This window comes from Streptomyces sp. DT224 (genome assembly GCF_049844595.1).
In the GTDB taxonomy this organism is placed as follows: domain Bacteria; phylum Actinomycetota; class Actinomycetes; order Streptomycetales; family Streptomycetaceae; genus Streptomyces.
The window spans coordinates 69,490-183,004 of the sequence record NZ_JBNCLI010000013.1; the positions used below are offsets into that span (position 1 = coordinate 69,490).

General features: G+C 72.4%; 95 protein-coding genes, 1 tRNA gene and 2 pseudogenes (1 of these 98 cut by a window edge). 29 read left to right on the top strand and 69 right to left on the bottom strand.

What is annotated here, in order from left to right; genetic code table 11:
* Positions 1 to 89: 89 nt before the first annotated feature.
* From ACLQ2N_RS29780 to ACLQ2N_RS29800, 5 genes are read right to left on the bottom strand one after another with little or no spacing between them, the layout of a single operon-like run.
* Entirely contained in the window at positions 90 to 1,688 is a 1,599-nt protein-coding gene (locus tag ACLQ2N_RS29780; protein ID WP_425817810.1) for a (2,3-dihydroxybenzoyl)adenylate synthase, read from the bottom strand.
* Positions 1,689 to 1,743: 55 nt separating this feature from the next.
* The gene (locus ACLQ2N_RS29785; RefSeq protein WP_425817812.1) at positions 1,744 to 2,544 is read right to left on the bottom strand and encodes a thioesterase II family protein; all 801 of its coding nucleotides are present in this window, start codon (positions 2,542 to 2,544) and stop codon (positions 1,744 to 1,746) included.
* Positions 2,544 to 7,058 (bottom strand): amino acid adenylation domain-containing protein, encoded by a 4,515-nt coding sequence (locus tag ACLQ2N_RS29790; RefSeq protein ID WP_425817814.1) that lies wholly within the window; start codon positions 7,056 to 7,058, stop codon positions 2,544 to 2,546. Before ACLQ2N_RS29790 ends, ACLQ2N_RS29785 begins: the two co-directional genes overlap by 1 nt.
* A gap of 57 nt (positions 7,059 to 7,115) precedes the next feature.
* Entirely contained in the window at positions 7,116 to 8,825 is a 1,710-nt protein-coding gene (locus ACLQ2N_RS29795; RefSeq protein WP_425817816.1) for an ABC transporter ATP-binding protein, read from the bottom strand.
* Positions 8,822 to 10,663 carry an ABC transporter ATP-binding protein gene (locus tag ACLQ2N_RS29800; protein ID WP_425817818.1) on the bottom strand — a complete coding sequence of 614 codons (1,842 nt, stop codon included), beginning with the start codon at positions 10,661 to 10,663 and terminating at the stop codon, positions 8,822 to 8,824. Before ACLQ2N_RS29800 ends, ACLQ2N_RS29795 begins: the two co-directional genes overlap by 4 nt.
* 388 nt (positions 10,664 to 11,051) lie before the next feature.
* Between ACLQ2N_RS29800 and ACLQ2N_RS29805 the strand changes: the two genes are divergently transcribed.
* Positions 11,052 to 12,554: a B12-binding domain-containing radical SAM protein gene (locus tag ACLQ2N_RS29805; RefSeq protein ID WP_425817820.1), complete on the top strand. Its 1,503-nt coding sequence runs from the start codon at positions 11,052 to 11,054 to the stop codon at positions 12,552 to 12,554.
* A gap of 78 nt (positions 12,555 to 12,632) precedes the next feature.
* On the opposite strand, the gene ACLQ2N_RS29810 is transcribed toward ACLQ2N_RS29805, so the two are convergent.
* The 11 genes from ACLQ2N_RS29810 to infC all read right to left on the bottom strand — a co-directional run bounded on the left by ACLQ2N_RS29810 (position 12,633) and on the right by infC (position 29,186).
* Positions 12,633 to 13,772, bottom strand: coding sequence for a saccharopine dehydrogenase NADP-binding domain-containing protein (locus ACLQ2N_RS29810; RefSeq protein ID WP_425817822.1), 1,140 nt, complete (start codon positions 13,770 to 13,772; stop codon positions 12,633 to 12,635).
* A complete protein-coding gene (locus ACLQ2N_RS29815; protein ID WP_425817824.1) occupies positions 13,769 to 19,267 on the bottom strand; it encodes an amino acid adenylation domain-containing protein in 5,499 nt (1,832 codons plus the stop codon). The genes ACLQ2N_RS29810 and ACLQ2N_RS29815 overlap by 4 nt, the downstream gene beginning before the upstream one ends.
* Before the next feature lie 179 nt (positions 19,268 to 19,446).
* Complete coding sequence (locus tag ACLQ2N_RS29820; protein ID WP_425817826.1) at positions 19,447 to 19,977, bottom strand: NUDIX domain-containing protein; 531 nt, start codon at positions 19,975 to 19,977, stop codon at positions 19,447 to 19,449.
* A 50-nt stretch (positions 19,978 to 20,027) separates the two neighbouring features.
* Complete coding sequence (locus ACLQ2N_RS29825) at positions 20,028 to 21,380, bottom strand: transcriptional regulator (RefSeq protein WP_425817828.1); 1,353 nt, start codon at positions 21,378 to 21,380, stop codon at positions 20,028 to 20,030.
* A gap of 312 nt (positions 21,381 to 21,692) precedes the next feature.
* Positions 21,693 to 24,203, bottom strand: a complete 2,511-nt coding sequence (pheT, locus tag ACLQ2N_RS29830) for a phenylalanine--tRNA ligase subunit beta (RefSeq protein ID WP_425817830.1) — start codon at positions 24,201 to 24,203, stop codon at positions 21,693 to 21,695.
* Positions 24,203 to 25,330 (bottom strand): phenylalanine--tRNA ligase subunit alpha, encoded by a 1,128-nt coding sequence (pheS, locus tag ACLQ2N_RS29835; protein ID WP_425817832.1) that lies wholly within the window; start codon positions 25,328 to 25,330, stop codon positions 24,203 to 24,205. Before pheS ends, pheT begins: the two co-directional genes overlap by 1 nt.
* A gap of 147 nt (positions 25,331 to 25,477) precedes the next feature.
* Positions 25,478 to 26,617: an ATP-binding protein gene (locus ACLQ2N_RS29840; protein WP_425817834.1), complete on the bottom strand. Its 1,140-nt coding sequence runs from the start codon at positions 26,615 to 26,617 to the stop codon at positions 25,478 to 25,480.
* Between the two features lie 121 nt (positions 26,618 to 26,738).
* Positions 26,739 to 27,581, bottom strand: a complete 843-nt coding sequence (locus tag ACLQ2N_RS29845; RefSeq protein WP_425817836.1) for a TrmH family RNA methyltransferase — start codon at positions 27,579 to 27,581, stop codon at positions 26,739 to 26,741.
* 130 nt (positions 27,582 to 27,711) lie between these two features.
* Positions 27,712 to 28,095 (bottom strand): 50S ribosomal protein L20, encoded by a 384-nt coding sequence (gene rplT, locus ACLQ2N_RS29850; RefSeq protein WP_143625552.1) that lies wholly within the window; start codon positions 28,093 to 28,095, stop codon positions 27,712 to 27,714.
* A gap of 107 nt (positions 28,096 to 28,202) precedes the next feature.
* Entirely contained in the window at positions 28,203 to 28,397 is a 195-nt protein-coding gene (gene rpmI / locus ACLQ2N_RS29855) for a 50S ribosomal protein L35 (RefSeq protein WP_018103793.1), read from the bottom strand.
* Between the two features lie 120 nt (positions 28,398 to 28,517).
* The gene (gene infC, locus ACLQ2N_RS29860; RefSeq protein WP_425818169.1) at positions 28,518 to 29,186 is read right to left on the bottom strand and encodes a translation initiation factor IF-3; all 669 of its coding nucleotides are present in this window, start codon (positions 29,184 to 29,186) and stop codon (positions 28,518 to 28,520) included.
* A 386-nt stretch (positions 29,187 to 29,572) separates the two neighbouring features.
* On the opposite strand from infC, the gene ACLQ2N_RS29865 reads away from it, so the two are divergent.
* Positions 29,573 to 29,935, top strand: a complete 363-nt coding sequence (locus ACLQ2N_RS29865) for a DUF1844 domain-containing protein (protein WP_425817839.1) — start codon at positions 29,573 to 29,575, stop codon at positions 29,933 to 29,935.
* A gap of 75 nt (positions 29,936 to 30,010) precedes the next feature.
* Here the strand turns inward: ACLQ2N_RS29865 and ACLQ2N_RS29870 are convergent, their stop codons facing one another.
* From ACLQ2N_RS29870 to ACLQ2N_RS29880, 3 genes are read right to left on the bottom strand one after another with little or no spacing between them, the layout of a single operon-like run.
* Entirely contained in the window at positions 30,011 to 30,787 is a 777-nt protein-coding gene (locus tag ACLQ2N_RS29870; RefSeq protein ID WP_425817841.1) for an SseB family protein, read from the bottom strand.
* A gap of 34 nt (positions 30,788 to 30,821) precedes the next feature.
* A complete protein-coding gene (mycP, locus tag ACLQ2N_RS29875; RefSeq protein ID WP_425817843.1) occupies positions 30,822 to 32,012 on the bottom strand; it encodes a type VII secretion-associated serine protease mycosin in 1,191 nt (396 codons plus the stop codon).
* Positions 32,009 to 32,746 carry a hypothetical protein gene (locus tag ACLQ2N_RS29880; RefSeq protein ID WP_425818171.1) on the bottom strand — a complete coding sequence of 246 codons (738 nt, stop codon included), beginning with the start codon at positions 32,744 to 32,746 and terminating at the stop codon, positions 32,009 to 32,011. Before ACLQ2N_RS29880 ends, mycP begins: the two co-directional genes overlap by 4 nt.
* Before the next feature lie 302 nt (positions 32,747 to 33,048).
* On the opposite strand from ACLQ2N_RS29880, the gene ACLQ2N_RS29885 reads away from it, so the two are divergent.
* Positions 33,049 to 34,251 (top strand): amino acid deaminase/aldolase, encoded by a 1,203-nt coding sequence (locus ACLQ2N_RS29885; protein WP_425817845.1) that lies wholly within the window; start codon positions 33,049 to 33,051, stop codon positions 34,249 to 34,251.
* 8 nt (positions 34,252 to 34,259) lie between these two features.
* Here the strand turns inward: ACLQ2N_RS29885 and ACLQ2N_RS29890 are convergent, their stop codons facing one another.
* The 4 genes from ACLQ2N_RS29890 to ACLQ2N_RS29905 are packed head-to-tail and all read right to left on the bottom strand — an operon-like array spanning position 34,260 to position 38,790.
* On the bottom strand, positions 34,260 to 35,201 hold the full coding sequence (locus ACLQ2N_RS29890; protein ID WP_425817847.1) for a DUF2510 domain-containing protein: 942 nt from the start codon (positions 35,199 to 35,201) through the stop codon (positions 34,260 to 34,262).
* A 21-nt stretch (positions 35,202 to 35,222) separates the two neighbouring features.
* Entirely contained in the window at positions 35,223 to 36,011 is a 789-nt protein-coding gene (locus ACLQ2N_RS29895) for a 3-oxoacyl-ACP reductase (protein ID WP_425817849.1), read from the bottom strand.
* A gap of 7 nt (positions 36,012 to 36,018) precedes the next feature.
* Positions 36,019 to 37,383 carry an aldehyde dehydrogenase family protein gene (locus tag ACLQ2N_RS29900; protein ID WP_425817851.1) on the bottom strand — a complete coding sequence of 455 codons (1,365 nt, stop codon included), beginning with the start codon at positions 37,381 to 37,383 and terminating at the stop codon, positions 36,019 to 36,021.
* Between the two features lie 39 nt (positions 37,384 to 37,422).
* Entirely contained in the window at positions 37,423 to 38,790 is a 1,368-nt protein-coding gene (locus ACLQ2N_RS29905) for a glutamine synthetase family protein (protein WP_425817853.1), read from the bottom strand.
* Between the two features lie 110 nt (positions 38,791 to 38,900).
* Here ACLQ2N_RS29905 and ACLQ2N_RS29910 point away from each other — a divergent pair, with 110 nt between their 5' ends.
* Entirely contained in the window at positions 38,901 to 39,611 is a 711-nt protein-coding gene (locus ACLQ2N_RS29910; protein WP_425817855.1) for a gamma-glutamyl-gamma-aminobutyrate hydrolase family protein, read from the top strand.
* A gap of 46 nt (positions 39,612 to 39,657) precedes the next feature.
* Here ACLQ2N_RS29910 and ACLQ2N_RS29915 read toward each other — a convergent pair whose 3' ends face one another.
* From ACLQ2N_RS29915 to ACLQ2N_RS29930, 4 genes are all read right to left on the bottom strand, one after another.
* Positions 39,658 to 40,617 carry an aminoglycoside phosphotransferase family protein gene (locus tag ACLQ2N_RS29915; protein ID WP_425817857.1) on the bottom strand — a complete coding sequence of 320 codons (960 nt, stop codon included), beginning with the start codon at positions 40,615 to 40,617 and terminating at the stop codon, positions 39,658 to 39,660.
* Positions 40,614 to 41,096: a GNAT family N-acetyltransferase gene (locus tag ACLQ2N_RS29920; RefSeq protein ID WP_425817859.1), complete on the bottom strand. Its 483-nt coding sequence runs from the start codon at positions 41,094 to 41,096 to the stop codon at positions 40,614 to 40,616. The genes ACLQ2N_RS29915 and ACLQ2N_RS29920 overlap by 4 nt, the downstream gene beginning before the upstream one ends.
* Positions 41,097 to 41,186: 90 nt before the next feature.
* Entirely contained in the window at positions 41,187 to 41,561 is a 375-nt protein-coding gene (locus ACLQ2N_RS29925; protein WP_425817861.1) for a DUF4267 domain-containing protein, read from the bottom strand.
* Between the two features lie 54 nt (positions 41,562 to 41,615).
* Positions 41,616 to 42,533: a zinc-binding dehydrogenase gene (locus tag ACLQ2N_RS29930; protein WP_425817863.1), complete on the bottom strand. Its 918-nt coding sequence runs from the start codon at positions 42,531 to 42,533 to the stop codon at positions 41,616 to 41,618.
* Between the two features lie 141 nt (positions 42,534 to 42,674).
* On the opposite strand from ACLQ2N_RS29930, the gene ACLQ2N_RS29935 reads away from it, so the two are divergent.
* Positions 42,675 to 43,124, top strand: coding sequence for a winged helix-turn-helix transcriptional regulator (locus tag ACLQ2N_RS29935; RefSeq protein WP_425817865.1), 450 nt, complete (start codon positions 42,675 to 42,677; stop codon positions 43,122 to 43,124).
* Here the strand turns inward: ACLQ2N_RS29935 and ACLQ2N_RS29940 are convergent.
* Entirely contained in the window at positions 43,121 to 44,059 is a 939-nt protein-coding gene (locus ACLQ2N_RS29940; RefSeq protein ID WP_425817867.1) for a LysR family transcriptional regulator, read from the bottom strand. The two genes, ACLQ2N_RS29935 and ACLQ2N_RS29940, sit on opposite strands and share 4 nt — an antisense overlap.
* Before the next feature lie 70 nt (positions 44,060 to 44,129).
* On the opposite strand from ACLQ2N_RS29940, the gene ACLQ2N_RS29945 reads away from it, so the two are divergent.
* The gene (locus ACLQ2N_RS29945) at positions 44,130 to 45,278 is read left to right on the top strand and encodes a TDT family transporter (RefSeq protein WP_425817869.1); all 1,149 of its coding nucleotides are present in this window, start codon (positions 44,130 to 44,132) and stop codon (positions 45,276 to 45,278) included.
* Between the two features lie 28 nt (positions 45,279 to 45,306).
* On the opposite strand, the gene ACLQ2N_RS29950 is transcribed toward ACLQ2N_RS29945, so the two are convergent.
* The 3 genes from ACLQ2N_RS29950 to ACLQ2N_RS29960 all read right to left on the bottom strand — a co-directional run bounded on the left by ACLQ2N_RS29950 (position 45,307) and on the right by ACLQ2N_RS29960 (position 49,716).
* Positions 45,307 to 45,852 (bottom strand): helix-turn-helix domain-containing protein, encoded by a 546-nt coding sequence (locus ACLQ2N_RS29950; protein ID WP_425817871.1) that lies wholly within the window; start codon positions 45,850 to 45,852, stop codon positions 45,307 to 45,309.
* Positions 45,853 to 46,025: 173 nt separating this feature from the next.
* Positions 46,026 to 48,659, bottom strand: coding sequence for an ABC transporter permease/substrate binding protein (locus ACLQ2N_RS29955; protein ID WP_425817873.1), 2,634 nt, complete (start codon positions 48,657 to 48,659; stop codon positions 46,026 to 46,028).
* Positions 48,652 to 49,716, bottom strand: coding sequence for a quaternary amine ABC transporter ATP-binding protein (locus ACLQ2N_RS29960; protein WP_425817875.1), 1,065 nt, complete (start codon positions 49,714 to 49,716; stop codon positions 48,652 to 48,654). Before ACLQ2N_RS29960 ends, ACLQ2N_RS29955 begins: the two co-directional genes overlap by 8 nt.
* 320 nt (positions 49,717 to 50,036) lie before the next feature.
* Between ACLQ2N_RS29960 and ACLQ2N_RS29965 the strand changes: the two genes are divergently transcribed.
* The 7 genes from ACLQ2N_RS29965 (at position 50,037) to ACLQ2N_RS29995 (ending at position 56,822) form a co-directional block, all read left to right on the top strand.
* Positions 50,037 to 50,945: a 5'-3' exonuclease gene (locus tag ACLQ2N_RS29965; RefSeq protein ID WP_425818173.1), complete on the top strand. Its 909-nt coding sequence runs from the start codon at positions 50,037 to 50,039 to the stop codon at positions 50,943 to 50,945.
* Between the two features lie 79 nt (positions 50,946 to 51,024).
* The gene (locus ACLQ2N_RS29970) at positions 51,025 to 51,867 is read left to right on the top strand and encodes a siderophore-interacting protein (RefSeq protein WP_425817877.1); all 843 of its coding nucleotides are present in this window, start codon (positions 51,025 to 51,027) and stop codon (positions 51,865 to 51,867) included.
* Between the two features lie 177 nt (positions 51,868 to 52,044).
* Entirely contained in the window at positions 52,045 to 52,629 is a 585-nt protein-coding gene (locus ACLQ2N_RS29975) for a sigma-70 family RNA polymerase sigma factor (RefSeq protein ID WP_425817879.1), read from the top strand.
* Complete coding sequence (locus ACLQ2N_RS29980) at positions 52,626 to 53,387, top strand: anti-sigma factor (RefSeq protein WP_425817881.1); 762 nt, start codon at positions 52,626 to 52,628, stop codon at positions 53,385 to 53,387. The genes ACLQ2N_RS29975 and ACLQ2N_RS29980 overlap by 4 nt, the downstream gene beginning before the upstream one ends.
* A gap of 499 nt (positions 53,388 to 53,886) precedes the next feature.
* On the top strand, positions 53,887 to 55,431 hold the full coding sequence (locus ACLQ2N_RS29985; RefSeq protein ID WP_425818175.1) for a molybdopterin-dependent oxidoreductase: 1,545 nt from the start codon (positions 53,887 to 53,889) through the stop codon (positions 55,429 to 55,431).
* A 110-nt stretch (positions 55,432 to 55,541) separates the two neighbouring features.
* Positions 55,542 to 56,189: a fasciclin domain-containing protein gene (locus ACLQ2N_RS29990; protein ID WP_425817883.1), complete on the top strand. Its 648-nt coding sequence runs from the start codon at positions 55,542 to 55,544 to the stop codon at positions 56,187 to 56,189.
* A gap of 186 nt (positions 56,190 to 56,375) precedes the next feature.
* Positions 56,376 to 56,822, top strand: coding sequence for an SPW repeat protein (locus tag ACLQ2N_RS29995; RefSeq protein WP_198957071.1), 447 nt, complete (start codon positions 56,376 to 56,378; stop codon positions 56,820 to 56,822).
* Positions 56,823 to 56,897: 75 nt separating this feature from the next.
* Here ACLQ2N_RS29995 and ACLQ2N_RS30000 read toward each other — a convergent pair whose 3' ends face one another.
* From ACLQ2N_RS30000 to ACLQ2N_RS30055, 12 genes are all read right to left on the bottom strand, one after another.
* On the bottom strand, positions 56,898 to 59,732 hold the full coding sequence (locus tag ACLQ2N_RS30000) for a DEAD/DEAH box helicase (protein ID WP_425817885.1): 2,835 nt from the start codon (positions 59,730 to 59,732) through the stop codon (positions 56,898 to 56,900).
* Between the two features lie 44 nt (positions 59,733 to 59,776).
* Complete coding sequence (locus ACLQ2N_RS30005) at positions 59,777 to 60,694, bottom strand: diacylglycerol kinase (protein ID WP_425817887.1); 918 nt, start codon at positions 60,692 to 60,694, stop codon at positions 59,777 to 59,779.
* A gap of 17 nt (positions 60,695 to 60,711) precedes the next feature.
* Positions 60,712 to 61,662 (bottom strand): twin-arginine translocase subunit TatC, encoded by a 951-nt coding sequence (gene tatC, locus ACLQ2N_RS30010; protein WP_425817889.1) that lies wholly within the window; start codon positions 61,660 to 61,662, stop codon positions 60,712 to 60,714.
* Between the two features lie 52 nt (positions 61,663 to 61,714).
* On the bottom strand, positions 61,715 to 62,005 hold the full coding sequence (gene tatA / locus ACLQ2N_RS30015) for a Sec-independent protein translocase subunit TatA (protein ID WP_425817891.1): 291 nt from the start codon (positions 62,003 to 62,005) through the stop codon (positions 61,715 to 61,717).
* 229 nt (positions 62,006 to 62,234) lie between these two features.
* Positions 62,235 to 62,432 (bottom strand): hypothetical protein, encoded by a 198-nt coding sequence (locus ACLQ2N_RS30020; protein WP_425817893.1) that lies wholly within the window; start codon positions 62,430 to 62,432, stop codon positions 62,235 to 62,237.
* A 14-nt stretch (positions 62,433 to 62,446) separates the two neighbouring features.
* Positions 62,447 to 62,725 carry a hypothetical protein gene (locus ACLQ2N_RS30025; RefSeq protein WP_425817895.1) on the bottom strand — a complete coding sequence of 93 codons (279 nt, stop codon included), beginning with the start codon at positions 62,723 to 62,725 and terminating at the stop codon, positions 62,447 to 62,449.
* Between the two features lie 16 nt (positions 62,726 to 62,741).
* Positions 62,742 to 63,698 carry a helix-turn-helix transcriptional regulator gene (locus ACLQ2N_RS30030; protein ID WP_425817897.1) on the bottom strand — a complete coding sequence of 319 codons (957 nt, stop codon included), beginning with the start codon at positions 63,696 to 63,698 and terminating at the stop codon, positions 62,742 to 62,744.
* Positions 63,699 to 63,712: 14 nt separating this feature from the next.
* Positions 63,713 to 64,666, bottom strand: coding sequence for a helix-turn-helix transcriptional regulator (locus tag ACLQ2N_RS30035; protein WP_425817899.1), 954 nt, complete (start codon positions 64,664 to 64,666; stop codon positions 63,713 to 63,715).
* 113 nt (positions 64,667 to 64,779) lie between these two features.
* On the bottom strand, positions 64,780 to 65,151 hold the full coding sequence (locus ACLQ2N_RS30040; protein WP_425817901.1) for an FKBP-type peptidyl-prolyl cis-trans isomerase: 372 nt from the start codon (positions 65,149 to 65,151) through the stop codon (positions 64,780 to 64,782).
* A gap of 43 nt (positions 65,152 to 65,194) precedes the next feature.
* Complete coding sequence (locus ACLQ2N_RS30045; RefSeq protein ID WP_425817903.1) at positions 65,195 to 66,154, bottom strand: FKBP-type peptidyl-prolyl cis-trans isomerase; 960 nt, start codon at positions 66,152 to 66,154, stop codon at positions 65,195 to 65,197.
* 143 nt (positions 66,155 to 66,297) lie between these two features.
* Complete coding sequence (gene pafA, locus ACLQ2N_RS30050; protein WP_073967929.1) at positions 66,298 to 67,659, bottom strand: Pup--protein ligase; 1,362 nt, start codon at positions 67,657 to 67,659, stop codon at positions 66,298 to 66,300.
* 9 nt (positions 67,660 to 67,668) lie between these two features.
* Entirely contained in the window at positions 67,669 to 68,928 is a 1,260-nt protein-coding gene (locus ACLQ2N_RS30055) for an MFS transporter (RefSeq protein WP_425817905.1), read from the bottom strand.
* Between the two features lie 131 nt (positions 68,929 to 69,059).
* On the opposite strand from ACLQ2N_RS30055, the gene ACLQ2N_RS30060 reads away from it, so the two are divergent.
* The gene (locus ACLQ2N_RS30060; RefSeq protein WP_425817907.1) at positions 69,060 to 70,097 is read left to right on the top strand and encodes a LacI family DNA-binding transcriptional regulator; all 1,038 of its coding nucleotides are present in this window, start codon (positions 69,060 to 69,062) and stop codon (positions 70,095 to 70,097) included.
* Between the two features lie 57 nt (positions 70,098 to 70,154).
* On the opposite strand, the gene prcA is transcribed toward ACLQ2N_RS30060, so the two are convergent.
* The 3 genes and pseudogenes from prcA to ACLQ2N_RS30075 all read right to left on the bottom strand — a co-directional run.
* Positions 70,155 to 70,967, bottom strand: coding sequence for a proteasome subunit alpha (gene prcA, locus ACLQ2N_RS30065; protein ID WP_425817909.1), 813 nt, complete (start codon positions 70,965 to 70,967; stop codon positions 70,155 to 70,157).
* 62 nt (positions 70,968 to 71,029) lie between these two features.
* Positions 71,030 to 71,878: a proteasome subunit beta gene (gene prcB / locus ACLQ2N_RS30070; protein WP_425817911.1), complete on the bottom strand. Its 849-nt coding sequence runs from the start codon at positions 71,876 to 71,878 to the stop codon at positions 71,030 to 71,032.
* Positions 71,830 to 71,970: pseudogene (locus tag ACLQ2N_RS30075) on the bottom strand (endonuclease VII domain-containing protein); the annotation flags it as partial. The pseudogene ACLQ2N_RS30075 and the gene prcB, both read right to left, overlap by 49 nt.
* Positions 71,971 to 71,979: 9 nt before the next feature.
* On the opposite strand from ACLQ2N_RS30075, the gene ACLQ2N_RS30080 reads away from it, so the two are divergent.
* Positions 71,980 to 72,096, top strand: coding sequence for a hypothetical protein (locus ACLQ2N_RS30080; protein ID WP_425817913.1), 117 nt, complete (start codon positions 71,980 to 71,982; stop codon positions 72,094 to 72,096).
* On the opposite strand, the gene ACLQ2N_RS30085 is transcribed toward ACLQ2N_RS30080, so the two are convergent.
* The 3 genes from ACLQ2N_RS30085 to arc all read right to left on the bottom strand — a co-directional run bounded on the left by ACLQ2N_RS30085 (position 72,078) and on the right by arc (position 75,947).
* Positions 72,078 to 72,296: a ubiquitin-like protein Pup gene (locus ACLQ2N_RS30085; RefSeq protein WP_425817915.1), complete on the bottom strand. Its 219-nt coding sequence runs from the start codon at positions 72,294 to 72,296 to the stop codon at positions 72,078 to 72,080. The two genes, ACLQ2N_RS30080 and ACLQ2N_RS30085, sit on opposite strands and share 19 nt — an antisense overlap.
* 130 nt (positions 72,297 to 72,426) lie before the next feature.
* Positions 72,427 to 73,938: a depupylase/deamidase Dop gene (gene dop, locus ACLQ2N_RS30090; protein ID WP_425817917.1), complete on the bottom strand. Its 1,512-nt coding sequence runs from the start codon at positions 73,936 to 73,938 to the stop codon at positions 72,427 to 72,429.
* 242 nt (positions 73,939 to 74,180) lie between these two features.
* Positions 74,181 to 75,947: a proteasome ATPase gene (gene arc, locus ACLQ2N_RS30095; protein WP_073967936.1), complete on the bottom strand. Its 1,767-nt coding sequence runs from the start codon at positions 75,945 to 75,947 to the stop codon at positions 74,181 to 74,183.
* Positions 75,948 to 76,189: 242 nt separating this feature from the next.
* Here arc and ACLQ2N_RS30100 point away from each other — a divergent pair, with 242 nt between their 5' ends.
* On the top strand, positions 76,190 to 76,501 hold the full coding sequence (locus tag ACLQ2N_RS30100) for a ferredoxin (protein ID WP_383296867.1): 312 nt from the start codon (positions 76,190 to 76,192) through the stop codon (positions 76,499 to 76,501).
* 36 nt (positions 76,502 to 76,537) lie between these two features.
* Here the strand turns inward: ACLQ2N_RS30100 and ACLQ2N_RS30105 are convergent, their stop codons facing one another.
* The 3 genes from ACLQ2N_RS30105 to ACLQ2N_RS30115 form a co-directional block, all read right to left on the bottom strand.
* Positions 76,538 to 77,128, bottom strand: coding sequence for a hypothetical protein (locus ACLQ2N_RS30105; protein ID WP_425817919.1), 591 nt, complete (start codon positions 77,126 to 77,128; stop codon positions 76,538 to 76,540).
* 213 nt (positions 77,129 to 77,341) lie between these two features.
* Positions 77,342 to 78,247: a tRNA (adenine-N1)-methyltransferase gene (locus ACLQ2N_RS30110; RefSeq protein ID WP_425817921.1), complete on the bottom strand. Its 906-nt coding sequence runs from the start codon at positions 78,245 to 78,247 to the stop codon at positions 77,342 to 77,344.
* 71 nt (positions 78,248 to 78,318) lie between these two features.
* Positions 78,319 to 79,569, bottom strand: a complete 1,251-nt coding sequence (locus ACLQ2N_RS30115; protein ID WP_425817923.1) for a site-2 protease family protein — start codon at positions 79,567 to 79,569, stop codon at positions 78,319 to 78,321.
* Between the two features lie 195 nt (positions 79,570 to 79,764).
* On the opposite strand from ACLQ2N_RS30115, the gene ACLQ2N_RS30120 reads away from it, so the two are divergent.
* Positions 79,765 to 80,610: a RecB family exonuclease gene (locus tag ACLQ2N_RS30120; protein ID WP_425818177.1), complete on the top strand. Its 846-nt coding sequence runs from the start codon at positions 79,765 to 79,767 to the stop codon at positions 80,608 to 80,610.
* Between the two features lie 9 nt (positions 80,611 to 80,619).
* The gene (locus ACLQ2N_RS30125; RefSeq protein WP_164400121.1) at positions 80,620 to 81,291 is read left to right on the top strand and encodes a response regulator; all 672 of its coding nucleotides are present in this window, start codon (positions 80,620 to 80,622) and stop codon (positions 81,289 to 81,291) included.
* A gap of 19 nt (positions 81,292 to 81,310) precedes the next feature.
* Here the strand turns inward: ACLQ2N_RS30125 and ACLQ2N_RS30130 are convergent, their stop codons facing one another.
* The 3 genes from ACLQ2N_RS30130 to metH form a co-directional block, all read right to left on the bottom strand.
* Complete coding sequence (locus ACLQ2N_RS30130) at positions 81,311 to 82,915, bottom strand: ABC transporter substrate-binding protein (RefSeq protein ID WP_425817925.1); 1,605 nt, start codon at positions 82,913 to 82,915, stop codon at positions 81,311 to 81,313.
* Positions 82,916 to 83,070: 155 nt separating this feature from the next.
* Positions 83,071 to 83,763, bottom strand: a complete 693-nt coding sequence (locus tag ACLQ2N_RS30135) for an HAD family hydrolase (protein ID WP_425817927.1) — start codon at positions 83,761 to 83,763, stop codon at positions 83,071 to 83,073.
* Positions 83,764 to 83,882: 119 nt separating this feature from the next.
* Complete coding sequence (gene metH / locus ACLQ2N_RS30140) at positions 83,883 to 87,395, bottom strand: methionine synthase (RefSeq protein WP_425817929.1); 3,513 nt, start codon at positions 87,393 to 87,395, stop codon at positions 83,883 to 83,885.
* 237 nt (positions 87,396 to 87,632) lie between these two features.
* On the opposite strand from metH, the gene ACLQ2N_RS30145 reads away from it, so the two are divergent.
* The 5 genes from ACLQ2N_RS30145 to ACLQ2N_RS30165 all read left to right on the top strand — a co-directional run bounded on the left by ACLQ2N_RS30145 (position 87,633) and on the right by ACLQ2N_RS30165 (position 93,411).
* Entirely contained in the window at positions 87,633 to 88,397 is a 765-nt protein-coding gene (locus ACLQ2N_RS30145; RefSeq protein WP_425818179.1) for an IclR family transcriptional regulator, read from the top strand.
* Between the two features lie 240 nt (positions 88,398 to 88,637).
* Positions 88,638 to 89,429 (top strand): MIP/aquaporin family protein, encoded by a 792-nt coding sequence (locus ACLQ2N_RS30150; protein ID WP_425817931.1) that lies wholly within the window; start codon positions 88,638 to 88,640, stop codon positions 89,427 to 89,429.
* A gap of 42 nt (positions 89,430 to 89,471) precedes the next feature.
* On the top strand, positions 89,472 to 91,013 hold the full coding sequence (glpK, locus tag ACLQ2N_RS30155) for a glycerol kinase GlpK (RefSeq protein WP_425817933.1): 1,542 nt from the start codon (positions 89,472 to 89,474) through the stop codon (positions 91,011 to 91,013).
* A 5-nt stretch (positions 91,014 to 91,018) separates the two neighbouring features.
* The gene (locus tag ACLQ2N_RS30160) at positions 91,019 to 92,632 is read left to right on the top strand and encodes an FAD-dependent oxidoreductase (RefSeq protein WP_425817935.1); all 1,614 of its coding nucleotides are present in this window, start codon (positions 91,019 to 91,021) and stop codon (positions 92,630 to 92,632) included.
* 107 nt (positions 92,633 to 92,739) lie between these two features.
* The gene (locus ACLQ2N_RS30165; protein ID WP_425817937.1) at positions 92,740 to 93,411 is read left to right on the top strand and encodes a FadR/GntR family transcriptional regulator; all 672 of its coding nucleotides are present in this window, start codon (positions 92,740 to 92,742) and stop codon (positions 93,409 to 93,411) included.
* 82 nt (positions 93,412 to 93,493) lie between these two features.
* Here ACLQ2N_RS30165 and ACLQ2N_RS30170 read toward each other — a convergent pair whose 3' ends face one another.
* Entirely contained in the window at positions 93,494 to 94,273 is a 780-nt protein-coding gene (locus tag ACLQ2N_RS30170) for an SDR family NAD(P)-dependent oxidoreductase (protein ID WP_425817939.1), read from the bottom strand.
* Entirely contained in the window at positions 94,270 to 95,607 is a 1,338-nt protein-coding gene (locus ACLQ2N_RS30175) for an enolase C-terminal domain-like protein (RefSeq protein ID WP_425817941.1), read from the bottom strand. Before ACLQ2N_RS30175 ends, ACLQ2N_RS30170 begins: the two co-directional genes overlap by 4 nt.
* Before the next feature lie 256 nt (positions 95,608 to 95,863).
* On the opposite strand from ACLQ2N_RS30175, the gene ACLQ2N_RS30180 reads away from it, so the two are divergent.
* A complete protein-coding gene (locus ACLQ2N_RS30180) occupies positions 95,864 to 97,072 on the top strand; it encodes a PAC2 family protein (protein WP_425817943.1) in 1,209 nt (402 codons plus the stop codon).
* Positions 97,073 to 97,132: 60 nt separating this feature from the next.
* Here the strand turns inward: ACLQ2N_RS30180 and ACLQ2N_RS30185 are convergent.
* The 5 genes and pseudogenes from ACLQ2N_RS30185 to ACLQ2N_RS30205 all read right to left on the bottom strand — a co-directional run.
* A pseudogene (locus ACLQ2N_RS30185) lies at positions 97,133 to 97,273 on the bottom strand (NPCBM/NEW2 domain-containing protein); the annotation flags it as partial.
* A gap of 125 nt (positions 97,274 to 97,398) precedes the next feature.
* Positions 97,399 to 98,628: a cysteine--1-D-myo-inosityl 2-amino-2-deoxy-alpha-D-glucopyranoside ligase gene (gene mshC, locus ACLQ2N_RS30190; RefSeq protein ID WP_425817945.1), complete on the bottom strand. Its 1,230-nt coding sequence runs from the start codon at positions 98,626 to 98,628 to the stop codon at positions 97,399 to 97,401.
* Between the two features lie 110 nt (positions 98,629 to 98,738).
* Complete coding sequence (locus ACLQ2N_RS30195) at positions 98,739 to 99,578, bottom strand: SCO1664 family protein (protein ID WP_425817947.1); 840 nt, start codon at positions 99,576 to 99,578, stop codon at positions 98,739 to 98,741.
* Positions 99,542 to 100,132, bottom strand: a complete 591-nt coding sequence (locus ACLQ2N_RS30200) for a DUF3090 domain-containing protein (RefSeq protein ID WP_383296820.1) — start codon at positions 100,130 to 100,132, stop codon at positions 99,542 to 99,544. Before ACLQ2N_RS30200 ends, ACLQ2N_RS30195 begins: the two co-directional genes overlap by 37 nt.
* Positions 100,133 to 100,225: 93 nt before the next feature.
* Positions 100,226 to 100,924: a histidine phosphatase family protein gene (locus tag ACLQ2N_RS30205; protein WP_425817949.1), complete on the bottom strand. Its 699-nt coding sequence runs from the start codon at positions 100,922 to 100,924 to the stop codon at positions 100,226 to 100,228.
* 74 nt (positions 100,925 to 100,998) lie between these two features.
* On the opposite strand from ACLQ2N_RS30205, the gene ACLQ2N_RS30210 reads away from it, so the two are divergent.
* Positions 100,999 to 101,994 carry a magnesium and cobalt transport protein CorA gene (locus ACLQ2N_RS30210; RefSeq protein ID WP_425817951.1) on the top strand — a complete coding sequence of 332 codons (996 nt, stop codon included), beginning with the start codon at positions 100,999 to 101,001 and terminating at the stop codon, positions 101,992 to 101,994.
* Between the two features lie 12 nt (positions 101,995 to 102,006).
* Here ACLQ2N_RS30210 and ACLQ2N_RS30215 read toward each other — a convergent pair whose 3' ends face one another.
* Complete coding sequence (locus ACLQ2N_RS30215) at positions 102,007 to 102,795, bottom strand: ferritin-like domain-containing protein (RefSeq protein WP_425817953.1); 789 nt, start codon at positions 102,793 to 102,795, stop codon at positions 102,007 to 102,009.
* 220 nt (positions 102,796 to 103,015) lie between these two features.
* Positions 103,016 to 104,065 carry an LLM class F420-dependent oxidoreductase gene (locus ACLQ2N_RS30220; RefSeq protein WP_425817955.1) on the bottom strand — a complete coding sequence of 350 codons (1,050 nt, stop codon included), beginning with the start codon at positions 104,063 to 104,065 and terminating at the stop codon, positions 103,016 to 103,018.
* A gap of 141 nt (positions 104,066 to 104,206) precedes the next feature.
* Here ACLQ2N_RS30220 and ACLQ2N_RS30225 point away from each other — a divergent pair, with 141 nt between their 5' ends.
* Together ACLQ2N_RS30225 and ACLQ2N_RS30230 are read left to right on the top strand one after the other, a co-directional pair.
* Positions 104,207 to 105,190 (top strand): aldo/keto reductase, encoded by a 984-nt coding sequence (locus ACLQ2N_RS30225; RefSeq protein WP_425817957.1) that lies wholly within the window; start codon positions 104,207 to 104,209, stop codon positions 105,188 to 105,190.
* The gene (locus ACLQ2N_RS30230) at positions 105,187 to 107,613 is read left to right on the top strand and encodes a helix-hairpin-helix domain-containing protein (RefSeq protein ID WP_425817959.1); all 2,427 of its coding nucleotides are present in this window, start codon (positions 105,187 to 105,189) and stop codon (positions 107,611 to 107,613) included. Before ACLQ2N_RS30225 ends, ACLQ2N_RS30230 begins: the two co-directional genes overlap by 4 nt.
* A gap of 85 nt (positions 107,614 to 107,698) precedes the next feature.
* Here the strand turns inward: ACLQ2N_RS30230 and ACLQ2N_RS30235 are convergent, their stop codons facing one another.
* Positions 107,699 to 108,358: a hypothetical protein gene (locus ACLQ2N_RS30235; RefSeq protein ID WP_425817961.1), complete on the bottom strand. Its 660-nt coding sequence runs from the start codon at positions 108,356 to 108,358 to the stop codon at positions 107,699 to 107,701.
* A 47-nt stretch (positions 108,359 to 108,405) separates the two neighbouring features.
* Here ACLQ2N_RS30235 and ACLQ2N_RS30240 point away from each other — a divergent pair, with 47 nt between their 5' ends.
* Complete coding sequence (locus ACLQ2N_RS30240) at positions 108,406 to 108,594, top strand: DUF5703 family protein (RefSeq protein WP_018103708.1); 189 nt, start codon at positions 108,406 to 108,408, stop codon at positions 108,592 to 108,594.
* A gap of 100 nt (positions 108,595 to 108,694) precedes the next feature.
* On the opposite strand, the gene ACLQ2N_RS30245 is transcribed toward ACLQ2N_RS30240, so the two are convergent.
* The 3 genes from ACLQ2N_RS30245 to ACLQ2N_RS30255 form a co-directional block, all read right to left on the bottom strand.
* Positions 108,695 to 109,459, bottom strand: coding sequence for a chaplin (locus ACLQ2N_RS30245; protein ID WP_425817963.1), 765 nt, complete (start codon positions 109,457 to 109,459; stop codon positions 108,695 to 108,697).
* Between the two features lie 135 nt (positions 109,460 to 109,594).
* Positions 109,595 to 109,828, bottom strand: a complete 234-nt coding sequence (gene chpH / locus ACLQ2N_RS30250) for a chaplin ChpH (RefSeq protein WP_361030497.1) — start codon at positions 109,826 to 109,828, stop codon at positions 109,595 to 109,597.
* 143 nt (positions 109,829 to 109,971) lie between these two features.
* Positions 109,972 to 111,297 (bottom strand): M20/M25/M40 family metallo-hydrolase, encoded by a 1,326-nt coding sequence (locus ACLQ2N_RS30255; protein WP_425817965.1) that lies wholly within the window; start codon positions 111,295 to 111,297, stop codon positions 109,972 to 109,974.
* Between the two features lie 158 nt (positions 111,298 to 111,455).
* On the opposite strand from ACLQ2N_RS30255, the gene ACLQ2N_RS30260 reads away from it, so the two are divergent.
* Positions 111,456 to 111,543: transfer RNA gene (locus ACLQ2N_RS30260), tRNA-Leu, on the top strand.
* 19 nt (positions 111,544 to 111,562) lie between these two features.
* Here the strand turns inward: ACLQ2N_RS30260 and ACLQ2N_RS30265 are convergent.
* On the bottom strand, positions 111,563 to 113,515 hold the 3' portion of the coding sequence (locus tag ACLQ2N_RS30265; RefSeq protein ID WP_425817967.1) for a tetratricopeptide repeat protein. The gene runs 2,457 nt beyond the window's last position; only the last 1,953 of its 4,410 coding nucleotides appear in the window; its start codon lies off the right edge, out of view — the gene reads right to left on this strand; its stop codon occupies positions 111,563 to 111,565.

Consider the following 113,515-nt stretch of genomic DNA (forward strand, 5'->3'; position numbering starts at 1 on the left):
GGGGGGGGGGGGGGGGGGGGGGGGGGGGGGGGCCGGGGGGGGCGCCGGGGGCCCCCCCCCCCCCCCCCCCCCCCCACGGCCGCCCCCGCTCAGACCTCCAGGGCCGCCCGCAGGGCCCGCTTGTCGACCTTGCCGACGCCGGTCATGGGGAGCCGTTCCAGGACCACCAGCTGATCCGGCACCTTGTACGCGGCAATCCCCCGGCCCCGGAGAGCCGCCTGCACGTCCCGCAGGGTCGGCGGAGGCGCGCTTTCCCTGGGGACCACACAGGCGCAGGTCCGCTCCCCCATGGCGGGGTCGGGCAGCGCGAGCACGGCAACGCCCAGGAGCGGGAAGGCGGCGAGCAGATGCTCCTCCACCTCCAGCGTCGGCACCTTCTCCCCGCCGCGGTTGACGACGTCGTTGATCCGGCCCACGACCTCGAAGTTGCCCTCCGCGGTCCGGCGCACCAGGTCACCCGTCCGGTAGAAGCCCTCCTCCGTGAACCGGGTGCGGTTGCGCTCCCCCGCACGGTAGTAGCCGCGCAGGGTGTACGGCCCTCGCGTGAACAGCTCGCCCGTCTCGCCGGGACCGGCCTCCGTCCCGTCCTCCGTGACGACCCGTATGTCGTCGGCCGGTGAGAGCGGTCGCCCCTGCGTGTGGACGATCACGTCCTCCGGGTCGTCGAGCCGGGTGTAGTTGAGCAGGCCCTCGGCCATCCCGTACACCTGCTGGAGCGTGCAGCCGAGGACCTTCGGCACCTGGCGGGCCGTCTCCGGGTCGAGCCTCGCGCCGCCTACCTGGAGGACGCGCAGGGAGGAGAGGTCCTGGTCCGCCCACTCCGCGGCGTCGAGCCACAGGGGCACCAGAGGCGGCACCAGTGAGGTGATGGTCACGCCGGTCCGCTCGATGAGCGGGAAGCACACGTCCGCGGTGGGGGCCGATGCGAGCACCGCCGTTCCGCCGGCCCGGAGCGTGCCCAGGACGCCCGGGCAGGCGAGGGCGAAGTTGTGCTCCACGGGCAGCGCCGCGAGATAGACGCTGTCCGGCCCGACGCCACACAGCCGCGCCGACTCCCTCAGCTGGTAGGCGTAGTCGGCGTGCGTCCGCGGGATCAGCTTCGGCGGTCCCGAGGTTCCGCCGGACAGCAGGAACAGCGCGACGTCCCCGGGGTCCGGCGTGGGCAGGGGAACGGGGTCCGCGTCCACGGAGGCCAGAGCCGTGTACGGTCCCTGGTCGCCCGCGACGAACACGTGCCGAAGGCTGTCGGTCCGGTCGAGCACCTTGCCGGCGACCAGCCGGAAGTCGCAGTCGAGCACCCGGTCAGGGCAGACATAGGCCACGGCTTCGGCGGTCGCCACGAGGTGGGTGATCTCCGATGTGCGGTGGGCCGGCAGCGCGTAGACCGGCAGGATGCCGGTCCGGAACAGTGCCAAGCTCAGCACCACGAGGTCGATGCCGTTGGGGAGTTGCACGACGACGCGGTCGCCGGGCTTCAGGCCGGCGCGCAGCATGCCGGCAGCGGTCCGGTCGGCCCTGCGGTCGAGTTCCTCATGGGTGACGCTTCCGGTCGCGGTCACCAGGGCGGTCCCGGCCCGCTGCCCGGGTGCCGAAGCGAGCCAGGTCCCCAGGACATCCGCGTTCCAGTACCCCTCCTCCCGGTACCTACGGGCGACCGGTTCGGGCCAAGGCACACAGCCCTCGTGCATGGAAATCCTCCTTCTACCGCGGTCAACGGGGCGCACGGCATCGGTCGTCGGTGTGTCACGGGGTGGACGGCCAGGCGGTGGCCGTCGCGGGCAGCGCCGCGCGCACCGTCCGGAAGACACGCGGGAGTACGAGCGCGCGCCTGGCCTCCAGGTAGAAGTGGCCTCCGGTGAAGACCTCCACCTCGCAGGCCCCGGTGGTGACCCCGCTCCAGGCAGCGGCCTCGTCGGCGGTGATCTCCGGGTCGTCGTCGGCATACAGCACGGTCACCGGGATGTCCAACGGGGCGCTGGGCAGCGGGCGGTAGGTCTCGATCAGCCGGTAGTCGGCTCGGATGGCCGGCAACAGGGCGCCGAGCAGGGCGCTGTTGTCCATGACGTCCCGAGCGGTGCCTCCCAGTCGCTTCAGGTCCGCGAGGAGCTCCCCGTCGGTGGCCCGGTGGAGCGTGCCGCCGCCCCGTGTGCGCTCGGGGGCGGGCTGGCCCGAGACGACGAGCGCCGCAGGCCGGCCGCCGGAGACGGCGAGCCTGCGTGCGGCCTCGTACGCCACGGCGGCGCCCATGCTGTGCCCGAAGAGCACGGTCGTCGCCGACTCGGCCCCGGTGCACACCTGGGTCAGGGCCGGAACGAGGTCGTCCAGCAGGCTCTCGATGTCGGTGGCCGCCGGTTCGTCGAAGCGGTCGCCGCGCCCGGGGTACTGCACCGCGCACACTTCGATGTCCCACGGGGCGTCCAGGGACCAGCCGCGGTAGGCACCGGCGGCTCCGCCGGCGTGCGGGAAGCAGATCAGCCGGGCGCGCGCGTGCGTCCGCGGGGACAGGACACGCAGCGCGGAGGTCTGGCGACGGTCGGCGGACATCACAGCTCGCCCTCCTCGAAGGCGTCGGCCGGCCCGTCGACCGCACCGTCCGGGTCCGGGTCCAGGCCCCGCGCCGCCCTCGCCCTGCTCACCAGCGCGGCCATTCCGGCCACGGTCGGGGCCCGCAGGACGTCACGCATCGGCAACTCGACGTCCAGCCGGCCGCGGATGCCGGCGACCAGACGGGTGGCCGCCAGGCTGTCCCCTCCGAGCGCGAAGAAGCCGGCGCCGCGGGCGGTGACGGGCGCGCCGAGTACGCGTTCCCAGAGCGCGGCCACCGCCTCCTCCACGGCTCCCCTCGGGGGATCGCCGACGCCTGCCCCCGGGGCCGCGGCCTCGGCGAGCGCCCGTTCGACCCGCCGCCGGTCCACCTTGCCGTTGGCGCTCAGCGGCAGCTCGGCCAGACCGACGAGGGAGCCTGGGATCATGTGCGCGGGCAGTCGGTCGGCGAGCCACGAGCGGATCGCCGCCGGGTCGGCCGCCTGCTCGGCGTGCTCCGGTCCGGGGCGCCTCGCAGTGATCAGGACCACGCCGTCGGCTTCGCGCCGGGACACCTGGGCACCGGAGAAGCCCGCCCGTTCCACGGCCCGCAGCCATCGGGTGGCGTCGGCCGGGGTGTGCGGGGTGGACGCCGTCGGGATCGCCAGCGGGGACGCGTGCTCCCGGGCGACGACGAGCAGCCGGCCGCCCTCCCTGCCGAGCAGGGCCAGCGTGCGCGCGCAGGCGTCCGGGTCGGGCTCAAGGCCCAGGGCGTCGTGGGCCACGAGCACGTCGAAGGCGGCGAGCCTCGGCTCGGGCACGGAGAAGGCGTCCTGACGCGCGGTCCGCACCTGGTGTCCGGAACCGGCGAGCCGGGCCTCGGCCGCCGCGATCCGGGACGCGCAGGGGTCGAGCAGCGTGTAGTCGACCGTGCCGGGCTTGATCCGCTCCAGCAGGGCGGCAGCACCCCGGCCGGCCGCGCCCGCCCACTCGGCGAGGGCGAGCGGCCGGCCGCGATCGGTGTTGAGGGCCTCCACCTCCTGCGCGACGGCGTCCATACAGGCGGCGACACCGGTCAGCTGGAGGGCGAGCCCGTCCGGGGAGAGCAGGGGGTCGTCGGTCAAGGCATGGATGCCGGCCGTTCCTGCGAGCACCGCCGTCAGCAGGGGGGTGGCTGCGGCCCAGCCTTCCAAGACCGGCTGGAGGGAGGTTCCGGATATCCGGTTCCTCAGCGCGGCGGCCCGCTCTCCGTCGCGGACCGCCTGCCAGCGCGGGCCGCGGGTCACGGCTCCGGCCGAGACGCTCAGGACCCGGCGGTCGCGCAGGAAGTCCAGCCAGCAGTCGAGGCGTTCGCGTGCCGCCGCCGCCACGGGCAGGGCGTCCACTTCCGCGGGTCCGCCGCCCGCGCCGAGCAGGGGATCCAGCAGGGCGGCGAGCAGGGTCTCGGTCAGTTCCGCCTCCAACTCGCGGGCATCCCCGCCGTCGGCCGCGGGGCGTACGGCGGCCGGCTCGGGCGCGGCGGCCGCGGCAGGCAGGAAGGCCGCCGCGATCTCCCGGGTCCGGTCGCCGACCACCCCGGCGAGGACGTGCGAAACGGCGGGATGTGTCTGCAGCACGGACTCGATCTCGCCCAGCTCGATCCGGAAACCGTTGATCTTGACCTGGTGGTCGATCCGGCCCAGGAACTCAAGCGTGCCGTCGGGCCAGTAGCGTCCCCGGTCGCCGGTCCGGTACCAGCGGCCGTCGGGAGTGGTGGGGAAACGTTCCCTCGTCAGCTCGGGATCGCCCCGGTAGCCCTCGGCCACCCCGGCTCCGCCGATCCACAGTTCTCCGGGCACCCAGTCCGGGCAGTCCCGGCCGTGCGGATCGACCACGCGGAACCGCTGGTTCGCCAGCGGCCTGCCGTACGGGATGGACCGCCACTCCCTGGGCACGGCGGTGACCTCGTGGGCATTGGACCAGATGGCGGCCTCGGTGGCGCCGCCGAGCGCGACCAGCCGGCACCGGCCGGACGTCGCCCGCTCCAGCCGCCCCGGCAGGTCGAGGCCGATCCAGTCGCCGGAGAGCAGCGCGAGGCGCAGGGAGCCCGGAAGCGGGGCCGTGCCGGCCGCGGTGAGGAGCATGTCCATCAGGGCGGGCACGGAGTTCCACACGGTGACGGAGTGCCGCTCGCAGAGGGCGAGCCATCGGTGGGCATCGCGCCGGTCGGACTCGTCCACCAGGACGAGGGCGCCGCCCTCCGCGAGCGGACCGAAGACGTCCCATACCGAGAGGTCGAAGTCCAGTGCGGAGACGGCGAGAACACGGTCCGCGGGCCCCACGCCGTACCGCTCGTCGATGTCCTCCACCGTGTTGACGGCGGCACGGTGGCTGACTTCGACTCCTTTGGGGGTCCCAGTCGAACCGGAGGTGAAGATCACGTACGCGGTCGTGTCGGCGGACACCTCGACGGGGGCCTCCAGCGGAGCGGAGCGAAGGGCCTCGGCGAGGGGCAGAACGGGAGCCGCGGATCCGGGCGACGGCTCCGCACCGGTGCCGTCCAGGACGAGCGCACAGCCGCTGAGCGCGTGGACCCGGTCCCTGCGCTCGGCCGGCTGGTCGACGCCGACGGGGACGTAGGTGCCGCCGGCCGCGAGGACGCCGAGCACCGCCGCGATCTGGTCGGGCCCCTTGGGGACGGTGACGACGACCGTGCTGCCCGGTCGCACACCCCGGGCGACGAGCGCGGCCGCCACGCGCAGGGCCCGGTCCGCCAGTTCGCCGTGGCCGAGCCGGCCGTCGTCCCCCCAGAGCAGCGCGGTCTCGTCGGCCCGGCCGGCTGCCCTCTCGAAGAACGCCTGGTGGAGCAGGCGGCCGCTCTCCGAGCGAGCCACGGAGTTGGTCTCGGCCCGACATCGGGTCTGGGACGCGGGCAGGGGTATGTCGGGTGGAAGGTTCCAGTCGGCGGTCGCCAGGTGCCGGACCAGGTCGGTGTACGCCGCGAACATGGTGTCGACCACGCCCTCGGGGAAGAGTTCCTCACAGACGTCCCAGGCCAGTAACAGGCCGCCCTCGCGGGTGCCGTACACCTGGTGGTCGAGCCAGACCTGGGGAGTCTGCGAGATCATCCAGGCCAGCTCGCCGAACTGGGCGGCGAAGTCGTCGGGCACCAGCGGGGCGTCGAGGTTGCAGGCGAAGACGACGGGCGCCGTGCGCGGGCTGCCGGTGTCGGTGCGGACGAAGTCGCGCAGCACGTCGACACCGGTGTACGCGGCATGGCCGACGGCGTCGTGCAGGCGCAGCTGGACGGCACGGGCGCGATCGGCGAAGCCGGCGTCGGCGGTCAGGTCGACGTCGAGCAGCAGCAGGCTGGTGAAGTCGGCCACGATGCGTTCGGTGTCGGGGTGCAGGCCCTGGTCGCGGTCGAACAGCGGGATGTTGAGCAGGAAGCGCTGCTGGCCGCTCCATCGCGTCAGGATCTCGGAGAAGGCGGTCATCAGCAGTGCGGCGGGCGTGAGGCCGTGCTCGCCGGCCCTGCGCCGCAGGGCGGCCCACGTGTCGGGGGCCAGCGTGTGGCCGCGCCGTACGAAGCGGGGCGTGCCGATCTCGTCGGGGTCCACCGCCAACGGGAGAGCGGGGCCGCCGGGCAGCTCGGGCAGGCGTCGCTGCCAGTACTCCCGTGCGCGCTCCCGCGCGGCCGCCCGCCGGGTGGCGGTGTCCGCCGTGTACTGGGGGAAGGTGTACGTCAGTTCGGCGACGCCCGCCGGGTCCGCGTACAGCGCCGCCAGGTCGGCCAGCAGCAGGCGGATGCTGTGGACGTCGGCGACCAGCAGATCCACGTTGACGTGGATGCGCTGACCCGCCGCGGGGTGGAGGCTGAGCCGGACGTCGAAGACTTCGCCCCGGGCGACGTCGAGCACGCGGTGGGAGAGCCGCTCGCGCAGGCCCAGCAGGGCCTCGTCCGCCGCGTCGGCGGGGAGGTCCGTGAGGTCGTGGACGGTCAGGCCCGGCCATGCGGCGCTCTCTGCCACACGCTGGGTCCCGTCGCCTGCGAACGAGGCGCGGAGCATGGGGTGGCGGCGGAGCAGCGCCCGTACGGCCTGCTCCAGCCGGTCCGCCACCGTTTCCCGGGTGTCGATCTCCAGGTAGGCGTGGCAGCCGACGCCGCCGAGCGGCTGCCCGGTGTCGCGGCCGATCCAGTAAGCCTGCTGGACGGGCGTCAACGGGAACGGCGCATGGACGTCGACCCGGCCGGCGGCGCCGGCCTTCCGCTCCGGCCGGGCCCCGGGAGCTTCCTCGCGGGGCGCGTCGCCCGTCTCCTGGCGCGCGGCGAGCAGCGCGCACCAAGCGGAGAGCCGTGGATCCTGGGCCAGCTCGGTGAAGTCCACGCCCGCTCCCGACCGGTTCAGCCGGTTGACCAGGCGCATCAACTGAATGGACTGCAGGCCCAGTTCGAAGAGGTTCACCTCCTCGTCGCCGGGGCTCAGTCCGATCCCCAGCAGCGCGGACACCTCCTTACGGAGATCGACCTGGCCCCCTGCCGTACCGCGTGACATCCCTACCCCCCGTGTGTCGGATGGTGTACTGACGAACGAGCGTTCGCCATGGTGCCTTCATGCAGCCGCGTGGGCGCTGATTCTCCAGAATTCGGCGTAGCGGCCGCCGCATCGGACGAGTTCGTCGTGGGTGCCTTGTTCCACGATGCGGCCGTCCTCGAGGAAGACGATCAGATCGGCACTCTCGACGGTGCTGAGGCGGTGGGCGACCATGATGACCGTACGGCCCGCCATGAGCCGGTCGAGGCCCTCCTGGACCAATGCCTCGCTCTCCGGGTCGAGGGCCGAGGTGGCTTCGTCGAGCAGCAGCACCGGGGCGTCCTTGAGCAGGGCCCGGGCGATCGAGACCCGCTGCCGCTCGCCTCCGGACAGCGCGGCGCCGCCCTCCCCGACCTGGGTTTCCCAGCCGTCGGGCAGCCGGTCCACCACGCTGTCCAGGGAGGCCGCGGCTGCCGCGGCCCGCACTTCGCCGGCCGTGGCGTCGGGCCGGCCGATCCGCACGTTGTCCTCGATGGTGCCCTCGAAGAGGTAGACATCCTGGAAAACCATGGACAGACGGGACATCAGCTCCTCGCCGTCGATGTCCCGTACGTCCACGCCGCCGAGGCGGACGACCCCCGAGTCGACGTCGTGGAACCGGGCGATGAGCTGGAGCAGCGTGCTCTTGCCCGCACCCGAGGCTCCGACGACAGCGACCCGTCGGCCGGGCTCGGCCGTCAGCGAGAGCCCGTCGAGCACATCGCGCCCGCCGCGCCGGAAACCGACCGTGGCCAGCTCGACCCCGTCGTGGGCCGGAACCGCCGGCTGCTCGGCACGCGGCAGCGGGGGCTCGCTCAGGACCGCTTCGATGCGCTCCAGTTCGCCCCGGGAGACGCGCATGATTCCGCCCAGGTCCGCGAGGGACAGCAGGGGGTCGACGCAGCGCGCGGCCAGCACCATGATCGCCAGCAGTTCCGGAGCGCCGAGGCTTCCGTCCAGCGTCACGTACACGCCGAGGGCGAGGACGGCGGTGAAGACGGCCTGCACGGAGAAGGTGAGACCGAGCATGCCCGGCACACCGCTGAGGGCCGCCCGTCGGCCGCTGCGCCACTGCTGGTGCAGGGCGTCGTCCAGGAGACCGAAGCGCTCGCCCGTACGGCCGCCGACGCGCAGCACCGGCTGGGCGCGGACGAATTCCACGACGCGGCCGGCAGCCTCGTCGCTGCTGCGTGCCCGCTCCGCGTCCTGGCGTGCGGTGGCCTTGGACGTCCAGCGCTGCACGCCGCTGATGAGCGGGATGGCGACGAGGCCGGCCAGGGCGAGACGCCAGTCGAAGAAGAACATCACCACGACCACGGAGACCGGGATCAGGGTGGCGTTGATCAGGGGCCTCAGCCGGTGCGCGGGGACCGACATGACCTCCATCACGCTCCGGCTGGTGAGCCCGGAGACGTCTCCGACCCGCCCGGGGGTGAACCAGCCGAGGGGTAGTCCGGCGAGGTGGTCCCCCAGCCGGTGGTGCAGGCCCCGGGAGAGCTCACCGCCGGTGCGGAAGCCGGACTTGTCGCTGTGGTAGCCGAGCACCGAAGTGACGAGGACGGCCACGGCGAAGGCGGCCAGCCACGGCCAGGCGTCCTGTGTCCCGCCGTCGAGCACGGCCCGCAGCAGCGGGATGAGGAGTGCGTAGGACAGACCTTCCACGACGGCGCACAACGACATCAGAGCGACGGTACGGCGCAAGGGACCCGAGTGCCGCTCACCCAGGACCCGGAGCAGCAGCCTGATCATCCGTGGATCTCCCTCTTCCGGCCGGCACGCGCGTGCTGGGCACGCCACATGGCGGCGAACTTTCCGTTCATGTCGAGCAGTTCGCGGTAGGTCCCGCTCTCCGCGATCCGGCCGTCCTCCATGACGACGATCCGGTCGGCCCGGACGACGGTCTCCAGGCGGTGGGCGATCACGAGTTGCGTGCGGCCCCGGACGAGGTTGCCGAGTGCGGCACGGATCTCCGCCTGGGTCTTGGCGTCGGCGAAGGACATCGCCTCGTCGAGGACGAGCACCGGGGCGTCCACGAGCAGGGCCCGGGCGATGGACAGGCGCTGCGCCTCGCCCCCGGAGAGGCCCACGTCCTCGCCGATCACGGAGTCGTATCCACGGGGCATCTGCTGGATGCGCTCGTGGATCCCCGCGGCGCGGGCCGCCTGCTCGACGGCGGCCCGGCCGGCCTCCGGCACGGCGAGGGCGATGTTCTCGGCGATGCTCGTGCGGAGCAGCCGGACATCCTGGAGGACGAACGAGACCTGGCGGTACAGACGCTCGCTCGTGATGTCACGCACATCGACACCGCCGAGCAGCACGGCGCCGCTGGTCGGGTCCGAGAAGCGCGGGACGAGCTGAGCGAGGGTGGACTTGCCGGCGCCCGAAGGGCCCACGAGCGCGGTGGTGGTGCCCGGTTCCAGGAGCAGGTCGATGCCCTGAAGCACCGGGCGGCCGGAGTCGTACGCGAACCCGACATCGCGGAACTCCACCTGGTCGCCCTGCGGTTCGGCCGGTTCGAGCGGCTCCGGGAGCGGTGGCACGGCGAGCATCGCCCGGATCCGCTCGGCGGACCGCTCCGCGGCGTGCACATTGTCCAGGCCGTGGCCGAGCGCGGCGATGGGCGCGGTCAGCGCGACGGCGAGCAGGGGAAAGGGCAGCAGGTCGGCGGGTGGCATGGCGTCGGCGGAGATGAGGGCGGTCCCGCCGGCGAGCACGAGCAGCAGGACGAACGGCGGGGAGAGCACCAGCGCGGCCAGCGACGCGAGGCCGGCGGCTCCCGCCACGTAGCTGAGGAAGAAGTCGGCGAAGTCGTCCGCGGACTTGCGGTAGCGCCGATGCGCCTTCCCGCCGCCGCCGAAGGTCTTCACGACGGCGATGCCCTCGACGAACTCCACGGACGCGGCGCCGATACGCCCCATGGCCTCGCCCATTCTGCGGCCCTCGCGCTGCCGGTCCTCGCTCTGGAGGAGGCGCTGCAGCAGCAGGCCCAGGAGGACCGGTACGAGCGCCACGAGCGTCAGACGCCAGTCCACCCAGGCGAGGTATCCGAACGAGGCGAGCGGTACGACGACGGCGGAGGTGGCCTCGACGGGCGCGTGCGCGATCAGGTGGTGCAGTTGATCGACGTCGCCCTGCACCACGCCGCTGATCTCGCCGGAGCTTCGGCGGGAGTACCAGCCGAGCGGCACCTTGCCCAGGCGCTCCGCGAGCAGCCTGCGCAGCGTCAGCTGGAGCCGTCCGTCGACGAGATGGGCGATGCCGCCGGAGGCCGCGGCGAGCAGCACCCTGACGAGCAGGCCGGCGACGCCGATCCAGACGGCCAGCCAGGCGGCGTCGTGGTCCACCGGCCCCGACGCCAGCAGCACACGACCGAGCTCTACGACCGCGACGAGTGGCGCGAGGCCGGCCAGCGAGCTGACGATCTGGAGTACGAAGACGGCGACGAGACTGGTGCGGTACGGGCGGAGCAAGCGCAGGAGAACCTGTCTGGAGGTCGCCGCGGGGCCGCCGGGATCGTTCTCGGGTGATCCGCCGTCGACCACCTCCCCACCGTCGGCACGGCTGTGCAGACCCTCTGCCGTGGCCATGGGATTCCCCACCTTTCGGGCGCGACCGTACGGCCGGGAAGCGGGCAGGCCGCCATGGCCGGACGGAGAGTTCCATGAAGACGGCAATAACTTTACACGTATAAGAACGTGCCTCGCAAGCGCTGTCCGAAGCACCCCGGGCGCCCCTCCGGAAGCGGTGAAGAACGTCACGGCGATGAATCCCGGCGCGGAGAATCCGTCCAGACGATGCCCAGAAGTGGCCTGAAACCATCGCGAGGGCGCCATCCCCGGCGGCCATGACCTCACCACGGGAGAGCTGGGACGCGTGCGCTTTCTACTTCTGAGTGGGCTAGGGCCCGCAAACCTCAATTCGCCCTATCTCGAGGGTTCGCTTTTCACGGCGAATCCGTCCGACGCGGCCAAGGAGATGCTCCGCAGAGCCGGAAGCGCGGACCTGGACCTGGGGCGGCTCGCCTTCACCCAGCACGGCCAGGACTACGCCTTGCTCAGGCCCCGTTCGGCCACGACGCCGCACCTCACGACGGTCACCCTGCTGTCGATCCTGGAGAACAGCGGGCACAGCTTCGACCGCCTGGATCTCGCCGACGTGTGGGAGGGGCGCGCCAAGGTGCCCGAAGGCGACGTGGACGTGGTGCTCCTGTCGACCACGTACATCTGGAACGGCCCCATCCTGGGCTCGGCCGTGCGATGGATACGGGAGAACCTGCCCGGGACCCGCATCGTGGCCGGCGGCCAGTTCACGAACCTCAAGTTCATGCAGGCCATGCGGGACCACCCGGAGATCGTCGCGGTGGTCCGCGGCGACGGCGAGATCGCTCTGCCGAAGACCCTGGACGCCCTGGCGGGACGGGGTGAGCTGAGCGCTGTGCCGAATCTCGTGTGGCGCGACGAGGACAACATCCGCATCAACCCCACCGAGTACGTCGACATCGACGGCTTCCCCTCGCCGCAGGTCCTCGGCAAGCAGCAGATCGTCCCGTACGAGTCCATGAGGGGCTGCCCCTTCGACTGCAAATTCTGTTCGTTTCCCGCGGCTTCACCGAAATGGCGATTCAAGTCCGCCGAAAAGATCCGTGACGACTGGCTGGCCTATGCAGCCCGGAACGGCGCGGATGTCATCTCGGCGATGGATTCGACCTTCACCATTCCGCCGACCCGGCTGCGCCGGCTGCTGGAAATCCTGCCGGATTCGGGCGTACCGCGATGGGAGGGGTTCAGCCGGGCCAACACGCTCAACTCCGAGCAGACCGTGACAGGGCTGAAAGCCTCGCACTGCTACCAGCTGCACATCGGCTTCGAGTCGATGAACGACGGCACGCTCAAGCGGATGAGCAAGCGGGTCTCGGTGAAGCAGAACCGCCGAGCCGTCGAGCTGCTCAGCCGGAGCGGACTGTCGTACTACGGCCTCTTCATCGTCGGATACCCGGGCGAGGACCCCGGCATGTTCCAGGACACGCAGGACTATCTCCTGCGGGAGTACTCCGGGCATTACGCACTGTCCAAGTTCTCCATCACCGATGAGACCATGCCGCTCTGGCAGGACCGGGAGGAGCTGCGGATCGTCGCGGACGACCCGACCGACCCCGCCTCGCCCTGGTCCCACATCGGCATGAACAGCGCACAGGCCGCGCAGTTGCAGAAGGAGACCCTGGACAAGGTCCGGCTCACCAACCCCAAGGCCGTGCTGAGTCTCTGGCAGCACGACTACCAGCACTGGCTGATGCCCCGCCACGAACACAGCGTGAACATCGCGGTGGAGAAGTGCCTGGAGCGGATGGGCATGGCTCCGGTCGACTACGGCGACCTCGACGAGGGAGCCGCGGTCATCCGCGGCAACCTCCACCGGCTGAAGGACTTCGGTGTCGAACTCGCCCCGGCAGGGCGGCAGCTGGTCCGCGACCCGGTCTGAAGCCTGGACCGCTGACAGCGGAATGACGGCGCGGCGGGCCCGAAACCCGCCGCGCCGTCATTCCGCTTCCGGCGCCCTTCAGAGCAGGCCGTCCTCCAGCACGAGGCCGTCGGCGGCGACGCCGCCCGCCACTTCCCCGTCGAGGACGACGACCGTGCCCGGCAGGTGCCGCCGCAGCGCGTCCAGCACCTCGCGGGGCGCCAGCACCTGGCCCGCCCGGTGCACACCCCGGGGGATCCGTCCCCGGGCCACCTCCCGGGCCGCGACCGCGCCCACCACGCCGGTCATCGCCGAACCGTCCTCACCTCGGATCACCGCCGTGCGCCGCGTCGGCGTCCCCCCGGGCCCGGGGAACTCCAGCTCGCCGCAGAGCACGTGATACGGCGTGCGGCCCAGGGCATCGAGCGTGCTGGCCCGCACCACGGCGAGGGCCTGTGCCTCCAGGCTGTCCGAGCGGTCGTCGCCGGCGCGGAAGCGGTTCAGCGCGTCGAGGAGATGGCGGCCGTCGAAGGCGTTGTACCAGCGCGCCTCCGCCAGGCCCAGGGCGCGAGCCTGGCCCACCAGCTCCTGGGTGAGATAGGGGTACGTGGTGACCGGGTGCGGCACGCCCGCCACCTCGCGCCGCTCCGTCCCGCGCAGGGCGCCGTGCACCACGCGTCCGTCGCGCCACTGAGCGCGTGGCGTGCCGTACCCACGGTCCAGGCTGAGCAGATAGTCCACGGCTCCGGTCCGGGTGAACGCACCGAGCGAGACGTAGTACCCGGAGAACCGAGCGGCCTCCCGGGGCTGCCACTCGTCCGTCAGGAGCCGGGGCAGCAGCCCCGAGAGGCCGGGCGAGAGCCCGGCCGACAGGACCGCCGTACGCTCGCCCGCCGGAGCCGGCCCCGGACCGCAGCCGTCCATGACGTCCACATAACCGGCACCCGCGGCGGCCGCCGCCCGGCGGGGACCGTCGCCCAGCTCATAGGCGGGACCCGCGCAGTGGAGCAGCACATCACAGCCCCGGACGAAGCGTTCGAGGCTCTCCTGGGACCGGGCGTCGGCCTCCGCGGCCTCGCACTCCCCGCCGAGGGCGGCGACGCAGCGCGCAGCCGCCTCGGGATTACGGCCGCCGATCCGCAGCCGGACCCCGCCCTCCGCCACGAGGGCGCGGGCGGCGGCCTCGCCGACCGCCCCGTACCCGCCCAGGATGCCGATCAGCGGAGCCCCGCCGCTCACCGGCCGTCCTCCCCCGCGAGCAGCGCGCGGACCACCGCTTCGGCGTTGGGCGCCTGTACGCAGGTGAAGTGGTCGCCGGGCACGTCCACGACGCTCAGTCGGTCGCCGCAGACCCGCTGCCAGTACTCGGTCATGTCGTGGTGCATGCCGGGGAAGATCTCGGCCTCGCCCGTCTGGCGGACGAACGTCGCCGGCAGGTCGCAGGGCGTCGCCTCGTGCGAGGCGACGGAGACCAGGCTGTGCTTGACGATGCGGTAGAGCCGGGACAGCCGCTCCTCCGAGCGGAGACCGGCGTCCTCCACCGGCATCGAGGCGCCGATCGCGCGCAGCCGGTCGCCCTGGGGCCGGCCGGCGAGCGTCTGGAAGGCCCGCAGCGCCTCACGGCCCGGGCCGCTCAGATCCGCCTCCGGCAGTCCGACGAGGCTGCCCTGCGGCACGGTGCGGCCGAACCGCTCCGTGGCCGTCCGCACGAGATTCCGCGTCGCCGTCTCGTCACGGGGATAGCCGAGTCCGGCCGTGTCCGCGCGCATGAGACGGGCGAAGATGTACTCCGCCAGCAGGTCGTCCTCGACGAGATACGGGACCCGGTAACTGCTGATGACGGTGAGGCCGGTGACCTCGGCTCCGGCGGCGGTCAGCCGGCGGGCGAGCTCGGGCACCAGCAGACCGCCCATGCAGTAGCCGACGAGGTGGATCCTCCCTAGTCCTTCGGCGAGCAGGGCCTCGGCGTGCCGCTCGGCGAGCTCCGCGACCTGGGTGCGCGGGTCCGCCTTCAGGAACGCCTCGACATCGTCGACGACAAGACCGGCCAGCGGAAGGCGGTCGCCCAGTTCCCGGATCACCGCCCGGTACGGGATGAGGGTGCCGGTCCCGTCGTGCACCAGGACCCGGGTGGCCGCGCCGGCGGCGCCCGCGGCGCCGGCCGTGAGCCGGACCAGCGGAGAGGCGGCAGCCGTCCCCGCGAGCCCGGCGTCGGTGCTGCGGGGGGCTTCGAGGTGTTTGGCGAGCTCCGCGACGGTCGGCCGGTTCATCACGAGCCGCAGGAGGTCGTCCCACTCCAGGTCGGCGGCCTCCGGCAGGCGTTCCCGCATCTTCGTGACGAGCCGGGCCACGAGGAGCGAGTCGCCGCCGAGGTCGAAGAAGCCGGCGTCACGGCCGACGACGGTGACCGGCAGCACCTCGGTCCACAGTCCGGCAAGGGTCTGCTCCATGCCGGGGCGCGGAGCGGCGCCGCCCTCGTCGACCCGCCCCCGCGCCGCGGACGCGGTCCACGAGCCGAGGCGGGCGCGGTCGACCTTGCCGTTGCCGGTGAGGGGGATACGGTCCACGATCTGGAGCTCGGCCGGAACCATGTACCCCGGAACACGGTCACCCAGGTGGCCGAGGAGAGCCTCGGGCCGCAGCCGGGTCCGGTCGGCCTTGAACCGGGAGCAGAAGACGTGCTGTCCGATGCGGGACAGCGGGCTGTCGTCCTCCGGCAGGCTGAAGGAGACCTCGCCGCCCGCCTCGCGGAGCATCCGCAGCCACTGTTCCCGTCCGAAGAAGGTCTGCCCGGTCTCGCGGCGCTCGTCCTCGAAGCTGTGGAGGCCCGCGTTGAACTCCATGGAGGTCATCACGTGGTAGGCGTCGCGGGTCGCCTCGATGAAGACCAGCCAGCCGCCGGGCGCCAGGAGCTCCCGTAGCCGGGTGAGGACCTGCGGGGCGTGCACGGAGTTGTGCAGGACGTTGGCCAGCAGGATCACATCGAAGGAGTTCGGAGCGAGGCCCTGAGCGCGGTAGTCGCCGTTGAGGTCGAACAGTCCGTAGCGGACCCAGGGGAATGCGCGGAAGTTCTCCTGGGCCGCGGTGAGGAAGAAGTGGGACAGGTCGGTGAACAGGTAGTCGACGCCCAGGCCATCGAGTTCGGGCACCAGGACCGTGCTCGTACCGCCGACGCCGGCGCCGATCTCCAGGAGCCGGAGCGGCTCGGGGCCCGCGTGCCGCTGGGCGATCTCCCGCAGTGCGGACACCACGACGGCGTTGTTGTGGCGGCTGATCAGGTTGTCGCGGTAGGCCGCCTCGGCGGTATCCAGGCGTCCCTCGGGGAAGAGCAGCGTCTTGAGGTCGATCTCGTTGCGCACGAGCGGGGCCAGGTGCTGCTCGGAGACCCGGTGATAGCGAATGAGTTCGGCGCCCCAGCGGATCCGGGGCTCGAGCGCGTCGATCCGGTCGAGGACGGCCTCGTGCTCGCCGGGGACGTCCTCCCGGAGCTCGCGGTAGCGGCCGGTGTCCGCGTCGAGGAGCACCCGGCCCTCCTGCTCCAGGGCGTTCAGCCAGCGCAGCACGAGGTAGTGGTTCTCGGGGGCGGCGCCCACCGCTTCGATGACGTCCTCAAGCGTGTGTTCGGCGTCGGAGTCCGGGAAGAGCCCGCAGGACCGGAAGAGGATGGCCATGGACTGCAGGGCGGAGACGTCGAGCAGCTCGACCATCTCCGCCACCCCGGCCGCCTCTTCGGCCGAGAGGGCCTCGGCGACGTCCGCCGCCGCCCGTTCGCACAGCGCGGCCGGCAGCTCGGGCGCTTCGGTCCGTACGGGCTCGGCGAAGCCGACGAGCCGGCGGGCGGCGCCCTCGCCCTGGACGACGGCCGCGGCGGCCTCGACGGCGGGGTGGGTCCCGAGCGCCGACTCCACCTCCGCCGGCTCGACGCGGTGGCCGTTGAGCTTCACCTGACGGTCGACGCGGCCCAGGAACTCGATGGCGCCGTCCTCCAGCCGCCGGCCCATGTCGCCCGTGCGGTAGAGCCGTTCGTTGCTGACGGGGTGTGTCACGAAGCGCTCGGCGGTGCGCTCGGCGTCGCCGAGGTAGCCGAGCGCGAGGCCGGCCCCGGCTATGTACAGCTCGCCGGTGACGTGGACCGGGCACTCCCGCATGGAGGTGTCGAGAACGTGGAAGCGCTGGTTGGCCAGCGGCTTGCCGTACGGGATGCTGCGCGCACCCGCCTCGACCTCGGTGACGGGGTGGTGGATCGACCAGATGGCCGCCTCGGTGGCGCCCCCGAGGCTCACGACGTTCAGCTCCGGTACGCGGCTCCGGATGGCGTCGGGGAGGGCGACGGGTATCCAGTCGCCCGAGAGCATGGCCAGCCGCAGCCGGGAGACGTCGATGCCGGGTGCTGTACGGAGGTATTCCTCCAGCATCTGCATCTGTGCGGGCACGGAGTTCCACACGGTGACGGCGTGTTCGGCGAGCAGCTGCGCCCAGTGCCCGGGGTCGCCGCGCCGTGCGGCGTCGGGCAGCACCAGCGCGCCGCCGGTCGAGAGGGAGCCGAAGATGTCGTACACCGACAGGTCGAAGCCGAGCTGGGCCAGGCCGAGCACGCGGTCGTCCGGGGTGACCGAGAACCGGGTGTTGATGTCGTCGATGGTGTTGAGCGCGGCGGCGTGGCTGATCATCACGCCCTTGGGCGTGCCGGTGGAGCCCGAGGTGTAGATGACGTACGCGAGGTCGTCGGGCGCCGCGCGGCGCCCGGGGCCGGTGTGGGCGCGCGCGGCGGCGGGTGCCGGGGCATCGACGGCGACCGCCCGCAGGCCCGCCGGGAGGTCCAAGGAGGGCAGCAGCGCGGACTGGGTGAGCACGAGCCGGGCCTCGGCGTCGGTCAGCACGGCGCCGCGGCGCAGCGGCGGCTGTGTGGTGTCCACCGGCAGGTAGGCGCCGTCGGCGAGCAGCACGCCGAGGACGGCGACGACCTGCTCCCAGCCCTTCTCCATGACGATGCCCACCCGCTCGCCCGGCCGTATGCCGGCCGCGAGGAGGACGTCTGCCACGACGCGTGCCTCCGCCAGGAGTTCGGCGTAGCTGAGGCTGCGCCCGGACGTGACCACCGCGGTCCGGTCGGGGGTGCGCTCCGCCTGCTCGACGAATGCGGTGTGCAGGAGCTGGTGGCGGCGCGGGGTGGCGGTGTCGTTGACGTCGGCCACCCGCCGGGCCTGCCGGGCGGGGAGTGACAGCGGGTCGACGTCCTGCCAGACGGCGGGGCTGTCGACCAGCCGCGTCACGAGGTGTGAGAAGGCGGCGAACATGTCGTCGGCCATGCCGTCGGGGAAGACTCCTTCGCGGACGTCCCAGTGCGCGAGGAGGCCCCCGCCGTCCTCCATGACCTGGCAGTCGATCCAGACCTGCGGGGTCTGCGTGATGCCGTGGACGAGTGCGCCACCAGGCATCAGCGAGGACACGGCCTCCGCCCCCGCTGATCCGCCGCCGACCGTGCTGGTGAAGGTCACCGGCAGCAGGGCCGCGGCGCGGCCGCGGCGGTGGGCCAGTTCCCGCAGCACCTCGACGCCCGAGCAGAGCCGGTGGTCCATGTCCTCCCACAGGCGGTCCTGGATGGTCCGCATGCGGTCGACGAGGGACGTGCCCTCCGTGAGGTCCACGCCGAGCAGGCTGGTGGAGCTGAAGTCGCCGATGACATGGTCGGTGTCGGGGTGCAGCGGGATCCGGTTCTGCACGGTGAGGCTCAGCGTGAAGCGAGGACTGCGGCTCCAGCGGCCGACGGTCTCCGCGAAGGTCTGCAACAGAACGCCGGACGCGGTCACACCCGCCTCGGTCGCGCGCCGGGTCAGCGTCTCCCACTGCGCGGGGCTCAGCCGCAGCCCGCGCCGGGTGAAGCGGGGCGGGGCGCCGAGGGAGTCGGTGCGCAGCGGCAGTTCGGGGGCTTCCGGCAGCTCGTCGACGCGGGACCACCAGTAGTCCCGGTCCCGCCGGTAGCGGTCGCCCTCCCGGAGCCGGCTCGCGGCCAGGACATAGTCACGGAAGGTGGCGTCCAGTGGCCTCGCGGCGCCTTCCGTGCCCGTACATCGGGCCGCGAGCTCCGCGAGCAGCAGCCGGATGCTGCTGTAGTCACAGATCAGCAGGTCGATAGCCACGTGCAGGAGCAGGGCCTCGTCGGTCTCGCTGACGCGGACGTCGAAGAGCGGCCATTGGTCGGTCTGCCGCACCTGGTGCGACATCTCGCCGCGGGTGGCCTCCAGTGCGCCCTGAAGCACCTCGTCGGCGACGCCTCGCAGGTCCTCGTGGCGCACTTCGTAGTGCGGGACGTCCGCGAGCACACGCTGGTACCCCTCGGCCGACACCACCGCACGCAGCATGGGGTGACGGAGGATCAGGGTGTTCCAGGCATCCTCGACCCGCGCGACGCCCCAGTTCGGTACGGCGATCTCCAGGTAGCCGTGGCAGGCCACACCGCCGTAGTCGAACGCCTCGCTCCGCCCGAGCAGATAGGCCGACTGCACGTCGGTGAGCGGGAACGGCTCATGGGCCGAGGCCGGGTCGGCGACGACCGCACCCCCGTACTCCTCGGCTCGCAGCAGAGCGAGGACCGCGTCGCGGTGGGACTTGAGCGTCTCCAGGCGCTCCGGCGTCATCACTCCTTGCGGCGCGCGGTACCGGAGCCTTCCCCCCTCCTCGTGCAGCACCACTCCGGCCGTCTTCAGTCCGGCCACGAACTCCTCGACATTCATGAGGCTGCCCTTCCCTGCCTTGTGCGCGCACCCCGAAAATTGCCCTGTGAGGGACGACACGATGGCGCACCGGGCCTGGTGAACTTCTGGATGAGCGCCCGGGAGCCGGTCTCGTCGCCCGCTCCTTCCCGCCCGTGCGTGCGAGGGCCCCCTCGGCCCTCGCACGCACCGGACACGGCTCACCCCAGTCGTACGTGGTGGAGCATCAGCAGGGCCGCCGCCATGCCCGCCGCCGGGATCTCGCCTCCGGCTATCAGGTCCGGGATCAGCTTCAGGGGGACCCACTCGCGGCGCGAGGATTCGAAGGCGTCGCACGGTTCGCCCGTCCGGTCGGCCTCCTCGGACCAGTAGAAGTGGTGCCGGGCGTCGGTGAGGCCGTTGGACGGTTCCACGGTCAGCAGCGGATGCAGCGGGCCGGGGCGCCAGCCGGTCTCCTCCTCCATCTCGCGGGCGGCCGCCTCCGGCAGGGACTCGCCGTCCTCCACGACGCCCGCCGCCAGCTCCCAGCCCCAGCTGTCGGTGATGAAGCGGTGCCGCCACAGCAGCAGCGCCTCGTTCGCCGCGTTGACGACGGTGGCCGCGGCCACCGGGCGCAGCCGGATGACGAAGTGGTCGAGCCGGGCGCCGTCGGGGAGCTCGACATCGGCCAGGTTGACCCGGAACCACGGGTTCTCATACACGGGTTGCTCGTTCAGGTTCGTCCACTGCACGGTTCTGCCACCTTTCGATCGCTCGTGGCGGTATCGCAGCAGACTTCGACTCACAGCGGTACGCGCAGCGCCCCCTCCACGCGTTCGGCGGCCCGTTCCGCGTCGGCGCTCCCGCTGGCGGCCAGCTCCGCCCGGACCGCCCGCAGCCGGTCGCGCAGCCGCTGCGACTCCATGCCCCGGGCCCGGTCCGCCATCTCGACCGCCGTGGCCGCGGCCCGGTCCGCCTCGCCCCTGCGCAGCTCGACCGTGGTGAGCATGGCGAGGCGGTGGACCCGGCCCCGGTCGTGCGCGGGGGTCCGGACCGCCGCCACCGCGTGCTCCCGGGCGGCCGGCAGGTCCCCGAGGCTCAGCAGCGCCTCCGCCACCTGTACGTCGACCAGGCCCGGCTGCACGTAGCCCGTCTCGTCCGGTTCCCGGCCGGGCCTGATGCGGGCGGCCTCGGACTCGGCGCGGCCGATGCACGCGAGCGCGCTGCCCCGGTCCCCGAGCCGGGCATACGCCTTGGCCTGCATCGCGTGGAGGTCGGCGGCGAGCGCGGGGGTGATCTCGCGGCCGGCGGCGCGCAGGGCCGCCTCCGCGAAGGCGACGGACTGGCGGAACTCGGCGAGGAACAGCGACTGGTTGACCAGCAGGGCGATCACATATCCGCCGAGCGCCCGGTCCCCGCTCGCCTTGGCCAGCCGCAGGGCCTGGTGGAAGTAGCGCTGGGCGAGGCCGTGCGCGTCGGAGTCGTAGGCGCAGATGCCCGCGACGGCCACCAGGGCACCTGCGGCGCGGTGCAGCTGACGGCCCGTCGCATCGGTGTAACCACCGCGCAGCAGCGGGGCGGCCCCGGCGTTGAGGAAGCCGACGACGCGGGCCCGCGTCGCGACCCCGCCGGCCTTGCGGTACATCAGTTCGTAGTGGTCACGGGCGGCCCGCAATGTTGCCAGGTCGGCCGCGCCGACCCTGGACGGCCCGGTCCGCGACACATCGGCGTCCTCCGGCGGGTTCTCCCACTCCCAGACGGGCATCACGGCAGCGGTCCCGGTGACCGCGGGGGCGGCGACCATGTGCGGGCGCTGCTGAGCGTCGCAGCGCCACACCCCCGTGGCCCGTTCCACGAAGCCGGTGAGCGAGGAACCCTGGACGGGCGCGTGGCCGCCGTCGGACACCGCCATGCCGATGTCGTCCAGCGACACGGCCCTGCGCAGGCGGCTTCCCAGCACCTCGCAGATCAGGTCGGGCACCTGGCCGCGCGGGCGCTGGCCCTTCAGCCAGCGGGCGACGGCGGTGTGTTCGTACCGCAGCCCGAGACCGCGCGCGCGGCCGGCCCGGTTCACATGGGCAGCCAGCCCCGCCCGGGAGACACCGGCCTCCTCGATCAGGGCCTCCAGCGCGGTGTTGGGCTCCCTTGGCCCCATGTCCCCCTCCGGTGGTTCGGCACGCCAGGACGTGTCGCCCCAGTGGAGCACGATTCACACGGGGTGTGAACGCAATGCCCGAACCGTCCCTCCGCGCACGCTGCCAAAGCGGCCGGCGGCTCGCTTGAATGAATGCCCTCGCAGGGCGCGGACGGGCCGTCTGCTCCCCCTCGTACAGCAAGGCGGCCCGCATCCGCGCGGTCCACCCCGCCGGCCTGCCCGACACTCCGCGGCGGGGCGGACGGCGAGCACACAGGAGGGGCGTGTCCGGTGGCCGGACACGCCCCTCCTTCTCGCGATTCTGGCGGGTGACTACGCTCCGCGCAGCACGGCGCCCGTACGCTCGGCGGCCAGGGCCACCGCCGCGTCACGGGCGGCGCTCGCCTCGTCGACCGTCAGGGTGCGGTCGGCGGCGCGGAAGCGCAGCGCGTACGCCAGGGACTTGCTGCCCTCGCCGATCTGCTCGCCGGTGAAGACGTCGAACAGCCGCAGCGACTCCAGGAGTTCGCCGGCGCCCTCGCGGAGCGCGCGCTCCACGTCGGCGGCGGGCACGTCCTGGCCGACGACCAGCGCGACGTCCTGGGTCGCCACCGGGAAGGTGGAGATCCGCGGGGCCCGCAGGACGCCGTCGACAGCCTGCTCCAGGATGTCGAGGTCGACCTCCATGGCGCAGGTGCGCTCGGGCAGGTGGAGTTCCTTGATGACGCGCGGGTGCAGCTCGCCCGCGTGCCCGAACAGGGTCTCCTCGCCGGCCACGGTCACGTACAGCGCGGCGCAGCGGCCCGGGTGCCAGGGGGCGTGCCGGTCGGCGCGGACGGCGACCTCGACCCCGGCCTCGCGGGCGACGGTACGCGCGGCCTCGACGGAGTCCGCCCAGTCGGCCGGCCGGCCCCTGCCCCACCAGCCGGCCTGCTCGCGGGCGCCCGCGAGGACGACGGCGGCGCGGCGCGGCTGACGCGGGAGCGCGGCGTCGAGCGAGGCGATGTCCTGCTCCGAGGGACGCCGGTCGACGGGGAGGCGGACGGGCTTGGTCTCGTCCCCGGTCGGCCTGAAGACGAGGCCGGTCTCGAAGAGCGCGAGGTCGTGGCTGCCGCGGCCGTCGTTGCGCCGCAGTGCGCCGAGGAGACCCGGCAGCAGCGTGGTGCGCAGCGAGGGCTCCTCGTCGGAGAGCGGGTTGACGAGCTTCACCGTGCGGCGGCGCGCGTCGTCCGCCTCCAGGCCGAGCTGGTCGAGGACCGCCTCACCGATGAACGGGTAGTTCAGCGCCTCCACGTAACCGGCGCCCGCGAGCGCGCGGCCGACGCGGCGGTGCAGCCGCTGGCGGTCGGTGAGGCCGCGGCCGGAGGGCGGGGTCGGCAGCGTGGAGGGCAGGTTCTCGTAGCCCTCCAGGCGGATGACCTCTTCGGCCAGGTCGTTCGGCTCGGTGAGGTCGGGACGCCAGGACGGCGTGGTGACCAGGAGCTCGTCCTGCCCGTAGACGTCGCAGCCGACCTCCTGGAGGCGGCGGACGACGATCTCGCGGCCGTAGGCGACGCCGGCGACCTTGTCGGGGTGGTCGGCCGGCATGGTGATGGTGCGGGGCGCGGACGGGGCGCTGATCTCGGTGACGCCCGCCTCGGCGGTGCCGCCGGCCAGGAGGACCAGCAGGTCGACGGTGCGCTGCGCGGCAGCGGCGGCGGCCTGCGGGTCGACGCCGCGCTCGAAGCGCTTGGACGCCTCGGAGGGCAGCTTGTGGCGGCGCGCGGTGCGGGCGATCGAGATCGCGTCGAAGTGCGCGGCCTCGATGACGACCTCGGCGGTGTGCGCGCCCTCGGCGGCGTCGGCGATCTCGGTGTCGGCGCCGCCCATGACGCCCGCGAGGCCGATGGGGCCGCGGTTGTCGGTGATGACGAGGTCGCCGGAGTCCAGGACGCGGACCGCGCCGTCGAGCGTGGTGAGCTTCTCGCCCTGCTCGGCACGGCGGACCCCGATCGGGCCGTCGATCCGGGTCCGGTCGTAGGCGTGCAGCGGCTGGCCGAGTTCGAGCATCACGTAGTTGGTGACGTCGACGGCGAGCGAGATCGGCCGCATGCCCGCCTTCTGCAGCCGGCGCTGCATCCAGATCGGGGTGCGGGCCTCGGGCTGGAGTCCGGTGACGGTGCGCGCGGTGAAGCGGGAGCAGCCGATCGGGTCGGAGACCTTGACCGGGTAGCCGTACGCGTTGGGCGCCGGCACGTCCAGGAGCGCCGGGTCGCGCAGCGGCAGGCCGTAGGCGATGGCGGTCTCGCGGGCGACGCCGCGCATGGACAGGCAGTAGCCGCGGTCGGGCGTGACGGCGATGTCCAGGACCTCGTCGCACAGCTCCAGGAGCTCGATCGCGTCGGTGCCGACCTCGTACTCGGGCGGGAGCACGATGATGCCGTGGGTGCCGTCGTCGCCCATGCCGAGCTCGTCGGCGGAGCAGATCATGCCGTGCGAGGTCTTGCCGTACGTCTTGCGGGCGGCGATCGCGAAGTCGCCGGGGAGCACGGCGCCGGGCAGGACCACGACGACCTTGTCGCCGACGGCGAAGTTACGGGCACCGCAGACGATCTCCTGCGGCTCGCCGGTGCCGTTGGCGGTGCCGACGTCGACCGTGCAGAAGCGGATGGGCTTCTTGAAGCCCTCCAGCTCCTCGATGGTCAGCACCTGTCCGACGACCAGCGGGCCGGTGAGGCCGGCGCCGGTCTGCTCGACCGTCTCGACCTCCAGGCCGACGGCGACCAGCTTGGCCTGCACGTCACGGCCGGTCTCGGTGGCCGGCAGGTCGACGTATTCCCGCAGCCAGGAAAGCGGGACGCGCATCAGATCTCCATCCCGAAGGGCCGGGTGAACCGGACGTCACCTTCGACCATGTCTCGCATGTCTTCGACGTTGTGGCGGAACATCAGCATCCGTTCGATGCCGAACCCGAAGGCGAATCCGCTGTACTTCTGGGGGTCGACGCCGCAGGCGGTGAGCACCTTGGGGTTGACCATGCCGCAGCCGCCGAGCTCGATCCAGCCCTCGCTGCCGCAGGTGCGGCAGGGGCGGTCCGGGTTGCCGACGGAGGCGCCGCGGCAGACGTAGCAGACCATGTCCATCTCGGCGGACGGCTCGGTGAACGGGAAGAAGTTCGGCCGCAGCCGGGTCTTCATGTCCGGGCCGAAGAGCGCCTGGACCATGTGGTCGAGCGTGCCCTTCAGGTCGGCCATGGTCAGGCCCTCGTCCACGGCGAGCAGCTCGATCTGGTGGAAGACCGGGGTGTGCGTGGCGTCGAGCTCGTCGGTGCGGTAGACGCGGCCGGGGCAGACGACGTAGACCGGGGGCTCGCGGTCGAGCAGCGTACGGGCCTGGACCGGGGAGGTGTGCGTACGCAGGACGACACCGGACTCGTCGTTCTTCGCGCCGTCGGCGCCCTGGACGAAGAAGGTGTCCTGCATCTGCCGCGCCGGGTGGTCGGGCACGAAGTTGAGGGCGTCGAAGTTGAACCACTCGGCCTCGGCCTCGGGGCCCTCGGCGATCTCGTAGCCCATGGCCACGAAGACGTCGGCGACGCGCTCCATGAAGGTCGTCAGCGGGTGGCGGGCGCCGGCCGGGGTGCGGTCATAGGGCAGGGTGACGTCCACCGCCTCCTCGACCAGCACGCGGGCGTCACGCTCGGCCTCCAGCTCCGCCTGGCGGGCCGCGAGGGCGCGGCCCACGGCGGCGCGGGCCTGGCCGACGCGCTTGCCGGCCTCGGCCTTGGCCTGCGGGGGCAGTGCGCCGATCTCGCGGTTGGCGAGCGACAGGGGCGAGGTGCCACCGGTGTGCGCGGTCTTCGCCTGGGCGAGCGCGTCGAGGTCACCCGCGGCGGCGAAGGCGGCGAGCGCCTCGTCCCGGATGCGCTCGATCTCTTCCGGTTTCAGTGCCTCGACCTCGACTGGGTCGTACGACTTGTTCGGTGCCGACATCTCTTCCCGTACTTCCGATTGGCTGAGTGCTGCGCTTGCCGGGGGATACTCCCGGACCCCCGTGACCTCGCTCGAAGACCGGAGGACGCAAAGGTGCCAAGGGTCGAGTCTAAGGGTCGCGGGGCGGGTGGGGCGCCCGTGGGCCGCTCAGCCCAGATAGGCCGGCGTGCTCACGGGCAGCATAAATCGGAACTCCGCGCCGCCTCCGGGGCCGCGGCCGACCGTGATGGTGCCGCCGTGGGCCTCGACGATGCCCTTGACGATGTAGAGGCCCAGGCCCGTGCCGCCGCGCTTGCTGCCCCGCCAGAAGCGGGTGAAGACGCGGCTCATCGACTCCTCGGGGATGCCGGGGCCTTCGTCGCTCACGGTGACGGCCGCTCCCCTCTCGTCGCTCTTCGCCGGTGCGGGTGCCACGTCGATGGTGACAGTTCCCTCGCCGTGCCGCACCGCGTTTTCGAGCAGGTTGCCGAGGACCTGGTCGACCTTGTCCGGGTCGGCCCACACCGCGGGCAGCGGCTGACAGGTGCGGACGAGGAAGCGGCCGGGGTCCTGGCCGGCCGCGGTGTGCGCCTGCACGTGGCGCTCGACGGCGGCGGACAGGTCGACGGGCTGGCGGCGCAGCTCCAGGCGACCGGAGTCGATCCGGGAGATGTCCAGGAGTTCGGTGATGAGGCGGGTGACCCGGTTGGCGTCCGCGTACACCGTCTCCAGCATCAGGCGCTTCTGGTCGTCGGTGAACCGCTCCCACTTGGCCAGGAGCGTCGCCGTGAAGCCCTTGACCGAGGTGAGCGGCGAGCGCAGTTCGTGGGCGACGGTCGCGATGAGCTCGGCGTTGCTGCGCTCGGTGCGGCGGCGGGCCTCCGTGCCGCGCAGGCTGACGACCAGGCGGCGGACCGGGCCGGTGGGGGTTCCGCGCACATAGCGGGCGGAGACCAGGACCTCGCGCCCGCCGGGCAGCAGGAGGTTGCGCTCGGGCTGGCCGGTCCGGGTGGCGAGGCCGCCGTAGGGGTCGGTCAGCTCCCACCAGCGGCGGCCCTTGAGGTCTTCGAGCGGCAGCACCTCCGCCACCGGGCGGCCGAGGGCGGCGGCCGAGGGCACGGCGGTGATGCGGGCGGCGGCGGCGTTGAAGCAGATGATCCGGCCGGTCCCGTCGGCGACGACGAGCCCGTCGGGGAGGTCGTCGGGGTCCAGGCCGAGGACGTCCGCGACGGCGGGGCCCTGCGGTCCGCCGTCGGCGCGCACGACGGCCGCGTGAGCCGCGTGCGGCCCGCTCATGCCGACAGCCATTCCCGTACCCCACTCTCGAACCGGTGCAGTGGGCCCCCGAGTGCGTCACCCTACTAGGGGTCGGTGACGGAGCGACACCCCGTCGGGGCTCTCCGTCGAAGTGAGAGAGCGCGTGGCGGGGTCAGCCGGTGGTGCGGCGGGGGCGCTGGGCACGCGCGGAGGCGTAGAGGCAGACGGCGGCGGCGGTGGCGAGGTTCAGGCTCTCCGCCTTGCCGTGGATCGGGACCCGCACCACGGCGTCGGCCAGGGCGCGGGTCTCCTCCGGCAGGCCCCACGCCTCGTTGCCGAAGACCCAGGCGGTGGGTCCGCCCATCGTGCCCGCGTCCAGTTCGTCGTCCAGGTCGTCCGAGCCGGCCCCGTCGGCGGCCAGGATGCGGACGCCCGCCTCGCGCAGCCCGCGTACGGCCTGTTCGACCGGGACGCCCACGGCGACCGGCAGGTGGAAGAGCGAACCGACCGAGGCGCGCACCGACTTGGGGTTGTACAGGTCGACGGAGGCGTCGGTCAGGACCACCGCGTCGGCGCCCGCCGCGTCGGCGCAGCGCAGGACGGTGCCGGCGTTGCCGGGGTCGCGGACATGGGCCAGGACGGCGACCAGCTTGGGCCGGGCCGCGAGGATCGCGTCGAAGGGTGAGTCGAGGAAGCGGCAGACCCCGATGAGCCCCTGCGGGGTGACGGTCTGGGAGACGTCGGCGAGGACGTCGGGACCGGCGAGGTGGACGCGGGCGCCGGCCGCGTGGGCGGCGTCGATGATGGCGGCGTAGCGTTCGGCGGCCTCGACGGTCGCGAAGAGTTCGACCAGGGTCGGTTCGCCGTCGTCGCCCCGGTGCTCGGCGGCCTCGCGCACGGCCTGCGGCCCCTCGGCGATGAACCTGCGCTCCTTGCCGCGGAAGTTGCGCCTGGCCAGCCGCCGGGCGGCGGCGACTCGCGGCGAACGCGGGGAGATCAGTTCGGGGATGCCCATGATCGGCGGCGAGCCTCTCTGCGTACGAAGGTGCGGGTCGTGACAGGTGGTGACGGGGGTGCAACGCACCGGACCCGCAGACGGCGAGCGCCTGCGGGTCCGGCTCGAAACCGAGAAGTGCGGCCCTGGGTCAGGCGGCCTTCGGGGCGTTGACGTCGCTCGGGAGGGCCTTCTGGGCGACCTCGACGAGGGCGGCGAACGCGTTGGCGTCGTTGACCGCGAGCTCGGCCAGGATCTTGCGGTCCACCTCGACGTTGGCGGCCTTCAGACCCTGGATGAGGCGGTTGTACGTCATGCCGTTCTGGCGGGCAGCCGCGTTGATGCGCTGGATCCAGAGCTGACGGAAGTCGCCCTTGCGCTTCTTGCGGTCGTTGTAGTTGTAGACCAGGGAGTGGGTGACCTGCTCCTTGGCCTTGCGGTACAGGCGCGAACGCTGACCGCGGTAACCGCTGGCCTGCTCGAGGATCGCCCGGCGCTTCTTGTGTGCGTTGACTGCCCGCTTGACGCGTGCCACTTGTTAACTCCTTGCAGCGGGGCCGTGGTCGTACTCACACGGCCCGGAAACGAATGGGTCCCGGTCGGATCGAGGGCGCGTCCCCGGGCTCACCGGGGACGACGGCCTCACTTGCCGAGAAGCTTCTTGACCTTCTTGGCGTCGGCCGGAGCCGCGACGACCGTGCCGGTCAGCGAGCGCGTCTTCTTGGACGACTTGTGCTCGAGCAGGTGGCGCTTGCCGGCCCGCTCGCGAAGCACCTTGCCGGAGCCGGTGATCTTGAAGCGCTTGCTGGCACCGCTGTGCGTCTTGTTCTTCGGCATCGCGCCGTTCTCTCCTCGTCAGTGGCGCCCCTCTCGGTGCGGGCACCGGACTGCAGGGGCGTCAGATCTTGATGGGGGTTCCGGGAGGACCCGGGGGTGCCTGGGTGGCACCCCCCGCGGTCACGCCTCGGAAGGTGTCTCGGCCTCGGCCTCGGGCGCCGCCTCGGCCGGAGCCTCGGGGGCCTGGTCCGCGGGCGCGGCGTCGGGGGTGTTGTTCCCCTGGCGCTCCGCCTTGCGGGCGGCCTGGGCCTCGCGGGCCTCGGCCATGGCTTCGGTCTTCTTCTTGTGCGGGCCCAGAACCATGATCATGTTCCGGCCGTCCTGCTTCGGGTTGGACTCGATGAAGCCGAGTTCCTCCACGTCCGAAGCGAGACGCTGGAGCAGTCGGAAGCCCAGCTCGGGGCGGGACTGCTCACGACCGCGGAACATGATCGTGATCTTGACCTTGTCGCCCTGCTTGAGGAACCGGACGACGTGACCCTTCTTGGTGTCATAGTCGTGCGGGTCGATCTTCGGCCGGAGCTTCATCTCCTTGATGACCGTGTGCGCCTGGTTCTTGCGCGCTTCACGGGCCTTCATGGCCGACTCGTACTTGAACTTCCCGTAGTCCATGAGCTTGCACACGGGCGGACGGGCGGTTGCCGCCACCTCGACCAGGTCGAGGTCGTACTCCTGTGCGAGTTCCAGGGCCTTGGCAAGCGGCACAATCCCGACCTGCTCGCCGCTGGGACCGACAAGTCGCACCTCGGGCACGCGAATCCGGTCGTTGATGCGGGGCTCGGCGCTGATGGATCCTCCTCGGTAGCACCACGCGACCGCCTGGCGGACAGCCGCGTAACGTCTGTTTCAGACAGACCAACCGCATCGGAGCAACAAAAATGCCCCGGACGGGACACAGGCGGGGCTCCTGGAAAACCGGAACACCGCCACGGTGAACCGCGGGGCGCATCGGGCGGCTCCATCGTCCGTACGGAACGATGGGCGCCACCTGACCGGTGACCCGCCGCCCTGAGGGCGGCCAGGTGGGAGAGCGGAGCCTCCACTTGTGGGCCGGACACATAGCTGTCCAGCCGGTCGTCACCCTAGGTTAGCAGCTCGGCCGGGCAGGCACCAACCGGCGTGCGCACGGGCTCCCGCGGGCGGAGGGCGGGCGCCGGGGGCCTATCGTAAGGCGCATGAGTGACGCGACCCCCAGCAGTGATTCCCCCGGCTTCGACGAGATGGCCCGCGACATCGCGGAGGTGCCCGCCGTCGAGGTGATCGTGACGGTCGCCGTCAACCTGATGAGCGCCGCCGCCGTGAAGCTCGGTCTGACCGAGGACGGCGACGCCCACAAGGACCTGGACGAGGCCCGCAAGCTGGTGCACGCGCTGGCCGGCCTGCTGGACGCCAGCACCACCGAGATCAGCTCCTTCCACGCCGCCCCGCTGCGCGACGGCCTTAAGTCCCTCCAGCTGGCCTTCCGCGAGGCGTCGCTCGTTGCGGACGAGCCGGGTCAGGGCCCGGGCGAGAAGTACACCGGCCCGGTCTTCGGCTGAGCGCCCCCTTTTCCTTCCGTACGTGCATGAGCCCCCTGCCGGTCCTCTCGGCAGGGGGCTCTTCGCGTCGGGCGGTCAGCGCGTGAACAGGGGCTCACCCGGGGTGTGCGCCCCGGCCGGGAGCAGCGCGAGGTCCAGACCCCGGACCAGCCGGGCGCGCAGCACCTCGTCGGCCGCCAGCGCGCGGGCGACGCGGCCCGCCGCCCCGGCCGGGTCCGCGTCCGCCGCCAGGACCAGAGCGAGGGTGCCGTCGGCGCTGCCGGGGCCGAGGTGGGCACGGAGCACGGCGGGCTCGGCGGCGACCGCCGCGCGGACGGCGGCGGTGACCGCGGGGTCGTCCAGCGGGTCCGCGCTGGTACGGCCCTCGGCGACGGCGCGCAGGGCGGCCCCGGTCAGCTCGAACGCCACCGGCCCGGCGAGGTCGAGCACCACCGTGTCGGCCTTCTCGTGCGCGGCGGCCTGGAGCGCCTGGTGCAGCGGTACGGCGACGGGGCGGGCCTGCGGGTCCCACCGGGCCAGGGACGCGGTGGAGGTGAAGGCGGGCAGGGCGCGGCGGTCCCCGGCCTGGAGGGTGGGCACGGCCATGTCACTGGTCTTCTCGCGCCGCAGCCCGCCCACCCGTCTCCCACCACCACCCTTGCCGGACGCTGGGCGGCCCACCTCGATGTCCTCCTCCACCTCGCCGAGGACGGCCACCACGGGAACCAGGAGCCGGGCCCCCTTCAGGGCTTCGAGGACCGGCGCGACGGCGGTGCGGTCCTCGGCCCAGGCGGCGAGCGCCGAGGCCAGGGCGGGGTCGGCCGTGCCGTCGTCGTCGGAGTAACCGGGGTCCGGGATGTTCTTCTGCGCCACAGGGCGAGCGTAGTGCCTGGCCGGCGGCGCCCGGTCAGCGGTGCCGGGTGGACGGGGAGCGCCCGCGCCACAGCAGCGCGCCCGCCGCCAGCAGGAGCACGCCGAGGCCCGCGGCCGCCGGGGCGAGCCATCGGGCCGGCCCGTCGTCCTCGGGCTCGGGCGCGGGCCCGGCGCCGAAGTACCGCTTGCGGTAGCCGGCCGGGGCGGAGTCACCGGTCGCGTCGGCGGAACCGGGCGCGTCTGCGGAACGGAGGCCGTCGCCCGCCTCGATGGCCGCGGCCGGGTCGACGATCCCGTGGCCGCGTGCGTCGTCGCGGCCGCCGGCGGGGGCGTCGCGCGCGGTGTCGGTGAGCAGCTTCCTGATCTGCGCGGGCGTGAGCCGGGGGTGCGCGGACTTCACGAGGGCCACCGCGCCGGAGACGAACGCGGCGGCGGCGGACGTGCCCCACTCCACGTAGTACTTGTGGTCGGGTGCCGGTACGACGATGTCGTCGCCGGGGGCGCTCACGGTGGCGTACCAGCGGCGGGTGGAGAACGAGGCGTGGGTGCCGTACCGGTCCACGGCCGCGGCGGCGATCACCCCGGGGTAGGCGGCGGGGTACGAGATGTGGTCGCCCTTCTCGCCCCCGTTGCCGGCCGAGGCGACGACGACGGCGCCCTTCTTCAGCGCGTACTGGACGGCGGCGTCCTCGCCCGGCTCGGGGTGCGCGGACTCGCTGTCGTCGCCGAGGGAGAGGTTGATGACGTCGGCGCCGTGGTCGGCGGCCCAGCGGATGCCGTCGGCGAGCGCGGTGCCCCGGGTCCTGCGGGCCTCGGCCCGGTCCGGGTCGCTCGCTTCGAGGATGACGCGGACCGGCAGGATCTTCGCCTCGGGCGCGATGCCGAGGACGCCGTCGGCCCGTCCGCTGCCGTGGCCCCGGCCCGCGATGATCCCGGCCATGGCGGTGCCGTGCCTGGCCCATGCCTTGTCGCCGCGCCCGGCGCCGAAGCCGATGAGGTCCTTGCCCGGCAGGACCTGGCCCGCGAGGTCCGGCAGACTGCCGTCGACCCCGGTGTCGACCACGGCGACGGTGACGCCCTCGCCGCGCGTGGTCTCCCAGGCCCGCTCGGTGTGCAGGGCGGCCAGGCCCCACTGCTGGGCCCGGATGGTGTCGGCCTGGGCGGGGGCCGCGGGGAGCAGGACGAGGGCGGTGGCCGCGCAGAGAGTGCTCAGAGCGTGTTTCATTCCGGCTGCTCCACGAGGTCGGCCACGTGGGTGCGGAGCGCGCGTTCGACGCCGTCCGAGAGGCCCTTGGCCTCGTGGCCGAGTCCGGCCTGGGCGGCGGGGGTCGTGGCGCCGGTGGCCATGGCCCGGTCGGCGGGCTGCGGCGGGGTGCTCACGCGTCCGTCGGCGAACCCGGTCACGGCGAAGGCGACGACGGGGATCTCGGTCAGCACGTGGACGGACCAGCTGGCGCGCTGCCGTGCGCCGAAGGAGGCGGCCGGGCCGTCCTTCACGGGGTAGGTGCGGGGCAGCAGGTCGGTGCGGCGGTCGAGGTGCCGGTCGGCGAACCGGGCGCCGAGGGCCCGCATCGCGTCGGCGTCGGCCTCGGCGAAGACGAGCCCGACCGTCGTGACACTGCTGGCGGTCGCGTCGGTGTACGTGGCGCGCAGGACGTGGGCGCAGCCGACCGTGCGCAGCGTCTTGGCGAGCAGCGGGTCGAGCGCGTCGGCGCAGCCGCTGTCGGGCGCGACGGCGAGCCTCGTCCAGATCCGGTCGGCGCCGCCGGGCCCGGTGCCGTCGCCCTTCAGGGTGCCGGGGAAGAGGGTGTCCACGGGGATGCTGTGCCAGGCTTCCCGGCCCACGGTGTACGCGCTGCGGGTGGCGGGATCGTCGTCGGAGCCGCCGGTGAGCCGGCTTCCGGCGACGGACCCGGCGATCAGCCCGAGCCCGAGGACGCCGCAGACACCGGCGGCCACGGCCCTGCGGGGGCGGCCCGGTGCCCCGGGGGGCGGTGCGGGGTCGTGCGCCGACGGGGTGGGTCGGGGCGGGGTCGCCGGGCGGGGCGGGACGGGGGCACGTCGTGCTTCGGTGCTCATCCGCCCCCCTGGTCCGTTCCGTACCGCGCGTCCCCCGCCCGCGGTCGGGGCCCCGTTCGCCGCGTGGGCGTCACTCTACGGGCTGCGGAGATCCGGGGGGGGGAGCGTGCGGCCCGCGCACCGGCGGATCTGCACGGATCATCCCCCTACCCAGCGGTAGAACCGTCTGGCAAGCTGCGGCCATGACTGCCCGAGCCACTGACCGGGCCCGTTACGACCGGGCCACCGCCCATCTCGACGCTCCCGTCGCCGTCGTGGACCTCGAGGCGTTCGACGCCAACGCGGACGATCTCGTACGCCGGGCGGCGGGCAAGCCGGTCCGGGTGGCGAGCAAATCGGTGCGCTGCCGGGCCCTGCTGGAGCGGGTGCTGGCCCGGCCCGGGTTCGCCGGGATCATGTCGTTCACGCTCGCGGAGTCGCTGTGGCTGGCCCGGGCCGGGTTCGACGACGTGCTGCTGGCGTACCCCTCCGCCGACCGCCCGGCGTACGCGGAGCTGGCCGCCGATCCGAAGCTCGCCGCCGCCGTGACGGTGATGGTGGACGACCACGCCCAGCTGGACCTGATCGACGCGGCGCGGGCGGGCGGCGGGCAGGAGATCCGGGTCTGCCTGGAGCTGGACACCTCGCTGCGGATGCTCGGCGGCCGGGTCCGGATCGGGGCCCTGCGTTCGCCGCTGCGCTCCCCCGCCCAGCTGGCCGACGTGGCCAGGTCCGTGGTCCGGCGCCCCGGTTTCCGGCTGGTCGGGCTGATGGCGTACGAGGGGCACATCGCGGGTGTCGGGGACGCGGTGGCGGGGCGTCCGCTGCGGTCCCGGGCGATCCGGCTGATGCAGGCCACGGCCCGTAAGGAACTGGCGGCCCGGCGGGCCGAGGTGGTGCGGGCGGTCCGGGCCGTGGCGCCGGACCTGGAGTTCGTGAACGGCGGCGGCACGGGCAGTGTGCAGCACACGGCGGCGGAGGACGCGGTGACGGAGATCGCCGCCGGTTCGGGGCTGTACGTGCCGCGCCTGTTCGACAACTACACCTCGTTCACCGCCCGCCCGGCGGCCCTGTTCGCGCAGCCCGTGGTACGGCGGCCGGGCGTGGGCGTGGTGACCGTGCTCGGGGGCGGCTATCCGGCGTCGGGCGCGGCCGGGGCGGACCGGCTGCCGGTCCCGTATCTCCCGGAGGGGCTGCGCTACGACCCGCAGGAGGGCCCGGGCGAGGTGCAGACCCCGCTGCTGGGAGCCCCGGCCGACGATCTGCTGATCGGTGACAAGGTGTGGTTCCGGCACGCGAAGGCCGGTGAGCTGTGCGAGCGGTTCGACGCGCTGCACCTGATCGAGGGCGAGCGGGTGACGGCCACGGTTCCGACGTACCGGGGCGAGGGCCGTACGTTCCTGTAGGCCGTGTCCTAGCCGGCCGGGTGCTCGACGGAGCTGCCGACGCCGCCGCCGGTCGCGTCGTCACCGATCGGGCGGATGCCCCGCGTGAGGGTGTCCATGAGGGCCAGGGGCGGTCCGTCGGGGCCGGCGTCGAAGGCGTACCGCACGATGACGGGCGACTCGCTGCCGACGGGCGAGGGGAAGGCGAGGGACTGCACGTAGCCGCCGGGGCCGTGGGCGGTGGTGACCTTCCAGCGGACGTAGTAGCCGGTGCGGCCGGCCACGGTGACCTCGCCGGCGGCGGTCTGCCGGTGGCCGGTGATGCCGCCGTGGGTGCGCCGGCCGACGATGTCCTCGTCGTAGGCGCGGTCGGCGGCCTCGGTGATGTCCTCCTTGGCGAGGGCTTGGGGGGTGGTGGCGTCGGTGCCTCCGGGGGTCCGGGTGGTGACGGTGCCGGGGTAGCAGTACGTGGAGGAGGCGCCGGGGCATGCGTACGACTTCTCGGTGCGCATCGTGAGGAGCTGGCCGGAGGTGCGCTCCGGCCGCTCCCAGCCGTCCGGGATGGGCAGTGTGATGCCGTTGAGCTGGTCGGTGAGCACGTCGGCGTCCTCGTGCACGGGGGTGCCGTCCGGTGAGGGGTCGTCGTCCCCGGGGACTCCGTCGGTACCGGTCCGGGTGGGCGGCTGCGAGGCGTGGGCGGCCGGGGTCTCCGGCTCGTCGTTCCCGGTGAGGAGCACGGCCCCGGTCACGACGGCGCCGACGACGACCGCTCCGGCCGCCACGAGGGCGACGGCCCGGGCGCTCCCGCCGCCCCGCGGAACCGGGGCCGGGACAGCCGTCGGCATCGGCGCCGGGACGGGCGCGGCGGCGGGTGCGCGGGTGTGCGCGGTCCACGCCGTCCCGTCCCACCAGCGCTCGGTGCCGGGCGCGGAGGTGTCCGGGTACCAGCCGGGCGGCGTCGGGTAGCTCATCGCTCCACTCTAGAGAGCGGTCTACAGCGGTGTGACGTAGGCGCCGGAGATGCCGCCGTCCACCAGGAAGTCGGTGGCGTTGACGAACGAGGAGTCGTCGCTGGCCAGGAAGGCGACGGCGGCGGCGATCTCGGTGGCCTCGGCGAACCGGCCGAGCGGGATGTGCACCAGCCTGCGGGCCGCCCGCTCCGGGTCCTTGGCGAACAGCTCCTGGAGCAGCGGGGTGTTGACCGGCCCGGGGCAGAGCGCGTTGACGCGGATGCCTTCGCGGGCGAACTGGACGCCCAGTTCCCGGGTCATGGCCAGCACTCCGCCCTTGGACGCGGTGTACGAGATCTGCGAGGTGGCCGCGCCCATCCGGGCCACGAAGGAGGCGGTGTTGATGATGGAGCCCCGGCCCTGGCGGCGCATGTAGGGCAGGGCGGCCTTGCAGCACAGGTAGACGGAGGTGAGGTTGACGTCCTGGACTCGCTTCCACGCCTCCAGCTCCGTGGTCAGGATGGAGTCGTCCTCGGGCGGTGAGATGCCCGCGTTGTTGAAGGCGATGTCGACCGATCCGTAGGTGTCGTCGGCCGTGCGGAACAGCTCGGCGACCTGTCCGGGGTCGGTGACGTCGACGCGTACGAAGGTGCCGCCGACCGCTTCGGCCGCCGCCTCGCCGGCCTTCGCGTCGACGTCGCCGCAGACGACGTGCGCTCCCTCGGACGCGAGCCGGTGGGCGGTGGCCAGGCCGATGCCGCTGCCGGCGCCGGTGACGACGGCGGTGCGGCCGACGAGGCGGCGGCAGATGATTGCGGGGTCCGTGGTCATGGGCGTTTCATGCCTCCGTGCTCAGGAAGACGTTCTTGGTCTCGGTGAAGGCGCTGAGGGCGTCGGGCCCCAGCTCGCGTCCGACGCCGGACTGCTTGAACCCGCCGAACGGGGTCCAGTAGCGGACCGCCGCGTGCGAGTTGACGGAGAGGTTGCCCGCCCGGACGGCCCGGGACACGCGCAGGGCGCGCCCCACGTCACGGGTCCAGAGCGAGCCGGCGAGCCCGTAGTCGGTGGCGTTGGCGAGGCGCACGGCGTCCGCCTCGTCCTCGAAGGGCAGCACGACGGCGACGGGTCCGAACACCTCCTCGGTGGCGACGGGCGCGTCCGCCGGGACGTCGGTGAGGACGGTCGGCGGGAACCAGAAACCGGGCCCCTCGGGCGCGCTCCCCCGGATCGCGGCGGCGCCCTCGGGTACATGACCGCGTACGCGTTCGAGTTGCGTACGGGAGATGAGCGGGCCCATCCGCGTCTTCTCGTCGGCGGGGTCGCCGACGGTGTACGCGGCGACGGCCGGGGCGAGGTGTGCCAGGAACCGGTCGTACGCGGAGCGCTGGACGAGGATGCGGGTGCGGGCGCAGCAGTCCTGGCCGGCGTTGTCCAGGAAGGAGTCGGGTGCGGCGGCCGCGGCGGCCGGGATGTCGGCGTCGGCGAAGACGATGCTGGGGCTCTTGCCGCCGAGTTCGAGGGTGACCCGCTTCAGGCGGTCGGCGCACTTGGCCATGATCCGCTTGCCGGTGCGGGTGGAGCCGGTGAACACGATCTTGGCGACGTCCGGGTGTTCGACCAGGGCGTTGCCGGCCTCGTCGCCCGCGCCGGGCAGGACCTGGAAGAGGTGTTCGGGCAGGCCCGCCTCCAGGGCGATCCCGGCGAGGCGGAGGGCGGTGAGCGGGGTGGTCTCGGCGGGTTTCAGGATCACCGCGTTGCCGGCGGCGAGGGCGGGGGCGGTGCCCCAGGCGGCGATGGGCATCGGGAAGTTCCAGGGAGCGATGACGCCGACGACGCCCAGGGGTTCGAGGATCGTGAGGTCGATGCCGCCGGGGACGGGGATCTGCCGGCCGCTGAGCCGTTCCACGCCACCGGCCGCGTAGTCGAGCAGGTCGCGGACGTTGCCGGCCTCCCAGCGTGCGTTGCCGATGGTGTGGCCGGCCTCCCGGACCTCCAGCCAGGCCAGCTCCTCGGTGCGGGCGTCGACGGCGGCGGCGAACCGGCGCAGCAGCCGGGCCCGGTCGGCGGGGGCGAGCGCGGCCCAGGTGTGCTGGGCGGCGGTGGCGCGGACGACGGCGGTGCGGACGTCCTGGGCGGAGGTGGCGGGGACGGTGGCGACGACCTCTTCGGTCGCCGGGTTCAGGACGTGGTGCTCGTGGATCACGGGGTCCTCACAGCGGTCGTGGCCTCGCGGGCGTCGTGGTCACAGGCGTTCGAAGGAGCGGCGGAGTTCCCAGTCGGTCACCGCGGCGTCGAAGGCGTCGAGTTCGACGCGGGCCATGGTGCGGTAGTGCGCCACGACGTCCTCGCCGAACGCCTCGCGGGCGATCGCGCTCTCCTCCCAGAGGGCGGCTGCCTCGCGCAGGGTGGCCGGGATGTGGTCGTAGTCGGCGGTGTAGGCGTTGCCCTCGCAGGGTTCGGGGAGTTCGAGCCCGTGCTCGATGCCGTACAGGCCGGCGGCGACGAGTCCGGCGACGGCCAGGTACGGGTTGACGTCGCCGCCGGGGAGCCGGTTCTCGAAGCGCAGCGAGGCGCCGTGGCCGACGACGCGCAGGGCGCAGGTGCGGTTGTCCTGGCCCCAGGCGACGGCGGTCGGGGCGAAGGAGCCGGGGCGCAGCCGCTTGTACGAGTTGATGTTCGGCGCGAAGAGGAGGGAGAGGTCGCGCAGGGCGGCGAGCTGGCCGGCCAGAAAGTGCCGCATCACGGGTGACATCTCTCCGTCCTCACCGGCCATGACGGAGCGTCCGGGGTCGGAGGTGGAGCGCAGCGAGAGGTGGGTGTGGCAGGAGTTGCCCTCGCGTTCGTTGAACTTGGCCATGAAGGTGAGCGCCATGCCCTCCTGGGCGGCGATCTCCTTGGCGCCGGTCTTGTAGACGGCGTGCTGGTCGCAGGTGACCAGGGCCTCGTCGTAGCGGAACACGATCTCGTGCTGGCCCGGGTTGCACTCACCCTTGGCCGATTCGACGGCCAGGCCCGCGCCCGCCATCTCGTTGCGGATGCGGCGCAGCAGGGGCTCGACGCGGCCGGTCCCGAGGACGGAGTAGTCGACGTTGTACTGGTTGACGGGGGTCAGCTCGCGGTAGCCCCGGTCCCACGCCTGCTCGTAGGTGTCCTTGAAGACGATGAACTCCAGCTCGGTGCCGACGTGGGCGGTGTAGCCGTGCTCGGCGAGGCGTTCGAGCTGGCGGCGCAGGATCTGCCGGGGCGCGGCGGTAACGGGGGCGCCGTCGGCCCAGGCGAGGTCGGCGAGGACCAGGGCGGTGCCCTCGTGCCAGGGCACCCGGCGCAGGGTGGTGAGGTCGGGACGCATGGCGAAGTCGCCGTATCCGTTGTCCCAGGAGGACATGGCGTAGCCGTCGACGGTGTTCATGTCGGTGTCGACGGCGAGGAGGTAGGCGCAGCCTTCGGTGCCGTGGCGGACGACCTCGTCCAGGAAGAAGGGGGCGGCGAAGCGCTTGCCCTGGAGCCGTCCCTGCATGTCGGGGAAGGCCAGCACGACGGTGTCGATCTCCCCGCCGTGCACGAGGCGGCGCAGGTCTCCGAGCGCGAGCGGGGCGGTGCGGTCGGACACGGACGGGTCCTCTCCTCGCGGGCCGGCGGGCTCGTACAAATCTATGGCGAGGGCGGGTGTTGTGGGTACGGTGCCGGGGTGTTCCGCGCGCCGTACGAGGGAGGGCACCGGTGAACCGTCCGCTGGTCGGGATCAGCAGCTACCTGGTGGCTTCGGCGCGCTGGGGCGTATGGGACCTGCCGGCGGCGCTGGTGCCCGCCGGGTACGCCCGGATGGTGCGGGAGGCGGGCGGCCTGGCGGTGCTGCTGCCGCCGGACGCGCCCGGGTTCGCCGCGGAGACCGTGGCCCGGCTGGACGCGCTGGTGGTGGCGGGCGGTCCCGATGTGGAGCCCGGGCGGTACGGGGCGGGGCGCGACCCGCGCACCGGGCCGCCGGCGCCGGAGCGCGACGTCTGGGAGACGGCGCTGATCGGCGCCGCACTGGAGGCGGGGACGCCGTTGCTCGGGGTGTGCCGGGGGATGCAGCTGCTGAACGTGGTGTGCGGGGGCACCCTGACCCAGCATCTGGACGGCCACGGCGGCCCGGGCGGGGCGGTGGGCGTGTTCGGCTCGCACCTGGTGACGCCGGTCCCGGGCACCCGGTACGCGTCGCTGGCGCCCGCCCCGTGCGAGGTACCGGCCTACCACCATCAGGCCGTGGACCGGATCGGCACCGGCCTGGTGGCGTCGGCGCACGCGGCGGACGGCACCGTCGAGGCGGTCGAACTCCCCGGAGACCACTGGGTCCTGGGGGTGCAGTGGCATCCGGAGATGGGCGAGGACTTCCGCGTGGTGCGGGGCCTGGTGGAGGCGGCAGGGGATGAGGGCGTGGTGCGAAAGTAGCGCCGTCCGCCCACAGGGCGGACAGGCGGGACTTTCGCACCACGCCCTAGAGGCGCCGGCGCAGCCAGGTCAGGGCTGCGGCGCCCTGGGCGGCCTGGAAGGCCCGGAGCGTCGGCAGGCCGGGCGGGGCGGGGCGCAGCGCGTTCTCCGTGAAGTACCCGGCGAGGGCGGCGAGTACGGCGGTGACGGCGTCGGGGTCCGCGTCCCGGCCGAGCGGGTGGGCGGTGAACAGGGCGTCCGGGTCCGGGCCGCCCTCTCCGGAGCCGTAGCCCTGGGCGGCCACGCACGGGAGCATCAGCAGCAGGTCGAACCAGGGCGCGGCGCACACCGCGTGCGGCCAGTCCACGAAGACGGTCCGGTCCCCGGTGAGCAGGATGTTGTCGGCGCGCAGGTCGCTGTGGGCGAGGGTGTCCCCGGCAGCGGCCCCGGACCAGCCGGCCTCCAGCTCCGCGAGCGCGGCGAGGTGGGCGGCTGCCCAGGGGTCGAGGCGGGCATCGCCCCCGGCGGCGTGCAGGGTGCGCCAGCCGTCGAACATCGAGGACTTGCCCCAGGCGGCCGAGGCCACGTCGGCCGGGGCCGGGGTGAGGGCGCGGGAGAGGTCGCCGACGGCCGTCAGGACCCGGTCCAGCTCGTCGCGGTCCCAGGGCACCCGGGGCTGGCGGCCGTCGATGTCCTCCAGCACGAGGGCGACGCAGCTGCCGTCGTCGTACGAGCCGAGCAGCCGGGGCACGGGCGCGTTCGCGGGGAGCGACGCCGTGACGCGGGCCTCGGCGCGGTGCATGTCCGGGCTGTCCGGGTTCACCTCGGCGCTCACCGCCTTGACGAAGGCCCGGCCGCCGTTCGCGAGCCGGACCCGGGCGGCGACTCCGGGCGAGAAGCCGCCGCTCTGGCTGCGGGCCTCGGTGACCGGTGCGCCGAGGATGTCCTCGACGGCTTCGCGTACGGCGGCGGGCAGCGCGGACCAGGGGTGGCGGACGCCCCGCGCGGGCGGTGCGGTGGCGGTCATCGGTGCGCCTCCCCGGGGTGCGTCCAGGTCAGGGGCGTGGGTCCGCCGGGCTCGCCGTAGCCCAGCGAGCGGTACAGGCCCTCGCCCTCGGGCGTCGCGGTCAGGCTGATCCGGGAGCACCCGGCCTCGACCAGGTGGTCGTGGACGGCCCGGAAGGTCAGGCGGGCGTATCCCTGCCGCCGGTGGCCGGGATCGGTGGCGACCGAGGCGATGTGCCCGACGTACGGGGCACGGCCCGGCCGGGGCAGGGACCGCGTGTACTGGCCCACCGAGCTGGACAGCAGCCGGTCCCCCGCGTCGATCACATAGGCGACGAAGTGCGGGTCGGCGGCGAGCCGTTCGCGGAAGTACGCCTCGCACACCGGGGTCCAGTCGGGCTCCGGGACGAGGCCCATGGAGGCGAACATGACCAGGCGCAGCCGGGTGACCTCGGCGGCGTCGTCCGCGCCGGCGCGTCTCAGGTGCGGCGGGGTGCTCATGGGGCGTCCTTTCGGTGGGGTGCCGTGCCCCGCAAGGGTGTCGTGCCCGGGCGGGCGGCGTCGCCCCGTTTTCCTCAGGACGGGCCCCGGTCAGACCAGGAGGCCGACGCCGGTCAGCAGCATCACCGCGGAGGTCGCGGCGTGGACGCCGTAGGCGGTCGCCCTCGGCCCGCCGCTGCGCAGCACGACCAGCGCGTCCCCGGCGGGTATCACGGCGAACACCAGCAGGTACCAGCCCAGGACCGACGAGCTCGCGACGGCCATCAGGACGAAGACGAAGGCGCCGGGCGCGATCTCCCGCAACCCCTTCACGCGCAGCCAGGGCTGGAAGCCGCGGTCCTCGACCGGCGCGTCGGGAATGCCGAAACCGGCGGCACCCTGCGGTCTGATGAGGACGTTCGCGCCCATGAGGACGAGGCCCGCGCCGAGGAGACCGGCGAGGACGGTGGCAATGGTGGTGAGCATCAGCTGTCCCTACGTCGAAGAAGGTCGTGGTCATCGTCTACGCGTGACGTGGTGTCAGGGGACAAGGACGATCCGGCCGCGGATGCGGCCCTGCGCCATCGCCCGGTAGGCGTCGGCGGCCTGATCGAGTGACACGACGGCGTGGACGCGGGCCGGGAGCTCTCCCGCCGCCACCCGTGCCAGCAGACCGGCGAGCAGCGGCCCGTCGGGGCGGGCGAAGACGACCTCGACGGTGATGCCGCGCTCCTCGGGGAGCCTGGCGGCGGGCTGCACGCCCACGAAGCGGCCGCCGTCGCGCACGGCCCGGAGGGCGGTCTCCTGGAGGGCTCCGGCGTCGGCGACAGCGTCCCACCCCTGGCCGGGTTCGGTGGTGAAGCCCGCACCCAGGCCGCGGACGAACGGCTCGTCGGCCGCTCGGGCCAGCCCGGTCACCTGCCAGCCGCGCTCCTGGGCGAGCACGGCGGCGTACGCCCCCACCGCACCGGCCGCACCGGTCACCAGCAGCCGCCGGGCGTCGCTCGGCGCCTCGCCGAGGAGGTCGACGGCCTGGGCGGCGGCGGTGGCGTTGAGCGGCACCGTGGCCGCCGCCACCAGGTCGACGGCGTCCGGCACGACGGCGACGTTCGCGGCGGGGACGACGACGTGCTCGGCATGGGAGCCGTGATCGCGGTCGAAGCCGTCCAGGAACCCGGCGACACGGGTCCCGGCGGGCAGTCCGGCGTCCGGTCCGGCGGCCTCCACGGTTCCGGAGAAGTCCCAGCCGAGGCCGGTCCAGTGGGGCTGATCGACCATGCCGAGCCGGTGGAAGACGCCGGCCGCCACGCCCAGGTCGACGGGGTTCACCGCCGCCGCGGCGATCCTGACGCGGATCTCCTTCGGTCCCGGCTCGGCCACCGGCGCCTCGACGGTCTCGATGGACTCGGGCCCGGACGGAACGCGGACCACGGCGCGGCGCGAAGTCACCTGATTCATCGTCAACTCCCTTTTCAAGCAGGGTTTGTGTGAGGTCTTGCCATCCCTGCGTCTGGACACCAGCATGGAAGAACCCGGTCACCACTGGGAAGTAGGCACCTTGAAGTAAGTAAGTCACCGAGTCGAGGAGATGTCTGACAGATGGCGACCAGCACCGCGTCCGAGCGGCGGGCCGAGGCCAAGCGGGAGTACGACGCGTTTCTGGCGGTCTGCCCGAGCCGCCGGCTCCTGGAGCGGATCTCCGACAAGTGGGTCGCGCTGGTGCTCGCCGCGCTCGGCGGCGACGGCCCGCACCCCGGGGAGGCCACCGTCGGGGAACCGCACCCCATGCGCTTCTCCGAGCTGTCACGCCGGATCTCGGGCGTGAGCCAGAAGATGCTGACGCAGACGCTGCGTTCGCTGGAGCGTGACGGCATGGTGACCAGGACGGTGACCGCCACCGTGCCGGTGACCGTCAGTTACGAGCTGACCGGCCTCGGCCGCTCGCTCCAGTGCGTCATGCGGGACATCAAGAAGTGGGCGGAGAGCAACATGGACGAGGTCCTGACCCACCGCGACGCCTACGACGCCAGGCCCCAGGGCACCGCTTAGGGCGCGCCCCCGGAAGACTCGGACCGGGTCAGCGCGAGCAGGTCGCGGGCCGGGCCCGTGGGGCGGTGGCCCGAGGGCCAGACCGCGCGCAGCTGGCGGCGCAGCCGGGCCCCGGCGATGGGGACCTTGACCAGGCGGCGGGCGGACAGCTCCTCGCCGAGCGCGAGCTCGCTCAGGACGCAGGGGCCGGCGCCGCTCTCCGCCGCGCCCTTGACCGCGGTGGTCGAGGAGAGCTCCAGGAGCGGCGGGGCCAGCGGGCCGTGGACGGCGAGCGCCGCGTCCAGGACCTGGCGGGTGCCGGAACCGTGCTCGCGCAGGATCAGCGGGGTCCCGGCCAGCTCGGCCGGGGTCAGCGGGGTGCGGCGGCGGGCCCACGGATGGGCGGGGGCGACCACGACGACGAGGCGGTCGTGGGCGATGACCGTACCGTCGAGCCCTTCCGGGACGGACAGGCCCTCCACGAAACCCAGGTCCGCCTCACCGCGCAGCAGCCGCTCGGCGACCACCGCGGAGTTCCCGGCGAGCAGCGAGACGGCGGTGCCGGGGCGTTCGGCGCGCAGGGCGATGAGCCAGCCGGGCAGCAGGTACTCGGCGATGGTCATGGAGGCGGCGACCCGCAGCCGGGAGTCGCGGCGGTCGCGCAGCGCCTGGGCGCCCGCGTCGAACGCCTCGGCGGCCTCCACGACCCGGCGCGCCCAGTCGGTGACCAGGGCACCCGCGTCCGTGAGCCGGGAGCCCCGGGGCGAGCGGTCGAGGAGGGTGAGGCCGAGCTGCCGTTCCATGGAGCGGACGCGGCTGCTGGCGGCGGGCTGGGTGATGCCGACGTCGCGGGCGGCCCGGCCGAGGCTGCCGTGCCGGGCGACCGCGAGGAGCAGTTCCAGCGCGCCCAGGTCGGGCACCCGGTGGGAGAGGGGGGTGGACGGTTCGCCGGTCATAAGTCCACTTTATGACCTCATAGGGCAGTGCTCCCTGGTGGGGTCCCGGCGCGGCCGAAAGAATCGTGGCATGGCCATCCATCTGCGGACCCGCACCTCTTCCCCGTACTCCGGCACCCTCCGAAGGCCCGCGCTGCGGCACTTCGGCCCCAACTGGTACGCCACCGTGATGGGCACCGCGATCGTCGCGAGCGCCGGTGCCGCGCTGCCGGTGCATGTGCCCGGGCTGCGCGGCGCGTGCACCGTGGTGTGGCTGTTCTCGGCGCTGCTGCTCGCCGCCGTGCTGGCGGCCCGCGCCGGGCACTGGGCGGCCCACCGCGACCAGGCGCGCGCCCATCTCGCGGACCAGGCCGTCGCGCCGTTCTACGGCTGCCTGGCGATGGCGCTGCTGGCCGTCGGCGGCTCCGGCATGGCCGTGGGCAAGGACCTCATCGGGCACCGGGCGGCGCTCGGGCTGGACGTGGTCCTGTACACGGCGGGCACGGTGACCGGTCTGGTGGCGGCCGTGGCGGTCCCGTATCTCATGATCGTGCGCCACCGGCCGGAGCCGGGCACCGCGTCCCCGGTGTGGCTGCTGCCGGTGGTGGCGCCGATGGTGTCGGCCGCGCTGGGCCCGCTGCTCGTGGCGGAGCTGCCCGCGGGGCAGGGGCGCGAGGCGCTGCTGCTGGGCTGCTACGCGATGTTCGGGCTGAGCCTGCTGGCGACGCTGGTCATGCTCCCGCTGGTCTTCGCCCGGCTGGTGCACGGGGGCCCGCTGCCGCTCGCGCTGACGCCCACCCTGTTCCTGGTGCTCGGCCCGCTGGGCCAGTCGACGACCGCGGTCAACGCGCTGGCCGATGTGGCGCCGGGCACGGTCGAGGGCCCGTACGCCTCGGCGCTCCGCGCCTTCGCGGTGCTGTACGGGGTGCCGGTGATGGGCTTCGCCCTGATGTGGCTGGCCCTGGCGGTGGCACTGGTGGTGCGGGCGGTACGGGGCGGGATGACGTTCTCGATGACCTGGTGGGGCTTCACCTTCCCCGTCGGCACCTGCGTGACCGGCGCGGCGGGCCTGGCCCGGCACACCGGTCTGACCGCGTTCACCTGGCTGGCCGTCGCGCTGTACGTGCTGCTGGTGTCGGCGTGGGCGGTGGCGGGAGTGCGCACGGTGCGCGGGGTGCTCAGCGGGGCGCTGCTCGCGGCGCCGCACCGGCCCGCCCCGGTGGCGGCCCGTACGGCCTGAGCACGCGTTCGGCGGCCCCCGGACGCTCTCAGCGCCGGGGGTCGGACGTCGCGTCGATGTGTTCGGCGACCGCGACGCACAGCAGCCGGGTGCCGGGGAGGGTGGCCCGCCAGCGGTGGCGGACCCCGCCGGACAGGAAGAGCGTGTCGCCCTGGACCAGCCGGTAGGCCCGGCCCTCGGCCTCCACTTCGGCGGCCCCCTCGGCGACGTACAGGAGCTCGTCGTTGCGGTGCTGGAACTCGCGCCCGAGGTCGAGCTCCCCGGTGAACTCCAGGGCGCTGAGCTGGTGGCGCCCCCGGACCACCCGGTGCACCCCGTCCTCGTGGGCGGCGCGCACGACGTCGACCGCGCGCGCGGAGTCGGCGGCGGCGCGCAGCCGGGCCGTGGTGGTCTCCAGCGCTTCCGCGACCCGGTCGAGCGACCGGGGGCTGGGTCTGGCGCGCTCGTTCTCGATCTGGCTGAGGAACGGCACGGAAAGGCCGCTGCGCGAGGCCACGGCGGCCAGGGTGAGTCCCAGGGACCTGCGCTGTCGGCGGACGGCGGCGCCCACCCGGAGTGTTTCCTTCTCGTCCATGTCCGGCTCCCTCCCGACTCGCCATCCTTCCGGTTGTGAGCCGGTCGCGCACACCGTTACGCCAGGACGGCCCGGAAAGTGAGCGGACCGGAACGCCGGAAGGGGTGGGTCACGCCGTCGGCGCGACCCACCCCTTCACGGGTTGCGGCCCTGGTGGGGGCCGGTGACGGCCCCTACTGGGGTGCCATCTTGTCCGCGATTCCCGGGTTCTTCTTCATCCAGGCCCTCACGGCTTCCTCTTCGTGCCCGGTACCGAGCTTCTGGATCTGGTTCTCCAGGCCGGCGAGCTGGTCCTCGCTCAGCTTGAAGTCCTTGAACCACTCCGTCAGCCGCGGGTAGTTCTCCGGGAACTCCTCGGAGGCGATGGTGTGCAGCCGGTCGCCCTCGCCGAACGCCTTCTTCGGGTCCTGGAGCTTGGTCATCCCGTACTCGCTGTACGCCCAGTGGGGGGTCCACAGCAGGACGGCGATGGGCTCCTTCTTGGCGTACGCGCGCTTCAGCTCGGCGAGCATGCCGGGCGTCGAGGAGTCGACCACCTTGTACTCGTCGTCCAGGCCGTAGGCCGGGAGCACGTTCTTCTTCAGGTTCTCCATCGTGGCGGTGCCGGGCTCGATGCCGATGATCCGGCCCTTGAACTCCGAGCTCTTGCCCTTGAGGTCGGCCAGGGACTTCACGTCCTTGACGTAGTCGGGCACCGCGACCTCGATGGAGGTCGGGCCGTACCAGGAGCCGATGTCCGTCAGCTTGGAGCCGTACTTGTCCCAGTAGTTCTTCTGGGTGAAGGGGAGCCATCCGTCGAGCTGCACGTCGATCTGGCCGCGCGACATCGCGGTGTACATCGGGCCGACCTCGAACTGCTTGAGGTTGATCTTGTAGCCGCGGTCCTCCAGGACGGCCTTCCACAGGTACGTGGCGGCGATGTCCTCCTCCCAGGGGAACCAGGCCATCTCCACCGGGCGGTCGCGCTCGTCCTTGCCGTTCGCGCCCTTGGCCGGGGCGGACTTCTTCACCGGGGTCCACTTGTCGGCGACGTCCGGGTTGGCCTTCAGCCAGGTGCGGACGGCCTCCTGCTCCTTGCCGGAGCCGCTCTTCTGGATCTGGGCCTCAAGGCTGGTGAGCTGGTCCTCGCTCATCTTGAAGTCCTTGAGCCACTTGCCGACCTCGGGGTTGTCGGCGGTGAAGCCCTTGCGGGTCAGCGTGTGGATGCCGTCGCCCTTGCCCCAGAGGTTCTCGGGGTCCTTGAGCTTGGTCAGCTCGAACTGGTTGTACGCCCAGTGCGGCGACCAGAGCGGGACGACGATCGGTTCCTTCTTGGCGTACGCGCGCTTCAGCTCCGCCAGCATGGACGGCGTGGAGCCGTCGACGACCTTGTACTCCTTGTCCAGGCCGTAGCCCGGCAGGATCTTGTCCTTGAGCAGGCCCATCTCACCGGCGCTCGGCTCGATGCCGACGATCCGGCCCTTGAAGTCGGACGCCTTGCCCTTGAGGTCGGCCAGGGACTTCACGTCCTTGACGTAACTGGGGACGGCCAGCTCCAGCGAGGTGGGGCCGTACCAGGAGCCCATGTCCTCCAGGCGGTCCTTGTACTTCTTCCAGTACGAGGCGTGGGTGACCGGGAGCCAGGAGTCGGTCTCGAAGTCGATCTGGCCGCCCGCCATGCCGGTGTACAGCGCGCCGGCCTCGTACTGCTTGACGTCGACCTCGAAGCCGCGGCGCTCCAGCAGCTCCTTCCACAGGAAGGTGGAGGCGATGCCCTCGTCCCACGGGATGTACCCCATGCTGATCTTCTTGCCGGCGCCGATGTTCTTCGTGTCGGAGGCCGCGACGGCCTCGTCGTCGGAGGAGCCGAAGATGCCCATGCCGCCGGCGACGAGCGCGAGGGCGACGACGCCCGCGACGGCGACGACGGGCTGCGGGCGGTGGTGCCAGATCTTCAGACCGCCGGCCATCGACTGCGCCTTGGCGAGCGCGCGGCGCGCGAGCGGGGAGACCTCGCGGCCCAGGGCACTGGTCATCCGGTCCAGGTACATGGCCAGGATGACGATGGAGACACCGGCCTCGAAGCCCAGGCCGACGTCGACGTTGCCGATGGCCCGGTAGACGGAGCCGCCGAGGCCGCCGCCGCCGACCATGCCGGCGATGACCACCATGGACAGGCCCAGCATGATGACCTGGTTGATACCCGCCATGATCGTGGGCAGGGCCAGCGGAAGCTGGACCCGCAGCAGGGTGTTGCGGGACGTCGTGCCGAACGCCTCGGCCGCCTCGACCAGCTCGCCGTCGACCTGGCGGATGCCGAGTTCGGTCATCCGGACGCCCGGAGGCAGCGCGAAGATGATGGTGGCGATGATGCCGGGAACGACACCGACACCGAAGAAGATCACGCCGGGGATCAGGTAGACCATGGCGGGCATGGTCTGCATGAAGTCCAGGACCGGCCGGGTCACCGCGCTCACCGTCTTGGAGCGGGAGGCCCAGATGCCGAGCGGCACGGCCAGGACCAGCGTCACGATCGTCGCGACGAGCACCAGGGTGAGCGTGTCCATCGCCTCGTCCCACAACTCGACCGAGTCGATGAGGGCGAAGCCGACGAATGCCAGGATTCCGGCGAGCAGGCCGCGCAGCCACCAGGCGATGACGGCGACGATGCCCGCGAAGAGCAGGGGCGCGGGAGCGGAGAGCACGGCGGCGATGCCGTCGAACATGCCGCTCACGACGGAGCTGATGAAGTCGAAGAGCCAGGAGAGGTGGTTCTGGAGCCAGTCGACCGCGGAGTCGACCCAGTCGCCGAGATGGAGCCTAAACACCGGCCACCTTCTTCAGCGAGGTGGCGGCGTCCTGGGGAGCCTGGGCGGGGGTCATCGGCTCGCCGAGCACGGCGAGCAGCCGCTCGCGGGGCACGACGCCGAGGAGCTTGCCCTTGTCGTCGGTCACGGCGACCGCGACCCGGCTCTGCGAGCAGGGCGTGAACAGCTCGATGATCGGCGTGGACTCGGTGACCGTGGCCGGGGCGGACCGCAGCACGTCGTCGGCGGTCCGGATCTCCTTGCCCTGGTCGCACAGCGTGCCCATGACGGTGTCCGTCTCGGCCATGATCGCGCCGGCCGTCAGCACCCGGGCACGGTCCACGTCCTGGGTGAAGGAGGCGACGTAGTCGTTGGCCGGGGTGACGAGGATGTCCTCGGCGGTGCCGAGCTGGACTATCTCGCCGTCGCGCATCACGGCGATGCGGTCGCCGAGGCGCATGGCCTCGTTGAGGTCGTGGGTGATGAAGACGATGGTCTTCTTCAGCCGCTTCTGGAGTTCCAGGAGCTGGTCCTGCATGTCGCGGCGGATCAGCGGGTCGAGCGCGCTGAAGGACTCGTCCATCAGGAGCAGGTCGGCGTCGGTGGCGAGCGCGCGGGCGAGGCCCACGCGCTGCTGCATGCCGCCGGACAGCTCGTCGGGCCAGGACTTCTCCCAGCCGGCCAGGCCGGTCAGCTCCAGGGCCTCGGTGGCGCGGCGGTGACGCTCTGCGCGCGGCACGCCCTGCACCTCCAGGCCGTACGCGGCGTTCTCCAGGACGCTCCGGTGGGGGAAGAGCGCGAAGTGCTGGAACACCATGCTGATCTTGGTGGAGCGGACGTGGCGGAGTTCGGCGGGGCTCAGGGCGGTCAGGTCCTGGCCGTCGAAGAGCACCTGGCCGGAGGTGGGCTCCAGCAGGCCGTTGAGCATCCGCAGCAGCGTGGACTTGCCCGAGCCGGACAGACCCATCACGACGAAGATCTGGCCCGGTTCGACGGTGAACGATGCGTCGATCACCGCTGCGGTGGTTCCGTCGGCGCGCAGCGCGTCGCGGCCGGTGCCGCTCCGCAGCTTCTGCACGGCTTGATCGGGTCGTCTGCCGAACACTTTGTACAAGTGCTCGGCTTGCAGCCTGGACACATACACCTCACGCGTTGAACCGAGAACGGTCCGCCACCCCCGCCGGCAGACCGTGGAGCGGCACGGATTCTGTCCGTATGGCACATGCACTAGTTGAAAATGCGACGTGATCCGCTCCGATGGCGCGCCTGCCCCCGCTTACTCGGAGCAAACACAGGAGTGGCCTGGATCACATAAAACACCCTGGTTTTCCGGGAACCGCGTCCGCGGCGGCCCCTGTCGGTGCCGTGCGGCATCATCGGCGTGTGACGCGACGCCTGATGCTCCTCGACACCGCTTCCCTCTACTTCCGCGCCTATTTCGGCGTGCCCGACTCGGTGCGCGCGCCGGACGGCACCCCGGTCAACGCCGTGCGCGGGCTGCTGGACTTCATCGGCCGCCTCGTGCAGGACCACCGGCCGGACGACCTCGTCGCCTGCTGGGACGCGGACTGGCGGCCACAGTGGCGGGTCGACCTCATCCCCACGTACAAGGCGCACCGGGTGGCGGCCGAGACCGCGGCGGGCGTGCCCGACGAGGAGGAAACCCCGGACACGCTGGCCCCGCAGGTGCCGGTCATCGCGGACGTGCTGGACGCGCTGGGCATCGCCCGGGTCGGCGCCCAGGGGTACGAGGCCGACGACGTCATCGGCACACTGACCGGGCGGGCGGCTGGCCCGGTCGACATCGTCACCGGCGACCGGGACCTGTACCAGCTGGTGGACGACGCCCGCGGGGTGCGGGTGCTCTACCCGCTGAAGGGAGTCGGCACGCTCCAGGTGACGGACGAGGCGTGGCTGCGCGAGAAGTACGGGGTGGACGGCCCCGGGTACGTGGACCTGGCGCTGCTGCGCGGTGACCCGAGCGACGGGCTGCCGGGGGTGCCCGGGATCGGCGAGAAGACGGCGGCGAAGCTGCTGGACGCCTTCGGCGACCTCGCCGGGATCATGGCGGCGGTGGACGATCCGGCGGCGAAGCTGACGCCCTCGCAGCGCAAGCGGCTCGACGAGGCCCGCGCCTACGTGGCCGTCGCGCCGAAGGTGGTGCGGGTCGCCGGTGACGTACCGCTGCCGGACTTCGACCCGGCGCTGCCCGCCGCGCCCCGCGATCCGGCCGCCCTCGACGCGCTCGCGACCCGGTGGGGGCTGGGCGGGGCCCTTCAGCGCCTCCACTCCGCACTGCAGCCCTGAGGTGTTAAGTTAGGTGACCCTAAGGGCGATCTCGGCATCGGTCGACGGTCTCCAATTCCGGCAGCAGGGAGCAGACCTCGTGGCAGAACGACCGGAGCGGCGGGCACCTCAGGCCCGGGGGGCGCAGGTCCTGCGCACCGAGCAGATCACCCCGCACATGATCCGGGTGGTGCTCGGCGGCGACGGTCTCGCCGGCTTCGCGCTCGCGGGCTTCACCGACCATTACGTCAAGCTGTGCTTCGCCCCCGAGGGCGCGGACTACGCCCAGCCCTTCGACGTGGCCCGCATCCGCGAGGAGTACCCGCGCGAGCTGTGGCCCACCACCCGTACCTACACGGTGCGTTCCTGGGACCCGGCCGCCCGGGAGCTGGCGATCGACTTCGTGGTGCACGGCGACGAGGGCCTCGCCGGGCCCTGGGCGGCGGGCGCGCAGCCGGGCGACCAGGTGACGTTCCTGGGCCCCGGCGGGGGTTACGCCCCGGACGCCTCGGCGGACTGGCACCTGCTGGCGGGCGACGAGAGCGCGCTGCCGGCGGTCGCCGCCGCGCTGGAGCAGATGCCGGCGGGTGCCGTGGTGCACGCGTACGTCGAGGTGGCGGACGCGGCGGAGGAGCAGAAGATCGCCACGCCGGACGGCGTGGCGGTCACCTGGCTGCACCGGGCGGGCCGCCCGGTCGGCGAGGCGCTCACCGAGGCGGTACGGAAGCTGGAGTTCCCGGCCGGCCGGGTCCAGGCGTTCGTCCACGGCGAGGCGGGCTTCGTGAAGGACATCCGCCGCCACCTGCGGCTGGATCGCGGTGTTCCGGCCTCCCAGCTGTCGATCTCGGGCTACTGGCGGCTCGGCCACGACGACGAGTCCTGGCGCTCCGTCAAGCGCCAGTGGAACGAGCAGGTGGAGCGCGAGCAGGAGAGCGCGGCCTGACCTCTCGTACGCCCCTGTGCCCCGGTCCGACGGCCGGGGCACAGGCATGTCGCGGGCCCACCGTTCTCCGAGCCGGCCGCCGGGAAGCCGTGGAAGGATCTCCGGCTTCCGGCCAATCCGCCCGGGCACCGGCTCCGAATCACCCTCGGAGAGCGATGACCACGAAGGGAACCCCGCGTGAAAGAAGCCGTGTACATCAGCGGAACGGCCTCGGCGGGGCCTGATCTCCAGGAGTTGATGGTCCTGGTCGCCCGGGGCGACCAGAACGCCTTCGCCCAGGTCTACGACGCGGTGAGCGGTCCGGTGCTCGGGCTCGTGCGCGGGGTACTGCGCGATCCCGCCCAGTCGGAGGAGGTCGCCCAGGAGGTCTGGGTGGACGTGTGGCGCACCGCGTCCCGCTTCCAGCCCGCCCGGGGCAGCGCCATGAACTGGGTGCTGACGCTCGCCCACCGCCGCGCCGTCGACCGGGTCCGTTCGGCGCAGGCGTCGGCCGCCCGCGAACACAAGGCCGCCCTCCTCGACCGCACCCCCGCCTTCGACGAGGTCACCGAACAGGTCGAGACCCGGCTGGAACGCGAGCAGGTGCGCCGCTGCATGCGGACGCTGTCCGAACTCCAGCGGGAGTCGGTCACCCTGGCGTACTACCGGGGGCTGACCTATCGCGAGGTGGCCGAACTGCTCGCGGTGCCGCTCGGCACGATCAAGACTCGACTGCGCGACGGGCTGATCCGGATGCGCGACTGCCTGGGGGTGACCTCATGACCGACGCCGGACTCCACACGCTGACGGGCGCCTACGCCCTGCACGCCCTGCCGGACACCGAACGCCGGGACTTCGAACGGCACCTGGGCGACTGCGACGCCTGCTCCACCGAGGTGCGCGAACTCTCCGAGACCGCCACCCGGCTCGGCCTCGCCATCGCCGCCCCGGCCCCCCGGGAGCTGCGGGAGCGGGTGCTCCGGGAGATCACGACCGTACGCCAGGAGCCGCCCGCGCTCCCCCGCCGCGAGCGCTCGCCGGACCGGCGGCAGGGGGCGGCCCGGTGGTCCCGGTTCGCCCTGGCCGCGTGCGTCGCCGCGGCGGCGGGCCTCGGCGGGATCGCCGTCTGGCAGCACCAGGAGGCACGGGACGCCCAGCGGCAGGCCGACGCGGCCCGGCTCCGGGCCGAGCAGGTGGCCCGCGTCCTGGCGGCACCCGACGCGAAGACCGCGTCCGGCACGCTGGAGGACGGGGCGCAGGGCACGGTGGTGGTCTCCCGGAGCGAGGACCGGGCGGTGTTCCTCGCGTCCGGGCTGACCGAGGCACCCAGCGGCAAGGTGTACCAGCTGTGGTTCGACGACGGCGGCACGATGCGCCCGGCGGGCCTGCTGCGCGCCACGGGCCCGTCGTCGACCACGTACACCACGCTGCTCGACGGCCCGGTCGGCGGGGCCACGGGCATGGGCGTCACCGTGGAACCGGCGGGCGGCTCGGCGCGGCCGACCTCGGACCCGGTGGCGCTGATGGAGCTGCCAGCGTGAGCGGCCGGCCCGGGGCTTTCCGGGGCCGGCCCCCGCTCAGCCCCGGCGCGGCGGGCGCGGGAAGAGGCCGCCGGTCCGCGCGGCGCATCCGGGGCGGCCGGCCCTGCGCCGTTCCGGCGGGACCCTGCCGCTGCCGTCGATGAGCCGACGGGGTGGACGCGGCCGTGCACCCCGGACAGCTCGTGGGCGTGCGCGGGGGCGCCCACCCGGTCGTCCGCCCCGAACGACGTCACGATGTGAGCGGCGGTCAGTCCCGCCACGCCGCGCAGCCGCCCATGACGGCCGTGCGTCGCCGCCTCCTTCCGAGCCCCCCCGAAGACGCGGGCGATGCCTGTGCGCACGTGCTTCATTGCGGACCTCTGGGCGGATGGACCTGAGTGGCGTTCACCCGATCGGGTGACAGACCCATCCGCCCGGGCCCCGGCACCGAATCCCCGTCGTGAGTGGAGATCAGAACGATCCGGAGACCTGGGCCGCCGAGCCCCGGCGGTCCCGCGCGCTGCGGGCGGCCTGTGCCGCGCTCAGCGGTGTGATCGCCGGGTTCGGCGCCCTGGCCGTCGCCGAGCTGGCGGCGGCGGTCGTGCGCCCCGAGGCGGGTCCGGTCGCGGCGGTGGGCGGTGCGGTGATCGACCGCACTCCCCCGGCGCTGAAGGATTTCGCCGTACGGAACTTCGGGACCGACGACAAGCTGGTCCTGGAACTCGGCATCCTGGCGGTCCTGGCACTGTTCGCCGTGGCCGTCGGGCTGCTGGCGCTCCGTCACCGGCTCACCGGTTCGGCGGCCGTGCTGGTCCTCGGAGCGGTCGGGGCGACGGCGGCGGCCGGCCGGCCCGAGGGCCGGGTCCCGGACGCGCTGCCGTCCGTGCTGGGCGCACTGGTGGGCGCGGCGCTGCTGTACGTGCTGGCCGGGCGGCTGGTCCGGGCCCGGCCCTCCGGGGTCCGGTCCGCCGGGGGCTTCGACCGGCGCGGGTTCGTCGTCGCGGCGGGTGCCGCGGCGGTGGCCTCCGCCGGGGCGGGGCTGCTGGGGAGGCGGCTCACCTCGGCGGTCCGAGCCGGGGCCGAGGCGTCCCGGCGCGATGTGAAGCTCCCCGCGCCCGGCTCACCCGCCCCCGCCGTGCCGGCCGGCGCGGACCTGGGCATCCGGGGACTCGGCCCGTTCGTCACGCCGGCCAAGGACTTCTACCGCGTCGACACGGCCCTGGTCGTACCGAGGGTGGACGCCGGGGCGTGGCGGCTGCGGATCCGCGGCAAGGGCGTGCCCCGTCCGGTGACGCTCACCTTCCAGGATCTGCTGCGCCGCGAAGCCGTGGAGCGCGACATCACGCTGACCTGCGTCTCGAACGAGGTGGGCGGGCCGTACGTCGGCAACGCCCGGTGGCTCGGCGTACGTCTCGCCGGTCTGCTGCGCGAGGCGGGGGTGCGGCCCCCGTCCGAGGGCGGTCCGGCCGACCAGCTCGTGGCGCGTTCGGTGGACGGCATGACGATCGGCACCCCGGTCGAGGACGTCATGGACGGCCGCGACGCCTTGCTCGCCTTCGGCATGAATGGGGAGCCGCTGCCCTTCGCGCACGGCTTCCCGGTCCGGATGGTCGTCCCCGGCCTGTACGGATACGTGTCGGCCTGCAAGTGGATCAAGGACATCGAGCTGACCACCTTCGACGCGTACGACGCGTACTGGGTGAGGCGGACCTGGTCCCGGCGGGCGCCCGTCAAGACCCAGGCCCGCATCGACACCCCCCGCCCCTTCGCGTCCCCGAAGGCCGGCACGGTGCCGGTCGCCGGGGTCGCCTGGGCCCAGCACCGGGGCATCACCCGGGTCGAGGTCCGGGTGGACGGCGGCCCGTGGCACCCGGCACGGCTCGCGGCGCCGGCGGGCCGGGACGTCTGGCGCCAGTGGGTGTGGGAGTGGCCGGCCACCCCGGGCAGCCACACCCTGGAGGTCCGCGCCACCGACCGGACCGGCGCCACGCAGACAGCCCGCCGCGCCGGCACCGTTCCGGACGGCGCCACCGGCCGGCACTCGGTGGTGGTCGACGTGTCCTGAGCACGCGCTCCCGCCGCCTCCTCCCGACATGCGCACCGTCCGTCCGGGCCGCGCGCACCCCAAGTCAATTACCGTACGCAGTCATTCGATTACCCCGACAGGAGAACATCATGAAGGTCATCCACGCCCGCCGCGCCGCCGTCGCGCTGTCCGCCGCGCTCGTCCTGCCGCTGGCCCTGACGGCCTGTTCCGACGACTCCAAGGACAGCGCGTCCGGGTCGAGCGCGAGCTCCGCGAAGGCCCCGGCCTCGCCGTCCGCCGAGAAGTCCATGGACGCGGACAAGCCCTTCGGCCCGGCCTGCGCCTCGGTCCCGAAGAGCGGAGCGGGTTCCTTCACCGGCATGGCGAAGGACCCCGTCGCCACGGCGGCTTCGCACAACCCGGCCCTGTCCACCCTGGTCACCGCGGTCAAGAAGGCCGGCCTGGTCGACACGCTCAACAACGCGCAGAACATCACCGTGTTCGCGCCGACCAACGACGCCTTCGCGAAGGTCCCGCAGGCCGACCTCGACAAGCTCCTCGCCGACAAGGACGCGCTCACGAAGGTCCTCACGTACCACGTGGTGGGTCAGAAGCTGACGCCGAAGCAGCTGGGGAACGGCTCGTTCGAGACTCTGGAGAAGGGTGAACTGACGACCTCGGGCTCGGACGTGACGTACACCGTCAACGACTCGTCGAAGGTCGTCTGCGGCAACGTCCCCACGGCCAACGCCACGGTCTACATCGTGGACACGGTCCTGATGCCGCCCGCCGCCTGATCCGCGTCCCTCGCGGTGGGCTCCCGGGCCCACCGCGAGGCCCCCGGCCGGCCGGTGCGGATCCTGCGGGCAGCACATCGCCTCGAACCTGCACATAAGAGACGGATAAGAGCAGAATGGTCCGTGCGGGCCGCTTCCCGCGCGTGGCGGTGACCGGGTCCGCATGATCCGAAGGGGACGAAACTCATGTCAAACGTCTCGCACGTCGGCCACGACATGGCCGGACACCCCGATGTGTCGGAAATGAGCGACCGTTACGCACGCGTCATGGGCGGCCGCGACGTGGCGCTCGTGGACGCGCCGGTCTTCCTGGTCGGCCTCTACTGCGCCGTGTCTCCGTGGGTGCTGCACTTCACCACCTCGCAGTCCGCGCTGGTGACGCACAACCTGGTCATGGGCATCGCGATCGCCGTGCTCGGCCTCGGCTTCACCGCGATGCCGCAGCGGATGTACGGCCTGAGCTGGGCCATCTGCGCCATGGGCGCCTGGATGATCATCTCGCCCTGGGTGGTGGGCAGCAGCCCGGACACCGGCGTCATCCTCAACAACGTCATCATCGGCGGACTGACCGCCCTGCTCGGACTGGTCTGCGCGGGCGCGTCGATGAAAATGAGCCGAGGCGGCCGGTCCTGACCGGCCCTCCCCGGGAAAGGGAACCCACGCCGAAGCCGGCCGGCCCCAGGGGGATCCGGCCGGCTTCGGCGTGGCTCAGCCCAGGGAGCTGTACGCGACGACGCCCCGCAGCACCTCGTCGACCGCCTTGCGGGCACTCCGGGCCACCGAGCTGTTCTCCCGGGGCGCGGCGGCGGCCACCTGGCCCAGCACGTCGATGACCTGCTTGCACCAGCGCACGAAGTCACCGGCCGGCATGTCCGCCTCGCGCAGCACCTCGTCCAGCGAGCGGCCGGACGCCCACATGTACACCGCCCAGGCGAAGCCGAGATCGGGCTCGCGCTGGCCCACCCCCTCCGCCTGGTTGATCTTGAAGTCCTCCTCCAGGGCGTCGAGCCGCCCCCAGATGCGGACCATCTCGCCCAGCGCGGTCCTCGCGGGCCCCGACGGCAGCTTCGGCGCCACCGCGTCGTCGGCCTGCCGCGCCTCGTACACCAGGGCGGAGACGCACGCCGCGAGCTCCGCCGCGTTCAGCCCCTCCCAGACGCCGGCGCGCAGGCACTCGCTCGCCAGCAGGTCGAGCTCACCGTAGAGCCGGGCGAGGCGCCGCCCGTGCTCGGTGACCTCGCTGCCACGCAGGTAGTCCAGCTCGGTGAGCAGGGCCACGATCCGGTCGAAGGTGCGGGCGATCGTGTTGGTGCGCCCCTCGATGCGGCGCTCCAGCTGCCGGGTGTCGCGCTGGAGCCGGTAGTAGCGCTCGGCCCAGCGGGCGTGGTCCTCGCGCTCGTCGCACCCGTGGCAGGGGTGGGCGCGCAGCTCGGCCCGCAGGCGCGCGATCTCGCGGTCGTCGGCTGCGGGGGCGCGGCCCTTGCGGTGCCGGTCCGGGACGATGTGCCCGGCCTTGGTCCGCAGCGCGGAGGCCAGGTCCCGGCGCGACTGCGGCGAGCGCGGGTTGAACGACTTGGGCACCCGCATCCGCTCCACGGCCTCCACGGGCACCGGGAAGTCGATCGAGGCGAGCCGCTTCACCTGCCGCTCGGCGGTCAGCACCAGCGGGCGGGGCCCGTCGTGGTACTCCATGCCGCGGTGCCCGTGCCCGTTGGTGCGGCCGGCCGGGAGCCCGGGGTCGAGGACGAGCGCGAGGCCGGCGAACTTGCCGGTCGGGACGTGGATGACGTCGCCGGGCTTCAGCTTCTCCAGGGACGCGGCGGCGGCGGCCCGCCGCTGCGAGGCCCCCTGCTTGGCCAGCTCCGTCTCCCGGTCCTTGAGGTCGCGGCGCAGCCGCGCGTACTCCTCGAAGTCACCGAGATGGCAGGTCATGCCCTCGCGGTAGCCCTCCAGGCCCTCCTCGTTGCGCTGGACCTGGCGGGAGATCCCGACCACCGAGCGGTCCGCCTGGAACTGCGCGAACGAGGTCTCCAGGAGTTCGCGCGAGCGGTGCCGCCCGAACTGCTGCACCAGATTCACGGCCATGTTGTACGACGGCCGGAAGCTGGAGCGCAGCGGATACGTGCGGGTGCCGGCGAGTCCGGCGAGGGCGCCCGGGTCCATGCCGCGCTGCCAGAGCACCACGGCGTGGCCCTCGACGTCGATGCCGCGCCGTCCGGCCCGGCCGGTCAGCTGGGTGTACTCGCCGGGGGTGATGTCGGCGTGCTGCTCGCCGTTCCACTTGACGAGCTTCTCCAGGACGACCGAGCGGGCGGGCATGTTGATCCCGAGCGCCAGCGTCTCCGTCGCGAAGACGGCCTTGACGAGGCCCCGGACGAACAGTTCCTCGACGATCTCCTTGAACCTGGGGAGCATCCCGGCGTGGTGCGCGGCGATGCCCCGCTCCAGGCCCTCCAGCCACTCGTAGTAGCCCAGGACGTGCAGGTCCTCGGACGGGATGGACGCCGTCCGCTCCTCCACGATCTCCCGCACCAGCCGGCGCTTGTCGTCGTCGTTGAGCCGGAGCCCGGCGTGCAGGCACTGCTGGACGGCGGCCTCGCAGGCGGCCCGGCTGAAGATGAACGTGATCGCGGGCAGCAGCCCCTCGGCGTCCAGCCGGTCGATGACCTCGGGGCGCGAGGGCGTCCAGATCCGGCTGCGCTGGCGCCGCTCGCGCTCGCGGTCCGCCTCGCGGACCATCTTGCCGCGGCGGCGGTCGCGGGGGTTGTACCCGCGCTGGTTCTCCATGCGGGCGAGGCGGACGAGATCGGGGTTGACCTCGCGGCGGCCGGTGCCGCGGCCGCCGTGGTCGGTCTCCTCCTCGAAGAGGTCGTACATCCGGCGGCCGGCCAGCACGTGCTGCCAGAGCGGGACGGGCCGCTGCTCGGAGACGATCACCTCGGTGTCGCCGCGCACGGTGTCCAGCCAGTCGCCGAACTCCTCCGCGTTGGACACGGTCGCCGACAGGGAGACCAGGGTGACCGACTCGGGGAGGTGGATGATCACCTCTTCCCAGACGGCGCCCCGGAAGCGGTCGGAGAGGTAGTGCACCTCGTCCATGACCACGTGTCCGAGGCCGTTGAGCGCCTGGGAGCCCGCGTACAGCATGTTCCGCAGGACCTCGGTGGTCATGACGACGACCGGGGCGTCCGCGTTGACGCTGTTGTCACCGGTGAGCAGGCCGACCTTGTCGGAGCCGTAGCGCCGGACCAGGTCGGCGAACTTCTGGTTCGACAGGGCCTTGATCGGCGTGGTGTAGAAGCATTTGCGGCCCTGCTCCAGGGCGAGGTGCACGGCGAATTCGCCGACGATCGTCTTGCCCGAGCCGGTGGGGGCGGCGACGAGCACGCCCTTCCCGGCCTCCAGCGCCTTGCACGCCTCGATCTGATACGGGTCGAGATCGAAGTCGTACATCTCGCGGAACGGTCCGAGAGCGGTCGCCTGCTCGGCCGCCCGGAGCCGGGAAGCCTGGTAGCGCTCAGCTGGTGAGAGGTCCTCTGTCATCTTGTTGTCGAGCCTACCCGCCGCCTCTGACAGTGACGCGATCTTTAATCGCCCATGACAGAGGCCGGGGTGGCCCCCAGCACCCGTACGGCCTTCGGCACGCAGGCGGCGGTCAGCGGGAGGGCCCCGAGCGGTTCGCCGTCCGCGTACGCGGTGACGCCGACGGCTTCGAGGGTGACCGACGAGGCCCGGTGCACGGTCACCACGGGGTGGCTGAGGTGCGTCCCCTTGTACACCCGGGGGAAGACCTTGAGCAGGGTCGTACGGCTGCACTCGCCGACCACCGTGATGTCGAAGAGGCCGTCGCTCATGTCCGCGTCCGCGCAGATGCGCATGCCGCCGCCGTACGAGGTGCCGTTGCCGACCGCGACGAGCGTCGCCCGGATCTCGCGCGCGGGCCCGCCGTCCAGACTCATGCGGTACGTGACCGGCTTGAAGGCGGCCAGCTCGGCGAGGATCGCCAGGTCGTACTTGAACCGGCCGCCCACCCAGCGCATCCGGTTGCCCCGGTCGTTGACCCGTGAGTCGAACCCGGAGGCGAGCACCGAGCCGAACCAGCGTTCCCCGGTCCGGCCGAGGTCGATCTCGCGCACGGGCGCCCGGCCCTTGAGCGCGTCGGCGGCGAGCCGGCCGGACGCCTCCGGGTCGCGGATCGGCAGGCCCAGGGCGCGCGCGAAGTCGTTGCCGGTCCCCACCGCCACCACGCCGAGCGGGGTGAGCGTCCCGGCGACAGCCTGGAGGGCCAGCGACATGAGCCCGTCCCCGCCGACGGCTATGAGCGCCCCCGTGCCCTCCGCGACCGCGTCCCGCGCCCGGCGCAGCGCGTCACCGGCGTCCTCGCCGAGGATCGTGCGTACGGAGAAACCGGCCTCCCGCAACGCCGAAGCGGCCGGCTGCGCGGCTCGCGCGCCCCGGCCGCGTCCCGCGGTGGGATTGACGAAGAGGGTGATCTCGCTGGTCACCCGGGGACCCTACAAGGTCAGGTGATGTCGTCGTAACCGTCGCGCGCGGAGGACCGTCCGCCGTCGGCCTGGCCCGGCACGGTGGGTGACGCCGACACGTGCTCCATGTCGCCCAGGTCCGAGGGTGTGAGGTCCAGGTCGGACGCCTCGTCGTCGTCAAGGCCGGCATCGGGGTTGTTCCGGCGCCTGCGGCTGTCGTTGAGCAGGCAGATGCCGAGTGCGAGGAAGTACAGCAGCACGATCGGCGCGGCCAGCGTGATCATCGTGAGCGGGTCGCCGGTCGGGGTGGCGACGGCCGCGAAGACGGTGATGCCCATGACCATGGCCCGCCACCAGGAGGCGAGCCGCTTGGCCGACAGCACTCCGGTGAAGTTCAGCAGGACGAGCAGCAGGGGCAGCTCGAAAGCCAGGCCGAACACGACGACCATGCGCGTGACGATGTTGAGGTAGTCGTCGACGGGCAGCAGGTTGGTGGTGTTGTCCGGGGTGAAGTCGAGCAGAACTGCCGCGGTCTGCGGCATCAGGATGTATGCGAGTGCCGCACCCACGAGGAACAGCGGCACGCCGGCGCCGACGAAGCTCAGCGCGTACTTCTTCTCGTTCTTGTGCAAGCCCGGGGCGAGGAACGCCCAGAGCTGGTAGAGCCAGACCGGCGTGGAGAAGACCACACCCGCCATGAGGGAGACCTTGAGAGCGATGGAGAACGGGCCGACCAGACCGTTGATCGTCATCTCCGCGCAGGGCCGTCCGTTGACCTGCTTGCGCTGGCCGTCGGCGCAGCCGACCGACTTGAGGATCGGCCGGATAAGGAAGTCGATCAGTTCGCTGTAGAAGAAGGCCGTGATCGAGGTGATCACGATGACCGCCAGGACCGCGATCAGCAGTCGGTTACGCAACTCTCGCAGGTGATCAGCGAGAGGCATGCGCCCCTCGCTGTCCTTCTCCTGCTTGCGGGCAGACTTGAGCAACCCACTTCCCTCGTCTCGTGCGGCGGCCGACGGAAGAACCCGTCGGCGCGGGTCAGCTCTGGGTGGTGGGCTTCGCTTCGCTCACCGGGCGGGAGCTCGTGACGTCGCCGGGCGCGGCCTGGATCGTACGGGCGGCGGCCTGCTGGGCGGCCGGGTCGGCGGCGGCGTCCGTGGTGGCGGTGACCGTCGGCTCGTCGTCCTTCTTCATGGCCTTGGCCTCGCTCTTGAGGATGCGGGCCGACTTGCCCAGCGAACGGGCCATGTCGGGAAGCTTCTTGGCGCCGAACAACAGCAGGATGACAGCGATGATCAGTACGATCTCGAGAGGCTTCAGATTGCCCATGGTGTGCTTCCTTCTGGCTGAGGCGGCTGGAGGTGGGCTCGCTGCCCTTGAGTGGCGGATACACATCCGACGATTCGCCGACAGCGATCGTAACCCGCGGGAGTAAACGCGGGGCAATGCCCGTGCATACTTTCGATTGCGGCCCGCACCTCCCTGCCTGGGCCGTCTTGCAGCAGCGTACCTCCCGGGCCCTGGAAACAGGAGGCCGCGTCTACGGGCCTCCAGGGCCTTACGGCAGGGTCTTGCCCGTGGCGGCGAGCCGTTCGGCCGCGCGCTCCAGGTCGTCGGCGGCGCGGTTGATGCGCTCCGTGGTGCGGGTCACCTGGTGGCCGAGGCGCTGGGCCTCGACGAACACCCTGATGGCGAGCACGCCGAGCACGGCGATTCCGAGGAACCCCAGGGCGATGGCGAGCATGGGCCAGAACATGCGGGAGGAGCCTTTCAGGAGCCGGTGTGCAGGCGCAGCGTCCGTACGCCGCCGTCGGTGAGGAGCTCCACTATCCGCTCCCCCGCCGGTCTGCGGACGCACGCGGCGCAGTCGGGGCAGGTGAAGGAGTAGAAGGTGGTGCGGCTGGTCGCGCCGATCACCAGCCGGAACTCCGCCGCCGCCAGCTCGGACCGCGCGCGGCAGTCGGGGCAGGCGGCCTTGAAGCGCGCCGACTCCGGCACCGAGACGGTCGGCACGGCGGCGCGGCCCGGCAGCGCGGAAAGGTGGCCCATGTCAGCAACCGTCCCTTCAGACCGCGCCGTCGTACGCGGCGAGCGCCGCCCGCGCCGCACTCCGCGCGCTCTCGGCCAGCTCCGGGGGCGAGACGATGCGCCCCTCCCGGCCGAGCCGCAGCGCGAGCCGGCGCAGCGAGGCCGGGTCCGGGGTGCGCAGGGTGATCCGCAGACCGCCGTCGGGCAGCTCCTCCGCCCGGTCGTGCGGGTAGTACTCGGCGACCCAGCGCCCGCCGGGGCCGACCTCGACGACGACTTCCGGGTCCTCGGCGGCCGGCTGGACCAGCCCCTCGGACAGGTCCCGCAGCTCCAGCTCGGGCGGGGCGGCGGGCTCGTCGAGCAGCCGGATCTCGGCGACCCGGTCGAGGCGGAAGGTGCGCCGGTCCTCGGAGGAGCGGCACCACGCCTCCATGTAGGTGTGCCCGACGGCGAAGAGCCGGATCGGGTCCACCTCGCGCTCGGTGAGCTCGTCGCGGGCGGGCGAGTAGTAGCGCAGCCAGAGCCGGCGCCGCTCCGAGATCGCCCGGTCCACCTCGGCGAAGACGCCGCCCTCGGACTCGAAGGTGACCGAGAGCCGGGAGCTGGCGGCGCCCACCTCTCCGGCGGCGGTCTCCAGCTTGGCGGTGGCCCGCAGCAGCGCCTGCCGGTCGCTCTCGCGCAGCCCGGGCAGGGTCGCCACGGCGCGGGCGGCGACCAGCAGGGCCGTCGCCTCGTCGGCGGCGAGCCGCAGCGGTTCGGCGACGTCGTCCGCGTTGTGCCACCAGATGCGGTCGCCGTCGGTGTCGATGTCGAGCAGGTCACCGCCCCGGAAGCTGGTCCCGCACATGGGCAGCACGTCCAGGTCGGAGATCAGCTCGTCCTCGGTGATCCCGAAGGCCCGGGCGACGTCCTGGACGTGGGCGCCGGGGCGCTCACGGAGGTACGTCACCAGGGAGAGCATCCGGCGCGTCTGGTCGATGGCGTTCGTGGCCATGGAATACGGTCCCCTCAGTCCTTGGCCACGGCGCGCAGCCGGTCCACCACGTCGGCCCGCAGGTCCTCGGGTCCGGTGACGACGACGTCGGGCCCGAACTCCACGAGCCAGGCGTCCAGGCCGTGTCCGTACGGGATCTCCAACTCGTCCCACCCGTTCCCGAGTTCCCGGACCGACATGGCCCGGGCGCGCAGCGGGTAGCCGGAGTCGGTGCGGAGCCTGATCAGGGCGGTCCGGGTGGCCGTCTCACCGGCCCAGCTCTCCACGGTCTCGCGGACGGTGACCACGTCGGGCACCTCGGCGGTGAAGGCGCCGGCCCGGGAGCGCACCTTCCCGGTGATCCGGGAGAGCCGGAAGACGCGCTCGGCGCGCCGCTCACGGTCCCAGCCGGCGAGATACCAGTGGCCGCGCCAGCATTCCAGGGTCCAGGGCTCGACCTGGCGCTGCTCGGGCTGGGCGGCGTTGGCCTTGCGGTAGTCGAAGGTCACCGGGCGGCGGTCGCGGCAGGCGAGCATCAGGGGTTCGAACGCGGCCTCGTGGACGGGGATGCGGGGTTCTAGGGCGCTGTGCACCTCGTAGGTGTCCTCGGTCTCGGGCATCCCGGCCGCCCGCAGCTTCTGCAGGGCCCCGCTGGCCGCGCCGGCGAGGCGGGCCTGCTGCCAGACCTTGGCGGCCAGGCCGAGCGCGGCGGCCTCCTCGGCGTCCAGCGTGATGGGCGGCAGCCGGTTGCTGTCGCGGCGGGCGAGATAGCCGGTGTCGCCGTCCAGGTTCTCCACGGTCTCGATGACCAGGCCGAGCTCGCGCAGATCGTCCTTGTCACGCTCGAACATCCGGTTGAAGGCGTCGTCGGAAGCCGCTTCGAGGTACGCCTCGATGGAGCCGCGCAGTTCGCGCTTGCTGAGCGGGCGCCGGGTCCCCAGCAGACACAGCGCCAGGTTCATCAGCCGCTCGGCCTTGGCAATCGCCATCGACGCCCTTTCCCTTGTGCTCTACGACGCTCGACCGTACCGCCCCGGGGTGTCCGGACAAAAGCGAGGGCCCGTGCCTCATGGCACGGGCCCTCGCTCCACGGAACGCGGGATCAGACGGCGACCAGGTCGCAGACGAAGATCAGCGTCTCGCCCGGGCCGATCGCACTGCCCGCGCCGCGGTCACCGTAGGCGAGGTGCGCGGGGATGGTCAGCTGGCGGCGGCCGCCGACCTTCATCCCCTGCACGCCCTTGTCCCAGCCCTCGATGACCTGGCGGGCACCGAGCTGGAACTGCAGCGGCTTGCCGCGGTTCCACGAGGCGTCGAACTCCTCGCCCGTGGAGAAGGCGACGCCCACGTAGTGGACGGAGACGAACTGGCCGGGCTTGGCCTCCTCGCCGTCGCCCTCCCAGATGTCCTTGATCTCCAGATCGGCCGGCGGCTCGCCACCCGGGAAGTCGACCTCGGGCTTGTCGATGCTCACTGACTTGCTCCTCTTACTGATGAACTGGGCAACCGGGACAGTCTTACATCTTCGCCAGGATGTCCACGGCGAAGACCAGGGTGGAGTTGGCGGGCACGCCCGACTGCTCCTTGTCGCCGAGACCCTGGTCCGGCGGCACGACCAGCAGCACCCGGCTGCCGATCTTCTTGCCGACCAGGCCGTCCTTCAGGCCCTTGAGGGTGACCTGCGCCAGGGGGAAGGTCTGCGTCTTGCCCGTGGTGTAGGTGTTGTCGAACTCCTTGCCGCTCTTCCAGATCTTGGCCACGTAGTTCACGACGACCGAGTCGGTGTCCTTGACCACGTCGCCCTTGGACTCCAGCACGTAGTCGGAGACCAGCTTCTTCGGCGGGTCGACCTTGCTCGGGATGGTGACGCTCGGCGCCTTGCCGTCGGTGTTGGTGCCCACCTTCGGCAGGTCGGTGTTGTCCTGGGCGACCGCGGTGCCCTTGGCCGAGGCCGGAATCTGCTTCGCCTTCAGGATGTCCACGACGAAGACCAGGGTGGCGTTCGGCTTGATGTCGCCCTGGCCCTGGGGCCCGTAGCCGAGCTCCGGCGGGATGACGAGCTGGACCCTGCTGCCGACCTTCTGGCCGACCAGGCCCTTCTCCCAGCCCTGGATGACCATGCCCGCGCCGAGCGTCAGATCGAACGGCTGCTTGCGGTCGAAGCTGTTGTCGAACGGCTCGGTGGAGTCGTACGCCTGGCCGAGGTAGTTGACCTGGGTCACGTCGCCGTTCTTCAGCTTCGCGCCGTCGCCCTCGCTGATGACCTTGGTCTTCAGCTCCTTGGGCGGCGTACCCGTGCCCTTGGCCAGGGTGGGCTTCTCGCCGAACTTCGCGCCCGCGGTGATGGCGGGGAAACCGCCCTTGGACGGGGTGGACGCGGAGGCGGAAGCGGAGTCGGAGCCCTTGTCGTCGCTGCCGCAGGCCGCTGACGACAACAGCAGCAGGGGGACGACGAGAAGGCCGGCAAGTCGGCGCACTGGTTCCTCAGATCTCAGACGGCATATGTGGGGGACACGCCCCAGGGGGTTCCGGGACCCCGCCACTCTAGGCCGTACGAAGGGCCCCGTACGAGGAACGTACGGGGCCCGAGTCGCACCGGTGCCGGGGCGTATCCTGCGCCTCACATACCCGCGATCAGCTTCTCCACCCGGTCGTCCACCGACCGGAACGGGTCCTTGCACAGCACCGTGCGCTGCGCCTGGTCGTTGAGCTTGAGGTGGACCCAGTCGACGGTGAAGTCCCGCCGCTGCTCCTGGGCCCGCCGGATGAAGTCCCCGCGCAACCGCGCCCTGGTCGTCTGCGGGGGCACCGACTTGCCCTCGAAGATCTTCAGGTCGTTGCAGATGCGGGCGGCCTGCCCCTTGCGCTCCAGCAGGTAGTACAGCCCCCGCCGGCGGTGGATGTCGTGGTAGGCGAGGTCTATCTGCGCGACCCGCGGGTTCGACATGGTCATGTTGTGCTTGGCCCGGTACCGCTCGATGAGCTTGTACTTCATGACCCAGTCGATCTCGGTGTCGATCCGGTCGAGGTCCTCGGCCTCGATCGCGTCGAGCGTACGACCCCACAGTTCGAGGACGCGCTCGACGTTGCCCGTGCGGATGCCGCGGCGATCCACGAAGTCCACGGCCTTCTCGTAGTACTCGCGCTGCACCTCTATGGCCGACGCCTCCCGGCCACTGGCGAGACGGACCTTGCGCTGCCCGGTGGTGTCGTGGCTGACCTCGCGGATCGCCCGGATCGGGTTCTCCAGGGTCAGGTCGCGCATCACCGTGCCCGCCTCGATCATGCGGAGCACCAGATCGGTCGCGCCGACCTTGAGCAGCATGGTCGTCTCGGACATGTTGGAGTCCCCGACGATGACGTGGAGGCGGCGGTAGCGCTCCGCGTCCGCGTGCGGCTCGTCGCGGGTGTTGATGATCGGGCGGGAACGCGTCGTCGCGGAGCTGACGCCCTCCCAGATGTGCTCGGCACGCTGGCTGACGCAGTAGACCGCGCCCCGCGGGGTCTGGAGCACCTTGCCGGCGCCGCAGATCAGCTGCCTGGTGACGAGGAAGGGAATGAGGATGTCCGCGAGGCGGGAGAATTCCCCGTGCCGGGCCACGAGATAGTTCTCGTGGCAGCCGTAGGAGTTTCCCGCCGAGTCGGTGTTGTTCTTGAAGAGATAGACGTCGCCGGCGATTCCCTCCTCGTGCAGGCGGCGTTCGGCGTCGACGAGCAGGCCCTCGAGAATGCGCTCGCCGGACTTGTCGTGGGTGACCAGCTCGGTCAGGTTGTCGCATTCGGGGGTTGCATATTCCGGATGCGATCCCACGTCGAGGTAGAGGCGGGCGCCGTTCCGCAGAAAGACATTGCTGCTGCGGCCCCATGACACAACACGGCGGAAGAGGTAGCGCGCCACTTCATCAGGAGACAGTCGGCGCTGTCCCCTGAACGTGCACGTGACGCCGTACTCGTTCTCCAGCCCGAAAATGCGGCGGTCCATGACTGAACATTACGCCTGATGGCCCGAGCTGAAACCGGGTTCGACGGCACCGTTTCGATCATTTTCCGATCCTCGCACCGCTACGGCGGTACGGGCGGGAGCCGCGAGCACCGATCCGGTGGCCAGGAGAACGATCAGCGCCGCCACTCCACCGGCCCCCGCGACCGCGAAGCTCCACGCCGTCCCGCCCAGTTCGACGGCCGGACCGGCCACCGCGGTCCCCACGGCCGCGCCCACCCCGAAGGTCGTCACGAGCCACGAGAACGCCTCCGTCACCGTCCCGCGCGGGGCGTGCCGGTCGACCACGATGAACGAGCACGCGACGGCCGGCGCGAGGAACACCCCGGAGACGGCCGCCAGCACGGTCATCGCGACCGGGCCGGGCGTCAGCACCAGCGGCAGATAGCCCGCCGCGAGCAGCGCCACGATGACCCGCAGCCGCCGCTCCGGCGCCCCCGCCCACTGCCGCGCCCCGTAGACCGCCCCGCCGATCAGGGCGCCGAGGCCGAGCGCGGCCATCAGCCAGCCGTACACCGACTCCCGCCCCCGGTCGTCGGCGTACGCCATCGCGGCCACGGTGATCGAGCCCAGCGCCAGGCCCACGAAGAAGAACGAGCCGAGCAGCGCCAGCAGGCCCGGCGAGCGCAGCGCGCCCAGCCAGTGCGCCTCGCGCGGGGCGGAGCGCCAGGCCCGCGAGGGCTCGCAGAGCACGACCGACAGCGCGCCGAGCACCCCGATCGCATTGATGACCAGCAGCGCGGTGGCGGGCGACCAGAGGGCGGTCAGGAGTGTCACGAGCAGCGGGCCCGCCGTGAACATGACCTCCTGCGCGACGGCGTCCATGGCATAGGCCCGGTGCACCCGGTCCTCACCGCCCAGCACGCTCGGCCACAGCGCCCGCAGGCCGCCCTCCAGCGGGGGCGTGAAGAGACCGGCCACGGCCACCGCCGCGTGGGCGAGCGGGAGCGATCCGGTCCCCGCCACGGCGAGGAGGGCCATGCCGAGCGCGGAGACGACGGCGGCGGGCAGCTGGACGCGCGGCTGCCCGTACAGGTCCACCGCCCGGCCGAGCAGCGGCTGCCCGACCGCCGTGGCCAGTCCGTACACCGCCGCGAGCGCGCCCGCGACGCTGTAGCTGCCGCCCTCGGCCCGGACGAACAGCACGATCGCGATGCTCGCCGTGCCGTTCGGCAGCCGGCCCACCAGGGTGCCGGTCAGCAGCCTGGCGGCGTGCCGCGCCCGGAGGATGTCCAGATATCCCGCGGCCATGTCCCGCCCCTCTCCCTCGGGTGCCTGTGCGGGCCAGCGAGGTTTTACGTATAACTTCCGGGTTCATACGTACCATGAGCCCGTCCGCAGGTCCACCTCACGGGCCTGAACCGAACGGCCCGGAGGCCCGCGTGACCAGCCCCGCACCACCCGGGCCACCCCGGCCCACCAGCCGTGACGTGGCCCGGGCCGCCGGCGTCTCCCAGGCCACGGTCTCGCTGGTGCTCGGCGACAAATGGCGCGGCCGGGTCTCCGAGTCCACCGCGGGCCGGGTCCGCGACGCCGCCCGCGGCCTGGGCTACCGGCCCAACCTCGCCGCCCGCAATCTGCGCCTCGGCCGCACCCGGACGGCCCTCCTGGTCGTCCCGGCCCTCACCAACGAGTTCTTCGCCCAGGTGTACACCGGGGCCGCCGCGGTCGCCGCCGAGCACGGCTTCGGGGTCGTCCTCTACCCCTCCCCCGACGGCACCGGACCGGCCCGCGACCCCTTCCCGTCGGCCCGGGCCGCGCTGGACGGGGTCATCGCCTCCTCCATGGCCGCCGACGCGCTCGATGCCCTGCACGGCGCGGACGTCCCCCTCGTGATGCTGGACAGCGACCCCTCGGCGCCCGGGCCCGCGGCCCGGGTCAACCTCGACATCGCGGACGGGATGCGCCAGGTGGCCCGCCATCTGCTCGCCCTCGGCCACCGGCGCTTCCTCCACCTCGCCTCGGCCGTCGACACCTGGACCTTCGCCTGCCGCGCGGACGCCCTGCGCGAGGAGCTGCGCCGGACCCCCGGCACCGAGGTCCGCACGGTGACCTCGGCGCTGGACGTGCGGTCGGGGCGGCACGCGGCGGAAGAGGCGCTCGGGCTGCCCGGGCCCCGGCCGACCGCGATCGTCTGCGACGACGACATCCTGGCGGCGGGCGCGTGCAAGGCGGCCCGCCGGTTCGGACTGCGGGTGCCGGACGACCTCTCGGTCACCGGCTTCGACGACCTGGCCCTGGCCACCGCGGTGGAGCCGGAGCTGACCACGGTCCGGCTGCCCGCCGTGCAGGTCGGCGAGCGCGGGATGGCCGCCCTGCTGGCTGTCCTGGACGGCCGGGCCGCCGAGCCGGGCAGCCTGCCGGTGCGACTGGTCGTCCGGGGCTCGACGGCGGCGGTGCCGGGGGGCCCGGGCGCATGACGGAGCCCCGGTCCGCCTGCGGGCGGGCCGGGGCTCGGCGGGTCGGGGTGGCGGTCGCTACTCCACGTCGCCGCCGGAATCCGTCGTGTCGGTCGTGGCCGTGGGGCTGTCCGAGGCGGTGTCGCCGTCCTCGGCGTCGGACGGTGCGTCGGTCGGCGTCGACGCGGCGCCCTCCGCTTCGAGGAGCCGGGCCAGCTGCCGGCCGACGATCCGCTTGAACTTGCGCTGCTGCGGCCGTGTGCGGTCCAGGACCGCGACCTCCAGCCGGTCGGCGGGGATCTCCCGCTCGCTGCCGTTGGGGTCGCGGGACAGCGCCTGCACCGCCAGCCTCAGCGCCTCGGCGAGCGACATCCCGTCGCGGTGGCGCTGGTCGAGGAAGGTGCTGATCTGCTCCGCGTTGCCGCCGACCGCGACCGAGCCGTGCTCGTCCACGATGGAGCCGTCGTGCGGCAGCCGGTAGATCTGGTCGCCCTCGGGCTCGGCACCCACCTCGGCGACGACGAGTTCCACCTCGTACGGCTTCTCGGCCGCGCTGGAGAAGATGGTGCCGAGCGTCTGCGCGTAGACGTTCGCCAGTCCACGGGCCGTCACGTCGTCGCGGTCGTAGGTGTAACCGCGCAGATCCGCGTAGCGGACTCCGCCGATGCGGAGGTTCTCGTACTCGTTGTACTTGCCGGCGGCGGCGAAACCGATCCGGTCGTAGATCTCGCTGAACTTGTGCAGCGCGCGGGACGGGTTCTCGCCGACGAACACAATTCCGTCGGCGTACTGCAGCACAACCAGGCTGCGACCGCGGGCGATGCCCTTCCGGGCGTATTCCGCCCGGTCGGCCATGGCCTGCTGAGGTGAGACATAGAACGGCGTCGACACCGGCTATCCGTCCCTTTCTGTCAGTGGCGGGAGCATCGAAGAAGCTGGATACGGACGCGTGCTCAGAGCAGCGCGGCGCGCGGGCCGTCGGGCTGTTCCAGACGGCGTTCCAGAATCGAGCGGGCGATCTCGGAGGATTCCGCGTCGGTCAGCTTCCGGAAGCCCTCGTCCGTGATGACGGTGACGATCGGATAGATACGGCGGCCCACGTCCGGACCGCCCGTGGCCGAGTCGTCGTCCGCCGCGTCGTAGAGCGCCTGCACGACCAGCGTCAGCGTCTCCTCCTCCGTCAGGTCGTCGCGGTAGAGCTTCTTCATCGAGCCCCGGGCGAAGATCGAACCGGAACCGGTGGACGCGTAGCCGACGTGCTCCTCGGAACGCCCGCCGGTGACGTCGTAGCTGAAGATGCGTCCGCGCTCGCGGTCGATGTCGTAACCGGCGAAGAGCGGGACGACGGCGAGGCCCTGCATGGCCATCGCCAGGTTGCTCCGAATCATCGTGGAGAGCCGGTTGGCCTTGCCCTCCAGGGAGAGCTGGGCGCCCTCCACCTTCTCGAAATGCTCCAGCTCCAGCTGGAAGAGCTTGACCATCTCCACGGCGAGACCCGCCGTACCGGCGATGCCCACCGCCGAGTACTCGTCGGCCGGGAAGACCTTCTCGATGTCGCGCTGCGCGATCATGTTCCCCATGGTCGCCCGCCGGTCACCGGCCAGGACGACACCGCCGGGGAACGCCGCGGCCACGATCGTCGTGCCGTGCGGCGCCTCGATGGCGCCCTTCATGGGCGGCATCTGCCGGTTGCCCGGCAGCATCTCCGGCGCCTGGTCGGACAGGAAGTCCATGAAGGAGGACGATCCCGGCGTCAGGAAGGCAGCTGGTAGACGCCCGGTGCTACGAGTGTTGGCTTCCACGCGTTTCCCTCCAGGTATGCGACGGCCCTGCGCCGAATTGCAGTTGAAGCACGTTACGCCCGGACCCTACCCGCCCGGTGACGGTGATCCACATCGAAGACGTGGGCAATCGGACCGGTGGCGCGGTCCGGTGCCCGCGGTGTGCGGCACGGGCGGTCCGCCCGTGCCGCACAGCCGCCGGCCTCCGGCGCCGGGCCGGTTACTCGCCGCCCTTTTGAACAAAGCTTCGAACGAAGTCCTCGGCGTTCGACTCGAGCACGTCGTCGATCTCGTCGAGGACGTCGTCCACGTCGTCGCTCAGCTTCTCCTGGCGTTCCTTGAGGTCCTCGGATGCCTGCGCGTCCTGCGCCTGCTCCTCGACGTCCTCCGTGGAGCGCGTCGCCTTCTGCTGTCCGCCGCCGGTGTCCTTGGTCGCCATCTAGCTCACCCCGCTCGGTTCGAAGCACTTGATCAGACCCTACCCATGGGGTCCGACATTGGCCCGGTACTTGTCTCAACGTCCGGAGGTCATCGGAATGATTCCCAGCCGGAAGCCCTTTCAGGCGCTCTCAGCCCCCTGAGAGGACCTGGACCAGCTCCTGTGCCGTGCGGCACCGGTCCAGAAGGGATTTCACGTGCTCCCGGGTGCCCCGCAGGGGCTCCATCGTGGGCACCCGCTGAAGGGAGTCCTGGCCCGGCAGGTCGAAGATGACCGAGTCCCAGGAGGCCGCTGCGACGTCGTCCGCGTACTGTTCGAGGCAGCGGCCGCGGAAGTACGCCCTGGTGTCCTCGGGCGGCGCCGTACGGGCCCGCTCGACGTCCCGCTCGTCCAGGAGGCGCTTCATCCGGCCGCGGGCCACCAGACGGTTGTACAGCCCCTTGTCCTGCCGTACGTCCGCGTACTGCAGGTCCACCAGGTGCAGCCGGGCGGCGTCCCAGTCCAGGCCGTCGCGGCGCCGGTAGCCCTCCATGAGCTGCCGCTTCGCCACCCAGTCCAGCTCACCGGCCAGGCTCATCGGGTCGTTCTCCAGCCGGTTCAGGGTGTCCTCCCACCGGCTCAGGATGTCCTTGGTCTGCTCGTCGGCGTCCGCCCCGTACCGTTCCTCGACGTACTTGCGACCCAGCTCGAAGTACTCCATCTGGAGCTGCACCGCGGTGAGTGTCCGGCCGCTGCGCAGCGTGATCAGCTGCTGGAGCCCGGGGTCGTGGGAGACCTGGTGCAGGGTGCGCACCGGCTGGTCGACGGCCAGGTCGACGTTGATGAAGCCGTCCTCGATCATGGACAGGACGAGCGAGGTGGTGCCGAGCTTCAGATACGTCGAGATCTCGGAGAGGTTCGCGTCGCCGATGATCACATGGAGCCGGCGGTACTTCTCGGCGTCCGAGTGCGGCTCGTCGCGGGTGTTGATGATGGGGCGCTTGAGCGTGGTCTCCAGGCCGACCTCGACCTCGAAGTAGTCGGCGCGCTGGCTGAGCTGGAAGCCGTGCTCGCCGCCGTCCTGGCCGATTCCGACCCGTCCGGCGCCGGTGACCACCTGGCGCGAGACGAAGAACGGCGTCAGGTGGCGCACGATGTCCGAGAACGGGGTCTCCCGCTTCATCAGGTAGTTCTCGTGCGTCCCGTAGGAGGCGCCCTTGTTGTCGGTGTTGTTCTTGTAGAGGTGGATCGGCTGGGCGCCCGGGAGCTGCGCCGCGCGCTCGGCCGCCTCGGCCATGATCCGCTCGCCGGCCTTGTCCCACAGGACCGCGTCCCTGGGGTTGGTGATCTCCGGGGAGCTGTACTCGGGGTGCGCGTGGTCGACGTAGAGCCGGGCCCCGTTGGTGAGGATGACATTGGCCAGGCCGATGTCCTCGTCCGTGAGCTGGCTGGAATCGGCGGTCTCGCGGGCGAGGTCGAAGCCTCGCGCGTCCCGCAGCGGATTCTCCTCCTCGAAGTCCCAGCGGGCGCGGCGCGCCCGGTGCATCGCCGCCGCGTAGGCGTTGACGATCTGGGACGAGGTGAGCATGGCATTGGCGTTGGGGTGTCCGGGGACGGAGATCCCGTACTCCGTCTCGATGCCCATTACTCGCCGTACGGTCATGCGGCCCTCCTTGCCCGGCGGCGCTCCCTTCCGGGGGCGGCGCTCAAGTACCGCTGCTTGTTCGGTGCGTGCGCGGTCTGCCCGTACCGCGCTGCGTGAACGGGTGGTACGCCTGAGCCTAGAACGCCCGCGTGCCGGTGGGGAGATCAATCGCGTCGTCATTGCCGCGGTGTCGCCCGCGGCCGGCCGGAAAGCAGCCGGCTGCGGATGCCCGGCCGGGCATCCGCAGCCGGTACGGCCTTTTACAGGTACTGACCGGTGTTGGCCACCGTGTCGATGGAGCGGCCGGTGTCCGCGCCCTGCTTTCCGGTGACGAGCGTGCGGATGAAGACGATCCGCTCGCCCTTCTTGCCGGAGATACGGGCCCAGTCGTCCGGGTTGGTGGTGTTGGGAAGGTCCTCGTTCTCCTTGAACTCGTCCACGCAGGCCTGGAGGAGGTGGGAGACGCGAAGGCCCTTCTGGCCGTGGTCGAGGAAAGCCTTGATGGCCATCTTCTTGGCCCGGTCCACGATGTTCTGGATCATCGCGCCGGAATTGAAGTCCTTGAAGTACAGGACTTCCTTGTCGCCGTTGGCGTACGTGACCTCGAGGAAGCGGTTCTCCTCGGACTCGGTGTACATCCGCTCGACGACCGACTGGATCATGGCGTGCGCCGCGGCTTCCTTCGAGCCGGTGTGCTCGGCCAGGTCGTCCGCGTGCAGCGGCAGCGAAGGCGTGAGGTACTTCGCGAAGATGTCCTTCGCGGCCTCCGCGTCGGGACGCTCGATCTTGATCTTGACGTCGAGCCGGCCCGGGCGCAGGATCGCCGGGTCGATCATGTCCTCGCGGTTGGAGGCGCCGATGACGATGACGTTCTCCAGGCCCTCCACGCCGTCGATCTCGGCGAGCAGCTGCGGGACGATGGTGTTCTCCACGTCCGAGCTGACGCCCGACCCACGGGTGCGGAAGAGCGACTCCATCTCGTCGAAGAAGACGATGACGGGGGTGCCCTCGCTCGCCTTCTCGCGGGCACGCTGGAAGACCAGGCGGATGTGGCGCTCGGTCTCGCCGACGTACTTGTTGAGGAGCTCGGGGCCCTTGATGTTGAGGAAGTAGCTCTTGCCGGCGGGCTGTCCGGTGACCTCGGCGACCTTCTTCGCCAGGGAGTTGGCGACGGCCTTGGCGATGAGCGTCTTGCCGCAGCCGGGCGGTCCGTAGAGCAGGATGCCCTTCGGCGGGCGGAGCTCGTGCTCCTTGAAGAGGTCGGGGTGGAGATAGGGGAGCTCGACCGCGTCGCGGATCAGCTCGATCTGGTCGCCCAGGCCGCCGATCTTGTCGTAGTCGATGTCCGGCACTTCTTCGAGGACGAGTTCCTCGACCTCGCTCTTGGGCACGACTTCGTAGACGTAGCCGGACCGGGGTTCGAGCAGCAGGGCGTCGCCGGGGCGGATGGTGATGTCCAGCAGCGGCTCGGCGAGCCTCACCACCCTTTCCTCGTCGGTGTGCCCGATGACCAGGGCGCGTTCGCCGTCCTCAAGGATCTCCTTGAGGGTGACGATGTCCCCGGCGCGCTCGAATTCCATGGCGTCGACCACGTTGAGCGCTTCGTTGAGCATGACCTCCTGGCCGCGCCTGAGGTCTTCGAGTTCGACGCTGGGACTGACGTTCACCCGGAGCTTGCGGCCCCCGGTGAAGATGTCGCAGGTGCCGTCCTCGTTCGCCTGCAGGAACACCCCGAAGCCGGCCGGCGGCTGTGCGAGCCGGTCGACCTCCTCCTTGAGGGCCACGATCTGGTCGCGGGCCTCGCGGAGCGTGCTGGCGAGCCGTTCGTTCTGGGCGGACACGCCTGCGAGGTTGGTCTGCAGTTCGACGATCCGCTCTTCGAGAATCCTCGTATGACGCGGAGAGTCGGCGAGCTTACGTCGCAGGACGGCGATTTCCTGCTCGAGATAGGCGACCTGGCCGGCTGGGTCGTCGGACCCCCGCCCGGGCCGGATGCCGCGGTTGATGTCGTCGTCGTGGGCTGCCACGGTCCTCACCTCCTCCAAGGGGAGCTGGACGCTTCCTGACCCTACCTGCGTGGGTGGTGATTGAAACCCCTAGATCACAAAGACTGTGAGGTGTGTCCGATCTTCACCCTTGCGCTCTCCCCGTCCCCAGGGGGATACCCACCGTTCAACATCGGAAAGCGGCCGGTTGTATCGTCAAAGCGTTCAACACCCGTCAGGGCTGGCTCTTTCCCGGTCCGGCTACGCAGGAAACGGCAGGCGACATGACCGTGCGGCAGGACGCTCCCACCGGTGGCGAGACGCAGGACCTGGAGGTGTGGATCGACCAGGACCTGTGCACGGGGGACGGCATCTGCGTGCAGTACGCGCCCGAGGTGTTCGAGCTGGACATCGACGGTCTGGCGTACGTGAAGAGCGGGGACGACGAGTTGCTGCAGGACAAGGGCGCGACCACGCCGGTGCCGCTGCCGCTGCTCCAGGACGTCGTGGACTCGGCCAAGGAGTGTCCGGGCGACTGCATCCATGTACGTCGCGTTTCGGACAGGGTCGAGGTGTACGGCCCCGAGGCGGCCTGACCGTCGGGGGCTGCGGGCGGCGGTGCCGGGCCGGGGTCAGGCGCCGGCGCCGGCGGTCCCGGCCGTGTCGCCGCCGCGCATGAAGGCGCCGTTCTCCCACCGCCAGGTGACTTTCTCCTGCTGGTCGGGGCAGCAGGAGGGCACGGACGACGAGGAGTAGCCGAGGAGCGTGGCAGAGATGACTCGGTCGCGGACCGTGAAGTCACCGATGGTCAGTTGCTGGGCGGGGTCCACCAGGGTCGCGACGATCCTGGGAGCGGCCCCGCCCGTCTGTGTGAGGACGTAGACCCCGCTGGGCGGGGTGCCCGATCCGGCCGCGCAGTGGACCACCGCTACGGTCTCGGGCCTGCCGTCCCCGTCGAGGTCGCCGGGGGCCTGCTTGGCCACGGTGCTGCCGACGTCGCCGCAGTCCAGGGGGAAGTCCGCCTCGGCCGGGTCGGGGGCGACGGCCGCTTCCTGGTGCTGCTGCTGGGCCGGGGGGCGGTGCCGGGTGGAGGCCGAGGCGCTGCTGTCGGGCTGGAACAGACCGGCTGCCGCGACGACCGCGGCCATGGCCGCCGCGGTGGCGAGCCAGTGCATGGGCCTGGTGTCGGTGTGCGCGAGGTCCGGGAGCGCGGAGGTCTGCACGCGGGCTGTCTCCTGTGGTTCCTGTGGTGCGGCCGTCGGCGTCGGCGGTGCGGGGGTGGCCAGCATCGTGCCACACCTCACACGGCAGCGGAACGGTGGGGTGCGCAAGGATCACGGGCCGTGGATCAGGGCCGCGTACGGAAAAGGGCGCCGCCGCCGGGCCCCGGGTCGGTCCGGGAGCCCGGCGGCGGCGCCGGTACGTTGCCGCGGGTATCAGTCGCGGGAGGAGCCGCTCCGGCCGCCCGGGCCGTCGTAGTCCTCGCCGTAGGCGCCCTTGGAGGGGCGGCGGCGGCGGGCCGGGGCCTCGACACCGTCGGCGAGCCGGCGGGCGGTGACGAGGAAGCCGGTGTGCCCGATCATGCGGTGGTCCGGGCGCACGGCCAGGCCCTCCACGTGCCAGTTGCGGATCATCGACTCCCAGGGCTGCGGCTCGGCGAAGCAGCCGATCTCGCGGATGGACTCGACCGTCCGGGAGAGCTGGGTGGTGGTGGCGACGTACGCGCAGAGGATGCCGCCGGGGACGAGCGCCTTGGAGACGACGTCCAGGCACTCCCAGGGCGCCAGCATGTCGAGCACGACGCGGTCCACGTCGGTGTCCGTGAGGTTGTCCTGGAGGTCGCCGACCGTGAGCTGCCAGGCGGGGTGCGGGCTGCCGAAGTAGCGCTCCACGTTCTGCCGGGCGATATCGGCGAAGTCCTCGCGGCGCTCGTACGAGTGCAGCATGCCCTGTTCGCCGATGGCACGGAGCAGGAAGGTCGAGAGCGCGCCCGAGCCGACGCCCGCCTCCACGACGCGTGCGCCGGGGAAGATGTCGCCGAAGGCGAGGATCTGGCCCGCGTCCTTCGGGTAGACCACGGCGGCGCCGCGGGGCATGGACAGGACGTAGTCGGGGAGCAGGGGGCGCAGCGCGAGGTAGGCGACGTTTCCCGTGGTACGGACCACACTGCCCTCGGGGGCACCGATCAGCTCGTCGTGCGGGAAAGAACCCTTGTGGGTGTGAAAGTTCTTTCCGGCTTCGAGCGTGAAGGTGTGGTGGCGTCCCTTGGGATCGGTGAGCTGGACCTGGTCCCCGACCTTGAAGGGCCCGCGTCGGCGGGCGGCACCGGTCGGTTCAGACATGTGACCAGCGTACCGGTGTTTCGAAGGCCGCCGACCGCCGCCCGCACGGACGTACGGGCAATGGGGGCGTGTCAGGCGGCGGGGCGGGCCATGGCGGCGACGAAGGCGCGTTCGACGTCGGCGGTGGAGAGGACGCCGTAGATCTCGCCGGTCTCCTCCACGACGAGGTATTCGGTCGCGGGGGTGGCCTTGAGGCGGTCCAGGAGGGCTTCGCCGGCGAGTTCGGCGGGGACCCTCATGCCGTCGGTGAGGTCCTGGGCGAGGCCGCTGACGGCGACCCAGGGGCGGCGGTGCTCGGGGACGGCGACGATGGCGGTCTCCCGGACGAGCGCCTTGGGCTCGCCGGTGCCGTCCACCACGACCAGCGCCCGGGCTCCGGCATCGTTGGCCCGGCGCAGCGCCTCGGAGAGCGGGGTGGCGGCCTCGACGGGGACGGCGCGGCGGGTGAGGCTGCGGGCGCGCAGGCCGGGCAGGTGCTCGCGGAGCCGGGCCATGCGGAGGCTGTTTCCGGCGCCGGTCCAGATGATGGCGGCGAGGATCGCGGCGAGCAGGGCGTCGGTGACGGTGTCCATGCCGCTGATCTCACCGGCGTCGTTGCCCAGGGAGCCGCTGCGGGTGAGGAGGGGGAGGCCGACGAGGGTGCCGACGGCGAGGGCGCGGCCGGCCCAGGCGGCGGCGACGGTGCCGCTCATCGGCTTGCCGGTGATCTTCCAGACGACGGCCCTGAGCATGCGGCCGCCGTCGAGCGGGAGGCCGGGCAGCAGGTTGAAGGCGGCGACGATGAGGTTGGAGATCATCAGTCCGCCGAGCAGGACGGCCGGGACGGTGCCGCGTTCCACGAAGCGCAGGGGCACGTAGAAGAGCCCGCCCAGGACGAGGGAGAGCAGCGGTCCGACGAAGGCGAGGACGAATTCGCGGCCGGGGGTCTCGGACTCCTTCTCGATCTCCGAGACGCCGCCGAAGAACTGGAGCTGGATGCGCCGGACGGGGAGCTTGTAGCGCAGAGCGGCGATCGTGTGGGCGAGTTCGTGGACGAGGACGGAGGCGTAGAAGGCGATCGCGAAGAAGAGCGCGACCAGGTAGCGGGCGGCGCCGAGGTCGGGCAGCACCCGGTCGAGCTGGCCGCCGAAGACCCAGGTGATCAGGGCCGCCACCAGGAACCAGCTGGGGGCGACGTAGACGGGCACGCCGAAGGGGCGGCCCATGAGGATCCCGCCTCCGGGCTCGTCCCGGCGCGGGGGCGCGCCCTTGCCGGGCCCGTCGCCGGGGCCGGGGCCCGCCGGGCCGGGCTGCGGCCGCCGGCCGTCGCCGCTCTCGTCCACGAGGTCCCTTCGGTTCGATGTCTTTCGCGGTGTCTTTCGCCACGATGATGCAGTGTTGGAGGGTCTGTGGTCGATGGTATGCCGATCGGTGTCAGTGGCGGGTCGTAGGGTCTTCGCATGACCTCCGTTCCGCCGCCGTCCCCGTCGGTGCCGCAGCCGCCCTCCTCGCTCTCCCCCTCGCGGGCGAGCGATTTCATGCAGTGCCCCCTGCTGTACCGCTTCCGCGTGATCGACAAGCTGCCGCAGAAGCCCAGCGAGGCTGCTACCCGGGGAACGCTGGTCCACGCGGTGCTGGAGCGGCTGTTCGACAATCCGGCGGCGGAGCGCACGCCCGGCCGGGCGACGGCGCTGATTCCGGGGCAGTGGGACCGGCTGCTGGAGTCGAAGCCGGAGCTGGGCGAGCTCTTCGCGGAGGACGAGGGCGGGGAGCGGCTGGCGCGGTGGCTGGGGCAGGCGGAGCAGCTGGTGGAGCGCTGGTTCTCGCTGGAGGACCCGGCGCGTCTGGAGCCGGCGGAGCGCGAGCTGTTCGTCGAGACGGAGCTGGAGTCGGGGCTGCGGCTGCGCGGGGTGATCGACCGGATCGACGTGGCGCCGACGGGCGAGGTCCGGATCGTGGACTACAAGACGGGGAAGGCCCCGCGTCCGGAGTACGCGGAGGGGGCGCTGTTCCAGATGAAGTTCTACGCCCTGGTGATCTGGCGGCTGAAGGGCGTTGTGCCGCGTCGGCTGCAGCTGGTCTATCTGGGCAGCGGTGACGTGCTGACGTACGACCCGGTCGTGGCGGACCTGGAGCGGGTGGAGCGGAAGCTGCTGGCGCTGTGGGAGGCGATCTCGCTGGCGACGCGGACGGGCGAGTGGCGGCCGCGCCCGACGAAGCTGTGCGGCTGGTGCGACCACCAGGCGCTCTGTCCGGAATTCGGCGGGACTCCCCCGGTCTATCCGCTGACCGTCCGCCCGGCCGGTGCGGCGGAGGATGACCAGGGCAGAATGGAGCCGGTCCGGGCCGAGGCCGGCCGGCCTGCGGCCCTCGACGGGCATTGAGGAGATCTGGTGGCTATCCGCGTCCTTCTGGTCGACGACCAACCGCTGCTGCGCACGGGCTTCCGGATGATTCTGGAGGCCGAGGGGGATCTCGCGGTGGTGGGTGAGGCCGGTGACGGTCTCCAGGCTCTCGACCAGGTGCGCGCGCTCCAGCCCGATGTGGTGCTGATGGACATCCGGATGCCGAGGATGGACGGGGTCGAGGCGACGCGCCAGATCACCGGTCCGGGCCGGGACGGTCCGGCGAAGGTGCTGGTGCTGACGACGTTCGACCTGGACGAGTACGTGGTGGAGGCGCTGCGCGCCGGGGCGAGCGGCTTCCTGCTGAAGGACGCGCCGGCCGATGAGCTGGTGCAGGCGATCCGGGTGGTGGCGGGCGGTGAGGCGATGCTCGCCCCGAGCGTGACGCGCCGTCTGCTCGACAAGTACGCGGACCATCTGCCGTCGGGCGAGGACCCTGTGCCGGACACGCTGCACACGCTGACGGACCGCGAGGTCGAGGTGCTGAAGCTGGTGGCGCGCGGCCTGTCGAACGCGGAGATCGCCGCCGACCTGTTCGTCAGCGAGACGACGGTGAAGACCCATGTGGGCCATGTGCTGACGAAGCTGGGCCTGCGCGACCGGGTGCAGGCGGCCGTGTACGCGTACGAGAGCGGCCTGGTGCGCCCCGGCGCGCAGTGACTCGGGGCGCACGGCAGGCTCAGTCGGTGCCGCGCCCCAGCTCCCACAGGTGGAGGTCGGCGCCCGAGTCGATCGCCCATTCGACGCCGCTCAGGTCCTCGCGGGAGACGGCGTACTGCTTGCCCTGCCAGAGCGGGAGGACGGGCACGTCCCGGGCGACGATGTCCTGGAGCCGTTCGAAGGCGGGCGCGGCGGCGCCCCGGTCGGCCTGGCGGCGGGAGCGCGCGATGAGGGTCCGGGCCTCGTCGGAGGTGTAGGGCGAGCCGAGGAAGTTGTCCGCGCCGAGGAAGGGCGCCGTGTAGTTGTCGGGGTCCGGGAAGTCGGGGAACCAGCCCATGCCGTAGGCGGCGTAGTCGCCTCGGAGTTCGGCGGGCCGGTAGCGGGTCCACGGGGTGCCCTCGACGGTGACGTCGAAGAGTCCGGTGTCGTTGAGCTGCTTCTTCAGCACCTGGAACTCGGTGGCGGTGTCCCGGCCGTAGTGGTCGTCGGTGTAGTGCAGGGTGAAGCGCACGGGGGTGCGGATCTTCGCCTTCTTGAGCAGGGCGGCGGCCTTGGCCGCGCTGGGTTCGCCGTAGGTGCTGTAGAACGCGTTGTCGTGGGCGGTGATCCCGCTCGGGATGAGTGAGTACAGCGGCTCGACGGTGGCGCCGTAGACCTTGCCGGCGATGTCGCCCCGGTCGACCACCTGGGCGACGGCCTGGCGGACGGCCCTGTTCCGGAGGGCGGGTTCCTCGGTGTCGAAGCCGAGGTAGCTGATGGCGAGCCCGGGCATCTCGGTGAGCCGGACCCCGTCCTCGGGCTCGGCCAGCATCCGCTGGACCCGGTCGGCGGGGACGGTGCGGGCCATCATGTCGATCTTCTCGGCGTCGAACGCCTTGCCCATGGCGGTGGCGTCGGGAAAGAGGTCGAGTTCGACGGATTCGCTCCGCACGTCGTAGCGCCCCCGGTAGTGGGGATTCCTGGTGAAGGCGATTTTCACAACCCGTCCGGATTTCACTTCCGGCTTCATGGTGTACGGCCCCGAGCCGTCCACCTGGAATCCGCTGCGGGCGGAATTCGCGGGGTACTGGTCGCGCGGGACGATTCCGGCGGGCGGCGTGGCCAGCTTGTACGGGAAGGTGGCGTCGGGGGTCCTGAGGTGGAAGACGACCTCGCGGGTGCCGGTGGTCTCGACGGTGTCGATGTTGTCCAGGAGGGCGGCGGGCCCGTTGACGGCCTTGATGCGCCGCACCCGGTCGAGGGAGTACTTGACGTCGTCGGCGGTGACCGGGGTGCCGTCGGCGAAAGTGAGCCCGGCGCGCAGCCGGCAGCGGTAGCTCTCGCTCTCGCGGTCCGTGAAGCCGCAGCTCTCGGCCGCTTCGGGGACCGGGAGGCCGCCGCCGCGCGGCGTGGCCATCAGGGTCTGCACGGTCTGCCGCAGGACGTTCCAGACGCCCGCCTCGTAGCCGACGGCCGGGTCGAGCGGGGCGGGCGCTTCGGCGGAGGCGGCGATCCGGTCCGTGGTGCCGACGACGATGGCACCGCTGCCGCCTCCGGTGGTGCCGACGTCCGCCATGCCGCAGCCGGCGAGCACGGGCGCCAGGAGGCCCGCGACGGCCGGCAGCACCAGGGTCTTGCGTTTCATGGTGGCCGTTCTCCCTCATCGGTTCAGGGAGGAAGACATTAGCGGGCGCGTTCCGGAATACCGGAAGGGGCCGTGCACGGCATTCTTTCGCACGGCCACCGCGAGAGCTTTGCCTTTCCTTCACGGGAATACTCTCGGTGCCCGCTCCAGCGCATTCAGTTGATAAGGCTCCGGAGGAATGTGAGATTGACTTCTTCCAGCGAGGCCATGACGACCCGGCCCTCGGCGGGCGCGATCGGGGAGACCGAGGGCACGGCGACCACCCGGCAGCCCGCGGCCTCGGCGGCGGCGACCCCGGTCGCCGTGTCCTCGACGACAGCGCACAGCCGGGGGTCGACGCCGAAGCCGCGCGCGGCGGTGAGATAGGGCTCGGGGTGCGGCTTGGTGCGGGTGACCTCGTCGCCGGCGACGGTGAGCGCGAAGTGGTGGTGGCCCACCGAGTCCAGGACGCGGTCGATGATGCGGCGGTGCGAGGCGGAGACGAGGGCCGTCGGGATCTCGTGCCGGTGCAGTTCGGCGAGGAGGCGAGCGGCGCCGGGCATCAGCGGCACCCCGTTGCCGATGCGCTTCTCGAACCGGTCGTTGAGCAGTACGGCGGCCTCGTCGAGGGTGATGTCCGCGCCGGTCGCCTCGATGAGGTATCCGGTGCTGCGGGACATGGGCCCGCCGACGACCACCTCCCGCCATGCTTCGTCCAGCCGGTGGCCGAGGCCGGCGAAGACCTCGACCTCGACGTCCCACCAGAAGCCCTCGGTGTCGACCAGGGTGCCGTCCATGTCGAGAAAGACGGCCTGGAGGGCAGCGCCCTTTGCCGTGCGGGTCAGGGACGCGGGAACCGTACTGGTCATCCGGCACACCTTCCATGAGGGACGAGAAGGCCGGCCACCCGTCCCGGAGGATGGGCGACCGGCCTGCGCTGGACCGACCAGTGTACGACGTGATCGGCTACGACGCGTCGAACGGAGCCTTACCGCGCGTTGAAGTACTTCGCCTCCGGGTGGTGGATGACGATCGCGTCGGTCGACTGCTCGGGGTGCAGCTGGAACTCCTCGGAGAGGTGGACGCCGATCCGCTCCGGCTGGAGCAGGGCCGCGATCTTGGCGCGGTCCTCCAGGTCCGGGCAGGCGCCGTAGCCCAGCGAGAAGCGCGCGCCCCGGTACTTCAGGGCGAACATGTCCTCGACGTCCGCCGGGTCCTCCCCCGCGAAGCCCAGCTCCGAGCGGACCCGGGCGTGCCAGTACTCGGCGAGTGCCTCGGCGAGCTGGACGGAGAGGCCGTGCAGCTCCAGGTAGTCGCGGTAGGCGTTGGCCTCGAAGAGCTTGGCGGTCTCGCCGCCGATCCTGGAGCCGACGGTGACGACCTGGAGGCCGATGACGTCCGTCTCGCCGGACTCCTCGGGGCGGAAGAAGTCCGCCAGGCAGAGGCGGCGGCCGCGGCGCTGGCGCGGGAAGGTGAAGCGGGTGCGCTCGGAGCCGTCCTCGTGGAGCAGGATCAGGTCGTCGCCCTTGGAGACGCAGGGGTAGTAGCCGTAGACGACGGCCGCTTCGAGCAGGTTGTCGGTCTGGAGCCGGTCGAGGAGGCCGCGAAGCCGCGGGCGTCCCTCGCTCTCGGCGAGCTGCTCGTACGTGGGTCCGTCGCCCGCCCTGGCCTGCTTGAGGCCCCACTGGCCCTTGAAGAGGGCGCCCTCGTCCAGCCAGGAGGCGTACTCCTTGAGCTGGATGCCCTTGACGACCCGGCTGCCCCAGAACGGCGGGGTCGGGACCGGGTTGGTGACGGAGACGTCGGAGCGGACGCCCTCCTCCGGCTCGTCCACCTCCAGGACGGCGGTGTCCCGCTTGGGGACGCGGCGCTGCTTCAGCTCGGGGAGGGTGGCGCCGGGCACGCCGCGCTTGACGGCGATGAGCGCGTCCATCAGGCGCAGGCCCTCGAAGGCGTCGCGCGCGTAGCGCACCTCGCCCTCGTAGATCTCGTGGAGGTCCTGCTCGACGTAGGCGCGGGTGAGCGCGGCGCCGCCGAGGATGACGGGGTAGTCGGCGGCCAGCTTGCGCTGGTTCAGCTCCTCCAGGTTCTCCTTCATGATCACCGTGGACTTGACGAGGAGGCCGGACATCCCGATGACGTCCGCCTTGTGCTCCTCGGCGGCCTCCAGGATCGCGGAGACGGGCTGCTTGATGCCGATGTTGACGACGTTGAACCCGTTGTTGGAGAGGATGATGTCGACGAGGTTCTTGCCGATGTCGTGGACGTCGCCGCGGACGGTGGCCAGGACGATGGTGCCCTTGCCCTCGGCGTCCGACTTCTCCATGTGCGGTTCCAGGTAGGCGACCGCGCTCTTCATGACCTCGGCGGACTGGAGGACGAAGGGCAGCTGCATCTGACCGGAGCCGAAGAGCTCGCCGACGGTCTTCATGCCGTCCAGGAGGGTGTTGTTGACGATGTCGAGCGCAGGCGTGTCCTTCAGCGCCTCGGCGAGGTCGTCCTCCAGGCCGTTCTTCTCGCCGTCGATGATGCGGCGCTTGAGGCGCTCGTCCAGCGGCAGCGCGGCCAGTTCCTCGGCCTTGCCCTCCTTGAGGGACTTCATGTTGACGCCCTCGAACAGCTCCATGAGCTTCTGGAGCGGGTCGTAGCCCTCGGCGCGCCGGTCGTGGATGAGGTCGAGGGCGACCTTGACCTGCTCCTCCTCAAGACGGGCGATCGGCAGGATCTTCGAGGCGTGCACGATCGCCGAATCCAGGCCCGCCTTCACGCACTCGTCCAGGAAGACGGAGTTCAGCACGACGCGGGCGGCCGGGTTCAGACCGAAGGAGATGTTCGACAGGCCCAGGGTCGTCTGCACGTCCGGGTGGCGCTTCTTCAGCTCCCGGATCGCCTCGATGGTGGCGATCCCGTCCTTGCGGGACTCCTCCTGGCCCGTGCAGATGGTGAAGGTCAGGGTGTCGATGAGGATGTCCGACTCGTGGATGCCCCAGGTGCCGGTCAGGTCCGCGATGAGCCGTTCGGCGATGGCGACCTTGTGTTCGGCGGTACGGGCCTGGCCCTCCTCGTCGATGGTCAGCGCGATCAGCGCCGCGCCGTGCTCGGCCGCCAGCTGCGTGACCTTGGCGAAGCGGGACTCGGGCCCGTCCCCGTCCTCGTAGTTGACGGAGTTGAGGACCGCGCGGCCGCCCAGCTTCTCCAGGCCGGCCCGGAGCACGGGCAGTTCCGTGGAGTCCAGGACGATCGGCAGGGTGGAGGCGGTGGCGAACCGGCCGGCCAGCTCCTCCATGTCGGCGACGCCGTCGCGGCCCACGTAGTCCACGCACAGGTCGAGCATGTGCGCGCCCTCGCGGATCTGGTCGCGGGCCATCTCCACGCAGTCGTCCCAGCGGCCTTCGAGCATGGCCTCGCGGAACTTCCTGGACCCGTTGGCGTTCGTGCGCTCACCGATCGCCAGGTACGCCGTGTCCTGGCGGAAGGGGATGGACTGGTAGAGGGAGGCGGCGCCGGGCTCGGGGCGCGGGTCGCGGGCGGCCGGGACCGTTCCGCGTACGCGCTCGACCACCTGGCGCAGGTGCTCCGGGGTGGTGCCGCAGCAGCCGCCGACCAGCGAGAGGCCGTACTCCTGGACGAACGTCTCCTGCGCGTCGGCCAGCCCCTCGGCGTCGAGCGGGAAGTGGGCGCCGTCCTTGGTGAGGACCGGCAGTCCGGCGTTGGGCATGCAGAGCAGCGGGATGCGGGAGTGCCGGGTGAGGTAGCGCAGGTGCTCGCTCATCTCGGCCGGACCGGTCGAGCAGTTCAGCCCGATCATGTCGATGCCGAGGGGTTCCAGGGCAGTGAGGGCCGCGCCGATCTCGGAGCCCAGGAGCATGGTGCCGGTCGTCTCGAAGGCCAGCGAGCACAGCAGCGGGAGATCGCTGCCGAGTGCGTCGAGGGCGCGGCGGGCACCGAGGACGGCGGCCTTGGTCTGGAGGAGGTCCTGCGTCGTCTCCACGATCAGCGCGTCGGCTCCGCCGGCGATCAGGCCCTCGGCGTTCGCCTGGAAGCCGTCGCGGATGGTGGCGTACGGGATGTGGCCCAGGGTCGGCAGCTTGGTCCCGGGGCCCATCGAGCCGAGCACCCAGCGCTGCTCACCGGTGGACGCGGTGTACTTGTCGGCGACCTCGCGGGCGATACGCGCACCGGCCTCCGAGAGCTCCTGGACGCGCTCGGGGATGTCGTACTCGCCGAGGGCCGCCGTGTTGGCACCGAAGGTGTTGGTCTCGACGCAGTCGACGCCGACGGCGAAGTACGCCTCGTGGACGGAGCGCACGATGTCCGGCCGGGTGAGGTTGAGGATCTCGTTGCAGCCTTCGAGGTTCTCGAAGTCCGCGAGCGTGGGGTCCTGGGCCTGGAGCATGGTGCCCATGGCACCGTCGGCCACCACTACTCGGGTGGCGAGCGCCTCGCGGAGGGCTGCGGCTCGGTTCCGGCTGTCGGCGGAAGGGGTCGGCGACGAGGCCATGGATGTACTCCCTGGGATGCGACGGCTGTCGGCTTTGCGTCTTCGGCGGAAGGCGCACCCGGCCAGGGTAGCCGGGCCCCGACGTGGGCCGTCACTCTGTCCCACGAGCCGGACGGCATCCTGATGACGGGGGTTCCGGTGGCGCGAGGTGCTGCGGACTTCTCCCGCGGCCGAGCGGGGGTCGGCATCGACCGATAGTGTTCAGCATTGTCGAACGAGGTGGAGGAGTACGGCGCGATGGCCAAGAACATCCAGTCGCTGGAGCGGGCGGCCGCGATGCTGCGCCTGCTGGCAGGCGGTGAGCGGCGGCTCGGGCTGTCCGACATCGCCTCCTCACTGGGCCTGGCCAAGGGCACCGCACACGGCATCCTGCGCACCCTCCAGCACGAGGGCTTCGTGGAGCAGGACGCCGCCTCGGGCCGCTACCAGCTGGGCGCGGAACTGCTGCGCCTGGGCAACAGCTACCTCGACGTCCACGAGCTGCGGGCCCGGGCCCTGGTCTGGACGGACGACCTGGCCCGGTCCAGCGGCGAGAGCGTCCACCTCGGCGTGCTGCACCAGCAGGGCGTGCTCATCGTCCACCACGTCTTCCGGCCCGACGACAGCCGCCAGGTCCTGGAGGTGGGCGCCATGCAGCCGCTGCACTCCACGGCCCTGGGCAAGGTGCTGGCCGCGTACGACCCGGTGGCGCACACCGAGGCGGTGGAGGCGGAACGGCAGTCGTTCACGCCCCGGACGGTGACCGGCGCCGAGGAGTTCGAGGCCGTGCTCGACGGGGTCCGGGCCCGGGGCTGGGGGTCCGACGTGGAGGAGACCTGGGAGGGCGTCGCCGCGGTGGCCGCCCCGATCCACGACCGGCGCCGGATGCCGGTCGGGGCCATAGCCGTGACGGGTGCGGTGGAGCGGTTCTGCAAGGACGGCGAGCTGCGCCCGGAGCTGGTCGCGGCGGTCCGCGACTGCGCCCGCGCGGTCTCGCGGGATTTGGGCGCCAGGCGCTTCTGAGCCGCCCGCGCACCCGGCCGGCTTCCCTCGTAACGATCGATTCGTACGTCACATCCCTCTTGACGCTGCCTTCACCCGGGAGAAACACTGCCGTTCACCGGTCGGCATTGTCGAACACTTAACGGATATTCGCGTTAGGGTGTGACCGTGCCAGGGCCGGCCAAGCCCTCCCACGAGGGCGCGGACCACCGGCGGGACCCGGGGTTCGGCTTCCCTGGACCAAGGACAAAGGAGTCGCGGGTGTCCAGCTCCGACATCTTCATCGGCGAGACCATCGGTACCGCCGTACTCATCCTGCTCGGCGGCGGTGTCTGTGCCGCCGTCACGCTCAAGCACTCGAAGGCGCAGAACGCCGGCTGGGTCGCCATCACCTTCGGGTGGGGCTTCGCGGTGCTGACCGGCGCGTATATCGCCGGCGGCGTGTCGGGCGCGCATCTCAACCCGGCCGTCACCATCGGCCTGGCGATCGAGGGCGGCACGAAGTGGAGCGACGTACCGCTCTACCTCGCCTCCGAACTGCTCGGCGCGATGATCGGAGCGGTGCTGGTCTGGCTGACCTACTACGGGCAGTTCCGGGCCCATCTCACCGATCCGGAGGTCCTGCGCACCCATTCGGGTGAGGAGGGCATGGTCGACCAGGCCGCGGCCCCCGCGGCGGGACCGGTCCTCGGTGTCTTCTCGACCGGCCCCGAGATCCGCAACGCCGTGCAGAACGTCCTCACCGAGATCATCGCCACCGTCGTGCTGGTGCTCGCCATCCTCACCCAGGGCCTCAACGACAAGGGCAACGGGCTCGGCGCGCTGGGGGCGCTGATCACCGCTCTGGTCGTCGTCGGCATCGGCCTGTCGCTCGGCGGGCCCACGGGCTACGCGATCAACCCGGTCCGCGACCTCGGCCCGCGTATCGTGCACGCGCTGCTTCCGCTGCCGAACAAGGGCGGCTCCGACTGGGGCTACGCGTGGGTCCCCGTCGTCGGCCCGCTGATCGGCGGCGCCCTGGCGGGCGGCCTCTACAACCTCGCGTTCGCCTGACCCGCCCTCACACCCCACCGCACAGACCTCCGGGAGCACACCGTGACCGACGCACACACCACCGGCAGCCACGGCGCCGGGCCGTTCATCGCGGCCATCGACCAAGGCACGACCTCCAGCCGCTGCATCGTCTTCGACAAGGACGGGCGGATCGTCTCCGTCGACCAGAAGGAGCACGAGCAGATCTTCCCCAAGCCGGGCTGGGTCGAACATGACGCGGCCGAGATCTGGGCGAACGTCCAGGAAGTCGTCGCCGGGGCGATCTCCAAGGCGGGCATCACCGCCGCCGACGTCAAGGCGATCGGCATCACCAACCAGCGCGAGACCACCCTGCTGTGGGACAAGCACACCGGTGAGCCCGTCCACAACGCCCTCGTCTGGCAGGACACGCGTACCGACGCGCTCTGCAAGGAACTCGGCCGCAACGTCGGCCAGGACCGCTTCCGCCGCGAGACCGGGCTGCCGCTCGCCTCGTACTTCGCCGGGCCCAAGGTGCGCTGGCTGCTCGACAACGTCGAGGGGCTGCGCGAGCGGGCCGAGCGCGGCGACATCCTCTTCGGCACGATGGACTCCTGGGTCATCTGGAACCTGACCGGCGGCACCGACGGCGGCGTCCACGTCACCGACGTCACCAACGCCTCGCGCACCCTCCTGATGAACCTGCACACCATGCAGTGGGACGAGAAGATCTGCTCCTCCATCGGCGTGCCGCCGGCCGTGCTGCCCGAGATCCGGTCCTCCGCCGAGGTCTACGGCACCACCAGGGGCGGCGTGCTCGACGGAGTGCCGGTGGCCTCCGCGCTGGGCGACCAGCAGGCGGCGCTGTTCGGCCAGACCTGCTTCTCCGAGGGCGAGGCCAAGTCCACGTACGGCACCGGCACCTTCATGCTGATGAACACCGGCGAGACGCCCGTCAACTCCTACAACGGTCTGCTGACGACGGTCGGCTACCGGATCGGCGACCAGAAGGCGGTGTACGCCCTGGAGGGGTCGATCGCCGTCACCGGTTCGCTGGTCCAGTGGATGCGCGACCAGATGGGGCTGATCCAGTCCGCCGCCGAGATCGAGACCCTGGCCTCCTCGGTGGAGGACAACGGCGGCGCCTATTTCGTGCCGGCGTTCTCCGGCCTGTTCGCCCCGTACTGGCGCCCGGACGCCCGGGGTGTCATCGCCGGTCTCACCCGTTACGTCACCAAGGCGCACATCGCCCGTGCCGTACTGGAGGCCACCGCCTGGCAGACGCGCGAGATCAGCGACGCTATGACGAAGGACTCCGGCGTCGAGCTGACCTCGCTCAAGGTCGACGGCGGCATGACCTCCAACAACCTGCTGATGCAGACGCTCGCCGACTTCCTGGACGCGCCCGTGGTGCGCCCGATGGTCGCCGAGACCACCTGCCTCGGCGCCGCCTACGCCGCCGGCCTGGCCGTCGGCTTCTGGCCGGACACCGACGCGCTGCGCGCCAACTGGCGCCGCGCCGCCGAGTGGACCCCCCGCATGGACGCGGACACCCGCGCCCGCGAGTACAAGAGCTGGCTCAAGGCCGTGGAACGCACCATGGGCTGGCTCGACGACGAGGAGTAGACGACATGACCACCCTGCAGAGCGTCCCCGCACTCGGGACGCATCCGGCCTCCGGCTCCCTCCCGAGCCGTGCCGAGACCCGGGAGCAGCTCTCCAAGGCGACGTACGACCTCCTGGTGATCGGCGGCGGCATCCTGGGCATCTCCACCGCCTGGCACGCCGCGCAGTCCGGACTGCGGGTGGCCCTGGTGGACGCCGGTGACTTCGCCGGCGCCACCTCTTCCGCCTCCTCCAAGCTGCTCCACGGCGGTCTGCGCTACCTCCAGACCGGTGCGGTGAAGCTGGTGGCGGAGAACCACTTCGAGCGCCGTGCGGTCTCCCGCCAGGTCGCCCCGCACCTGGCCAACCCGCTCACCTTCTACCTGCCGGTCTACAAGGGCGGGCCGCACGGCGCGGCGAAGCTCGGCGCGGGCGTGTTCGCGTACTCGGCGCTGTCCGCCTTCGGTGACGGTGTCGGCCATGTGATCAGTCCGGCGCGGGCGGTTCGCGACGTCCCGGAGCTGCGTACGGACAATCTGCGGGCCGTCGCGGTGTACGGCGACGACCAGATGAACGACGCGCGGATGGCGCTGATGACGGTCCGCGCGGCCGTCGACGCGGGCGCGGTGGTGCTGAACCACGCGGCGGTGACCGGGCTGCGGTTCACCCGGGGCCGGGTGACGGGCGCGGAGCTGCGGGACTCCATGGACGGTACGGAGTTCGGGGTGACCGCCCGGCTGGTGCTGAACGCGACCGGGCCGTGGGTGGACCACCTGCGGAAGATGGAGGACCCGAACGCGGCGCCCTCCATACGCCTGTCCAAGGGCGCCCACCTGGTGCTGAAGCGGACCCGGCCGTGGAAGGCCGCGCTGGCCACCCCGATCGACAAGTACCGCATCACGTTCGCCCTGCCCTGGGAGGACATGCTGCTGCTCGGCACGACGGACGAGGCGTACGAGGGTGACCCGGCGGATGTCGCGGTGACCGAGAAGGACACCGCGCAGATCCTGGACGAGGCCGCGTTCTCGGTACGGGACCAGCAGCTGTCCCGGGACCTGATCACCTACTCCTTCGCCGGGCTGCGGGTGCTGCCCGGCGGGCCCGGCGACACCTCGAAGGCCAAGCGCGAGACGGTCGTGACGGAGGGCCGGGGCGGGATGCTGTCGGTGGCCGGCGGCAAGTGGACGACCTTCCGCCACATCGGCCGTACGGTGATGAACAAGCTGGCCGCGCTGCCCGGGCACCCGCTGGCTGAGGACATGGAGCCGATGGCCCGGCTGCCGAGGAAGCTGCCGCTGCCCGGGATCGCCAGCCCGAACGCGGTGGCGCACCGGCTGCTGGTGGACGGCGGGACGCCCGGTCCCCGGATGGCCGCCGACACCGCGCGCCATCTGGCCACGCACTACGGTTCGCTCGCCTTCGACATCGCCCGGACGGCCAACGAGAACCCGGCGCTGGCCGAGCGGATCCACCCGGACGCCCCGGAGGTGTGGGCGCAGGTCGCCTACGCCCGGGACCACGAGTGGGCCGAGACCGCGGACGACGTGCTGCGGCGGCGGACGACGCTGACGATCCGGGGCCTGGCGACGGACGAGGTCCGGGCCGGTGTGGAGAAGATGCTCGGCGAGCGGCGCGGCTGAGCGGACGGGCCGGACGGCCGGGCGGACCGTACGTCGGTCCGACGGTCGTACCGGCCTTCTCCATGGCCGCATAATGGGGCGATACATCGGATGTCTGGAGGTCGCCCATGGCTGTCACCGACGAGGCCATCGAGAAGATCAAGGGAATGATCGTCTCGGGTGCGCTACGGCCCGGCGATCGTCTCCCCAAGGAGAGCGAACTCGCCTCTGAGCTGGGCCTTTCCCGCAACTCGCTGCGGGAGGCGGTGCGCGCCCTGTCGCTGATCCGCATTCTCGACGTCCGCCAGGGCGACGGCACGTATGTGACGAGCCTCGACCCGCAGCTGCTGCTCGAAGCGCTGAGCTTCGTCGTGGACTTCCACCGGGACGACACCGTGCTGGAGTTCCTGGCGGTGCGCCGCATCCTGGAGCCCGCCGCGACGGCGATGGCGGCGAGCCGGATCGGCGAGGACCAGCTGGACGCGCTGAGCGCGCAGCTCGACGCGCTGGGCGAGCATCCGTCGGTGGAGGAGCTGGTCGCCTGCGACCTGGACTTCCACCGGGGCATCGTCCAGTCGTCCGGCAACTCGGTGCTCTGCTCGCTGCTGGACGGGCTCTCGGGGCCGACGACGCGGGCGCGGGTGTGGCGCGGGCTGACGCAGGAGGACGCGGTGAGCCGGACGCTGCATGAGCACCGGGCGATTCTGGCGGCGCTGCGGGACCGCGACGCGGAGGCTGCGCGGGCGTGGGCCACGGTGCATGTGGCGAGTGTGGAGCAGTGGTTGCGGTCCACGCTGTGACCGTTCCGGGGCCCCGTCCCGGGCCCCGCACCGTTGACCGACGATGCGCGGTCCGGCTCGGCTTGGCGGCGGTGCGGCGGATTCAGCTGCCGGCGGGGCGCAGGCGCAGGCCCTGCATCCCGCCGTCGACCGCCAGGGCGGTGCCCGTCACGGAGGCCGCGGCGGAACTGGCGAGGTAGACGACCGCGGCGGCCACCTCGTCGGCCGAGACCAGCCGGCCCAGCGGCTGCCGGGCGTCGAGGGCGGCGCGTTCGGCGGCCGGGTCCTCCGCCTGGTCGAGCAGGCGGCCGATCCACGGGGTGTCGGCGGTACCCGGGTTGACGCAGTTGACGCGGACGCCCTCGCGCACGTGGTCGGCGGCCATGGCGAGGGTGAGCGCGAGAACGGCGCCCTTGCTCGCGCTGTACAGGGCGCGCTGGGGCAGCCCGGCGGTCGCGGCGATGGAGCAGGTGTGGGTGATGGACACCGCTCCGGGGCGCGCGGCGGCCGCGCGGCGCAGGTGCGGCAGGGCGTGCCGGGCGGCCCGGACCATGCCGAGGACGTTGATGTCGAGGACCCGGGCCCACTCGGTGTCGTCGTTGTCCTCGACGGTGCCGATGGCGCCGATGCCCGCGTTGGAGACGAGGGTGTGCAGGGAGCCCAGCTCGGCGGCGGCCCGGTCCACCCCGGCGCGCACGGCGGCGTCGTCGGTGACGTCGGCCTCGACGGCGAGGGCGCCCCGGGGTGCGCCGGAGGTGTCCCGGTCCAGGACGGCGACCTGGGCCCCGCGCTCCAGGAGCAGGGCGGTGACGGCGGCCCCGATGCCGGAGGCGCCTCCGGTCACCAGGGCGTTGATCCCCTCGAAGTCGCGTGTGCCGGTCATCGGCTCTCCTCCTTCTCGTGGCACCGGGTCCGCCAGACGGGGCCCTGCGGGTAGCGGTGTGCGGCGATGGACTCGGGGCGCATCCTGGCCGAGAAGCCGGGGGACGCCGGGGCGGTGTAGCGGCCGTTCACGATGACGGCAGGGTCGGTGAAGTGCTCGTGGAGGTGGTCGACGTACTCGATCACCCGGTTTTCGCGGGTGCCGGAGACGGCCACGTAGTCGAACATCGAGAGGTGCTGGACGAGTTCGCAGAGCCCGACGCCGCCCGCGTGCGGGCAGACCGGGACGCCGTACTTGGCGGCGAGCAGCAGGATCGCCAGGTTCTCGTTGACACCGGCGACGCGTGCGGCGTCGATCTGGACGAAGTCGACGGCCCCGGCCTGGAGGAGCTGCTTGAACACGACCCGGTTGGCGACGTGTTCCCCGGTGGCGACCTTGACCGGCTGTCCGGCGCGGACAGCGGCGTGGCCGAGTACGTCGTCCGGGCTGGTGGGCTCCTCGATCCAGTGCGGGTCGTACGGGGCGAGCTCGGTCATCCACGCGACGGCGTCGGCGACGTCCCACCGCTGGTTGGCGTCGACGGCGATCCGGACGCCGGGTCCGACGGCCTCGCGGGCCAGCGCCATCCGGCGGACGTCGTCCTCGACCCGGCCGCCGACCTTGAGCTTGATCTGGGTGAAACCGTCGGCCACGGCCTGCTTGGCCAGCCGGACCAGCTTGTCGTCGGAGTAGCCGAGCCAGCCGGGCGAGGTGGTGTACGCGGGGTAGCCCTCGGCTCGCAGCCGGGCGGCGCGTTCGGCGCGGCCCGGTTCGGCGGCGCGCAGCACGGCCAGCGCCTCGTCGGGGGTGAGGGCGTCGGTGAGGTAGCGGAAGTCGACGAGGGAGACCAGCTCCTCCGGGGTCATCCCGGCCAGGAACTCCCAGACGGGTCTGCCCGCCAGCTTGGCCGCCAGGTCCCAGGCGGCGTTGACCACCGCGCCGGCCGCCATGTGCGTCACGCCCTTCTCGGGCCCGAGCCAGCGCAGTTGCGAGTCGTGCGTGAGGTCCCGGTACAGGGCGCCGAGACCGGCGGCCGTCCGCGGCACGGGGCGCCCGGTCAGGTAGGGGCGCAGGGCCTCGATCGCCGCGGCCATGACCTCGTTGCCGCGGCCGATGGTGAAGCAGAAGCCATGGCCTTCGACCGCCTCGCCGTCCGGACCGGCGGCGTCGGTCCGCAGGACGACGTAGGCGGCCGAGTAGTCGGGGTCGGGGTTCATGGCGTCCGAGCCGTCCAGTTGTTCCGAGGTCGGAAACCGGATGTCGTGGACCTCGACATCCGTGACGGTCTGACTCATGCGCGCCCCCAGGGAAAATAACATCGGACCTCTGGTGTGGTCATCCGATGTATAGCTGCCCTGGGGGGCACAAGTCCAGAGACGGGCGCACCTTTTCCCTCGACAGCTCGGATGTATGGGCGGTGCGTTGCCCCACCGGGCGGCCCTCGCACCTCGATGCGCAGGGTTCACCCGGCCGTGCACGGGGGCTGCGGTACGGGAGGCCGCAGGCCGTAAGGTTGTCCCGTACGCAAGGGAACTTCGGAAGGAGGCTGGGGTGATCGAGCTCGAGGGTGTTCCCGAGCTGGTCGACCCGGTCATGGTGGCCGCGTTCGAGGGGTGGAACGACGCGGGTGACGCCGCCTCCACAGCGGTCGCGCATCTGGACCGGGAGTGGAAGGGCGAGGTGTTCGCGGCGCTGGACGCCGAGGACTACTACGACTTCCAGGTCAACCGCCCGACGGTGTGGATGGACAACGGGGTACGCAAGATCACCTGGCCGACGACCCGGCTCTCCGTGGTGCGCGTCGGCGGGGACAAGCCCCGCGACCTGGTCCTGGTGCGGGGTATCGAACCGTCCATGCGCTGGCGCTCGTTCTGCAACGAGCTGCTGGGCTTCGCGCACGAACTGGGCGTCGAGATGGTGGTGGTGCTGGGCGCACTGCTCGGCGACACCCCGCACACCCGCCCGGTCCCGGTCAGCGGCGTCACGTCCGACCCCGATCTGGCGCGCACCATGGACCTGGAGGAGACCAGGTACGAGGGCCCGACCGGCATCGTCGGCATCCTCCAGGAGGCGTGCACGCACGCCGGGGTGCCCGCGGTGAGCCTGTGGGCGGCGGTGCCGCACTACGTGTCGCAGCCGCCCAACCCCAAGGCGACGCTGGCCCTGCTGAACCGTCTGGAGGACCTCCTCGGGCTGCGCATCCCGCTCGGCGAGCTGCCGGAGGACGCGCGCGCCTGGCAGGTCGGCGTCGACCAACTGGCCGCCGAGGACAGCGAGGTGGCCGAGTACGTGCAGACGCTGGAGGAGGCGCGGGACACCGCGGAGCTGCCGGAGGCGAGCGGCGAGGCGATCGCCCGCGAGTTCGAACGCTATCTGCGGCGCCGCGATCCGGGCCCCGGGCAGCCGCCCGGCGGCCACGCCACGGAGAGCGGCGACGCGACGTACCTCCGGGACACGTCGAGCGGCCGGACGAGGCCACCCAAGCCGATCCGGCCGGAGGCGGAGCCCGGCCGGCCGGGCAGTCCCGCCCAACCCGAGGATCCCGGCCGTCCGGCGACCGGCCGGCCCCGGGCCGACGGGCCGGGCGACCGGTCCGCGGGCCCGGATGGCGGCCCGGCGAAGACGCCGGACGACGCCGCCCCGGACACCTCCCGCACGGACGACGACCGCGCGGACGACGGCGGGCCGGCCGACGGCCCCGCCGACAGCGGACCGGCGGACGGTGACGGCCCCGACGGCCCCCCGTCGTCGCGGAACTGAGCACGGCACGGAGCCGGGCGGGTGCGAGCCCGCCCGGCTCCGCCGCTGTGTGACCGCTGATCAGGAACAGTTGAAGCGCGCCGCGGCCCAGTCGCCGTGGTCGCCGGTCCTGGACCCGTTCGTGTCCGTGACCTTGAGGCGCACGTGCCGCGCCCCGTCGAGCGCCCCGTCGACCGGCACGGTCTTTGACGCCCCGGTCACCTATAGAGCGCTTTTAGCGCAGCATCAAGCATGTGACGACGGACAGAACGGAACCGGCCCCGGACTTCGTGAAGAAGTCCGGGGCCGGTGAAGTCGGCCGCTACGACGGAGGGTTACGGAAGAAGCTACAGGGCCACGCCGAGGAGGGCGTCCACGGTGCGGGAGACCAGACCGGGCGCCCCCTCGTCCGTACCGCCCTCGGCGGCCTGCCGCTCGGCCCACCGGTCGACGGCGGCCAGCGCGGCCGGGGCGTCCAGGTCGTCGGCGAGAGCCGCGCGGACCTCCTCGACCAGGGCGTCGGCGGGCAGCCCGTCGGGGCGGGAGACGGCGGCGCGCCAGCGGTCGAGCCGTGCCACGGCGTCGGCGAGCACCTGGTCGGTCCACTCCCAGTCGGAGCGGTAGTGGTGGGCGAGCAGCGCGAGGCGGATCGCGGCCGGGTCCACGCCGTCGCGGCGCAGCGCGGAGACGAAGACGAGGTTGCCCTTGGACTTGGACATCTTCTCGCCGTCCAGGCCGACCATGCCCGCGTGGACGTACGCCTGGGCGAAGGGGTGCTCGCCGGTCAGCACCTGGGCGTGCGAGGCGCCCATCTCGTGGTGCGGGAAGGCGAGGTCGGAGCCACCGCCCTGGACGTCGAAGCCCATGCCGAGGTGGTCGAGGGCGATGGCCACGCACTCGATGTGCCAGCCGGGCCGGCCGGCGCCGAGGGAGCCGCCGTCCCAGCTCGGCTCGCCCTCGCGGGCGGCCATCCAGAGCATCGGGTCGAGCGGGTTCTTCTTGCCGGGGCGCTCCGGGTCGCCGCCGCGTTCGGCGGAGAGCAGGCGCATCGCCTCGGCGTCGAGGTTCGAGACCTCGCCGAAGTGCGGGTCGGTGTCGACGGAGAAGTAGATGTCGCCGTCGAGCTCGTAGGCGGCGCCCGCGTCGCGGAGCCGTTCCACGAGCGGCACGATGCCGGGTATCGCCTCGACGGCTCCGATGTAGTGGCGCGGCGGGAGCATGCGGAGCGCGGTCATGTCCTCCCGGAACAGGGCCGTCTCGCGCTCCGCGAGCTCGGTCCAGTCCTGTCCGTCGCGCACGGCCCGCTCCAGCAGCGGGTCGTCCACGTCCGTCACGTTCTGGACGTAGTGAACCTGCCGCTTGGTGTCGAGCCACACGCGCTGCACGAGGTCGAACGCGTTGTAGGTCGCCGCATGACCCATGTGGGTCGCGTCGTACGGCGTGATGCCGCAGACGTAGATGCGGGCGACGGGACCGGGGTCAAGGGTGATCCGTCCGCCGGTCGCGGTGTCGTGGATCCGAAGGTCGCGGCCCTTGCCGGGCAGGGCGGGGACCTCAGAAGCGGGCCAGGCATGCATGCCACGAGCGTAACCGGACGCGGCTTCCGGATACGAACCGGAGGGGTGATCCTGACCGAAGAGGCACTCTTGCGCCGCCGCGCCCGGCGTGCATCGGGGCGGACCGGGTGTCACACGGGCGGCCAGGGGATGGCGGGCCACTCACCGCTGGGCTCCCGGTGCAGCCCGGTCGTCCGCAGCCCGGCGACGCGGGCCCTCAGGGCCTCGATCTCGGCCGCCGTGATGAGTTCGGCCAGCCGGGTGACCAGCGGGGCGCCGGGCTCCAGCGCGGCCGCCAGCCGGTCCAGGACCTCGACGGCCTCGGGGGTCAGGGGTTCGCCCGCCCAGCCCCAGAGCAGGGTGCGCAGCTTGTCGTCGGCGTGGAAGGTCACCCCGTGGTCGATGCCGTAGAGCCGGCCGCCGGGCGCGGGCAGCAGGTGGCCGCCCTTGCGGTCGCCGTTGTTGATGACGGCGTCCAGGACGGCGAGCCGGCGCAGCCGGGGGTCGTCCGCGTGCACGAGGAGGGCGGTCCTCCCCTCCCCCACCTCGGCGAACGCGACGGCCTTCCAGCCCTCGCCGGGCTCCTCGTCCTCGACCAGCGCGAGCAGCCCCGGGCCGTCCTCGCCCGGCTCCTCGGCCTCGATCCACAGCTGGCACATGCCCTGGCCGTACGGCCCGTCCCGCAGCACGGTCGGCGGGATCAGGCCCCAGCCCATGGCCTCGGAGACCTCGTAGGCGGCCACCTCGCGCTGGGCGAGGGTGCCGTCGGGGAAATCCCAGAGCGGCTGCTCGCCGGCCACGGGCTTGTAGACGCAGTACGCCTCCTCGCCCTCGTGGGCGACGGAGCAGTACAGCACCGCGTTGGACGCGCCGCGGACCTGCCCGAGGACGGTGAGCGTGCCCTCGGCCAGCAGGGCGACCCGGTCCGCGTCGGTCAGGCGCCCCGGCGGTATCCGTTCTGGCGCGGGCATACGTGTCCTTCCGGGTCGAGCGGCAGGCTGCACAGCGGGCAGGGCGGGCGGCCGGCGTTCACCACGTCGAGGGCGCGCTTGGCGAAGGCGCGGGCCTGGGCGCCGGTGAGCCGGACGCGGAGCATCGGCGGGCCGTTCTCCTCGTCCTGGAGCAGCCGCTCCTCGGCCTCGGCCAGGTCCTCGACGGATTCGGCGTCCAGCTCGACCAGGGCCTGCGCCTCGACGATCATGCGCTGCTCCTCGCCGTCCCAGGCGAGCGCCATGGTGCCGACACGGAACTCCTCCTCGACGGGGACGTCGAGCGGCGCGGTGTCCGTGACGTCCATCGGGGCGACGGCGGGCACCGGGGAGTTCCCGCCGGTGCGGCGTACGACCTCGTCGAGCAGTTCGTCCACGCGCTCGGCGAGTGCGGCGACCTGGGTCTTCTCCAGGGCCACGCTGGTGACACGGCCGCCTGAGGATGCCTGGAGGAAGAACGTACGGCGTCCAGGCAGCCCGACCGTGCCGGCCACGAAACGGTCCGGGGGGTCGTAGAGGAACACCTGACGGGACACGTCCTGTCTCCCTTGAGAGTCGACGGGCAGATGAGGGTGGGCCGGAGCCTCGGAAAGCGTTCTACGGCGCGTCCACCCTACTGCGCGCGGCGATCACGGCGCCCCAGCGCCGCCCCCTACCGTCGCGTCCTGCCCGGCGGCGGCGTCCGGGCCCGGTTCGCGGGGCGCGAGTCCGGCGAGGTCGCCCGTGTCGCCGAGGCGCAGCAGATAGGGGCGGAGCCTCGTGTAGCGGATGGCGGTGACCGAGCACGGATCGGCGTGGACGCGCTGGAAGAGGTCCAGGTGCATGCCGAGCGCGTCGGCGACCACGGACTTGATGATGTCGCCGTGCGAGCACATGACGTAGACGGCGTTCTCGCCGTGCTCCGCCTCGATCCGCGCGTTCCACTCCCGTACGGCCTCGACGGCGCGGGCCTGCATCGCGCGCATCGACTCGCCGCCGGGGAACACGGCGGCGGAGGGGTGCTGCTGGACGACGGTCATCAGCGGCTCGTCGGTGAGTTCGGCGAGCTTACGGCCCGACCAGTCGCCGTAGTCGCACTCGCTGATCCGGTCCTCCACGTGCAGCGGCAGGTCCGGGCGGGCGGCCAGCAGGGGTTCCAGGGTCTCCCGGCAGCGTTGCAGGGGGCTGCTGACGGCGGCGGCGAGCGGCAGTGCGGCCAGCCGTCCGGGGAGCGCGGCGGCCTGTGCGGCGCCGCGCTCGTCGAGGGCGACGCCGGGGGTCCGGCCCGCGAGCACCGCCGCCGTGTTGGCGGTGGAGCGTCCGTGGCGTACGAGGATCAGGGTGGGCATGCCGTCCAGCGTACGGGCGCGGCCCGGTTTCCCGGCGGGGCCAAAGGTGCATACCGGGCTGGAAGCAGGGAAGAATGCGCGCCGTGATTGTCGACTGCGCCATCTACCGCGACGGACGCCGGACCGAGGGCCCCGCCGATTTCTCCGACGCGCTCGAAGAGGCGCGGGAGTCCGGCGACGCGTTCCTCTGGATCGGCCTGCACGAGCCGACGGAGAAGGAGTTCGACCTCGTCAGCAGCGAGTTCGGGCTGCACCCGCTGGCCGTGGAGGACGCCCTCTCCGCCCACCAGCGGCCGAAGCTGGAGGTGTACGACGACTCGCTGTTCGCGGTGATCAAGCCGGTCCTGTACGACCACGACAGCGACACGGTCACCACGCACGAGCTGATGGTGTTCATGGGCGACTCGTTCGTCGTGACCGTGCGGCACGGCGAGGGCGCGCCGCTGGCCGCCGTACGCCGCCGCCTCGAAGCCGAGCCCGAGGTGCTGCGGCACGGGCCGACGTCGGTCCTCTACGCGGTGAGCGACGCGATCGTGGACCACTACATAGACGTGGCGGGCGAGCTCCAGGTCGACCTGGAGGAGCTGGAGACGCAGGTCTTCGCGCCGAGCGGTACGGACGACTCCAAGAACACCGCGGCCCGTATCTACACCTTCAAGCGCCAGGTGCTGGAGTTCCGCCGGGCGACGGTCCCGCTGGCCGCGCCGATGGCCCGGCTGGCGAGCGCCGGGGTGCCGTTCGTCCAGGAGCACGCGCAGCCGTTCTTCCGGGACGTCCAGGACCACCTGACCCGGGCGAACGAGCAGGTGGAGGGTCTTGACCGGCTGCTGTCCGACATCCTGTCCGCGCATCTCGCGCAGATGGGGGTGCGGCAGAACGACGACATGCGCAAGATCTCCGCCTGGGCGGCGATGGCCGCGGTGCCGACGATGGTCGCGGGGATCTACGGCATGAACTTCGCGCACATGCCGGAGCTGGGGTGGGTCGGCTCCTACCCCTTGGTGCTGCTGCTGATGGCGGGGGCGGTCGCGGGCCTGTACCGCCAGTTCAAGCGGCGCGGCTGGCTGTAGCGCCCCTGGACCTCAGGCGTACTCGGGCGCGGGCGTCGCGGGTCCGCCGAGGGCGTCGCGCCGGGTGGGCGGTGCCAGGCTGACCATGCGCCGCCAGCCGCCGAGGCGTTCGTAGGCGTACATGGCGTGGATGCCCGCGGCGAGCACCCCGGCCTTCGCCCGGGACCAGCCGAGCACCCGGCCCATGTGGTCCATGACGGCGAGGCTGACGTCGCGGTAGATCCGGATCTCGGCGAGCGCGCACTCGCGCAGGATGCGCTGGATCGTGCGGCCGTGCCCGGCCCGCGCGAAGCGCAGCAGCTCCTCGTGGCAGTACGCGAGGTGGTTGTCCTCGTCCGCGGAGATCATCCGGACCGCGCGGCCGAGCTCGGGGTGGTCCGCGAAGTGCTTGTTCAGCAGCCGCATCTGCTCGGACGCGCGCTGCTCGGTGACCCGGCTGTGCGCCAGGTACGTGATGATGTCGCGTTCGGTCAGCGGCTCGTCGCGGCTCAGCTGCTCGTGCGCGAGTCCGATGCCGTGGCGCTCCAGGAGCATCGTGTAGTCGGTGTCCGGGGGGACGGGCGCGGGGTGCAGTCCGCGCTTCTTGAGCAGGGCGTTGAAGATCCTGCCGTGCTTGTCCTCGTCGGCGCCGTGCCGGGCGATCCTGGGGGCCAGCGGGCGCTGGCTCGCGGGGACGAGGGCCGCGATCCGGCCGTTCTCCCAGCCGCCCTGGGACTCGCCGCTGGCCGCGATGGAGCAGAACAGCCGGAACGAGTCGTCGTTGTCGAGGATCTCCTGGAACAGGTTCTTTGCCGAGAGCATCACTGCCACCTCCGTGCCGGCGTCGCCGAGCGCCAGTCAACGGCGCCGGGCGGAGGCGGGCAACAGGGGCGGGCGGCAGCTGGGCCGGACGGGTGAAGCCGGGGCGGGTGAACCGTTTTTGCGTCGACCCGTAACCCCGCCGCGCCGGGCGCGTTGTTCCCCGTGACGGCCGTGGCGGGGAGGACCCCCGAGCCCCCACCACGGCCGCAGAGCCTCACGGTTACGCGAGCCCGGCCCGCTCCAGGGCGTCCGTGCCGGCCCGGAGCGCGGCGATCCGCTCGTCCAGGGTGAAGCCGGCCGGTGCCAGGGTCAGGGTCGTGACCCCCACCTCCGCGTACGCCTGCATGCGCTCGGCGATGCGGTCCACGGACCCGAGCAGCGTGGTCTGGTCGATCAGCTGGTGCGGTACGGCGGCCGCCGCGCCGTTCTTGTCGCCGGAGAGGTACTTCTCCTGGATCTCGGCGGCCTCCTTCTCGTACCCCATGCGCTGCGCGAGCCGGTTGTAGAAGTTCTGCCGGGCGCTGCCCATGCCGCCCACGTACAGCGCGGTGTACGGGCGGAACATGTCCGCGAGGCCGGGGATGTCGTCGCCGACGGCGAGCGGCACGGTCGGGCAGACATCGAAGCCCTCCATCGTCTTCCCGGCCTTCTCGCGGCCGGCCCGCAGATGGCTGACCGCGGTCTCCTCCAGGTGCTCGGCCGACGGGAAGATCAGCAGGGCGCCGTCGGCGATCTCGCCGGTCTGCTCCAGGTTCTTCGGGCCGATCGCGGCGATGTAGAGCGGGATGTGCTCGCGCTGCGGGTGCACGGTCAGCTTGAGCGGCTTGCCGGGGCCGTCCGGCAGCGGAAGCGTCCAGTGCTCCCCCTCGTACGAAAGCCGCTCGCGGGTCATCGCCTTGCGGACGATGTCGACGTACTCCCGGGTGCGGGCCAGCGGCTTGTCGAACTTGACGCCGTACCAGCCCTCCGAGACCTGGGGGCCCGACACGCCGAGGCCGAGACGGAACCGGCCGCCGGACAGGGAGTCGAGCGTGGCCGCCGTCATGGCCGCCATCGCGGGCTGGCGCGCCGGGATCTGGAGGATGGCCGAGCCGACGTCGATGGACTCCGTCTGCGCGGCCACCCACGCCAGCACGGTCGGCGCGTCGGAGCCGTACGCCTCGGCCGCCCAGCAGACGTCGTAGCCGAGCCGGTCGGCCTCCTGCGCGACGGCGAGATTGTCGCCGTCCATCCCCGCGCCCCAGTAGCCGAGATTGATGCCGAGCCGCATAGCCGAACCCCTTACCGATCAGTAACGTCCCTGAGTCCCGGACTCTAGCGCGCGGGAGCGCGCTCCGGCAGGGGGCCGCCCACGCGCCGGTCGTCCACAGCCCTGCGACGCGTGCGCCCGTGGCCAGTAATCTCAGCGCCCATGGAGCAGAGGCATCTGGGCCGCACCGGCCTTCGTGTGTCCAGGATCGGGCTCGGCACCCTCACCTGGGGCAGGGACACCGACGAGCACGACGCTGCCGAGCAGCTGAAGGTGTTCTGGGAGGCGGGCGGCACGCTGGTCGACACGGCCGACGTGTACGGCGGCGGCGAGGCCGAGCACCTGCTCGGGCGGCTCGTGGACGGCCTGGTGCCCAGACGCGACCTGGTCATCGCGACCAAGGCGGGCAGCGTCGCCGATCCGTACCGCAGGGTCGACGCCTCGCGCGGGCACCTGCTGGCGGCCCTCGACGCCTCGCTGAGCCGGCTCGGCACGGACTACGTGGACCTGTGGCAGCTCCACGCGTTCGACCCGCAGACCCCGCTGGAGGAGACGCTCCAGGCGCTGGACCTCGCGGTCTCCTCCGGGCGCGCCCGCTACGCCGGGGTGTCCGGCTTCTGCGGCTGGCAGCTCGCGAAGGCCGCGACCTGGCAGCTCGCCGCGCCCGGGGCACGGACCCGGCTCGCCGCGACGCAGATGGAGTACTCGCTGCTCCAGCGCGGCGTGGAGCGCGAGGTGCTGCCCGCCGCGCTCGACCTCGGCGTCGGCCTGCTGCCCTCGTCGCCCCTGGGCCGGGGCGTGCTGACCGGCAAGTACCGCACGGGGACACCGGCCGGCTCGCGCGGCGGGTCCGAGCTGCTGGCCCCCTTCGTGGAGCCGTACCTGGACGACGCGGCGAGCCGCATCGTGGACGCGGTGTCGACCGCGGCCGACGGGCTGGCCACCACACCCGTCCAGGTCGCCCTGGCCTGGGTCCGGGACCGGCCCGGGGTGGCGGCCCCGATCGTCGGCGCGCGCAACGCGCAGCAGCTGACGGAGGCGTTGTCAGTGGAGACGCTTAGTCTTCCTGACGAGATCTGCCAGGCGCTGGACGACGTGTCGGCGCCCGTGCACCGCTATCCCGACCAGGACTGGAGCACGCTGTGACCGCGCTACCCCGGGGAGAATCCCCCGGCCCCCCGGCCACCGAACCGGCTGCCGCCGCCGAGGCCGCCCCGGCGGGCAACGGCGACGCCCCGTCGCCCTCGGGCGCCGAGGCCGCCGGCGCGGAGGCGGAGGGGGGCGCCCGCCCGGACACCGGGGACGAGGCCGCCGGCGCGGACGGTGCCGCCGTAGGCGGGGAGGGCCTGAGCGACGCGCAGGGCAGCGCCGGGGACGATGCCCCCGACGAGGCGCGGGACGAGTCCGGCGCCGGCGGGGCAGCCTTGAGCGCTGCGGACGACGACCCCGGCGAGGCACAGGGCGACCCCGGCGTCGCGGAAGCGGCCGATGGTTCCCCGGCCGACGGACAGGCCGGCGCCGAAGGTGCCCCCGCGGTGTCCGAGGCCGAGGCCGAGATCGCCGCTCAGCGGGAACTGCGGGAGCGGATCGAGAAGCGGAAGGCCGAGAAGGACGGGCCCGTCGAGGCCGGGGGGAAGCTGAGCGGGACCGCGGCCGATCTGCTGGCCGCCGTCCGGGCCGTGGAGAGCGGGCAGAAGCCCGCCACGGCGTTCTACGACTCGCCCGCGCCGACGCCCGCCCGCCGGACGGCCCCCGCGACCGCTCCGGTACGTGAGCGGGCCCCCGAGCCCGCCCCCGCGCCCCGGGCCGCCTCGCCCGAGAGTGTGGCCGCCGTGACCGCCGTGCTGTCCGCCGGCGGGGCCCCCGCGGCCCTGGGCCGGTCCGCCGCCGCGCTGCTCGGGGACCGGGCCGCCGAGATCCTGCGCGAGGACCCCTGGCAGCTGCTGGCCCTGCCTGGCGTCGGCCCCGAGCAGGCCGACGGCTTCGCCCGGGCGCTGCTGGGCGCGGCCTGCGGGCCCGACGACGAGCGCCGCACCGCCGCCCTGACCGGCTGGGTCCTGGAGCGCGCCGCGCTCCGGGGCCACACCGCGCTGGACGCGGACCGGGTGCGCGAGGCGCTGGCCGACCGGGGCGTGAGCGACCCCGCGGCGGCCGTGCAGCACGCCGTGGCCGAGGGCGTCGTGCTGGTCTTCCAGGACGGCCCGGACGACCAGGGCGACGCGGAGCACGCGGGGGACGGGGAGGACGCCGAGAGGACGGACGGGGCCGGCGCGCCGGGCCCCGTGCTCCTCGGCCTCGACCGGTACGCGCTGGCGGAGGAGAGCCTGGCCGACGGGCTGGCCCGGCTCGTCAACGGCGGCGACGGGGAGGCGGACTGGTCGGAAGCGGCCGCCGCCGCACCCTCCCCGTCGGCCGCCGAGCTGATCCGCGCGGCCGCCGCCCACGGGCTCGTCGCGCACACGGGCGGCGAGGCGGCCCGGGCCGAGCCGGCCGCCCTGATCGCCGCCGCCCGGGGGCTCGGCCTGCGCGCCCTGGGCGCCGCGCACAGCGTGGACGGCCGCCTGCGGCTCGCGCGGGACGTCGGCGCCCCGGAGGCGGCCGTCACGCTCGCCGGGCTGCTGTCGGGCGCCGAGGGGCCGGGGCGGGACGAGGAGGGGGCGCTCGCGCTCGACCTGCTCGTCGTGCTGGACGCGCCGCAGCTGGACGTGGAGACCGGCGCGATGCTGGTGGAGTCGCTGGCCGACGGCGTCCGGCTGGTCCTCAGCGGCGACCCGGGCGTGCTGGGCTCGGCGGGCGCCGGGCAGGTGTTCGCCGATGTGCTGGCCGCCCGCGCCTGCCCCCGTGTCGCCTCCCGCACCCCGGACGCCGGACCGATCGGCGAGCTGGTCTCGGGCATCGGGGCCGGTGAGCTGAACCAGGTGGCGGCGCCGGGCAAGGAGGTCGTCATCGTCCCGGTCCGGGACGCGGGCGAGGCCGTGCACCGCACGGTGCAGCTCGTCGCCGACTCGGTGCCGCGCGCGCTCGGGGTCCCGTCCGGCGACACCCAGGTCATCACGGTGGGCCACGGCGGTGCTGCGGGCACCCGGGCGCTGAACGAGGCCCTGAAGCAGCGGCTCAACCCGGGCCCCGGCCGCTTCGGCGGCTTCGACCCGGGCGACCGGGTGGCCCATGTTCCGGCGCCGGGGCGGACGGTGCCCGGCGTGGTCGTGTCGGCGGACGCGGAGGGCCTGCGTCTGGACTGCGCGGGGACCCCCGTCGTCGTACCGCAGGACCGCGTGGCCGCTTCCGTGCGCCACGCGTGGGCGCTCAGCGCTCACCAGGCGGCCGGGATGCGGTGGCCGGCCGCGGTGGTGGTGCTGCCGGGCGATGCGGCGCGCGGGCTGAGCCGGCCGTGGGTCTACACCGCGTTCGGCCGGGGCGAGCGCCATCTGTCCGTGGTGCACGGTGTCGACCAGGCCCTGCCGCGCGCGGTGGCCGAGGTGCCCGCCCAGGAGCGCACCACGCGCCTGCGGGCCCTGCTGGAGGCGTCGCAGCGGTCCCAGGAGTCCCCGGAGCCGCCGGAGCAGTGAAAAGGGCGCCCGGAGGGCCCCCGCGGACGCGCCAGGCGTCCGCGGGGGCCCTCCGGGCGTTTCCGGCCGGGTTCCCGTGCTGCGGTCAGCCGGCGGGGTGCCCCGGCCCCTCGGGTTCGTCGTCGAGGTCGTCGTCGTCGAAGACCGCACTGACGTCGAAGCGGCAGACCACCAGCTGGGGGTCGGCGTCATCGAACGGGGCGGCCAGCCACTCCCCCGCTTCGGGGAGTTCGTCCGCCGCCGCTACCCAGAGCGTGGAGTCGCCCTCCTCCAGCCCGAACTCGGTGTGCCGGGAGGCGATCTCGTCCGCCTCGTACTCCCCGAAGAGCACCCCCAGCGCCGCATGCACGCTGGTGCCGACGACCGCCGCCCCGCCGTCCCCCCGCTCGTCCGGATCGGCGTCGGCGAGGCGCTGGGCCTGGGCCAGCAGCCGCTGGGGCTCCACCACCGCGTAGTCGCGGCGGATCAGCACGCTGAGCGCGTGCGGCTCGTCCGGCCCGTTGTAGGGCGGCAGGGCGTCCTGCTCCCCCGGGATCTCGAACGGGGTGACCTCGTCGTAGCGGTCGTAGAGGAGTTCGTCGTAGACCTCGGCGGCGGCGGCCAGTGCGTTGAACGCGTCATAGACAGCGGGATCATCGTCCCCCGACCGGCGTTCGACCGCCGCGAGGTGGTGGTCGATCGCGGCTTTGACCGCATCGGCGGCGGCGCGTACCTCGGCAGCGGTGGGCTGCGCAGCATCAGACATGGGGCAGACGCTATCCGTACCGGGCCCTTGCCCGCACAATGGATTCGATGCCGGAATACGAATTTGTCGATGTGTACGTACCACGCGGGGTGTCCCGGAAGGACACGGCCCGCCTGTTGACCGACCATGCCGAGTACGGGCACTGGGAGCTGGACCGTCTGACGCTGCGCCGGGACGGCAGCCGCCGCGTGCGGCTGCGCCGCCGGATCATCCGTCAGCTACGGGCCACGTGGTGAGCCGGAAGGACCGGCCGCAGACCGTCCGACCACGCGAAACGGGCCCCGCGGATCGCGGGGCCCGTTCATGTGTGGCGTACTCGCCGGTGCGGCGCTGCCGTCAGGCGGCGGCCTTCGCGCGGCGGTAGAGCACCGTGCCCGCGCCGGCCAGCAGCAGGCCCGCGCTCGCCGGGACGAGCAGGTCGAGGCCGCCCGCTCCGGTGTGGGCGAGCTGCGGCGCCTCCGGCACGGTCTGCGGCTCCGGCGTGTTCGGAGTGGGCTTCCCGGGCGTCGGCGGCGTGACGTGGCGGACCGGGGGTTCCGGAACGTCGACCGGCGGCGTGCTGTCGTTCTCGCACGTGTTGCCGATCGCCGGGTTCAGCAGGCCGACGACGTCGATGCTGTTGCCGCAGACGTTCACGGGGATGTCGATGGGCACCTGGATCTGGTTGCCCGAGAGCACACCGGGCGATCCCTGCGTGGTTCCCTGGGCGGTGGCCCCGCCGCCGTTGCCACCGCGGGCGGCCCGGTGCTTGCCGGTGCCCGTCTTCGCCCCCCGGGCGTGGTCGTCGGAGGCACGGCTGCCGGCGTGGCTGCCGGAGGTGCCCGAGGCGGAGTCGTGCCGCCCGGCGGACGCGCCGTCCGAACCGTTTCCGCAGGCGTTGCCGGCGGCCGGGTTGAGCAGTCCGACGACGCTCACGGAGTTTCCGCAGACGTTCACCGGCACGTGGACCGGGATCTGCACCGAATTCCCTGAAATCACCCCCGGGGAATTCGAAGCGCCGCCGGCCGCTCCCGCGTCGGCGTGCGCGTAGCCGCCGCCGAGGGCGAGAACGCCACCCGCGGCCGCCATGGTGATCAGGCCGTTTCGCGTGACCTGTCGCATAGGTGTTTCCTGCCTTCTACCTTCCGGAGTACCCCCGGACTACCGTGCGGAGGCAAAGGACCCGACGGCCCCGGAACGCGTGGAGCGCGGTCCGGGGCCGAGCGGGCTCAAACCCTTACGGGTTGACGCGCGACGTCAGTCGTTCACGCAGACGTTGCCGAAGGCCGGGTTCAGCAGACCGATCACGTCGATCGTGTTGCCGCACACGTTCACGGGAACGTGGACCGGAACCTGGATGACGTTGCCCGAGATGACGCCGGGGCTGCCGATGGCGGCACCCTGGGCGCCCGAGTCGGCCACGGCCATGCCGGCGCCCGCGAGCACCAGACCACCGGTGGCAGCCGCCGCGGCGACGATCTTCTTGATCATGATTCCTCCTAGTTGGCAAACGCGGTCCCAGCCGCGGACCGCACCCCCTGTAACGAGGAGGAAGTAACGGGGCTACGAGCCGAACGCCCCATTCACTCGTTCCGGTTAGAGGCGTACACCCTGGCGATTTACGCCCTTGCGGGTCAGCTGTGGTCGATGAAGCGGTCCAGGACCCGGGCGCCGAACTTCAGCCCCTCGACCGGAACCCGCTCGTCCACGCCGTGGAACATGCCCGCGAAGTCGAGCTCCGGCGGGAGCTTCAGCGGGGCGAAACCGAAGCAGCGGATGCCGAGGTCGTCGAAGGACTTGGCGTCGGTGCCGCCGGAGAGCATGTACGGGACGGCCCGGGCGATCGGGTCCTCGGCCTTCAGGGCCGTCTGCATGGCGTCCACGAGCGCGCCGTCGAAGTCGGTCTCCAGCGCCTTGTCGCCGTGCACGTCCTCGCGGCGCACGCGCGGGCCGAGGATGCGGTCGAGGTCGGCCAGGAACTCCTCCTCGTACCCCGGCAGGAAGCGCCCGTCGACGTGGGCGGTGGCCTGTCCGGGGATCACGTTGACCTTGTAGCCGGCGCCGAGCATGGTCGGGGCGGCGGAGTTGCGCAGGGTGGCGCCGACCATCTTGGCGATGCCGCCCAGCTTGGCGAGGGTGGCCTCCATGTCCTCCGGGTCCAGCGGGGTGCCGAGCGCGTCCGACAGCTCGTCCAGGAAGGACCGCACGGTCTTGGTCACCCGGACCGGCCAAGTGTGCCGGCCGAGCCGCCCGACGGCCTCGCACAGCTCGGTGATCGCGTTGTCGTCGTTGGTCATGGAGCCGTGGCCCGCCGTGCCGTCCACGGTCAGGCGCATCCAGTGCATGCCCTTCTGCGCCGTCTCCACGAGGTACAGCCGCAGGTTCTCGTTGACGGTGAACGAGAAGCCGCCGACCTCGCCGATGGCCTCGCTGACGCCCTCGAACAGGCCGGGGTGCTTGTCCACGAGGTAGCGGGCCCCGTACGTGCCGCCCGCCTCCTCGTCCGCGAGGAAGGCGAGCACGATGTCGCGCGGGGGCTTGCGGCCGCTGCGCATGCGTTCGCGCACCACCGCGAGCGTCATCGCGTCCATGTCCTTCATGTCGACCGCGCCGCGGCCCCACACGCAGCCGTCCGCGATCTCGCCGGAGAACGGGTGGTGCGTCCAGTCGTGCGCGTTGGCCGGGACGACGTCGGTGTGGCCGTGGATCAGCAGGGCCGGGCGGGAGGGGTCCTCGCCCTCGATCCGCGCCACGGTGGAGGCGCGGCCCTTGTGGGACTCGAAGATCTTCGGTTCGAGCCCGACCTCGGCCAGCTTCTCGGCCACGTACTCGGCGGCCGCCCGCTCGCCGGGCCCGGAGTGGTCGCCGTAGTTGCTGGTGTCGATCCGGATCAGGTCACGACAGAGGTCCACCACCTCGTTCTCGGCGGTCTCGCTCCGGGCCGCATTGCTCTCGCTCACGCTGGTTCCTTCCCTGTCGCCGTGGTGCTCCTTCTCATCCTCCATCGCCGGGCCCGCGCGCCCAAGGCCCCCACGGGACCGGGCGTGATCGAGCACCCTCCAATGTTTGCTATGGTTTTCCACGTCGGAACGGGCGAGGCCCGCGAGACAGACACCTTGTCCGGGTGGCGGAATGGCAGACGCGCTAGCTTGAGGTGCTAGTGCCCTTTATCGGGCGTGGGGGTTCAAGTCCCCCCTCGGACACCAGCCACAGGCCCACGGTTCCTCAGGAACCGTGGGCCTGTGTCGTTGTGCGGCCCTCCCCGGTGCGGCCGGCCAGGCCGTACCAGAACGCGGCCTCCTCGTGGGCGCCCTCCGCGTCCGCCACATCGCCGAGCAGGGAGAGCAGCGCGGCCGGGAGCGGGTGCGGTGCGGGTGCGGGAGGTGTGGGGCCGGGCAGGGTGAGCGTCGGGCGGTCGGTGCCCGGGGGCGCGGTGTCGTCCATGACCGTCTCCTCCTCCAGCGTCACCAGGGGCCGGCAGATCTCCATGGCGCGCTCCCGTCGTCCTTCGCTGAGCAGCAGTTCCGCGTACGTCTGGCGGGCGCCGGTCTCCGTGTCGCCGTCGCCGTCGGCGCACGCGATGGCCGCCTCCAGCCAGGGATACGCCTCCTCCGGGCGGTTGTCCGCCGCCAGCACGCGGCCGAGCAGCAGGAGGGCCTGCGGCCGGTGCCCGGTGTCGTCGGAGCGGGCCAGCGGCAGCAGGACCTCCTCGGCCTCGGGCAGCAGGCCCAGGCGGAAGAGGGTGCTGCCGAGGTAGCGACGGGCGAGCGGTTCGGTCTCCGGGTCGCCCGCGGCGAGGGCGTCGGTGAGGAGCTCGCGGGCCCGGTCCAGGTCGTTGACCGAGCGCCGGACGACGCCGAGCAGGGCGCCGATCCGGGGCGCGGTGCCGGGGCCGGCCAGCTCCAGGGCGGCTTCGAGCAGTTCGCCGGCCGTCTGGACCTCGCCGGTCTCCAGCAGGTACTCGCCGGCGCCGAGGTAGCCGGCGACGATGGCCTCCGTGTCGCCGGAGTCCTCCACCCGCACCAGGAGCGCCTGCGCGGCGTCCGGGTCGCGGTGCAGCAGCCGAACCGCGAGCCAGGCCCGGGCGACCTCGGTGACCTGGGAGGGTTCGCCGTCGACCACCGTGCGGACCAGGGCCTCGGCGGCCTCGTCCTCACCGTCGGCGGCCAGGCACTTGGCGAGGTGGAAGCGGGCGAACTGGGAGGCGGCGCCCACGTCGGCGCCGGCGGCCGCCCGCAGCTGCTCACGGCCCTCCTCCGGCCGGTCGTTGCCGAGGTGGACGACGCCGAGGACGCCGCGCGCCCACGCCTCGGCGCCCGGGTCGCCCGAGGCGGCGACCACCAGGAGCAGGCGTTCGGCCTCCGCGAAGTCGCCGTGGTCGGCGAGCATGACGGCCAGGTCCATGCGGGCGATCAGCGACCACTGGGCGTGGCCGGAGCCGATGGCGACGCGGTAGAAGTGCTCGGCCTCGTCGAAGCGGCCCTCGCGCACGAGGAGGTCGCCCAGGAGATCGGCCGCGCGGGGACCCTGGTGGGGGTGGCCCGACTCGATGACCGCGGTGAAGAGTTCCGCGGCCGCCTCCGCGCTGCCGCCGCCCCGGGCCGCTTGGAGCAGGGCGAGTTCGATCCGGACGACCTGCGCCCAGTCGCGGTGTCCGGAGGCGACCGCGAGGCCGTACGCCTGCTCGGCGTCCTCGATGCGGCCCTCCCGGACGAGGAGGTCGCCGAGCGCGGCGGCGGCGAGTGGGGAGAGGCCGGGGTGGCGGGCCTCGATGACGGTGTTCAGCAGCCGGGCCGGCCGGTCCGGGCCCTCGCCGCTGCCGGCGAGCATCAGGGCCAGCTCGACCCGGGCCATGCCGCCCCACTCCGGGTGGCCGGTGGCGATGGCCCGCTCGAAGAACTCCTCGGCGGTGCTCAGGTCGCCCTCGTTCGCGTACCACTCGGCGAGGCCGCAGAGCGCGCGCGGGCCCTGGGCCGGGTGGCCGGACGCGGCGGCCTCGCGGAGCAGGTCCATGCCCTGCTCGATGCGCCCGCGCGGGCGCAGGGAGACGGCGAGCAGGATCTTGGCGTACGGGATGAGGAGCGGGTTGCCGGATTCGATCAGGGGCCGCAGGACCTCCTCCGCCTCCTCGTTGCGTCCCCGTACGATCAGCAGCTCGCCGAGGCCCACCTGCGCCCG

Excerpts from the sequence above, each read along its gene's own strand:
- ACLQ2N_RS29780 (WP_425817810.1), bottom strand. The coding sequence starts at position 1,688 with ATGCACGAGGGCTGTGTGCCTTGGCCCGAACCGGTCGCCCGTAGGTAC.
- ACLQ2N_RS29785 (WP_425817812.1), bottom strand. The coding sequence starts at position 2,544 with ATGTCCGCCGACCGTCGCCAGACCTCCGCGCTGCGTGTCCTGTCCCCG.
- ACLQ2N_RS29790 (WP_425817814.1), bottom strand. The coding sequence starts at position 7,058 with ATGTCACGCGGTACGGCAGGGGGCCAGGTCGATCTCCGTAAGGAGGTG.
- ACLQ2N_RS29795 (WP_425817816.1), bottom strand. The coding sequence starts at position 8,825 with ATGATCAGGCTGCTGCTCCGGGTCCTGGGTGAGCGGCACTCGGGTCCC.
- ACLQ2N_RS29800 (WP_425817818.1), bottom strand. The coding sequence starts at position 10,663 with ATGGCCACGGCAGAGGGTCTGCACAGCCGTGCCGACGGTGGGGAGGTG.
- ACLQ2N_RS29805 (WP_425817820.1), top strand. The coding sequence starts at position 11,052 with ATGCTCCGCAGAGCCGGAAGCGCGGACCTGGACCTGGGGCGGCTCGCC.
- ACLQ2N_RS29815 (WP_425817824.1), bottom strand. The coding sequence starts at position 19,267 with ATGAATGTCGAGGAGTTCGTGGCCGGACTGAAGACGGCCGGAGTGGTG.
- ACLQ2N_RS29825 (WP_425817828.1), bottom strand. The coding sequence starts at position 21,380 with ATGGGGCCAAGGGAGCCCAACACCGCGCTGGAGGCCCTGATCGAGGAG.
- pheT (WP_425817830.1), bottom strand. The coding sequence starts at position 24,203 with ATGCGCGTCCCGCTTTCCTGGCTGCGGGAATACGTCGACCTGCCGGCC.
- pheS (WP_425817832.1), bottom strand. The coding sequence starts at position 25,330 with ATGTCGGCACCGAACAAGTCGTACGACCCAGTCGAGGTCGAGGCACTG.
- ACLQ2N_RS29840 (WP_425817834.1), bottom strand. The coding sequence starts at position 26,617 with ATGGCTGTCGGCATGAGCGGGCCGCACGCGGCTCACGCGGCCGTCGTG.
- ACLQ2N_RS29845 (WP_425817836.1), bottom strand. The coding sequence starts at position 27,581 with ATGGGCATCCCCGAACTGATCTCCCCGCGTTCGCCGCGAGTCGCCGCC.
- rpmI (WP_018103793.1), bottom strand. The coding sequence starts at position 28,397 with ATGCCGAAGAACAAGACGCACAGCGGTGCCAGCAAGCGCTTCAAGATC.
- ACLQ2N_RS29865 (WP_425817839.1), top strand. The coding sequence starts at position 29,573 with ATGAGTGACGCGACCCCCAGCAGTGATTCCCCCGGCTTCGACGAGATG.
- mycP (WP_425817843.1), bottom strand. The coding sequence starts at position 32,012 with ATGAAACACGCTCTGAGCACTCTCTGCGCGGCCACCGCCCTCGTCCTG.
- ACLQ2N_RS29885 (WP_425817845.1), top strand. The coding sequence starts at position 33,049 with ATGACTGCCCGAGCCACTGACCGGGCCCGTTACGACCGGGCCACCGCC.
- ACLQ2N_RS29890 (WP_425817847.1), bottom strand. The coding sequence starts at position 35,201 with ATGAGCTACCCGACGCCGCCCGGCTGGTACCCGGACACCTCCGCGCCC.
- ACLQ2N_RS29895 (WP_425817849.1), bottom strand. The coding sequence starts at position 36,011 with ATGACCACGGACCCCGCAATCATCTGCCGCCGCCTCGTCGGCCGCACC.
- ACLQ2N_RS29915 (WP_425817857.1), bottom strand. The coding sequence starts at position 40,617 with ATGACCGCCACCGCACCGCCCGCGCGGGGCGTCCGCCACCCCTGGTCC.
- ACLQ2N_RS29920 (WP_425817859.1), bottom strand. The coding sequence starts at position 41,096 with ATGAGCACCCCGCCGCACCTGAGACGCGCCGGCGCGGACGACGCCGCC.
- ACLQ2N_RS29925 (WP_425817861.1), bottom strand. The coding sequence starts at position 41,561 with ATGCTCACCACCATTGCCACCGTCCTCGCCGGTCTCCTCGGCGCGGGC.
- ACLQ2N_RS29930 (WP_425817863.1), bottom strand. The coding sequence starts at position 42,533 with ATGAATCAGGTGACTTCGCGCCGCGCCGTGGTCCGCGTTCCGTCCGGG.
- ACLQ2N_RS29935 (WP_425817865.1), top strand. The coding sequence starts at position 42,675 with ATGGCGACCAGCACCGCGTCCGAGCGGCGGGCCGAGGCCAAGCGGGAG.
- ACLQ2N_RS29940 (WP_425817867.1), bottom strand. The coding sequence starts at position 44,059 with ATGACCGGCGAACCGTCCACCCCCCTCTCCCACCGGGTGCCCGACCTG.
- ACLQ2N_RS29945 (WP_425817869.1), top strand. The coding sequence starts at position 44,130 with ATGGCCATCCATCTGCGGACCCGCACCTCTTCCCCGTACTCCGGCACC.
- ACLQ2N_RS29950 (WP_425817871.1), bottom strand. The coding sequence starts at position 45,852 with ATGGACGAGAAGGAAACACTCCGGGTGGGCGCCGCCGTCCGCCGACAG.
- ACLQ2N_RS29965 (WP_425818173.1), top strand. The coding sequence starts at position 50,037 with ATGCTCCTCGACACCGCTTCCCTCTACTTCCGCGCCTATTTCGGCGTG.
- ACLQ2N_RS29980 (WP_425817881.1), top strand. The coding sequence starts at position 52,626 with ATGACCGACGCCGGACTCCACACGCTGACGGGCGCCTACGCCCTGCAC.
- ACLQ2N_RS29990 (WP_425817883.1), top strand. The coding sequence starts at position 55,542 with ATGAAGGTCATCCACGCCCGCCGCGCCGCCGTCGCGCTGTCCGCCGCG.
- ACLQ2N_RS29995 (WP_198957071.1), top strand. The coding sequence starts at position 56,376 with ATGTCAAACGTCTCGCACGTCGGCCACGACATGGCCGGACACCCCGAT.
- ACLQ2N_RS30000 (WP_425817885.1), bottom strand. The coding sequence starts at position 59,732 with ATGACAGAGGACCTCTCACCAGCTGAGCGCTACCAGGCTTCCCGGCTC.
- tatA (WP_425817891.1), bottom strand. The coding sequence starts at position 62,005 with ATGGGCAATCTGAAGCCTCTCGAGATCGTACTGATCATCGCTGTCATC.
- ACLQ2N_RS30020 (WP_425817893.1), bottom strand. The coding sequence starts at position 62,432 with ATGTTCTGGCCCATGCTCGCCATCGCCCTGGGGTTCCTCGGAATCGCC.
- ACLQ2N_RS30025 (WP_425817895.1), bottom strand. The coding sequence starts at position 62,725 with ATGGGCCACCTTTCCGCGCTGCCGGGCCGCGCCGCCGTGCCGACCGTC.
- ACLQ2N_RS30030 (WP_425817897.1), bottom strand. The coding sequence starts at position 63,698 with ATGGCCACGAACGCCATCGACCAGACGCGCCGGATGCTCTCCCTGGTG.
- ACLQ2N_RS30035 (WP_425817899.1), bottom strand. The coding sequence starts at position 64,666 with ATGGCGATTGCCAAGGCCGAGCGGCTGATGAACCTGGCGCTGTGTCTG.
- pafA (WP_073967929.1), bottom strand. The coding sequence starts at position 67,659 with ATGGACCGCCGCATTTTCGGGCTGGAGAACGAGTACGGCGTCACGTGC.
- ACLQ2N_RS30055 (WP_425817905.1), bottom strand. The coding sequence starts at position 68,928 with ATGGCCGCGGGATATCTGGACATCCTCCGGGCGCGGCACGCCGCCAGG.
- ACLQ2N_RS30085 (WP_425817915.1), bottom strand. The coding sequence starts at position 72,296 with ATGGCGACCAAGGACACCGGCGGCGGACAGCAGAAGGCGACGCGCTCC.
- dop (WP_425817917.1), bottom strand. The coding sequence starts at position 73,938 with ATGACCGTACGGCGAGTAATGGGCATCGAGACGGAGTACGGGATCTCC.
- ACLQ2N_RS30100 (WP_383296867.1), top strand. The coding sequence starts at position 76,190 with ATGACCGTGCGGCAGGACGCTCCCACCGGTGGCGAGACGCAGGACCTG.
- ACLQ2N_RS30110 (WP_425817921.1), bottom strand. The coding sequence starts at position 78,247 with ATGTCTGAACCGACCGGTGCCGCCCGCCGACGCGGGCCCTTCAAGGTC.
- ACLQ2N_RS30120 (WP_425818177.1), top strand. The coding sequence starts at position 79,765 with ATGCAGTGCCCCCTGCTGTACCGCTTCCGCGTGATCGACAAGCTGCCG.
- ACLQ2N_RS30130 (WP_425817925.1), bottom strand. The coding sequence starts at position 82,915 with ATGAAACGCAAGACCCTGGTGCTGCCGGCCGTCGCGGGCCTCCTGGCG.
- ACLQ2N_RS30135 (WP_425817927.1), bottom strand. The coding sequence starts at position 83,763 with ATGACCAGTACGGTTCCCGCGTCCCTGACCCGCACGGCAAAGGGCGCT.
- metH (WP_425817929.1), bottom strand. The coding sequence starts at position 87,395 with ATGGCCTCGTCGCCGACCCCTTCCGCCGACAGCCGGAACCGAGCCGCA.
- ACLQ2N_RS30145 (WP_425818179.1), top strand. The coding sequence starts at position 87,633 with ATGGCCAAGAACATCCAGTCGCTGGAGCGGGCGGCCGCGATGCTGCGC.
- ACLQ2N_RS30160 (WP_425817935.1), top strand. The coding sequence starts at position 91,019 with ATGACCACCCTGCAGAGCGTCCCCGCACTCGGGACGCATCCGGCCTCC.
- ACLQ2N_RS30165 (WP_425817937.1), top strand. The coding sequence starts at position 92,740 with ATGGCTGTCACCGACGAGGCCATCGAGAAGATCAAGGGAATGATCGTC.
- ACLQ2N_RS30170 (WP_425817939.1), bottom strand. The coding sequence starts at position 94,273 with ATGACCGGCACACGCGACTTCGAGGGGATCAACGCCCTGGTGACCGGA.
- ACLQ2N_RS30175 (WP_425817941.1), bottom strand. The coding sequence starts at position 95,607 with ATGAGTCAGACCGTCACGGATGTCGAGGTCCACGACATCCGGTTTCCG.
- mshC (WP_425817945.1), bottom strand. The coding sequence starts at position 98,628 with ATGCATGCCTGGCCCGCTTCTGAGGTCCCCGCCCTGCCCGGCAAGGGC.
- ACLQ2N_RS30195 (WP_425817947.1), bottom strand. The coding sequence starts at position 99,578 with ATGCCCGCGCCAGAACGGATACCGCCGGGGCGCCTGACCGACGCGGAC.
- ACLQ2N_RS30205 (WP_425817949.1), bottom strand. The coding sequence starts at position 100,924 with ATGCCCACCCTGATCCTCGTACGCCACGGACGCTCCACCGCCAACACG.
- ACLQ2N_RS30210 (WP_425817951.1), top strand. The coding sequence starts at position 100,999 with ATGCGCGCCGTGATTGTCGACTGCGCCATCTACCGCGACGGACGCCGG.
- ACLQ2N_RS30215 (WP_425817953.1), bottom strand. The coding sequence starts at position 102,795 with ATGCTCTCGGCAAAGAACCTGTTCCAGGAGATCCTCGACAACGACGAC.
- ACLQ2N_RS30220 (WP_425817955.1), bottom strand. The coding sequence starts at position 104,065 with ATGCGGCTCGGCATCAATCTCGGCTACTGGGGCGCGGGGATGGACGGC.
- ACLQ2N_RS30225 (WP_425817957.1), top strand. The coding sequence starts at position 104,207 with ATGGAGCAGAGGCATCTGGGCCGCACCGGCCTTCGTGTGTCCAGGATC.
- ACLQ2N_RS30235 (WP_425817961.1), bottom strand. The coding sequence starts at position 108,358 with ATGTCTGATGCTGCGCAGCCCACCGCTGCCGAGGTACGCGCCGCCGCC.
- ACLQ2N_RS30240 (WP_018103708.1), top strand. The coding sequence starts at position 108,406 with ATGCCGGAATACGAATTTGTCGATGTGTACGTACCACGCGGGGTGTCC.
- ACLQ2N_RS30245 (WP_425817963.1), bottom strand. The coding sequence starts at position 109,459 with ATGCGACAGGTCACGCGAAACGGCCTGATCACCATGGCGGCCGCGGGT.
- chpH (WP_361030497.1), bottom strand. The coding sequence starts at position 109,828 with ATGATCAAGAAGATCGTCGCCGCGGCGGCTGCCACCGGTGGTCTGGTG.